This window comes from Glycocaulis alkaliphilus (genome assembly GCF_004000605.1).
In the GTDB taxonomy this organism is placed as follows: domain Bacteria; phylum Pseudomonadota; class Alphaproteobacteria; order Caulobacterales; family Maricaulaceae; genus Glycocaulis; species Glycocaulis alkaliphilus.
In genome coordinates, this window is record NZ_CP018911.1 from 791,989 (window position 1) to 903,349 (window position 111,361).

Below are 111,361 nucleotides of genomic sequence, written 5' to 3' on the forward strand. Positions count from 1 at the left end.
CAGCCCGCTCCAGTGGATGCGGTCGGCTTCCAGACCGTAAGCGGCGATTTCGTGCCCGCCCTCCTTGATGGCCTCGACAAGCGGCCTGGCGCGCTCCAGCAGGACGGCATTGACCGGGATAGTGGCGTGCAGGCCGGTTGCTGCCAGTGCGTCCAGAAGGCGGAAAATGCCGACCCGGTTGCCATAGTCGCGGGTCGTGTAGTGGCGAAGGTCTGGCCAGGGCGTCATCATCGCGCCGGGATGCCGGAGCGGCTTTCCCTGCGGGTTGAGCCGGTGCCATTCGACCGGCACCACGATCATGGCCGCCAGCGCCTTGCCGCCCGGCCAGGTGACGGGTTTGCGCTCACCAGACGGACGCCAGTCATACAGGCTCTGGTCCATGCCGTGGCGGCGGTGCTCGTATTTGAGATAGTCGTCAGGCAGCGGCATCATCAAACCCCGTTCCGGCGCGTTTGCAGCCCTTTGCCTCAATATCGGCGAGGCTCTGCTCCCAGTAATTTTCGCGGAAATGCCCGGCGATCTCGGCGGCGGTGGCAAACCACACCTCGTCCTTGTGCGCGGTTATGTGGGCAAGCGCGTCCTCGAACGGGCCGATACGATGGGCCTGTGAGACCAGATAGGCGTGCAGCGGAATGCACATCACCGTGCCGCTCTGCGCGCCTTCGGCCAGCAGCTCGTCGAAATGGCGTTTGAGCACATCGGCGTAGCGTGTGGGCGTCATCGCCAGCGCGCCATAGGTGATGACGTCATTGACCTCCAGCGAGTAGGGCATGGAGACAAGCTTGCCGGAGCGTGTCTTCAGCGGCTGGGGCTGATCGTCCTGAAACAGGTCGCACGTGTACCAGAAATCATACTCCGCGATCAGGTCCATCGTGCGCGGAGTATGGGTCAGGGCAGGGGCGAGATAGCCGCGAATGCGCTGGCCGGTAGCCTCCTGCACGGTGCGGATGGAATCCTCGATGACGGCGCGCTCCTGCGCCTCGTCCATCTCGTAGGAATAGCGTGTGTTGTAGATGCCGTGGCTGAAAAACTCCCAGTCTCGCGCGGCGCAGGCTTCAATGATTTCCGGGTGGTGCTGGCACAGGGCGACATTGAGCGAGACAGAGCCGCGAAGGGCATACTTGTCCATCAGCTCCATGAGCCGCCAATGGCCGACCCTATTGCCCCAGTCGCGCTGGGAATAGCCCACCACATCCGGCGCCGGGCGCGGCCAGCCGGGACGCTTCGGGTTCACGGGCGGGTTGAACTCGTAGAACTCGATATTGGGCGCAATCCAGAAGGCGAGCTTCTTGCCCCCGGGCCATTCGATTTTCGGGCGGTTCCGATAGGGCCAGTAATCGTAAAGATTGGGATCGGCGCTCGTCATGTCTGATGGCCTTCCGGTTACGCTTCGTAACGCTGGCCCGTGGCCAGCATCTCGTCCAGCCCGATGCGGGCATTCACCCCGGCAAGGTCGGTCATCTGGCCGCGCACTGCGCCTGTCGAACCATCAGCTTTGAGTGCAGCGAAGAAAGCCTCCGCCGCCGGGATCAGCGCGCGTACCAGCGCGCCGGGCGAAATCACCAGACGGTAGCCCAGCTCTGACAGCGCCTCGACGCTGCTGAGCGGCGTATCCCCGCCTTCCACCATATTGGCCAGCAGCGGCGCCCGCCCGGCAAAACGCGTCGCGGCCTGACGCATCTGGTCCAGATCGCGCGGGGCTTCGATGAACAGCACGTCTGCTCCCGCTTCGAGGAAGGCTTCGGCCCGGTCCATCGCCGCCTCAAAGCCTTCAACGGCAATGGCATCGGTTCGCGCAATGATGAGGGTATGCGGGGAGCGGCGCGCATCAATGGCGGCGCGGATTTTGCCCGCCATCTCGGCAGCTGGAATAACGCCCTTGCCGCGCAGATGGCCGCAGCGCTTGGGGAAGGTCTGGTCTTCCAGCTGGATCGCCGCAGCGCCCGCGCGCTCCAGCATTTTCACCGTGCGCTGGACGTTCAGTGCATTGCCAAAGCCCGTATCGGCATCGACGATCAGGGGCAGGTTTACGCGTTCGGTGATGCGCCGGGTCACATCGGCCAGATGGTCCAGGCTGACAAGGCCGATATCGGGCTGGCCAAGCTGGGTATAGGCGACAGACGCGCCGGACAGGTAGACAGCCTCGAACCCGGCGCGCTCTGCCAGCAGGGCCGACAGCGCGTCATAGACGCCAGGCGCCAGAAGGGCAGGGCCGCTCGCCAGCCTGTGTTTCAGGGTAAGGCTCATGCATGCTCTCCCTTCGCCGCGAGGCGTTTTTTGAGATGAGGTATCAGCCCGCCATCGGCGATCATACCTGTGAGGTGGCCGGGCAAGGGCGCAAAGCTGTAGCGCGTGTCCTGCGTGTGGTTGAACAGGGTGCCGACCTGCAGATCGAGCGATAGACGGTCGTCCGCCGCAATATGGCGCGCCTCGTCCAGCGTGATGCAGACAAGGCCGAGATTGATGGCGTTGCGCCAGAAAATCCGCGCAAATGAGCGGGCGATTACCGCTTTCACGCCCAGCAGTTTCAGCGATACAGCGGCCTGCTCGCGCGATGAGCCAATGCCAAAGCTTTGCCCGCCAACAACGAAGTCTCCCGGTTGCACCGTGCGGGCGAAATCCGGATCAATGGCGCTGAGGCAATGGCTGGCCAGCTCCTCTGGCGGCAGCTTCATCAGATAGCCGGGCGCCATGACGTCGGTGTCGATATTGTCGCCGAATACGAAAGCCCTGCCGCTCATGGTGCCACTCCTTCCAGCATCGCGCGCGGATCGGTGATGTGACCGGCGACCGCCGCTGCGGCAACCGAGTAGGGCGAGCCCAGATAGACATTGGCGGATTTCGCGCCCATGCGGCCCTTGAAGTTGCGGTTGGTGGACGAGATACAGGTCTCGCCCTCCGCCAGCAGGCCCGCGCCCATGCCCGCACATGCACCGCACCCCGAAGGCAGCAGGATGGCACCGGCTTGCGTCAGTGCGTGCAGTGTACCGTCAGCGCTGGCTTCTGTGGTGGTACGTGCAGAGGCAGGGGCGATCAGAAGGCGGGTGCCGGGGGCCACTTTACGTCCTTTGAGGACGCGCGCCGCCATGCGCAGATCTTCGATCTTCGCGCCCACGCATGCGCCGATATAGGCTTGATCGATCTTTACGCCCTGATGGCCGGAGACCGGCAAGGTCCGGTCCGGGCTGTGCGGGGCGGCGATCTGCGGCTCCAGCGCGCTGGCATCGAATGTGTGGCGCGCCGCGTAGCGGGCATCCGCATCGGAGGCGAGGGCGAGCGCTCCCGCTTCATCCTCTACCGGAGCGCCAATCTCGCGCAGGTAGTCGAAGGTTACGGCGTCGGGCGCGACGACACCGGTTTCGCAGCCCAGCTCGGCGGCCATGTTGCAAAGGACCAAGCGCTCGGCCATGCCCATCGCCTCTACCGTTGGCCCGGCGTATTCCACCGCCTTGAACGCATTATCGAGCCCCAGCTCCCTGCACAGGAAGAGCATGACGTCCTTGGCGGCGACGCCATCGGCGAACGCGCCGCGCCACTCGATCCGTATTGTCTTGGGCACCGAGAGCCAGGTGCGCCCGGTGGCGACGATGGCGGCCATGTCGGTCGCGCCGTAGCCGGCTGCATATGTGCCAAAGGCGCCCGCCATGGGCGTGTGGCTGTCGCCGCCCGCAATGACCGCGCCGGGACGGATCAGGCCATGTTCGGGCAGGACCAGATGGCAGATGCCCACCATGTCGAAAAAGTTCTTCACGCCGTGCGCGGCGGCAAAATCGCGGGTGAATTTCAGGATCGACGCACTCTCCGCATCGACGGCCGGGACATAGTGATCTGACACAATGGCGACCCGGTCAGGATCCCACAGGCCCACACCCAGCTCTTCGAGCATCGGCGCCCAGCGGCGCGGGCCGGAGCTGTCATGGGCAAACGCCAGGTCAATATCCACGGTCACGATTTCGCCTGCGCGCACCGAGCTCCGGCCCGCTGCGCGCGCAATGATCTTTTCAACCAGGGTCATGCCCTGCGCCATGGAGCGCCTCGTGGATCTGCCAGCGTGCAGCATGATGCTTGCCCGCTCAAAAGATATAGTCTTATATCATTTAAATCGCAGCGCCCGCCAAGGCGCAAGCCCCCACCCTGCTTTAAAAGGTCTTCTGATATGGCTGATGGCACGTCTTCCTCACCGCGCACATTCCGTTGGGACGATCCGCTCGGCATGGACGAGCGCCTGACCGATGAGGAGCGCATGGTGCGCGATGCCGCGCGCGGCTATGCCCGCGAAGCCTTGCTGCCGCGTGTTGTCGAGGCCTTCGAGACGGGCAGTTTCGACCGCGCCATCATGCGCGAAATGGGCGAGATGGGCTTTCTCGGCGCGATGCTGCCGGAAGCCTATGGCGGCGCTGAAGCCAGCCATGTCGCCTATGGTCTGATCGCGCGTGAGATCGAGGCAGTGGATTCGGGCTATCGCTCGGCCATGAGCGTGCAGTCATCCCTCGCCATGTACCCGATTTACGCCTTCGGCTCCGATGAGCAGAAGATGAAATACCTGCCGAAAATGGCGGCAGGGGAGCTGGTGGGCTGTTTTGGCCTGACCGAAGCCGATGGCGGGTCTGATCCTGCCTCTATGAAGACGAAAGCTGTGGCGGTCGAGGGCGGCTACCGGCTGAACGGCTCGAAATACTGGATCACCAACAGCCCCGTATCCGATCTCGCCATCGTCTGGGCGAAGCTGGACGACACGATCCGCGGCTTCATCGTGGAGCGTGATTTTGCCGGTTTCACCGCCAACAAGATCAGCGACAAGCTGTCCTTGCGTGCGTCCATTACCGGCGATATTGGCCTGGACGACGTGTTCGTGCCGGAGGCCAATATCCTTCCTGGCGTAAAGGGGCTGCGCGGACCGTTCTCCTGCCTCAACAAGGCGCGCTACGGCATTGCCTGGGGCGCGATGGGCGCGGCGGAATTCTGCTTCCAGGCGGCACGTGACTATACCGGCGAGCGCATGCTGTTCGGCCGCGCGCTTTCCTCGCGTCAGCTCGTCCAGAAGAAGCTCGCTGACATGCAGACCGAAATCTATCTCGGCCTGGAAGGCGCGCTGGCGCTAGGCCGGCAGCTGGATGGCGGCGCGTGGGTGCCCGAAACCATCTCCATGATGAAGCGCAATAATTGCGGCAAGGCGCTCGCCATCGCCCGCGAGGCGCGCGACATGCATGGCGGCGCCGGGATCACCGGCGAAATGCACGTGATGCGCCATGTGATGAATCTGGAAACGGTCAACACCTATGAAGGCGCGCACGATGTGCATGCCCTCATACTGGGCCGTGCGATCACCGGACACAGCGCCTTCTGACCAGGCAGGCGCGGCGAGCCCGTATAGCCGCTGACAGGGATTTCCTGTAGGTCGCGTATCGAACCGGACGAGGCTCCGGAGGCGTCCGGGCGGTGAGGCATGTGGCCGGTTGAGACCATTGTTTGCGGATCGGTATTGCTGGCGGGGCTCACGGCGCTGTCCATCATGGATGTCCGGACGATGCGCCTGCCGGACTGGCTCACCCTGCCATTGATCCCCGCCGGCCCGCTGGCAGCCTGGTGGCTGGGTGATCCCGTCCTTTGGCATCTGGCGGGTGCGGTAATCGGATATGCAGGCCTTGCCGCGCTGGAGCTGGCTTACAGGGCCGTGCGCGGGCGCGACGGACTTGGGCGGGGCGACGCCAAACTGCTGGCGGTTGGCGGTGCCTGGTGCGGGGCGGCGCTCCTGCCCGTAATCCTGCTCCTTGCCAGCATGGCCGGGCTGATCTGGGTCCTGGCGCTGAAACTGGCAGGCAGGGAGATCGGCGCCGGCACCGCGATTCCGTTCGGTCCGTTCCTGGCGGCGGGCATTGCAGCGGCGTGGATAGTGCTGCGGGCGGGCCTGTGGGTTTAGCTCCAGGTGCCGGGTGCATCAGGGCGCGACAACGCGTTGCGAACACAGTAATCATCTGGCGATGACGTCAGGGCAACTGGATATCGGGGGCTGGAAGGCACAGCTGCGCAAGGGCGCGGCGGAGTTTGCCGTTTTGAGCCTGCTCGCCCGCAAGGAAATGTACGGCATAGAGCTGCTCGACGCCCTGTCTGGCGCCGACGGCCTGGGCATTTCTGACGGGACGATCTACCCGCTGTTGAAGAGATTGCAGCTGGAGGGACGGATTCACGCCCGCTGGCAGCCGAGTGTCACAGGACCGCCACGCAAATATTATAGCCTCACGGCCGAGGGTAAGCTCGCCGTGTCGGCCATGGGCCAGGCATGGGCAGAGTTTCGCTTGCAGTTGGACAGACTTGCGGGACAGGCCGGTGAAAACTTCCCAGATTGAGACCTATCTTCGTGAACTTGCGCGGGCCCTGAGCGGGCTTCCTGCAGGTGAGCAGGAAGACATTCTGGCGGAAACCCGAAGCCATCTGGCAGAACGCTGCGCCTCGCTCGGTGAAGCCGAGGCGTGTCGCCGGATGGGGTCTCCGCGCGCGCTGGCAAGCAGCTACATGGCTGCCACCGGGCATTCAAATCCGCCGGCCAGTCACCGTTTCGCGCAGCTGCTTCCCGTCACCATGGCAGTCGGCGCCTTGCTGCTCTGGGTCTGCACGCTTGTATCCCTCACCTTGTTCCTGGCGGAACTGGCGGAGCCTACCCTGGTAAGTATCTGGCTGAACGCCAGTACGGGCAGCATTTTTGTCGGTGCCGCCAACCCCGACATGGTCTCGCTGCTCACCGATCTGGCCGGCCCATGGTTCTTGCCTCTGGCCGCTCTGCTAGCTGTGCTGGCGGGCGCAAGCGGGCTTGGCATGATGCGTGCGGCCTGGGATGAAATCCGCTCGGTCGGGAATATGGCAACACCTTAACCCGCTGAATTGCCGCCACCTTACGAGTGGCCGCCGCCGCGCAACGGCAAGATTTTTCTGAATTCCGGAATCTTGCAATGCATGTCACCGGCCTGACATGAATCTTGTATAACAGGATACTCTGTCGAGATGGGAGCATACCTGTCTCGCTGCGAGCTGAAACATTTGCAGGTGACGCGCGCCACGCGCGTCCGCAGAGGGGACGATCATGTCGTTGAAGAAATACGCAGCCATACTTGTGCTCGGCCTGGCCGCCGCATCATGCGGCCAAGGTTCCAACATCTCGTCGCCCGGTGCGACCAATCCCGGCACCCCGCCCGGCGGCGGTGGCGGGGGTGGTGGAGACGGCGGCGGTGGCAGCGCCACCTGTCCGAGCGGTTTCACCACCGGAACGGCAGTGGCAGGCCTCACCACCTGCGTCCTCTCCGGCGACATCCTCAACAACCTGACCCTGCCCTTCGTGGAGGGCGTGGCCTACCGCATTGATGGCCGCGTGAATGTCGGCGCCGATGTCGGCGCGGACGGAAACCGCTCTGGCGGCGTGTCAGCCCGCCTCACCATCGAGCCGGGTGTCACCATTTTCGGTCAGGGCGGCGCAGACTATCTCGTCATCAATCGCGGCTCGCAGATCGAGGCCAACGGCACGGCGGCTTCGCCGATCACCATGACCTCTGACGAGGACCTGATCCGCCGCGCAGCGAACCCGCAGGATTTTGGCGGTGACAATATTGGCGAGTGGGGCGGTATCGTCGTGCTCGGCCGCGCGCCCATCAATCGCTGCCGCGACGCCGCGACGCCGGGCACTGTGGATTGCGAAAATCTCGTTGAAGGCGTGACCAATCCTGATGCGCTTTATGGCGGCAACAACCCGCAGGACAATTCCGGCATCATGCGCTATGTGCGCGTGCTGTTTGCCGGCTTTGAAATCGCGCCGGGCAACGAGCTGAACGGCATCACGCTGGCCGGTGTCGGCTCGGGCACGACCTTTGAATATATCCACGTTCACAACGGTTCGGACGATGGCATTGAATGGTTCGGCGGCACGGTAAACGGCCGCTATCTGGTCGTGACGGGCGCCGATGACGACTCGCTCGACACTGACAATGGCTATAACGGCTTCAACCAGTATGTGATCGCGATCCAGCGTACCGGCGGCGGCGACAATATCGTCGAGGCCTCGAGCTCCGCTCCGGGTGTGACCCCGCTGTCGAATGCGACGTTCGCCAACTTCACCTTCGCGGGTAACCGCACCAATGCCTTCCGCCTGAACACCGGCACGGTAGGCCGCTACGTGAACGGCGTGGTTGACTACGGTCAGGCCTGCATGCGCTGGGAAGGCTCTGCCGGCAACGGCGTGGCTGGCTATCAGGGCGTTGGCGTTGACCCGAGCTTCAACTCGGTCCTGTTTGACTGCGAAGGCGGTCTGTCTGGTGGTTCCGGCAACGATGCTGCCGCTGCTGCTGCCGCTGTTGCGGCTGACGCCAACAATACCCAGGCCGAAAACTCGCTGGCGTCGCGCCTCTTCCCGGGGCCGGCGGAGCAGGGTGTTGACGCGTTTGATGCGACGTCCATCAACAGCTTCTTCCAGGCGGCTGACTATATCGGCGCGTTTAGCCCGACCGAGACCGAAACCAATAACTGGGCTGCAGGCTGGACCTTTGGCCTGTTCCCGGAGCCTGAGTGCCCGATTGGCACGACGGATACCGGCGCGCAGCGCAACGGCCAGAATGTCTGCCGCCTCACGGGAACTGTCACGTCGGACATCCGCCTGACCCGTGGCAATATCTACGAGCTGGTCGGTGGTGTGCGGGTCGGCCGTGACGTGGGCGCGGACGGCAATGCCGCAAACGGGCTTGCTGCCTCCATCACCATTGAATCCGGTGTGACCCTCTATGGCCGGACGGGCGCCGATTATCTCCTGATCAATCGCGGCTCGCAGATCTTTGCCAACGGTACGCGTCAGAACCCGATCATCATGACGTCCGAGAACGACATCACCAATACAGGTGACCGCGCCTCGGCCATCGGTGAATGGGGTGGTCTTGTGATCCTCGGCCGGGCACCGACCAATCGCTGCCGCGATGCTGCGGTGCCTGGCTCCATCAACTGTGAAAACCTCATTGAGGGCGTTACCAATCCGGACGCGCTCTATGGCGGTATTGAAGGAGATGACAGCTCGGGCTCGCTGACCTTCGTGCAAGTCAAGTTCGCCGGCTTTGAAATCGCGCCGGGTAACGAGCTCAACGGCATCACGCTGGGCGGTGTCGGCCGTGGCACGACCTTCGAGTACATCCAGGTCCATAACGGCTCGGATGACGGCATTGAGTGGTTCGGCGGCACCGTGAACGGCAAATACCTTGTCGTCACCGGCGCGGACGATGACTCCTTCGACACCGACAATGGCTGGAGTGGCCGCGTACAGTTCCTTCTGGGCATCCAGCGTGCCGGTGGCGGCGACAATATCGTCGAAGCCTCCAGCTCGGCTCCGGGCGTCACCCCGCTGTCCAACGCCATCTTCTCCAACTTCACCTTTGTGGGTAACCGCACCAACGCCTTCCGCCTGAACACAGGCACGGTTGGCCGGTATGTGAACGGTGTCGTGAGCTACGGTCCCGAGTGCTTCCGCTGGGAAACCTCAGCCGGTAACGGGGTCGCTGGCTACCAGGGTGTGGACGTCGATCCGAGCTTTGACTCGGTGCTGTTCGACTGCGCAGGCGGCCTGTCCACGGCTGCTTCCGATCAGGCGGCAGCTTCGGCGGCGGTCTCGGGTGGTTCGAACAACACCACGGGCACGGCCAGCACGCTGACCAACACCTTCGTGAATGGTGCCAACGAGAATGCCCGTCAGGCGTTCGACGTCACCACGCTCGATCCGTACTTCGACGATGTCGACTATATCGGCGCGGTTCGCAATTCGAGCGATCGCTGGTGGGCTGACTGGACCTGCGGTCTGGAAGCCGGAAGCACCTGCTAGGCGATGAGCCAGGCGCGCCGGGCATCGCCCGGCGCGCCCCTGCCTGCTCTCCATCCCATACAATGAAGGTTGCGAACCCATGAAACCGCTTTACCTGTTCAGCGTGGCACTGCTGACGAGCTCGGCCCTCCTGGCCCCGTCAGCCCTTGCCCGCCAGGCCGAGGAGGCAACAAGCGCCTCCGAACCCGTCGAGACCATCTCGGTGCGCGGCCAGTTCATCCCTGAGCCCCAGCGCCGTACCGCGCAGGTGGCCAGCTTTGTGTCTGCCGAAGACCTTGCACGCGCGGGCGATTCCAACGCCGCCATCGCTCTGACCCGCCTGAGCGGTCTGAGCATTGTTGGCGGCCGGTTTGCCTATGTGCGCGGTCTTGGCGACCGTTATGCAGCCGCGCTTCTGAACGGCTCTCCCCTGCCGAGCCCGGAACCGCTCCGCCGGATCGTTCCGCTCGACCTCTTCCCGTCAGAAGTGCTCGATGGCGTCGACGTCCAGAAAACCTATTCAGCCAATTATGGCGGCGAGTTCGGCGGCGGCCTCATCAGCCTGCGCACGCTGCGCCGTCCGGTTGACCCGTTCTTCAACGTCTCGGGCAGTATCGGTTACAACACGGTCACGACCGGCGAGAACGGGCTCATCCACCGCGGATCAGACACGGACTGGACGGGTTATGATCGCGGCTATCGCGATATTCCAGGTCCGCTCGCCAGTGTCTTGCGCAACGGCCAGACCCTCAACAGCCTGTCGTCTGCTGAACTCGAAGCGGTGAGCGAAAGCGTCGTGATCCCGAATCTGCTGGTCGTCCAGTCCATGGACCTCCACCCGGATTATTCGGTGTCGGCAAATGGCGGCTACTCGTTCACGCTTGGCGGTTTCGACATGGGTATCGTCGGGGCAGCCGGATTTGATGCGGGCTGGAGCATTGAAAATGCCCGGCGGCAGCGCGTGCGCGGCGATGTCCTTGGTACGGATCTCACCTCCAGCCTGACCTCATACGAAGCAAATACAAACTCGCTCGTATCCCTGTCGGCTGAACGTGGCGATCATGCGCTGGGCGCGACGCTGTTCTATGTCCACTCCTCGCGCAAGGACACGCAGCTTACGCGCGGTGAAGACTTCAACGCGCAAGGTGGCCGCCCGATCTACCGGGAGAGCACTGGCTGGTTTGAACGCGAGCTGGGCATGTTCCAGCTCACGGGCGATCACAGCTTTGGCAATCTGGAAGCGCGCTGGCGCGGTTCCGTTGCGCGCGCGACCCGTGAGACGCCGTTCCTGCAGGAGCTGACCCGTCTGGAACAGGCCAATGGCGATATCGCCTTCACCTCGGCGGCCCGCTATGAAATCCAGTTCACCGACCTTACCGACGATCTGACCAATTTCGGCGGTGAGCTGCTCTACACCTTCAACCTGCCCGGCTCGCGCGAGCTGGTTCTGACCGTGGGCGGAGACACGACGCGCACCGAGCGGGAATACAACACCTTGTTCTTCCGCATGGCGGGTGGCAACTCGCTTCCGGCTGACACGCAGATCGCCCGGCCGGACTTCCTGTTCTCGCCGGACAATATCGGCCCGTCACGCTTCCAGCTGACCGAGGTTCAGAACACCCAGTCCAACTATGTCGGTGAGCTGGATGTGGACGCGGTGTTCGCACAGGCTGATTTCGACATAACCAGCTTCATCCGGGCAACGGTTGGCGTGCGTTATGAAGATGCGGTGCAGAGCGTGCAGACCTTCAGCCGGTTCGGCCAGCTGGGACGCGGCGCTACATTGGACAATGACTATGTCCTGCCGGCGGCTACCGTGACCTGGAACTTCGCCAATGACCTGCAGCTGCGCCTTGGCTATTCGCAGACGATTGCCCGTCCGCAATTCCGCGAATTTGCCAATTCGGGCTTCTTCGACCCTGAAAGCCAGCGCAGCTTCCGCGGCTTTGACGGCCTCGTTGACTCCGAGCTGACCAATTATGATGCGCGTCTGGAATACTATCTGGGCCGCGATCAGTTCATCACGGCGGCGGTGTTCTACAAGGAGATCCTCAACCCGATCGAGGAAGTCCAGTTCGAGACCGCCTCCTTCGTGTCCGAGACCACCTTCCTGAACTCGCCCAAGGCCGAGCTGCAGGGCGTCGAGCTGGAATACCGCCAGTACTTCCAGTTCCCGCTGGATATAGGCTGGTTCCGTGAGCGCGACTGGCGCTTTGCCATCAACTACACCTACACCCAGTCGGAGATCATCGCTCCGGCCGGTACGCAGGTGCTCGACCCGATCAGCAACACCTTGCGGGATGCCTCCTTCTTCAACCTTGATGGCTCGAACCTTCAAGGCACGCCGGAGAACATCGTCAACATGCAGCTCGGATGGGAAGGTGACAATGATCAGTTCACCATCCTGGTGAACTGGGTGGACGAGCGCATCCTGCAACGTGGCTTCAACTCGCCGTCAGGCGTCCTCCCCGACGTCATCGACGAGCCGGGCATTCAGCTCGACTTCCAGTACCGCCGCCGCTTCCAGGCGATGGGCCGGGAGTTCTCGCTGGGCTTCTCGGGCCGCAACCTGCTCGATGAGCAGCACCGTGAATACCAGCGCAACGAGACGATTGGCGAGACCGAGTTCAACACCTATGACCGCGGCCGCACCTTCTCTCTGAGCCTGTCGACCAGCTTCTAGGTCAAGCAGGTCAAATGACTGGAAACGCCCGGACCGTAAGGCTCCGGGCGTTTTCGATCTTCAGCATACTGCCATAACCAGTATATGGCTTTGCAAGACTGTCACGAACTTGCGCTACACGGCTTGATCAAAAGCGGGTGGACAGCGTGAGCCAATGACCAGTTCCGGGCGCAGCCAGATGGATCAGGGCGCCAGATTCCAGCGCCTGCCCGGCCTGTCCCGCCGCGTGGCCTCCACGCTGGTGTTTGCAACCGAGCTTGCCCTTGTGGTTCTGGCTGGAGCGCTGCTGGCCTCGCTGGTCTGGACGCTTCTCTACGGCAGCTACACCACCGCCTTGCCGGCCCCTTCAGCCGCCATCGACGCGCGCAGCAGCCAGAGCGCCGCCCGGATGACCTCTGCGTCCGCCACAGGGCTTTTCCGCCAGGCTGGCGGGTCTGCCGCGCCCAATGTGGAGATATTGCCCGAGAGCCGGCTCGGATTTGCGCTGTTCGGTGTGCGCACGGGCGCAACGCCCCAAGAGGGCAGTGCCATCATCGAGGCCGGTGCCGCCGGGCAGCGCAGTTACCGCGCCGGCAGTGCGCTGCAGGACGGGGTTACGCTGGATGCGGTTCATAATGACCGGGTGGTCATAAGCCGCAATGGCAGCCGCGAAGTGCTCTATCTGTCAGAGCGCGCGCGGACCCGGCGCACGGCGCCTGCCGAGCCGCTGCAAGCCGTCACGCTGGCAGGTATCAGCCTGTCGCCGCACCCGCTGCAATCGGGCGGTGAGGGGCTGCGCATCGACAATATCCCGCCCGCGCTGTCGGCTCTGGGGCTCCAGCCCGGCGACATCATTGCCTCGGTCGAGGGTGAAGCGCTCAGTCCCGAGCGGGTATCGGCGCTCTCGGCCGGTCTGGCCGATGGCATCCTGCCTGCCAGCCTGCAGTTCGAACGGGGTGGCGAGCGGCTATCCCTGCAAACAAGGTCAAACCCATGATTGTCCGCATTGCCGCCATATTGGCGTCCCTCGTCCTGTTCTCGGGTGTCTGTGCTGCGCAGAGCGAGGAGCGCACCACGCTCAATTTCCGCAATGCGGACATGACCGCCTTCATCGAGGATATGGCCGCCCTGACCGGCTATACGTTCGTGGTCGACCCGCAGATACGCGGCGTCGTCACCATCACCTCGCAAGGGCCGGTTACGCGCGAGGAGGCCTTCCAGGTCTTCCTCGCCACCTTGCGCGTGCATGGTTTCAGCGCCGTTCCGACGGCACCGGGCGTCTACCAGATCCGCGCCGAACGCGAAGGCGCGCGTTCCGGCGCGCCGCTCGGGGGCGATGACGGCCTGTTCAGTTCCTCCGTTGTGCGCCTGCAATCAGCCAGTGCGCGCGAGGCCGTGCGCACGCTGGGGGCCATGTCGAGCGCCGTTGGCACGCTCAGCGCGCTTGAAAGCGGCAATTCGGTCGTGATCGTGGACTATGCCTCCAACGTGTCTGCCATCGAGCAGGCGCTGCGCGCGCTGGACCGCGACAGCACCGTCGTGGAAATGGTGTCGCTGGAAAACGTCTCGGCAGACGAGATGGCCCGCATTATCGAGCGCCTGCGCCAGCCTGCCTTTCAGGGCGAGGACAATCGCCGCTTCGCACTGAATATCGCGCCCGTGCCTGCCTCCAACACGCTGCTGATCCGCGGCGAGATGAGCGCTGTCCGGGACATCATTGCGCTGATCCGCCGGGTCGATGCGGTCAGCCGTTCCAACCAGAGCTTCCGCGTAATCGCGCTGAACCACGCCGATGGCGCGGCCCTGCTGCCGATCCTGGAACAGGTTTCGGTCAGCCTCACGCCCGCCGACAGCGAGGGTGGGGCGGCGCGGCGCGCCTCCATCGCCCATCACGCGCCCACCAACACGATTGTGGTCAATGCCGATCCCGATCAGCTGCGCGAGCTGGAACTGGTGATCCGCCAGCTTGATGTGCGCCGCCCGCAAGTGCTGGTGGAAGCCATCATTGTGGAGATTTCCGATCAGACCGCGCGCGATCTGGGCTTGCAGCTTCTTCTGTCGGGCAATGCGGGCAGCTCCACGCCCTTCCTGACCACACGCTATGGCGCGTCGCCCGATATTCTGGCCGTTGCGGGCGGGCTGGCTGCACGCGGCGATGATGACGCGTCTGAGAGCTTGCGCGAGGCGGCGATCCAGTCGCTCCTGCGCTCCAGCGGCGCGCTGATCGGGGTGGGCGGACAGAACTCGAACGGGGCGATCTTCGGCGCGATCCTCAATGCGCTGGAGGCCGATACCAGCTCCAACATTCTCTCTAAGCCTTCGATCCTCACGCTCGACAATGAGGAAGCCTCCATCATTGTCGGCCAGCAGATACCGATCACGACCGGCGAGGTGCTGGGATCGAACAATTCCAACCCGTTCCGTACCATTGAGCGGCAGGATGTGGGCGTACAGCTGCGCGTCCAGCCGCAGATCTCCGATGGCGACACGATCCGGCTGCATCTGCGGCAGGAAGTGTCATCCGTTGCCGGGCCTGTCAGCCAGACCTTTGCCGAGCTGGTCACCAATAACCGCGCAATCGAGACCACGGTGCTGGCCGATAATGGCGAGATCATCGTGCTGGGCGGGCTGATCGAGCGCGATGAGCAGCGCGCCGATAGCGGTGTGCCGGGCTTGCGCCGCGTGCCGGTTCTGGGGCGCGCTTTCCGCAATGAGGGCCGCTCGGACCGCCGGACCAATCTTGTCGTCTTCATCCGCCCCACCATTGTCCGCAGCGCCGCCGACATGCGCGCGCTGGCGCTGGAAGCCTACGCAAACGCGTCCGAAGAACAGCGCCGGGCCACGAACGGGCGCGGATCGAGCCTTGAAGACGTGGTGCGGATGATGATGGACGCGCCGTCTGCTCCGGCGGACGGTCAATAGGGGCAGGCATGGCACCGGGCCTTCTCACATACGCCTTTGCACGCGAGAACGGCATCGCCTTCCAGCCCGGCGAGACGCCAGGATTCCTGATGCGTCAGGGCGCGAATGTGCTGGCCCTTGGTGAAGCGGTGAGGGCGGCAGGCACCATGGCACCGGTGCGCACGCTCAGCGATGCTGCCTTTGACCGGGCCCTGTCTGAAATCTACGCCGCCAATGCGGTTAGCGCCTCGCGCGAGGAAGCCGGACAGGGCGACAGCCTGTCACGGCTGATCGAGGACATGCCGCAGGCTGAAGACCTGCTGGCATCCGATTCCGAAGCGCCGGTCATCCGCCTCATCAACGGTCTGGTGGCCGATGCCGTAAGGGCAGGGGCGTCCGACATCCATGTCGAGCCGTTCGAGGACCGGGTATCGGTCCGCTTCCGCCTTGATGGCGTGCTGGACGAACGCGTCAGCCTGCCGCCGCATCTGGCACCGGCGCTCGTCTCCCGCCTGAAAGTGATGGCCCGGCTCGACATTGCCGAGCGGCGCGTGCCGCAGGATGGCCGGGTCACGCTCACCCTTGCCGGGCGGGGTGTTGATGTGCGTGTCTCGACCCTGCCATCGCGCCATGGCGAACGCGTGGTGATGCGCCTTCTGGAGAAAAATAGCGCGCTGATGGCGATTGATGCGCTTGGCATGCCGGCGGGCGTCGCAGCGGGCTATCGCCGCGCGCTGGATCAGCCCAATGGCATCATCCTCGTCACCGGCCCGACGGGCTCGGGCAAGACGACCACGCTCTATGCCGGCCTTACCGCCCTCAATGACCAGACGCGCAATATCCTCACCATCGAGGACCCGGTGGAATATGCCGTGGACGGCATCGGCCAGACGCAGGTGAATGCCCGTGTCGGGATGACGTTTGCTGCCGGATTGCGCGCCATACTGCGCCAGGACCCGGATGTGGTCATGGTCGGCGAGATACGCGATGGCGAGACGGCGCGCATCGCCGTGCAGGCCAGCCTGACAGGCCATCTGGTCCTCTCCACCGTCCACACCAATTCGGCGGCTGCCGCGATTGCACGCCTGCGCGATATGGGCATTGAGAGCTATCTGCTCGCGAGCACGCTAAGCGCGGTTCTGGCCCAGCGCCTCGTCCGCCGCCTCTGCCCGCACTGCCATGAGCCGTACGAGGCAAGCGAGCGCGAGAAGGCGCTGGCGGGCGTCTCCGGTCCGCTGACGCTCTATGCGCCGCGCGGGTGCGAGGCCTGTCACCATACCGGCTTTGCCGGGCGGCAGGGCGTCTATGAAATCATCATGGTCGACGAGGCCTTGCGCGGCCTGATCCACGACAATGCCCGCGAGACAGAGCTCGCCCGTCATGCCTTTGCGCGCGGGGGCGGGCTGTTCGAGGCGGGGCTGGAGCTGGCGCGCACCGGCGCGACGACACTGGCTGAAGTGCTGCGGGTGTGCCGGGAGGAGGGCGAACGCGATGCCCGCCTTTGAATATAGCGCGCTGGACACAAGCGGCCGCCGCACGCGCGGCGTCATCTCGGCGGCGTCCGGCACGGCAGCGCGCGCAGAGCTGCGCCGCAGGCAGCTTGCCCCTTTGAGCGTTGAACGCGCCGATGAGGCGCGCCGTGCAGGCGAGAAAGCTTTCAGCCTCTCAGCGTTCAGGCGCGCGCCGTCCATGCCCGCCTCTGCCCGGCTTCTGATGACGCGCCAGCTGGCGACGCTGGTGGAGGCAGGTCTGCCGCTTGCCGAGGCGTTGCAGGTGGTGTCCGCTCAGACAACAAGGCCGGAGGCGCGCCGCATCCTCATCGCCTTGCGCGAACGGGTGCTGGAGGGGGAGCGCCTGTCGGCGGCGATGGCCGGTTTTTCGGCAAGCTTCCCACCCGTCTACCGCGCCATGGTGGCCGCTGGTGAAAGCTCCGGCGCGCTGGGCCAAGTGCTCGACCGGCTGGCCACGCATCTGGAAAAGTCTGCCGCCCTGTCGCGCAAGGTGATGACGGCCCTCATCTATCCGGGCGCGCTCGCCGTGACGGCGATGGCCGTGATCTGCGTCCTGATGGTCGCCATCGTACCGCGCCTTGCCGCCCAGTTCGACACGATGAGCATTACACTCCCGGCTCTCACGCGCGCCGTGATCGCCCTGTCGGAATTCCTGCAGGCCGGATGGCTTTTCCTGCTCATCGCGCTGGCGCTCGCCATACTGGCCGTCAGGCTGGTCCTTCGCCGTCCGGCCATTCGCGCCCGGCTGGACCGGGCAAGCCTCTCTTTGCCGCTTCTGGGCGGGTTCCTGCGCAAGCTGGAGGCGGCGCGCTTTGCCCGGACGTTGAGCGTGCTGCTGGCGGCAGGAACAGTGCTGCCGGATGCTCTTCGGGCGGCCCGCAAGGCCACAACCAACGCCCATATCGGCGCGGCGCTCGATGCGGTCACGGCAGAGGTGGAGACAGGCCGCACGCTCTCGTCCTCGCTGGAAGGCGCGCGCTTCCTGCCAGCCCTGACCCTGCACATGATTGCAGCAGGCGAGCGTTCCGCCGCGCTGGAGACCATGCTGCCGCGCGCCGCCGACCAGCTGGAAGGCGAGCTGGAAGCGGCCAGCTCCACTGCGCTCAGCCTGCTTGAGCCTGCCATCATCATCGTCATGGGCGCGGTCGTCGCCCTGATCGTGCTCTCCATTCTCCTGCCCATCCTCCAGCTCAACACGCTGGCGCTCAACTGATCCCGAAGGAGGCCTGACATGCGCGTGCCGACACGCTCAAAGGATACCGAAGCCGGCTTCACGCTGGTCGAGATCATGGTGGTGGTCGTGATTATCGGCCTGCTGGCGACGGTGGTGGTGCTGAACGTGCTGCCAAGCCAGGACCGCGCCCGCATCGAGAAGGCGCGCGCAGATATTGGCCGCATCGAGCAGGCGATCGAGATGTTCCGCCTCGATATGGGCCGCTACCCCACAACCGATGAAGGCCTTGAGGTGCTGGTGACGGCGCCCGCCGATCCGCGCCTTGCCGCGCGCTTTCCCGAAGGCGGCTATATCAATCGCCTGCCCGAGGACCCGTGGGGCGGCGAGTACCAGTATATGTCGCCAGGCGAACATGGCCGGTTTGATGTCTGGTCACTGGGCGCCGATGCCCGGCCCGGCGGGGACGGCAATAACGCAGACATAGGCAACTGGACCTCGCGATGAGCAAAGCCCGCCGCCAGCGCCATGAGAGCGGATTTTCGCTCATTGAGGTGATGGTGGTCATCGCCGTGATCGCGCTTGTCTCGGTGGTGGCGGTGACGCAGATCACGCCGCCGCGCAGCGCCGCTGAAAATGAGGCGGGGCAGCTCGCCCTGCGCCTTGAAATGGCGCGCCGCCTCGTGCTGGTGACGGGCAGCCTGATCGGTGTGTCGGTGGACGCCGATGGCGGGGGCTATGCCTTCATGGACCTGCATCGCGAAGGCTGGCGGGTGCGCCATGGCGACCGCACGCTTGGCCCGGCCCGGCTGGCAGAGGGCGTACGGCTCACCCTCGCTGGCGGGCAGACCGCTGACGCTGCAGCAGGCGATGCCTTGCCGGTGCCGGATTTCTGGTTTGACCCGCTGGGCAGCGAGCCGCCGATAGTGCTCGAGCTCAGAGGCACTGGCCGGGATTATCGCCTGACCGTCTCTGCCTTGCGTCCAGTGGAGGTGAGCGATGCGCGCTGATGCAGGCTTCTCGCTTGTGGAAATGCTCGCTGCCCTCGTCGTGCTGGCGATAGCGGGCGTCGCTTTGGTGCAGGCGCTCACCCAGTCGGCGCGCGCGGCGACGCTTGCCGAGGACCGCGCGCTGGCAGCTTTGGCAGCAGAGAATGTACTGGCCGAGTGGCGGCTGGAGCGTGCCGGGCCGCCGCGCGATGCCTCCGGCCAGTATGCGTTTGCCGGGCGCGAATATGAATGGCGGATCGCGGTCAGCCCGACCCCGGAGGCGGGCCTCGTTGCCGTCAACCTCGAGCTCTCGCCTGCAGGCCATTTCACCCGCTCTTCGGTTTTCACACTCACCCATTTCGAGCGGGCAGAGCGATGACGCGCGACGCCGGTTTCACACTTGTCGAGGTCATGGTGGCCTTAAGCGTATTCGCGCTGATTGGCACGATGTCTACCGGGCTTCTCGTCACCACAATCGATGCCCGCGAGCGGCAGGAAGCAGCGATTGAGCGCCTGTCGCAGCTGCAGCAGGTCCGCGCGCTCTGGCGCGATGACGCGGCCCACATGCTGATGCGCCCGCACCGCACAGAAGACGGCGGCTATGGCGGCGCGGCCCTGTCCGGGCGCAGCGTCACATTCTTTTCACTGGACGATGAGGCTGGCGGCCATCTGGCGGCCTTCACCCGGCGGGGCAGGGCCAATCCGGGCGAGGCGGCAGACCGTTCCAGCCTGGTGCGTGTCATCTGGCGCGTTGAGAACGGCGTGCTGCTTCGCGAGACATGGCTGTCTGCCGATATGGCCCCCGCCTCGCGGCCGCAGACCATGGTGCTGGCCGAGGGCCTTGAAGACGTTTCCGTCAGCTTCCGCTATGGCCGCAACTGGCTGGACGCTCCGGTGCGTCCGGGGTCCTCCGGCGAGGTGCCAATGCCGGACTCCATACGGCTGATCTATACCGACGCGCTGGGCCGAGAGATTGAACATATCGCTCTTACCGTCGCCGCAGGAGGTTCCTCATGAACGCGCGGCACGAGGAGACAGAGCGCGGGGCAGCGCTCATCACGGCCCTGATGGTCGTCGCCTTCATGGCGGCGGTCAGCGTGTCGCTGGTGGAGATGATGCGCGGCCATCTGCAGCGCACCGGGGTGATCGAGGACCGTCTGCAGGCCGCCGCTTATCTCGACGGCGCGGTGAGTTACGGCGAAGTGTTGATTGCGCGCTTCGCAGGGGATGCAGACCAGCGTTTCACCCCTGCAGGGCCGTGGGACGGGGAAATCCGCATCTTCCCGCTCGATAATGGCGAGATGGCCGCCCGCGTGCGCGACCGCAATAACTGCCTGAATATCAACGCCCTGCACACGCAAGGCGGCGATGGAGAGGCAGACCGGCTGGCGGCCGCCCGCATGCGCGCGCTTCTGGCGGCGTTGGGCGTACCGCCCGGCGACGCCGAAAGCCTGATCGCGCAGGCCGCCGACTGGATTGATGTTGACCGCACGCCCCGCCCGGGCGGCGCCGAGGACGACACCTATCTGGCGCGATCCGAACCGTTCCGCGCCGCCAATCAGCCCTTTGCCGAGCTGTCCGAGCTGCGCCTGCTGCCGGTGATGAACCGCGCGCTTTATATGCGCGCTGCGCCGTATCTGTGTGCCCTGCCGACGAGCGTGCAGCCCGCGCTGAACGTCAACACGCTGCGCCGGGAGGAGGCCGTTCTCATCACCGCAATTACCGAAGGCGCGGTGAGCGTGCAGGCCGCCGGGCAGGCCCTGTTCCGCAGGCCGACGACCGGATTTGAAAGCCTTGAGGCACTCTGGGCTGATCCCGCCTTCGCGCCCTTGAGCGCGGAGGAGCGCCCGGCAAGCGCAGTGGCGCTGCGCTCGGAATGGTTTGAGTTGCAGGTGGAGGTGCGGCTCGGCGAAGCGCGCCTGTCGCGCATCCAGACCGTGCGCATGGACCGGGCGGGGCGGTTTTCGCGCCTGACGCCCGTGCAGGGAGCTGTTCTGTGAGCGCGCGCCTGATCATAAACCTGCCCGTCGCGGCGGACGATGCGCTTCGCTGGTCGCTATGCAGCGCATTCGGCGATGTGCTGACCTCCGGCGAGGGTCTGGAGACGTTCGCACTTCCCGCCGGCACCACCGTCTCCGCCACAATCGCGATCATTCCGGCGGGCCATGTCCATATGCGCCGCCTTGTCATGCCTGCGCGCAGCGACAATGCCGCCCGGCAGGCAGCGCCCTTTGCGCTGGAGGAATATCTCGCCACGCCGCTCGACACACAGCGCATCGCCTGCGGCGCAGCCGATGAGAGCGGCGCGCGCTGGGTCGCCGCCCTTGATGCCTCTCTCGCCGAGCGCTGGCAGAACGCTCTGGAGGCGCTCGCCATCCGCCCGGTCTTCGCCATCAGCGAAGCCCTGCTGCTTGACCCGGCTGAGGGCGAACTTGCGCTCGCGGTGCATGTATCCAGCCTGCTCTGGCGCTATCGTGCGGGCACTGAGGACGCAGCTGGCAGCATCCCCGAAGCGCTGGCAGACATGATGATCCCGGCGCTGATCGCCCGCCATCAGCCTTCGCGCATCACGCTGGCGGGCGGGGAGGGCAATGACGGGTTACAGCCCGGGCAACTCCCTCTCCATCGTACCGGGCCGCTGGATCCCGTGCAGGCGGCGGCCAGCCTCGATATGGCGCAATTGCAGCTGATGCCGGCCCTCTTTGGTGCTCGCCTTGCCGCCTCGCTGGACTGGCCGGCCCTGCTGAAACCGTGGCGGCGTGTGGCCGGGCTTGCCGGTGTAGCCGCCGCTCTCGCTCTGGCGGGCATTGGCGCTGAGGCTGCGTGGCTTGCCGGTGAAGCCCGGCGCTATGAGGAGGCAGGCCGCTTGGCGTTTGCCGAAGCCTTCCCTGATACCCGCCGCATCGTCAATCCGCGTGTCCAGCTGGCTCAACGCCTGCGTGAGCTTGAAGCCGTCGATACAGGCGGCGCTGGCTTCCTGCCCCTGGCGGGCGCGCTGGCCGAAGCGATGCAAGGCATGCCCGGCATCGAGATCGTGGCCGTGCGGTTTGAGGCGGGGCAGGCAGCCCTATCCGTGTCAGCCCGCTACCGAAGCTTCGACGATTTCGAGGCACTGCGCGGTGCGGGTGAGGCGGCAGGTCTGGATATTGCCGATGCCGGAGCGCGTCAGGGCGCGGACGGGGTCAGCGGCGAGTTTGTCGTGAGGTGGCGCGAATGATCGAAGCTCTTAAATCGCGCTGGCAACGCCTGAGCGTCCGCGAGCAGGGCCTCCTGATTATGGCCGGGGCGCTGGCGATGGCCTGCCTTGCCTGGTTTGGCGCGTTTCAACCGGCCTTGAGCTGGCGTGAGAGCGCCCGCACGGCCTATGTCGCCGCGGCCGATGATTATCGGCAGATTGGCGCTGGCACCGCCCGCCTCACCGCCCTGACAGCTTCCGGCGCAGACACGGTTCTGGAACGCGAGCCGGTGCGCAGCGTCGTGGCCGGGTCTGCCAGCCGCGCCGGGATAGTGCTGTCGCGTGTGCTGCCTGATGACGCTGGCCGGTTGAATATCTGGATCGACAGTGCGGATGGTCCCCGCCTGATCGGCTGGCTGGAGACCCTCTCTCGCGATCATGGCGTGATTGTCGTGCGGGCGGGTATCGAGCAGGCGGGGCGGGGAGGCGAACTGCGCGCCCAGCTGCTTCTGGCAAGGAGCGGCGCATGAGGCGCACCATCCTGCTGGCCGTCGCCGGTGTCATCGCGTTTGTTGCAGCGGCCATCGCCCTGATGCCTGCCAGCGTCGTTCATGCGCTGCTTCTCCAGCCTCGCGGCGTTCAGGCAGCCCAGATAACCGGCACGATCTGGAGCGGGCAATGGCACGCGGTGCAGGTCCGCTCCGTGCATCTGGCACACGTGGAGGGCGCGCTGGACGCGGTCTCGCTGCTACAGGGCCGCCCGGCCCTGCAGGTGCGGATTTCAGACCCGCGCGGGCGCGGCCAGGGGCGCGTCGTATTTGGCGATGGCGGCGTTGAGCTGCACGGCCTGTCCGGGCGCGTTTTGCCTGCTGGCCTTGTTCCCCTTGCCGGGCTTGGCCGGGCGGCGCTTGGTGAACCTCTGGTGTTTTCCGATGTCCAGGCCCGTTTCGGGCCGCGTGGCTGCGAGACGGCCTCCGGCGGCGTCCGCTTTGGCGGGCTGCTATCCCTTGATACAGGCGGCGCAGGCAGCTTGCCGGTTCTCGATGGCAGTCTGGAATGTGCGGGCAGTCTGCCCGCCATTCGGTTTGCCGGCGAAACGGCAGATGTCCGCATTGACGGGCATGTACGGTTCGGACCAGAGGCGGCGAGCTGGTCGCTGAATGCCGAGCCGCGTACCGGCGCAATGGCAATGGTCTTGCGCTCTATCGGGTTTGATGGCAGCGGTGACACCTTGCGCAGCGAAGGCCAGACCGGCTGGGATGCGCGCTGACCTGCCGCTAACGGCCCGTCACTCCGCAAATCCGGCCAGTGTGAAGACAAGCGAGCTGCCTCATGACCGACATCACCCGCCTTGACACCCTTGAGATTCACATAGCCCAGCAGCAACAGGCCATTGACGATCTGTCCGAGGCACTGGCGCTGCAGCAGAAGGACATCGAACGGCTGAAAGCCCAGCTTCACCGCTCTGACAGCCGGATTGCGGAGCTGGAGGCGGGCCTGCCCGCCGCCGCGTCTGAAAAGCCGCCGCACTACTGAGCTTCACACCGCCATCTGACGCCGCAGGGGAACCGTGCGCCGCCTTGCGCGCTTAGTTCATACGTGTCCGCTGTTCGGTTCCGTCATGTTCGTGCGCATCCTTGCCGGCCTTGTGGCCATCATCTTCGCGGCGTGCCTTGCCCTGGTTCTGGTGATCCAGCTGGCGGGGTGGGACTGGCTGCGCGGTCCGGTGGAGGAGCGCGTGTCGCGCGCGCTCGACCGGCAGGTGACGATCAATGAACCTCTGGAGGTGCGGTGGCGGTGGAATTTCGTGCCCCGCGTCCGCTTCGACAGTGTCACCATTTCCGATGAAGACTGGACCGGGGACGACCACTTCATCACGCTGGAGCGCGCGGTAGCCGACGTGGCCCTGCTCGACCTGCTGCGTGGACGGGTGAATTTGCGTGAGGCCTGGATCAGAGGCCTTGAACTGCGCCTCAGCGTGGACGAGGAGCGTCGCAATAACTGGGGCCTTGGCCGGGGCGACGGGCAGGGCAGCATCCCCATCGTTGGCGCACTGCATCTCGTTGAAAGCCAGGTGATCTACCGCAACGCGGCGCGAGAGGTGTCCTTTACCGCGGATCTCGATTCGGTTGTCGCCGAGGACCAGGAAGGCGCAGACCGCACCGCGATCTCCGGCGAAGGCGAAATGCGCGGCCGTCCGTTGAGCTTCACCGGCGAAGGCGACGGGGTGATGCGCCTGCGCGATCCCGATCAGAGCTTTGCCTTCCGGCTTGACTTAGAGGGCGGCGAGACCCGCTTTGCCTTTGACGGACGGCTGGGCCCACGCGGCAGTTTCCGCCAGATTGCGGGCGCGCTGGCGCTGCGCGGGGAAAACCTGCGTGAGATTCACGACTTTACCGGCATACCGGCGCCGGACACCTCTCCCTATGATCTGACGCTGGACCTGGCGCGGGTGGATGATGTCTGGCAGGCGCGCAATATCGAGGGCGTGGTGGGCGATAGCGATCTCTCCGGCCAGCTCGATTACGACACCGGCAGGGACCGTCCCTTTGTCGACGCCGAACTGACATCGGATTCGCTCGATTTCAACGATATAGGCATGCTGATCGGCGCGCCGGCCATCGATCCCGACGATATGAGCGAAAGCGCTTTGCGGCGGGCGCAGGCCCGCGCCCTGCGTGATGAGGGCCGCATCTTTCCGCGTGCCACGCTGGCCGTGGAGCGTATCTCCGGCGTGGACGGGCGGCTGGTGTTTGAGGGGCGTGAGGTGACCGGCGCAGGCCAGGCCCTGACCGAAGTGTCTACGGTGATCACGCTTGACGACAGGGTGCTGCTCTTCGAGCCGCTGGAGTTCGGCTTCCGCGGCGGCAGGCTGATCTCGCGGGTGGAGGTGAATGCGCGCGGTGAAGACACCATCACCTCCGCCGACGGCACGTTCTCGGGCATCCGGCTGGAGGATTTCATCCCCAATGAGCGGATCGAGGGGACATTCTCCGGTGATATAAGCCTCGTCGGGACCGGCGACAGCATCCGCCGCGCCATGGCCACGTCAAACGGCCGCATCCGGGCATTACTGGACGAGGGCTCCATCTCGCGGCGGACGCTGGAGCTGATCGGGCTCGACCTGCTCAACTACATCTTTGCCAGCGACGAGACGGTGGCGACCTCTTGCGGCGTGGCCGACATCGTGGTCACCGACGGCATAGGCGAGGCCGAAACGCTGCTCGTGGCCACGCCCGACAGCCAGATCCATGGCGAAGGCCGGTTCGATTTCCGGCGCGAGCGCTTTGATCTGAGGGTGCAGGCCCGCGATACCAGCCCGAATATCGGCTCGCTGGGCGGACCGATCAATATTGGCGGCACGTTCCGCGACCCGGACATCTCCCCCGATGACGAGACCTATCTGCGCGGCGCAGCCACGGTCGCTCTTGGCGTCTTTCTCACCCCGCTCGCCGCTGTGCTGGGCACGGTCCAGATCGACACCGTGGATGGCGGCGTGTGCGAACGCCTGCTGGGTCAGGCGGATGCTGCGGAGGGTGAGTGAGGGCGAGGCCGTCACAAATCTGAGGCTAGCGCGGCGCTACCGCTCCCAGGGGAATACGTCTTCAATGGATTTGCCGAACACGTCGGCAATCCGGTAGGCGGTCTCCAGCGTTGGCGAGTACTTGCCCGCCTCGATGGCTGCGATGGTCTGGCGGGTAACGCCGACGCGCTTGCCCAGGTCCGACTGCGTCATCTCCCCGGCCAGAAAGCGCAGCGTCTTCACCTGATTGGTCAGCTTTGGCTCAGACACGCCAGCCCCTCCGATAGCTGGCCACCACCACCCTGCAGCTGACGATCTCTGCAATGACGATCACGAGTATCGTGGCCTGGACGATCTCCCATTCCGTCGCGCCGAAAGGCATCACACACCCGACGAGGATCATTCCCGCCAGCAACACGCCATAGGCCACAGAGCGGGCATGGCTGCGGATCGCGCGGTCGCGCTCGTCCGGCCTTGTCTCTTCGCCGGGCTCACGCCGGCTGCGTGCCACCAGGGCGTTGATACCAAGCGCGAGTCCGGATGCTGCCGCCGCGGCTGTCAGAAGGCCGAGGCGGGTGAACAGGCCCACCTCCCCTGCCGCTTCGAGAACTGTGATCACGACGAAATAGCCGCCGTAAAACAGGGTCAGAGCCCCCAGCCATACCCATGAAAACTGTTCGCGCTCGCTCATTTTCAACCTCCAAATTGGCCAAGTATGTAATTCATTGCGAACATGACGTTAAAAATATATAACATCAAGTGAAAAATTATTGCCTTCAATCGGAGGTGGGCTTTGCGCAGGGCTGGCTTGTGCGTGAACGTTGCAATTACGTGGAATTGCCAGCTAGATACGGACAGGCAGGGCGCTCTGGAAACAGCACGGCTAACGATGAATCTCGATTCCTGGAAATCCCAGATGCGCAAGGGAGCGGCGGAATTTGCCGTATTGTCCGCCCTGCGTGACGGGGAGCTTTATGGCGTGGAGCTTGTCGCGCGCCTGACCGGGGCAGACAGCGTCGGCCTGTCGGAGGGCACGGTTTATCCGCTGCTGCGCAGGCTACAGTCAGACGGGCGTCTGCAGGCCCGGTGGGAAGTCAATGACAACGCGCCTCCGCGCAAATATTATTCGCTGACCAAGGCGGGCCGGGAGGCGGTTGATGGCATGGCCGGGTTCTGGAGCGAATTCCAGACGCAGCTTAATCTGATCGTGAGGGCATGATGGGCAATCAGCAGCAAGATATAACAGCCTACGCAGCCGCATTGCGCGCCGCGCTGAAATCAATGCCGGAGGATGACCGCAGCGACATCGTTCAGGAGGCCTGCACCCATCTTGAGGCCAGCGCGCAGGCCGGACGCCTGGAAGCGACACTGGCCGCTTTCGGCTCTCCTGAGACCTATGCCAGCCAGTTTCTGGAAGTGTCCGCTGGCGCCAGTGCCGAAGAGCGCAGCGTGTGGACAGCAGCGGGCAGCTTTCTCGGCAGTGTCGTGATGGGCCTGCTCGCCGTTCTCTTTGTCGCGGTAGCTGTCATCGACATTCTGGTGCCGGCCTTCGGGATCTGGGTCAATCCGGCCTCTGGCGCGGTCTATTTCGGCCTTGCCGGCATGACGTCGAGGGCGCAGGAGCTTGCAGGCGCCTGGCTGTCCCTGGCATCTCTCGCGGCGGCCCTGGCAACAGCTCTGCTCAGCTATGTGTCCGCCCGGGCGGCTCTCCGCGAGGCGGGCCGTTACATGAAAGCCTCATCCCGGACTTCACCTGTTTCCGGTACACGATAAGCCTCTGCCGGTTCCGCGCGCTTTGCCTTAGGGTTGCACCGAGACGATTCACGTCGCTGGGAGCGGGCTGATGGAATTCCTGATTGTCGGACTGGTACTGTTTCTGGGAATCCACTCCGTACGTCTCATCGGCTTGCGCGGGCCGATGATCGCGGCGATGGGGCAGGGCGCGTATTCGATTGTCTACTCGCTGGTCAGTGCCATTGGCCTCGCCCTCATCGTTTACGGCCACATACTCGCCCACCCGTCGACAGCGGTCTGGGCGCCGCCCGAATGGACCCGGACCCTCGCCCTGGTCCTGGTGCCGGTCAGCATTATCCTGATCGTGTCGGCCTATCTTCCCGGCCATATTCGCTCGGCGCTGCGCCATCCGATGACACTGGGCATCCTGTTCTGGGCCGCGGCGCATCTCATCGCCAATGGCGAGATCGCCAGCTTCATCCTGTTCGGCGGTTTTGCGGTCTGGGCGCTGCTGACCCTCGTCAGTGCCTATGCCCGCGGAGGCAGCTTTGCGACCGAGGGTAAATGGGCTGCCGATGCGGTAGCACTGGTTATCGGCCTCATCGCCTCGGGGCTGCTGGCCTGGTTCCACATGGAATTATTTGGCGTTGCCGTCGTCGAATTTGCATCCGATCCCTACGCGCCCGGCATCTAGTCTTCATCAGGTGCCCGGCAGTCGGGTGCCACCGGGAGACTTCCGATGGACGAAACTGTTTTTATACCGATCTCTTTCTTCATGGCTGGTGTGATGATCGTGCTGATCGCGGTCGGCGCGGCTGTGATCAACCGCTTCAACCTTCACGAAACGGTCCGCGAATCCCTGCGGCAGGGAAAGAGCCTTGATGCAGATGCCATCAAGGCGCTCGGCGCGCCGAAAAAGCAGGGTCGAGGCAACGACCTCAAATCTGGCATGATCCTCATCGCCGTCGCGGCCGGCCTGGTGGTGATGGGTTATATGTTCGGCCAGACGATGCCGGTGCAGGATGGCGAGCCGGCGCCCGTATTTGTCTTTGCCGGCATTGCCGCCATCCCCGGCTTTATCGGGATCGTGCTGGCCGGTTTCGGCCTGTTCCAGAAGAAGCAGCCAGACAGGGCGGCCGATTGACCGGCAAAAGCCTCCGGGTAACGCGTCATGTCTGAGACAGACGAAGCGCTCGTCGCGCGTGTGTTAGCCGGCTCGGACCGGCGTGCCTTTGGCACGCTGGTCTCGCGCCATCAAAGCGTGGTGCGCGGATTGCTGGCCCGCCTGACCGGGGGCGCGCCGGAAGCCGATGATCTGGCCCAGGAAACCTTCGTGCAGGCTTGGCGGCGCATAGACACCTATCGTGGTCAGGGCAGTTTCAGGTCCTGGTTGTGCCAGATCGCCTATAGCCGTTTCCTGATGGGGCTGCGCAAGCAGAAATCGCACCAGCGTTTGCTGGACACAGCCGCGCGCGAGCCTGAACCCTCATCAGTATCTGCAGGGCAGGCGGGCGCCCGGCTGGATCTTGACCGCGCACTGGCCGTGCTGGGCGATGACGAGCGCGACTGCGTTGTGCTTTGCTACGCGGCAGGGCTGAGCCATGCGGACGCCGCAACTATTACCGGCCTGCCGCTGGGGACGGTAAAATCCCATGTCAGCCGGGGCCGTGCCCGGCTGAAGGACTGGTTTGACAGACAGGAGAGTGCGGCATGACCCGATCAGATGACCTCTTCGAGCAGGAGCTGCTTGGCCGGTTCGAGGCCATGTCGCCGCTGCCTGACGACGCCTTTACGGCGAGTGTCGTTGCTGCCTTGCCGCGCACCGGCTGGCTGCGGCCGGTGATTCTGGTGCTGGCCGGCATGCTTGGCGTGCTGGTGGCCAGCTTGCAGCTGCCCGAACTTGTATTCGCGATGGACAGGATTGCGGCGGGTCTGGGCGTTGCGGCTATTGACACGATGGGCGCACAGGCTCTTGCCATGGGCATTGTTGCGGTGGGGCTGGGGGCTGTGACGCTGGTGCTTTTCCGGCGTGGGAATCTGACCTTGTGAGGCGGCCAATTTGTGCGATTGCGAACTTGGGTTAGCGTGCCGGCACCTGCCAAGCACGGAGTAGCTCATGTCGGCCCAGAACCCTGCCCCCGTAAAACGCATTGGTGTGCCGGACATCCGGGCGCGCAAGGGGGGCGAGCCGCTTGTTTGCCTCACGGCCTATGATGCGCCCACGGCGCGCCTGCTCGATCCGCATTGTGATGTGCTGCTGGTTGGCGACTCGGTCGGGATGGTGGTTCACGGCCTGCCCAACACGATCCCGGTCACGCTGGACATGATGATCCTGCATGGCCAGGCGGTGATGCGCGGGGCCAGCCGGGCGATGGTGGTCGTTGACATGCCGTTTGGCAGCTACGAGGCCTCGCCGGAGCAGGCCTTCATGAACGCTGCCCGGATATTGCGCGAAACGGGCGCACAGGCGGTGAAGCTCGAAAGCGGTGTCTATATCGCCGATACCATCCGCTATCTGGTCGACAGGGGCGTCCCCGTCATGGCGCATGTGGGCCTGCGTCCGCAGGCAGCGCTTGCAGAAGGCGGGTTCAAGGCCAAGGGGCGCAGTGAGGACGAACGCGCCCGGGTGCTGAACGAGGCGCGGGCCGCTGATGCGGCCGGCGCTTTTGCCATCGTCGTCGAGGGCGTCGCGGAGGACCTTGCTGCAGAGCTGACAGGAGTTGTTGCTGCGCCAACCATTGGCATTGGTGCATCGGCCAGTTGTGACGGGCAGATTCTCGTCACGCCCGACATGCTGGGCCTGTTCGACTGGACGCCGCGCTTTGTGAAGCGTTATGCCGATCTCAAAGGGCTGACCGAGGACGCCGTAAAGGCCTATGCGGACGATGTGCGGGCCCGCCGCTTCCCCGGACCGGATCAGGTCTACCGCATTACACGCGCCTAACGCGGCTTGCGCGTATTGCGGCGGCCCTGCAGGGCCGCTAGGGTCCGCCGGATATTGAACCGGCATGAATTGCGAGGCGGGCCTTGGTCGACGTTTTCGACGAAGTAGAAGAAGAACTGCGCAAAGAGCGCTATATGCAGATGCTGCGCAGCTGGGGCCCGTGGGTGCTCGGCGCGGCGGTGGCCGTCATTGCGGGTGTTGCGGGCTATCAGGGCTGGCGCGCCTGGCAGGATAATGAGAGCGCGCAGGCCTCAACCCGGTTTGCAGAGGCTCGCACCCTGCATGAGGCCGGGCAGACAGAAGAGGCCATCAGCGCCTATGCTTTGCTCGCCAGTGAAGGCCCGCGCGGCTATGCAACCCTGGCTCTTCTGCACCAGGCCGCCCTGGCCAGCGAAGCGGGCAATAACGAGGAAGCGGCGCGCCTCTACGACGAGGCTGTCCAGCGTTCGCCTGTTGCCCTCGTCAGGGACCTCGCCCGTTACCAGTCTGCCGTAGCCGGCTTTGACACGCTGTCCAGCGATGATCTGGCCCTTCGCCTGGATCCGCTGGTGTCTGGTGGCAGCGGCTTTGCCCTGCTGTCCCGCGAGCTGATCGGCGCAGCGGCGCTGCGCGACCAGCGGTGGGCCGAGGCGCGCCGCCATTACGAGTTCGTGCAACTGTCCATTGATGCCTCCGAAGCCATGCGTACCCGGGCGCGTGATGCTCTGGCGGTGATTGCGCGTGAAGCGCCTGAGGAAGTGCCCGCCGAAGACTCCGCTGATGAACAGGTGGACGCTGCAGGTGCCGCCGCCACGCCCGATACGGCAGAGGCGGCTACTGAGGAAGAGGATACTGTCGAATGACTTCTACCCTTCGTATCGCCGTGCTGGCGGCGCTGGCGGGCAGTTTTTTGCTGGCCGGTTGCTCTGCCGGTGAGCAGCTGTCCCGGCTGAACCCCTTCTCCGGGGGAGGCCGAGACGACCCCAACGCGCCGCCGCGCGATCAGCGCGTGCCGGTTCTGGGCGTCGGCGAAAGCCTGGAAGTCAGTGGAGACGGCCGGGTTAACCTGCCGCCTGCCTATGTGAACGACCGCTGGCCCCAGCCGGACGGTTTCCCGACCCATTCCATGCAGCACACGCAGGCGCGCGGCAGCCTGCAGCGCATCTGGCGCGTGGATATCGGGGCCGGTTCCAGCCGCGACCGCCGCATCAATGCCCGTCCGGTCGTGCTGGACGGAACGGTTTATACCGTCGATGGCGATGGCCGCGTGACAGCCACCAATGCCGAAACCGGCGCGCGCCAGTGGCAGGTTCGCCTGACCGCCCGGGACGACGCCGAAGGTGGCGGCATTTCGCTGCCGATTCCGTTTATCGGCCGCGAAGGCGGCGGACCGGACCGCTATGCGTTCGGTGCCGGCATCGCCGTTGATGGCGGCCGCGTCTATGTTCACACAGGGCGCCGCTTCCTGGCTGCCCTGAATGCCTCCAACGGCGAAGAGATCTGGCGCGAAACGGCGCTCACGCCGCTGATCGCGGCACCTACGGTCGCAGACGGGCGCGTTTACTCGATCACCCATGAAAACGAGCTGATCGCCTTCGACGCCTCGTCCGGCAACATCCAGTGGACGCACCGGGCGATTGCCGATTCTGCGCGCCTTCTCACGGCGCCCAGCGTTGCGGTCCTCGGCGATGTCGTCGTCGCGCCGTTCAGCTCCGGTGAGCTGATCGCGCTGCGTGCGCAGAACGGAACGGTTCTGTGGAGCGACTCGCTCACGCGCGCCGGCGGCCTCACGCCCATGTCCTCGATCAATGACATCGCCGGATCGCCGGTGATCGGCGGATCGGAAGTCTACGCGCTGAGCCATTCAGGCATCATGGCGTCGTTCGACATGCGCACGGGCGAACGCAACTGGACACAGCCTGCCAGCGCCCTTCATGCGCCCTGGCTGGCCGGCAATTACCTGTTTGTGCTGACCAGTGAGGCGCAGCTGGTGGCGTTCGAGCGTCAGACGGGCAACGTGGTCTGGATTACCCAGCTTGAAGCGTTCCGCAATGAGCGCCGCCGCCGTGACCGCATCGCCTGGGCTGGCCCTGTGCTGGCGGGTAACCGCCTGCTGGCCGCATCCTCGCGCGGTGACCTGGTTATCATCAACCCGGCCGATGGCTCGGTTCAGGAACGGCGCAGTCTCGGTGATCCGGTGTTTATCGCCCCGGTCATTGCCAATGAGACGGTGTATATCGTGACCGATAGCGGCCGCCTGATCGCGCTGCGATAGAGAAAGGTACGGGAGCCTCTCCCATGTCTCCCGAACGTATAGCCAGCCTTGCCATTGTCGGCAGGCCCAATGTCGGCAAGTCCACCCTGTTCAATCGCTTGGCAGGCAAGCCCCTTGCCATGGTCGATGACCGGCCCGGCGTCACGCGCGACCGGCGCGAGGCGCGCGGGCGGCTGGGCGATCTCGAGCTGCGCCTGGTCGATACGGCCGGCTATGAGGACAAGGAAACCGGCATCGAAGTGCGCATGCGCCAGCAGACCGAGATCGCGCTGGCCGAAGCCGATGTCTGCCTGTTCCTGATCGATGGCCGGGAGGGCGTTACTGCGCTCGACCAGCGTTTTGGCGAGCTGCTGCGCCGTGCCTCCAAGCCAGTCATCCTTCTGGTCAACAAGGCCGAAGGCAAGCAGGGCGATGAGGGCATTCTGGAAGCCTGGAATCTGGGGCTCGGCGAACCCATCCCCATCTCGGCGGCCCATGGCGAGGGTATGGGCGATCTCTATCAGGCCATCCGCGCCGCGCTTGGCGAGGCAGGGATAGATGATGGGCCTACGCCCGATACCGATGAGGAGGAAGGCGCGCCTTTGCGCATTGCCGTGGCGGGGCGGCCCAATGTCGGCAAATCCACCCTCATCAATGCGCTGATCGGTCAGGAACGGCTGATTACCGGGCCGGAAGCGGGCCTGACGCGCGATGCGATCGCCGTCGACTGGCTATGGGATGGTCAGCGTGTGCGCCTCCACGATACGGCGGGGCTGCGAAAGCGCGGCAAGGTGGATGACCGGCTGGAGCGCATGAGCGCCGCTGACACGCTCCGCGCCATCAAGTTTGCCGAAATCGTACTTTTGCTGGTCGACGCCGAACACCCGCTCGAAAAGCAGGATCTCACCATTGCTGACCGCGTGGAGAGCGAGGGGCGTGGCCTGATCGTGCTCGTCACCAAATGGGATCTGGTCAAGGAGAAGCAGGCGATGCTTGCCGAGCTGCGCGAGGAGTTCGAGCGCATGCTGCCGCAGGTGCGCGGTGCGCCGCTCATCCCTGTGTCGGCGCTGACCGGCTTTGGCCTCGACAAGATCATGCCGGCGGTCGTGGCCCTGCACAAGAACTGGTCGGTGAAGGTCAAGACGCGCGACCTCAATGACTGGCTGGCCGAGATGGTGGCCCGCCACCCGCCGCCTGCGGTGGACGGCAAGCGCATCCGCCCCAAATACATGGCCCAGACCAAGGCTCGCCCGCCCACCTTCGTGCTGATGGCCTCGCGGGCAGGAAAACTGCCCGACAGCTACAAGCGCTATCTGGTCAATGGTCTGCGCGAGGCGTTCGAGCTGCCGGGCGTACCGATCCGCCTGATCGTGAAGGCGGGCAAGAACCCGTATGCGGATAAGGGGTAGGGGAAAAACCCACTCGCCCTCATCCTGAGGGGCTTCGTCAGAAGCCGTCTCGAAGGGCGAGGGCGCTCGACCCGAAATGACCAATGCCGGTTATGATTTGCGGTGTCTCCCCCCGTTCACGGGGGGAGTGCCGCGAAGCGGCGAGGGGGGAACTCATAATAAAACATCCCCCCTCCGTCTCGCTTGCGCTCGACACCTCCCCCGTAAACGGGGGAGGACATCCCATCTTTTCCTGATGCTCCGCACATTCGTGCGTCGCTGCGGGCAATCCCCGATCAAGCCGGGGGTTCGCGGAACATCGCAACGCGGATGCGTTGCGGAACCAAAAGAGGCATGGGTTCCCCGGACGGCTAAAGCCGCCGGGGAATGACAAGGATTGGCGTTTTCCGGCCAAAAAGTTCTGATCAGCCGAAAAAGCGCACAAGTCTGCGCCTGTCCCGGCCTGCAGGGCTGTGACGCCGCGTCGTATCAACGCCATAGGATACCACACACCGCACTTATCCGGCGGGCCGGGTCTGGTGGTATATTCGTATATGGGACGGCAGAGCGCGGGTTACTGGCCAGCCCTTACCACTTCGCCATGGCGGGCCTCGGCAGGCGAGGACAGCTCCACGATCAGCGGCGTGACGGTTTCCGGCAGCGGCACGCTTTGCGGGTCTTCGCCCGGCACGGCGCGGGTGCGCATGGCGGTGCGCATGCGGCCCGGATCGAGAAGGTTCACCCGGATAGCGCCGCCAGCAAGCTCTGCGGCCCAGCTTTTCACCAGCGCCTCAAGGCCTGCCTTCGACGCGCCATAGGCGGCCCAGTAGGCGCGCGTCTGCGCGCTGTCAGACGTGGTGACGAACACGGCGCGGCCAGCGTCTGATTTGCGCAGGAGCGGCTCGAATGCGCGGATCAGGCGGGCCGGGGCGACGAGGTTCACCGCCAGCACTTCGTTCCAGGTCTTGGACGGTATCTGATGGGCGGGCATCAGCTTGCCGAGCGCGCCGGCATTGGCCACCAGAATGTCGAGCTTGCCCCAGCGTTCGGCGACGGCTTCGGCCAGCTTCTCGATGCCGTCCGGTGCCATCAAATCCATCGGCACCAGCGTGACAGAGCCGCCAGCCGCGCTGATTTCATCATCAAGCGCTTCCAGCCCGCCGCGCGTGCGGGCGGTGGCGATAACGTGTGCGCCGGCAGCGGCAAGGGCCTTGGCCGTGGCATGGCCAAGGCCGCGCGAGGCGCCGGTGACGAGTGCCACGCGCCCGGAGAGGGAGTTGTTTTCGGTCATGCGTCCACGAGCAGGGAAAGTTGCTGGTCCTTGGCGGAGCTGGCCCGGTCGCGGTCTGCGAGCCGGGTGGGATACTCGCCGGTGAAATAATGGTCTGCCAGTTGCGGCTGGTCGTCATTGCGCGGTGCGTCACACACCGCCCAGTAGAGGCCCTCGACAGACAGGAATCCGAGGGAATCGCATTCCAGCAGCGTGCGCATGCGCTCAGGATCATGGCTGGCCGCCATGAGTTCCTCGCGCATCGGCATGTCGATGCCGTAAAAGTCCGGGTGGGTGATGGGCGGGCAGGCCGAGCGGAAATGCACTTCGGTGGCTCCGGCCTCGCGTACCATGCGCACGATTTTCTTCGAGGTGGTGCCGCGCACGATGGAATCGTCGATCAGCAGGACGCGCTTGCCCTTCAGTACAGCAGCATTGGCCGCATGCTTGCGCCGTACGCCCAGATCACGCTTGGCCTGTGTCGGCTGGATGAAGGTACGGCCCACAAAGTGCGCGCGGATAATCCCCAGATCGAACGGCTTGCCGATCTTCTCGGCATAACCCAGCGCCGCAGCGATGCCGCTATCGGGAACCGGCACGACCACATCAATGTCGGCGGGCGCTTCTTCGGCAAGCCTGCGTCCCATGCGCTTGCGCGCGTCATAGACAGACCGCCCCGCAATCACCGAATCAGGCCGGGCAAAATAGATATACTCAAAGGCACAGGGGCGCGGCGGACGCGCCGGCGCGTAGCGCACGCTCTCAATGCCATTATCGCTGATGATGACGGCCTCGCCCGGCTCGATCTCGCGGATCAGGCGCGCACCGATCATGTCCAGCGCGCAGGTCTCGCTGGCGAGGATCACCGCGCCTTCCAGCTCGCCCATCACGAGCGGCCGGATGCCGAACGGGTCGCGTGCGCCAATCAGCTTGTCATTGGAAATGGCAACCAGCGCGAAGGCGCCCTCGACCTGTTTGAGCGCATGCAGGAGCCGGTCAGCCGATTTGGTCTTGCGCGAACGAGCCGCCAGCTGCAGCACGACTTCAGTGTCGGACGTGGACTGGAAGATGGCGCCAGCCTGCACCAGCTCCTCGCGCAGTATGCGCGCATTGGTCAGATTGCCGTTATGCGCGATGGCGAGCCCGCCGCCGCGTACATCGGCGTAAAGCGGCTGCACATTGCGCAGCACCGGCGCGCCGGAGGTGGAATAGCGCACATGCCCGATAGCCATGGAGCCTGCCAGCTGGTCGAGCCTTACCGGATCGGTGAAATGATCGGCGACCAGCCCCTGATGGCGCTCCGAGTGGAAGCGGCCATTATCATAGCTGGTGATGCCGCACGCTTCCTGACCGCGATGCTGCAGGGCCTGCAGGCCGAAAGCGGCCAGTACGGCGGCCTTGTCGGCGCCGCGCACCCCGAACACGCCGCATTCTTCGCGCGCTCGGTCGGTTACCGGATCATAGGTGAGGGTCGGCAAAGGGGGCGATGCGGGCATCCGAACCTCGATAGAAGCGGCTAATCGGGATTTGTGGACCGGATAAGCCTGTCCAGAGCCTCGCGGTCAAGGTCTTCATCAGTGGGCGGTGCATCTGGCGCTTCACTTTCGCGTGCGCCTTCGGCCCAGGAGCCTTCCGGAGCAAGGCGTTGCAGCAGCGTCGCTGTAGCATTGGCCAGCGGGTATATGCGCGCGCCCTGCAGCCATTCGGGCTGTGCGCCCGGCAGGGTGTTGCGGAACACCAGCACGAACAGGCCCAGAAGGACGAGGCCGCGCACCAGTCCGAAAACGAATCCCAGCGAGCGGTCGATGACGTTCACGTCCTCGCCTGCCTTGGCATTGGGCTGCAGGGAGGAGGTGACGAAGCTGACCGCCAGATAGACCAGGATGAACACGCCCGCGAGGGCAATGATGTTGGCGATCAGCGGCGAACCCAGCAGGCCTTCCAGCAATCCGGCAAAGACCGGACGGCTCCAGAGCGCGGCCAGCGCGGCGGCGACAAAGGCGGCAATGGTTAGCGCCTCACGCACGAAACCGCGCATGAGCGCCAGTATGCCTGACACGAAAAGCACCAGAAGTGCGAACAGGTCAAAGCCTGCAAGACCGGCTTCCATCGCAATCCCCCTATTGCGGTCCCGGATCGAGCCGGGAGACCAGTGTATGCACTGTATCGATTCCCGTCACCTCCAGACCCGCGCCTTCGACGCCAGCCGGTACAATCGCGCGCGAAAAGCCCAGCTTTGCCGCTTCTTTCAGGCGTGCTTCGGCCCGGCCTACCTTGCGCACTTCGCCTGATAGCGCGATCTCGCCAAACACCACGCCTTCAGCGGGCAGGGCGACATCAAAGGCCGAGGAAATCAGTGCCGCAGCCACGGCGAGATCGGCGGCGGGTTCAGCGATTTTCAGCCCGCCTGCAACGTTCAGATAGACATCCTTGCCGCCAAACCCCAGCCCGCAGCGTGCCTCCAGCACGGCCAGCACCATGGCAAGGCGCCCCGAATCCCAGCCCACCACGGCCCGGCGCGGCGTGCCGAAGGCTGCCGGCGCCACAAGAGCCTGTATCTCGGTGAGGACCGGGCGCGTGCCTTCCATGCCGGCAAACACGGCGGCGCCCGGCGCTGCGCTGCCGCGCCCATCGAGGAAGAGGGCAGAGGGGTTGGCGACCTCGCCAAGCCCGGCATCACTCATCTCGAATACGCCGATCTCGTCGGTCGGGCCGAAGCGGTTCTTCACGGCGCGCAAGATTCGGAACTGATGCGAGCGCTCACCCTCGAAATAGAGCACCGCATCGACCATGTGCTCGACCACGCGCGGGCCGGCGATCTGGCCATCCTTGGTGACGTGGCCGACAAGGATGACGATCGTGCCGCGCTTCTTGGCGAAGCGCACCAGCTCCTGCGCACAGGCGCGAACCTGGGCGACCGTGCCCGGTGCTGCGGCGAGCTGGTCTGACCATAGCGTCTGGATGGAATCGAGAATGGCGATGGCGGGCGGCGCGCTTTTCAGCCCGTCCAGAATGCTTTCCAGCGACGTTTCGGCCGCCAGCTCGACGGGCGCGTCGGCCAGCCCGAGCCTGCGGGCGCGGCGGCGCACCTGATCGGCGGCCTCCTCGCCAGAGATATAGACGGCGCGCTGACCCACCCGCGCCAGCCGTGCTGCGGCCTGCAGGAGAAGCGTGGATTTGCCGATACCGGGATCACCGCCCACCAGCACGGCAGAGCCGGGCACCAGCCCGCCGCCTGCCACGCGGTCAAATTCGGCCATGCCGGTTTCAAACCGGGCGGGATCATCGGTGGCACTGCCCAGATCCACCAGTTCGAGGCGCGCCCGGCGGGAGCCGGTGCGTTTGGGCGCGCTGGCCTGCGTGCCCAGAGGCGCTGACTGGGTCTCTTCCTGCAGCGTGTTCCATGAGCCGCAATCATCGCAGCGCCCGGCCCATTTGGCATGGACCGCCCCGCAGGACTGGCAGACATAGACGGTGTCGGAACGGGCCAAATCAGGTCTCCGGCTGGCGCCTGGGCGGTTTAGTCGTTGATAGACCGGCCTTGCACGAAGGCGCACACGGCTGGGTCGGCGCAGGCATCGATGCCATCCAGCCCGCCGCGCCAGCGTATCTTGCCGTCCTCGATCATCGCCACCTCGTCAGCAATCATGCGCATGGAGGCCATGTCGTGGGTGATGGTGACGGCGGTTGCGCCCAGCGACTTCACCTGCCGCACGATCAGCCGGTTGATGACGTCTGCCGTGACCGGATCAAGCCCGGTGGTCGGCTCATCAAAGAACAGGATGGCAGGCCGGGTGACGATGGCGCGCGCCAGGGATGCGCGTTTCAGCATGCCGCCGGACAGCTCGCGCGGGGCGCGGTTGGCGACATCGGGTTCAAGGTCCACCTGCTCCAGCGCCTCGATCGCGCGGGCGCGCGCTTCGGCGCGCTTCATCTTGTGGGCTTTCAGCAGTTTGAACGCGACATTCTCCCAGACGGTCAGGGAGTCAAACAGCGCGCCGGACTGGAAGAGCATGCCGATCTGGTCAAGACCGGGATCAGACGGGTCGCCGGGGCGGACCTTCTGGCCGTCAATCTCGACATGGCCCTTGTCCGGCGCGATCAGCCCCAGAGCGGTCTTGATCGTCACCGACTTGCCGGTGCCCGATCCGCCGATAATGACCAGCGATTTGCCCTCGTAAGCTTCCAGCGACAGCCCGTCGAGCACGGTCCGGTTGCCGAAGCGCTTGGTGACATTCTTCCACGCGATTTTGACGGTGCCGCTCATCATCGCCCCCTTACACAAACATCGAGGTGAGGATGAAATTGGCGGCGAATATCAGCATGGCGGCTGACACCACCGCATGGGTGGCCGCCCGGCCAACCCCTTGCGCCCCGCCTTGCGCGTGATAGCCGTGATAGCAGCCCATCAGGGTCAGCAGAAAGCCGAACACGGCCGCCTTGATGAGGCCGGAGATCACATCCCAGCGTTCAAGAATGTCTGCCGAATTGCGCACATAGACGGTCGGATCAAATTCCAGCGTTGTTACGCCGACCAGAAACCCGCCGAATATGCCGATCACGTCCGCCACCAGCACCAGCAGGGGCAGCACGACGATCCCGGCCAGCACGCGCGGCACCACAAGGAAGCGCATCGGGTCGATGGTCAGGGTGTGCAGGGCATCAATCTGCTCGGTCGCGCGCATCGCGCCAATCTCCGCAGCAATGCCCGAAGAGACCCGCCCGGCCAGCATCAGCGCGGCAATGACCGGGCCGAGCTCGCGCACAATGCCAAGGGCCACAATGTTGGGCACAAAGCTTTCCGCATTGAAGCGTTCGCCGCCGACATAAATGTTCAGCGCCAGTGCCGCGCCCGTAAACAGCGCCGTCAGGCCCACCACAGGCAGGGACAGAAAGCCGATGCGCACCAGCTGCTGGGTGAACTGGCCGAAAAAGAACGGCCCGATAATGGCGCGCAGGCTGAGGCCGGCGAAAATCGCGATCGCACCGATGGACCGCAGGAGTGACAGCACACCTCGGCCAAGGGCTCTGACGGGATTAAGCAGTGTCATTGTCCGCGATACTCACGTTTCAGCCGGCTGCCGAGCCGGACCAGTAATTCATAGCCGATCGTGCCCGAGGCTCCGGCCACGGGTCCAAGGTCTTCCCCGTAGAACTGCACGCGTCCGCTTGCGCGGGCAAGGGCCTCGTGCCCGGTAATGTCCAGCGCCGTCAGATCCATCGACACCATTCCGGCAACCGGAACAGGGTGGCCGTCAAGCCGGGCTGTGCCGGACTGCCAGGCCGCGCGGGGCAATCCGTCAGCATAGCCGAAACCGGCAATGGCGACCGTGCGCTCGCTCTGCGCAACATAGCGCGCCCCATAGCCGATGGTTTCGCCCGGCGGCACTGTGCGCACCTGCAATATCGGCGCATCGACATGCAGGACGGGCCGGAAAGGCTCGGCCCTCTCGCTGGCCGGATTGACGCCGTATAGGCCGACGCCGGGGCGCACCAGGTCGAAATGATAGTCTGGTCCCAGCAGCACGCCGCCCGTATTGGCAAGGCTGGCAGGAATGCCCGGGAAGGCTTTCAGGACGTCATGGAAGCGCTCAAGCTGGCGTGCATTCATCGGATGATCTGGCAGGTCGGAGCACGCCAGATGGCTCATCACGAGATGCAGGCCAGCCTTGTGGGCTGCGGGCAGGGCGAGCGCTTCGCCCACGTTAAGCCCCAGCCGGTTCATGCCGGTATCGACATGCAGGGCAAACGCCCCGCTGCCCTCATCGTGAAACGCCTGCAGGCTTTCCAGCGATCCGATTACCGGGGTCAGGCCATGGCGCGCATGAAGCGCATATGTACCTGGCTGATAGCCGTTGAGAACATAGACCGTGACAGATGGGCCAAGGGCCCGGCGCACCGCAGCGCCTTCTTCCGGTGTGGCGGTGAAGAAATCGCGGCAGCCCGCATCACGAAGGCAGGTGGCGATCCTGTCTGCATCCAGCCCGTAGGCATCCGCCTTCACCACCGCAGCGCAGCGCGCGCCCGCAGCCAGCTCTGCCAGCACGGAATAATTATGGCGCAGAGCCGCCAGATCGATGACGAGGCGCGCCGGTTCTCCGGCGCTAGTCGCGGCTGGAATAGCGTCCTGAGTCTTCAAGATCGGAGAATTTGGTCCGCTCAGGGTCAAACGCCACCTTCACCGCGCCAATCGGGCCGTGGCGCTGCTTGCCAATGATCACTTCGGCGAGATTGCGGATCTCGCGCATTTCATCTTCCCAGCGGAGATGTTCTTCGCTGCCTTCTTTAGGCTCGGCACGCTCAAGATAATAGGCCTCACGGTAGACGAACATCACAACGTCGGCATCCTGCTCGATGGAGCCGGACTCGCGAAGGTCAGACAGCTGGGGCTTCTTGTCATCGCGCTGTTCGACCTGACGGGAGAGCTGGGAGAGCGCGATGACGGGAATATCTAGCTCCTTGGCGAGCGATTTGAGCGCCATGGTGATCTCGGAGATTTCCTGCACCCGGCTTTCACTGCGCCGCGACCCGCCTGTAATCAGCTGGAGATAGTCGATAACCAGAAGCTCAAGGCCGACGGTACGTTTCAGCCTGCGCGCGCGCGCAGCCAGCGCGCCAATCGAGATGCCGCCTGTATCATCGATATAAAGCGGAACCTCCGAGATCTCGCGCACACCGTCATTGATCTCGCCAAACTGGTTCTGGTCGATGCGGCCCTGCCGGATCAGATAGCCGGGAATGCCGGTATAATCGGCGATCAGACGCGTCGCGAGCTGCTCTGAGCTCATCTCCAGCGAGAAGAAACCGACCACGCCGCCCTTGCCCTTTATGACCCGGCGCTTGCCGTCAGGGCCTTCCTCGAACTCGGCGGCGCGCGCCACCGCGAATGCGATATTCGTTGCCAGTGCCGTCTTGCCCATGGAAGGGCGGCCCGCGAGGATGATGAGGTCAGAGCGGTGAAGCCCGCCCAGCTTCTCGTCGAGCGTCCTCAGGCCTGACGCAATCCCTGACAGCTGGCCGCCGCGCTTGTAGGCGGCGGCAGCCACTTCCAGCGATTGGGCCAGTGCAGCAGAGAAGGGCTGGAAGCTCTTCTGCGCCGTGCCTTTTTCGGCCAGGCTGAACAGCTCGCGCTCGGCGTTTTCGATCAGGCTGTTGGCATTGCCCTGCTCGCTTGTGTCGCGGGCCTGGGAAGAGATGGTTTCGCCAATCGCGATAAGCTCGCGGCGCAGGGCCAGCTCGTAGACCAGGCGCGCGTATTCCGGTGCGCTGACACTGTCAGGCGCCTCACGCATCAGATCGACCAGATAGACCGGGCCGCCCAGCTGTTTGAGACCGTCATCGTCTGCGAGGCGGTTTTTCAGCACGACGGCGTCTGCCAGCGCCCCGCTGCCGATCAGTTCGCGCGCCTTGGCATAAAGCCGGCCATGAAACGGGTCGTAGAAATGCTCTGGCAGCAGCCAGTCGGAGACCCGGTTGAATATCTCGTTATCGTAGAGAAGACCGCCAAGGAATGCCTGCTCCGCCTCGATATTGTGGGGCGGGCTGGTCCCGTCTCCGCCATCACTGGCGAAGCTCATGTCTGCGGTTTCTGCGGTCATGGCGCTGGTGATAGCGGATCGGGGCTGGCTATGCGAGCGCTCAGCCGCGCGGTGATGTGGAGCGATTCGTTCACTCTGTAGAAAACTAGCCGTCGTCTGTGGAAAACTTCATGCCGATTGAACCGGCCCCGCATTGCTGCGCACCTTTATCCTGAACGTGTGACAGGAAGCCCGATGCGCAAGCCCGCCGACTATGCCCTGGATGCCTTTCTGGCCGCCGCTGCGCGGGCCGGAGACAGGGATGCGATGCGCCAGCTGGCAACGCGCTGGTATCCGCTGCTCACCGCCCATGCCTGGCGGCTGACAGGCGATCACGAACTGGCCGCCGACGCCGTGCAGGAGGCGTGGCTGGAGATACTGCGCGGGCTTGGCGGCTTGCGTGATGACCACGCCTTTGCCGCCTGGGCCTACCGGATCACGACGCGGCGTTGCGCCCGTCTGATCGCGCGGCGCCAGTCAGACCGGCGGCTTGCGCGGGCCGTGGAGGCCGAGCCGCGTGAGCCGGGCGCAGAGGACACACACGATGAGGGTGATGGCGCGCGGGTAAAACGGGCCATGGCAGATTTGCCGCCCGATCAGCGCGCAGCAATGGCGCTGTTCCACTTGCAAGGATTGAGCGTGGCGGAGACCGCCATCGCTCTGGACGTGCCGGCGGGCACGGTGAAGACCCGCCTGATGCATGCGCGGCGCAAGCTGCGCGACAGTCTCGAAGGAGGCAGAAATGAGTGATGTGGACCGCCTGATCGAACAGGCTCTGGACGATGAAGACCGCGCCCTTCGTAAGGCGCTGGGCAAGGAGCCGGGGTTTTTCAATCTCGCCTTCGGCCTGTTCTCCGGGCCGCGCGCCTGGGTGAACTGGATTTTGATGGCCGCGCAGACCGCGCTGTTTTTCATCGGTGTTTGGTTTGCCTGGCAGGCCTTCAGCGCCGAGGCGGTAGCCGACATTCTGCGCTTTGGGCTGTCAGCCTCGACGCTGCTGCTGGCAGCGCTGATCCTGAAGCTCTCCATGGTGCCGGTGATGATCGAAAACCGGCTGGTCACCGAAATCCGCCAGCTGGAACTGCGTATCGAGCGGATGCGCTCAGAGCGCGCCTAGGGTTTTCCTGCCTGAGCAAGCTGGAGCGTCATGTAATGATGCTCCAGCGTCACGCCGTGCAGGTTTACGGTTTCGGTGCGCACTAACTGCCAGTTACGTTTGGCGAGGAAGCGGCGCGCAAGATGACTGGCGTGAACGGACAGACCGGCATGACCGTTTGAGACCGCGCGCTCCAGAAGCGCGTCATGCAGCGCGCCAGCCGTACCGCGCCTGCGCTGATCGGGCCGCACGAACAGCATGTCGAGATGGCCGTTTATCTGCAGGGCGGCAAAGCCCAGAGCGCCGCTATCGCCGACAGCAACAAGACAGGTCTGATCCTTCAGGCGATCATGCAGGGCAGACGGGTCCGTGATCCGCGCTGCCCACGCCTTCCTCTGTTCGATCGTGTAAAGGGGCGCACTGCCTTCCAGAACCGCGCTCTGGAAGATCGCCTCCAGGTCGTCGGCATCAGCACGTGTGTAATCTCGTATCAGCACGGGTCTCATCCTTCTCCGGCAAGAAAAAGGGCGGCCCCTTTAACAGGCGCCGCCCCAGATCTTGCAACAGGCATGGCGTGACGTGCGAGAACTATTCCTCGTCGCGATCCCCGCCACGCTCTTCAGCGCCGAGGCGGTGGCCGACATTCTGCGCTTTGGGCTGTCAGCCTCGACGCTGCTGCTGGCAGCGCTGATCCTGAAGCTCTCCATGGTGCCGGTGATGATCGAAAACCGCCTCGTCACCGAAATCCGCCGGCTGGAGCTGCGTATCGAGCGGATGCGGGCGGAGAGCTGAGACGCTGCGGCGCGCAAGGAGGTGTTTCGCCATCCTTGCGCGCCGTCCGGTTAAGCGGCCGCCTGCACGTCGCGGATATAGCGCTGGATGTCGCTCTTGATCCGTTCCGAACGCTCGGCAACCTGGGAAGCGGTCATGGCCAGCTGGTTGGCGGCTGCTGCGGTGGTACCCGCCGCCTGCTCCAGCCCGCCCAGCGAGCGGGATACCGCTTCGGCGCCTTGCGCCGCCTCGTTGACATTGCGGCTGATCTCGCCGGTCACGGCCACCTGCTCCTCGGCAGAGGAGGCGACAGCGGTCGAGATCTGGCTGACCTCGTCAACCACCTGCTCGATGCTGCGCACCGCCGTCACCGCAGTCTCGGTGCCTTCCTGGATGGCACGGATCTGCTCGATAACCGTGGCGGTTGCCTTCTCGGTCTGCTCGGCAAGCTGCTTGACCTCGTTGGCCACGACCGCGAAGCCCTTGCCGGCCTCGCCAGCGCGAGCTGCCTCAATGGTGGCGTTGAGGGCCAGCAGCTTGGTCTGCTCGGTCACAGCACCAATGAGAGAGGCGACCTCGTCGATGGCCGACGCTGCCGTCACCAGCGTATCGATGCGGGAAATCGCTTCGTCCACTTTCGTGGTCGCAGTTTCTGCGACGCTGGAGGTGCGTGCGATCTGGGTTGCGACCTCCTTGATGGAGCTTGATAATTCCTCTGCCGCGCTGGCGACGGTCTGTACATTGGCCGAGGTCTGGGTGGTGCTGGCAGAGACGGTCTGTGTCTCCGCCGAGCTTTCCTCTGCGGTGGACGCCATGGACTGCGCGGTTGCCTGAAGCTCCTCGGCCGCGCTGGCAAGAGCGGTTACGGCGTCATCAATCTCTGCTTCGAAAGTCTGGGTGAGGGCGTTGACCCGTTCAGCCTCAGCCAGCTTGCGTTCGGCCTCTTCGCGCTGGTGGCTGGCAGCTTGCCGTGCAGCAAGCGCATTATCCTTGAACACCTCAAGCGCCGTATTCAGCTTGCCGATCTCGTCGCCACGCCCCGTTTCCTCAATGACGATATCGAGATCACCCTGGGCTAGGCGGCTCACGCGTTCGATGGAGCGGCCGAAGGGCTGGCCGATTTCCCAGCGGCCGATATAGAAGCCGACGCCCACGCCGATGACGAGACCGGCAAGGCCGCCCACCATCAGCAGGAGGCGCCCGGCATCGGCAGCCGTCGAGACTTCTGCGGTAACTTCAGTGCCAATATCATCAATGGCGCTGATATATGCCTCGATGATTTCGGTAACCTCATTGGCCGTCTCCCGGGACGTGCGGACCTGATTGATCAGACGCTGCTGTGTATCGGTGAGCTGGGTATCGGATGCTGCACGCGCGAGCGCCAGCGTGGCGTCGACTTCGCGTTGATAGCTATCGAGGCTGGACTGGATGCGGGTCAGATTGCCCGACAGGGCCTCTGGTGATACCGCGCGTGCACGATCCATCGCGTTGTCGAACTGGTTGCGTGCCGCCGAGATGCGTTGTTCCACCTCGGTAATCTGACTGGGATCGGCGGCCACCAGGTACTGCATGCGGCCCACCTCGCCGACGGTGGCGCGCATGCGTGCTGCTGCGCGCACGATGGCGGTTGTTTCGTCCACCCGTTGGACGCCGCTGCGCGCCTGACTGAGTGTTACCAGTCCCGCTGCGGCCACTGCGGCCAGGCTCACGCCCATGATGCTGATGATGACGAGCAATTTGCCCATCATCGATACGTTGGAAAGTTTCATCGTCCCGCCTCCTGGGTCATGTTTCAACAGGCGTTCAGCAAGGCGGCGAATTGGTTTCGCGCATATTAACTTTACGCCTGAAATTCAGAATAAAAATATTCCAAATTAAAAGTATTCTATAAAGAATTAGGCGACCTTATCGCCTCGCAATATTGAATGCATATTTATATTTTTCTCTAAAGTTCGCAATCGTCGCAATCAGAAAAAAGGGCGGCCCCTTTGCAGGAGCCGCCCTTCATTCTTTCCGCCGGTGAGGGCGCGAAGAGGACTATTCCTCGTCGCGGTCCCCGCCACGCTCTTCAGCGCCCTCGGCAGAGGCTTCGGAAAGCTCGGCCGCTTGCGCATCGGCAAGGGCGCGGTCTTCTTCCGCCGCTGCGGCGATGACGTCTTCACCCTTGGCCTGACGCTCAGCCTCTTCAGGCGTACGCGCCACGTTGATGGTGATGTCGACGGTCACTTCCGGGTGCAGGACAACGCGCACAGAGTGTACGCCCAGCGTCTTGATCGGGGTGTTGAGATCGACCATGGCTCGGGTCACGGTCAGGCTGTCGCTGGAGGCCGCTTCCGCGATGTCGCGCGAAGCAACCGATCCATAGAGCTGGCCGGATTCGGACGCCTGGCGGATCAGCACGAAGCTGGCACCGTCCAGGTGCTCACCTTCGGTGCGGGCCGCTGCGGCACGCTCGGCATTGCGCTTTTCAAGAAGCTCACGCTCACGCTCGAAGCGGGCCATGTTGGCCTCGGTTGCGCGCAGCGCCTTTTGCTGCGGCAGGAGGAAGTTGCGGGCAAAGCCGGGGCGGACACTGACGACATCGCCAATGGTGCCGAGCTTTTCCACGCGCTCAAGAAGAACAACTTTCATGGGTTTCTCTCCTAATCGAGCGCGTAGGGCAGAAGGCCCATATAGCGCGCGCGCTTGATGGCGCGGGCCAGCTCGCGTTGCTTCTTGGCGGAGACCGCCGTGATGCGCGAGGGGACGATCTTGCCGCGTTCGGACATGTAGCGCTGAAGCAGCTTCACGTCCTTGTAATCAATGACCGGCGCGCCTTCACCCGAGAACGGGCAGACTTTCCGGCGGCGGGCAAACGGACGGCGCACAGGCGCGCCGATTGTGGGGATATCGCTAGCCATGGATCGTATCTCCTACTGGCGGTCGCGGCGCTTGCGCTCTTCGCTCTTGCGAAGAACGGCGGACGGCTCTTCGGAGAGCTCTTCCAGGCGCACGGTCATGTAACGGATCACGTCATCGGAATAGCGCTGACGGGAATCGATGGCTTCGAGCACGTCTGCGCCCGCTTCCATGTCGATCAGGCCGTAATGACCTTTGCGGTTCTTGTGCATGCGGTAGGCCAGGGTGCGAAGACCCCAGTACTCGGTCTTGCCGACCTTGCCGCCTTTTTCCTCGATGAGGGCTTTGAGCTCCTCAAGGAGGCTTTCCACCTGCGCCGGAGACACGTCCGGGCGGGCAACGAACACGTGTTCGTAGTATGCCATGTTAAGTCCCTGTTTTCTGTGGCTGCGGCACGGTCCCTGCCAGGGAAGGCAGCGCCCGTGATGGCTCTGAAAAGGCCCGCCCCGACACCATGTCAGGAACGGTGATGCCCACCAGACCGCAGCCGGTGAAGGCGCGGGACATACGCTATCAGCGCCCAAAGGGCAAGCGGGAGGGGCGGGAGGGCGCGCGTACGTGTTGAAGCGGTAAGTCACATTGGTCGGGCTGGCCGCTCGGGTCATACTGACAATGGCTTCTGCCATGCGGGATGAACGCTCTCAGATTGCCTCTCAGCGCGCCGTAAATTCAATCCTGAAAAAGCGAAATATATAGACGCTATATTTGGCGCTTTAGGAAATCACCAATAGCATCAAGTTGCTTTATTTTGTATTCAGAATTACGTTTATTTAATCTTATGTCATAATCAGAAAGATAATGCCATATTATTTCAGGGCATTCTAATTTGTTGGATTGGATATAATTGATTATATCTTTCGATAGTTCTAGCCATTCAATTTCATTCGAATGAGGTTCAATTTCGGCTTCATACAGCATGCGAAGCAAATTAATACACCTACTGTCTAACTTCATTGCTTTTCCAATTTATTGTGGTGAAGCGCGGTCAGCGTCAGCTCGACATCATGCATCAGCGCGCCCGGCTCAGCAAACTCAAGCCGCGCCACGGGTCAACTTGTCCTGAAGCCTCATAAACAGCGCCTCGGAGCCCCGAGTAAGATGCGTTGACGGGCCAAACGGCTCCCTACCCCGCTGTACCAATTTCTGGTAATCTGTGTGCGTCAAACAAGGATCACGTGCATGAGCCGCAACACCTCCATCGCCCTGAATGACCAGCTGGCGCGCTATATCGACGAGCAGGTCGCTTCTGGCCGCTATGGCTCTGCAAGCGAGGTCGTGCGGGCGGGACTGCGTCTTCTGCAGGAGCGTGAGGCGCGGCTGTCGGCGTTGCGGCATGCTCTGGAGCAGGGCGAGCAGAGCGGCCCCGCCGAAGCTGTTACGCGCGAGCAGTTCGTCGCGGCGATGCGTGCCAAAGCAGCGGCAAATGGCTGAATTCCGGCTGCGTCCGGCTGCACGCGCTGATCTTGAAGGCATATGGCAGGACACGGCAGAGCGCTGGTCAGCGCAGCAGGCCGAAACCTACATCTCCCTTCTGTTCGATGCCTTTGCGGCCCTCGCCGATTTCCCGCTTTCCGGGCAGGATGCCAGCGACATCCGCGAGGGCTATCGCCAGCGGTTGTGCGGGTCGCACGTCATCTTCTACCGGCCTGAGGGCTATGGTGTGGAGATCGCGCGTGTGCTGCAAAGCCACATGCTGCCCGACGCGCATTTCTAGCCCGCCGCACCACGCCCCGGCTTGCCTTCCCCATCCCTCACGGTCTATCCGGGCAGGCAATGAACCATAAGGGAGGACGCCTTCATGGCGCTTGCATTCATCTTTCCAGGCCAGGGCAGCCAGGCCGTCGGCATGGGCCGGGAGCTGGCCGAGGCATTCCCGGCAGCCCGCGCCGTCTACGAGGCGGTCGACGAGGCGCTGGGCGAAAAGCTCTCCGCGCTGATCTGGGACGGGCCGATCGAGACCCTCACCCTTACCCAGAACGCGCAGCCCGCTTTGATGGCCACATCGCTAGCCGTGATGGCGGCGCTGAAAGAGGGGTTCAGCATCGACGTGACGGCGGCGAAGTTTGTCGCGGGCCATTCGCTGGGCGAATATTCCGCGCTGGCCGCAGCCGGGGCCCTGTCCATTGACGATGCGGCGAAACTCCTGCGGCTGCGCGGCCAGTCCATGCAGAAGGCCGTGCCGGTGGGGCAAGGTGCGATGGCGGCCATTCTCGGCGCTGAGGAAGCTCAGGTGCAGAAGGCCGTCGAGGCGGGCTCTGCCGCAGGTGTGGTGCAGATTGCCAATGACAATGCGCCCGGCCAGATCGTGATCTCCGGCGCGAAGGAAGCGGTTGAGGCCGCCATCGAGGCGGCCAAGGCCGACGGTATCCGCAAGGCGATGCTGCTGCCCGTGTCCGCGCCCTTCCATTGCACGTTGATGCAGCCCGCCGCCGATGCGATGGCGCAGGCGCTGAAATCGGCGGCCATCAAGGCGCCTGCCGTGCCGGTCATCACCAATGTCACCGCCGGTCCGGTCAGCGATCCGGAGGCCATCCGCGCCCAGCTGGTCGAGCAGGTGACGGGCCGCGTGCGCTGGCGCGAAAGCGTGATCTGGATGGCAGGCGAGGGCGGCATCACCCGTTTTGCCGAGGCCGGCGCAGGCAAGGTGCTATCCGGCATGCTCAAACGTACGGTGGAAGGGGTTGAGGGCGTGGCCCTCAACGGCCCGGCTGATCTGGAAGCCTTTGCTGCCTCACTGAAAGGAAATGCGTAACATGTTCTCTCTTGAAGGAAAAAAGGCGCTGGTGACCGGCGCAACGGGCGGCCTCGGCAGCGAGATTGCCCGCGCGCTGCATGCGCAAGGCGCGTCCGTTGCGCTGTCGGGCACGCGCGCTGAAGTGCTGCAAAAGCTGGCCGACGAGCTGGGCGAGCGCGCGGCGGTCGTCCCGTGCAATCTCTCCGACGCCGAGGCGGTGGATAATCTGCCCAAGGCCGCCAGCGATGCGCTGGGCGGGCTGGACATTCTCATCTCAAATGCGGGCGTGACGCGCGATCAGCTCCTCATGCGTATGAAGGATGAGGACTGGGAGACGGTCATCAAGGTCAATCTGGAAGCCCATTTCCGCCTCTGCCGCGCGGCCATGCGCGGCATGATGAAGAACCGCTGGGGCCGCATTATCGGCATTACTTCGGTGGTGGGCGTCACCGGCAATCCCGGGCAGGCGAACTATGCCGCCTCCAAGGCCGGGATGATAGGTTTCTCCAAGGCGCTGGCCCAGGAGATCGCCTCGCGCGGCGTGACGGTGAACTGCGTCGCGCCCGGCTTTATCGCCTCGCCGATGACCGACGCGCTCAATGATGAGCAGAAATCAGCCATCCTGACCAAAATCCCTGCCGGGGATCTGGGTACGGGCAAGGACATCGCCGCTGCCTGCGTTTATCTCGCCAGCGAAGAAGCAGGCTATGTGACAGGTCAGACATTGCACGTGAATGGCGGGATGGCCATGATCTGACCGCCAGCTGAGTCGCGGCGGAACGAGGGGATCGTCTTCGCGCTGGCGTCAAGCCGCTGAGGTTGCTAGCCTTGCCGGAATTGGCGTGTTATCAGCCGCAACCTTGTGGGTGCCGGTGCAGGTGTTCCGGCCCCATTCCAGTCAGGGGGCACAAGGGGTCACATGACCCTGCCCGGAAATATTAGATAAAGGGTCCGTCATGTCTGACGTTTTTGATCGCGTTAAGAAGATCGTCATCGAACATCTCGATGTGGAAGAGGATAAAGTCACCGAGAAAGCCTCTTTCATCGATGATCTTGGCGCGGACTCGCTGGACAATGTCGAGCTGGTCATGGCTTTCGAGGAAGAGTTCGACATCGAAATTCCCGATGACGCAGCCGAGCACATCCAGACCGTTGGTGATGCGGTGAAATTCATCTCCGAGAAAGTCGGCTAGGCCGGCACCGGACCATGTCCAAGCGTCGTGTTGTCGTCACCGGCCTCGGCATTGTCTCCCCGCTCGGATGCGGCGTGGAGCATGTCTGGGCGCAATTGCTCGCAGGGAAATCCGGGCTTGCCCGGGTTACCCATTTCGAGACGGAGGATCTTCCCTGCCAGATTGCAGGCGTGATCCCCCGCGTGGACGGCCGCAATGGGGGCGGGCCTGACATCGCCGGATCATTTGATCCCGATGCCGTAATGCCCGCCCGCGACGCCAAACGCATCGACGATTTCATTCTTTACGGTATCGCTGCTGCCGACGAGGCGATTGCCCATTCCGGCTGGCAGCCTGCTGATGAGGCCGCGCGCGAGCGTGCCGGTGTCCTGATCGGTTCAGGCATTGGCGGTCTGCAGACCATGTATGACGCCTCGATCACGCTGCATGAGCGTGGGCCGCGCAAGCTCTCTCCCTTCGTCATTCCCGGTATGCTGATCAATCTGGCCTCCGGCCAGGTATCGATCCGCCATGGCCTCAAAGGGCCGAACCACTCGGTGGTTACGGCCTGTTCCACCGGCGCACACGCCATTGGCGATGCGGCGCGTCTGATCGCCTATGGCGATGCTGATGTGATGGTGGCTGGCGGTGCCGAGAGCGCGATCACCCGGCTTGGCTTTGGCGGTTTCTGTGCCGCCCGCGCCATGTCCACTGGATTTAACGACAGGCCTGAAGCGGCCTCGCGCCCTTATGACACTGACCGCGACGGTTTTGTCATGGGCGAGGGCGCCGGCGTTGTCGTGCTTGAAGAATACGAAGCGGCCAAGGCCCGCGGCGCGACGATCTACGCTGAAGTTGTCGGCTATGGCCTGTCGGGCGATGCCTACCACATCACTGCGCCTGCCGAAGATGGCGATGGCGGCTTCCGCTCCATGAGCGCTGCGCTGAAGAGCGCGGGCCTCAGCCCTTCCGACATCGACTATGTCAACGCCCATGGCACCTCGACGCCCAAGGGTGACGAGATCGAGCTCAAAGCCGTTGAGCGCCTGCTGGGCGGCCATGCTGGCAAGGTCGTGATGTCCTCGACCAAATCGGCAACCGGCCACCTTCTGGGTGCTGCGGGCGCTATAGAGGCGATCTTCTCCATCCTCGCCATTCGCGACGGGATATGCCCGCCCACGCTGAACCTTGATAATCCGTCCGTGGAAAGCCCGATCAATCTGGCCCCCCACAAGGCGGTGAAGAAAGACATCAAGGTAGCGCTGTCCAACTCGTTCGGCTTTGGCGGCACGAACGCCTCGGTGGTCCTCAAGGCCGTCGACTAAAGCCCTCTTTTGCGGGTGAGGGGCCTTACGCCATGAGCACGGATAGCACGCCTCCCGGCAAACAGGTCAGCAAGGGGCTGGGTGCATTGCGTCTTTTCATTATCGGCCTCTTCCTGCTTGGCGCGCTGGCCCTGATGGCGGGCGCTGCCATTGTCGGCGGCTATGCGTGGCTGGGGTATCAGTTCCGCGCAGAGGGCCCGCTTGAGGCCGACACCACGATCCTTCTTGAGCGTGGCTCCAGCGTTCGGGCCATCGCGGCGCGGCTGGAAGCGGACGGTCTCATCACGGACCAGCGCATTTTTCTGGCTCAGTTGAGGATTGATGATGAACTCGGCCGGGAGCGCGCACCGATGCGTGCAGGCGAGTTCGCCATTCCGGCCCGCGCCTCCATGGCGGACATCTATGATGTGCTCGCCTATGGCGACTTCATCCAGCACCCTGTCCGGGTCCCTGAGGGCCTGACCACGGCGATGGTCGTGCGTATTGTCGAAGCATCTGACGTGCTGACCGGCGAGATCGAGCGTGTTCCGCCCGAAGGCTCGTTACTGCCTGACACCTATCTGGTTGACCGGGGCACCAGCCGTCAGGCCGTGCTGGATCGCATGGCGGCTGCGCAGACGCGCCTTCTGGACGATCTGTGGGAGAACCGGCAGCCCGGACTGCCCTTCACCACCCGCGAAGAGGCGGTCAATCTGGCATCCATCGTGGAGAAGGAAACCGGCATCGCACATGAACGCCCCATGGTGGCGGCAGTGTTTGTAAACCGGCTGCGCCGGGGCATGCGCCTGCAGAGCGATCCAACGATCATTTACGGAATTACCGGCGGTGAACCGCTGGGCCGCGGCATTCGCCGCTCCGAGCTGGATGACACCACCAACCCGTATCACACCTATCATATCGACGGCTTGCCTCCGACGCCGATTGCCAATCCGGGGCGGGAGGCTATCGCGGCAGTGCTGAACCCGCCGGAGAGCGAGTACGTCTATTTCGTTGCCGATGGTACGGGCGGGCACGCCTTTGCCCGCACGCTCGCCGAGCATAATCGCAATGTCGCCCGCTGGCGCCAGATCGAACGCGAGCGCGCCCGCTCCGGGGGGCGGTAACATGTCTGTGCTGTCCGGCATGACGGGCTTTGCCCGCGCCACATCAAGCGGTGATTTCGGGACATTGTCGGCAGAAGCCCGTTCGGTAAACGGGCGTGGTCTGGACATGCGTCTGCGCCTGCCCGACGGCACAGGTCATCTCGAAGCCGAGGCGCGCAGCCGCATCAAAGCGGCGTTCGAGCGTGGTTCGGTGTCGATCAATATCAGCCTTGAAAAGCCTGCAGACATTGAGGCTGCGGTTCATATCGATGAGGCGCGCCTGCGTATTCTGGCGCTTGCCGGGCGTGATCTGGTCGCCAAGGGGCTGGCCGCACCGCCACGCATTGACGGATTGCTGGCCTTGCGCGGTGTGATTGTCAGCGAAGATCAGTCCGGCCGCCAGGAGGTGGATACGGCACAGTCCGATGCTGCTGTTCTCAGCCTGCTTGATGAGGTTATCGCCGCCCTGAAATCTGCCCGGCAGGATGAAGGCGCGCAGCTGAAAGCGGTGCTGGAAGCGCAGATCAGTGAAATTGACGCACTCAAGCAGCAGGCGGCGGCACATCCGGCAGCGACGGCGGACGCGATCCGCGAGCGCCTGAAACAGAAGATTGATGATCTCCTGCCCTCGGGCATAGATCCCGACCGGCTGGCGCAGGAAGCTGCAATACTCGCCGTCAAAGCCGATGTACGCGAGGAGATCGACCGGCTGACGGGCCATGTCGAGGCGGCACGAGGCCTTCTGGCCGGCGGCTCGCCATGTGGGCGCAAGCTCGACTTTCTGGCACAGGAGTTCAACCGCGAGGTGAACACGCTGTGTTCCAAATCCTCTGATCGCGGGCTGACCGAGATCGGGCTTGCCATGAAGCATGTCGTCGATCAGTTCCGCGAGCAGGTTCAGAATCTGGAGTAGCCCCATGCCTGTCGGATCGCTTTCAGGGCCGGTTTTCCGCGGACAGCGGCGCGGGCTGATGCTTGTCCTGTCCAGTCCCTCCGGCGCGGGCAAGACCACGCTGTCTCGCCGCCTGATCGCCTCCAACCCGGATCTGGTGCTGTCGGTCTCGGCCACCACGCGCGCCCCGCGCCCCGGCGAGGTGGATGGGCAGGACTATGTCTTCCTCACCGAGAAAGAGTTTGAGCGTCAGGCCGAGAATGACGAGTTCTACGAATATGCCCGCGTGTTCGGCCACTATTACGGCACGCCAAAGGGGCCGGTAGAGGAAGCGCTGGAAGAGGGCCGCGACGTGGTTTTCGACGTGGACTGGCAAGGTGGGCGCGCACTTGCCGCGGGCGCGCCGCAGGATTGCGTGAAGGTCTTTATCCTGCCGCCATCGCTCAATCTGCTGCGTGACCGGCTGACAAAGCGCGCGCAGGATTCAGACGAGGTCATCAATGGCCGCATGGCACGTGCCAAGGCCGAGATCGAACACTGGGACGAGTATGATTACGTCATCCTCAATGACGATTTTTCCGAAGCGCTGGAACGCCTCTCGCTGATCCTGCACGCAGAGCGCCTGCGCCGTGTCCGCCATCCCTGGCTCAGCGGTTTTGTTGCCGCCCTGATGGAAGAGGGCTAGCCCCGCGCGGCCCGCCACGCTGTTGCCAGCGCCATGAAGCCTTCCGGCGGGATCGTTTCGGCCCGAGCGCCGGGATCCATATCGCAGGACAAAAGCAGCTCTTCGGCGCTGGCACGGGTCTGAGAGGCGGCCTGGCCCAGCGATTTGCGCAAGGTCTTGCGACGCTGGCCGAATGCGCTCGCCGTCACGACGGACAACGCCTCGACATCGGCAAAGCGTTCGCCTTCAGGCAGCGGGTCGACGGCCACTACGGCGCTGTCGACCTTGGGGGGCGGGGTGAAGGCGCGGGCCGGCAGGGTGAAGGCGTATTTCGCTTTTGCCCGCGCGGCCGTCAGGATGGCGAGGCGCCCATAGGCCTCCTCGCCTGTGCGCGCCACAATCCGCTCTGCCACTTCCTTCTGGAACATCAGCACGGCACGCGACCACCAGACGGGTTCGGCCTCCAGCCAGCCGGTGAAGAGGGCCGTGCCAACATTGTAGGGCAGGTTGGCGGCAATGACGGCGCGCTCACCATCCTGCAGGCCCAGAGCCTCACGCCCGACTTTCAGGGCGTCGGCCTCGATCACGCTCAGCCGGCCGTCAAAGGCATGGCTTATGTCGGCAAGGGCGGGCAGGAAACGGGAATCCTTCTCGATCGCGACGACACGCCTTGCGCCTTCGCTCAGGAGCGCGCGCGTCAACCCGCCAGGCCCCGGCCCCACCTCGATAGCGGTGCTTTGCGGCAGCTCACCGCACAGCCGTGCGATCTTGGCTGTCAGGTTCAGGTCCAGCAGGAAGTGCTGGCCGAAGCGCTTGTCGGCCGCCAGCCCGTGAGCCGCGATCACCTCGCGAAGCGGAGGCAGTGTATCGGCATTCATCGTGCCTGGTTCCGGTTCTGGGCGATCTGGCGGGCCAGCTGGATAGCGGCAATCAGGCTGTCGGCCCGGGCAATACCCTTGCCGGCAATATCCTTCGCGGTGCCGTGATCGGGCGATGTGCGCACGATCGGCAGGCCGAGCGTGACATTCACCCCGCCATGAAAGTCCAGCGTCTTGACCGGGATCAGCCCCTGATCGTGGTACAGGCAAACGGCGGCGTCATAGCGCTCGCGCGCTTCGGCGTGAAACATCGTATCGGGCGGCAACGGCCCGCTTATATCCATGCCTTCGCTGCGCAACTGCTCCAGCGCCGGTGCCAGGATGTCGATCTCTTCGCGGCCCATACTGCCGCCTTCGCCGGCATGGGGGTTCAGCCCGGCCAGTGCGAGCCGGGGGCTGGCGATGTTGAAATCCTGCTGCAGGGCCTGATGCGTGATGCGGGCCGTATGCACAACCCGTCCGGCGCTCAGCGAGGTGATGGCCTCCCGCAAGGCTTGATGAATGGTGACGAGGACGGTGCGCAGCCCCGGCACCGCCAGCATCATTACCGGGCCACGCTCGCCCGGCATTGCCATATCATTCGTGAGATGGGCCAGAAACTCGGTATGTCCGGGAAAGGCAAAGCCTTCCGCATACAGTGCCGCCTTGGAGACAGGATTGGTTACAAGGCCAGCGGCCTCGCCTGAACGCACGCGCGACACCGCATCTTCGATCGAGGCCACAGCCGGAGAACCGGGACGCTCCGGCAGAACCGGCAAGGCATTTGGAAACGCATCGTGAGCAGCCGTGCAATCAGTAATGGAGGCGGGAGCCGGCAAATCCAGAAAGCGGGCCGTATGCGAGAGGATGTCGAGCCCGCCTGCCACAGCAAACACAGGCCCGCCCGGCCGCAGCGCAGCCCACGCCTTCAGCGCGATTTCAGGACCAATGCCTTCAGGGTCACCCAGCGTCAGGACCAGAGGCGCCTGCGGTTGCGGCATCAGAAATCGCCAACCATCTCCACCGTGGCGTCATTGCGCAGATCGCGCAGCCAGCGGCGCGCCAGCAAGGAAAGCTGCTGATTGACGATCTGGTTTTCGATCTCGTTCGAACCGGGAAGCCCCGGCCCGCCGAGCCTGCGTTCACACAGAATGAAGACCTGAAGCCCGGCCGCGGTTTCCAGAACCGGGCTGGCTTGTCCGTTCTGCAGGCCGGACAGCGCTGATCGGATCTGCGGAACGAGGGCGTTTGCGCCGACCGTGCCGATGTCTGTAACGATTGCCTGCGGTACACTTTCAAAGGCGGCCTGGACGTTGCTGCACCCTTGGGCGCGGCTGGCTGCGCGTTCGAGTGCCTGACGCCGCTCCGGCGTAACCTGGGAAGTGACCAGCGTGACCTGCTGCAGGGTAAACTGCTCGGTCACCTGACCGTCGCGGCGGTCGGCGAGGGCTACGATCATGTAACCGCCCGGCACGCGGATAGGATTGGAAATGCTGCCCACGGGCATTTGCTGCAGAACCTGCGCGACCTGCGGGCGTACCTGGGCAGCGCTCAGCCAGCCTGCATCGCCGCCGGACGCTGCTGTGGGGGCATCGGACAGCTGCTCGGCAACCGCCGGGAACGGCGCACCCTGTTCGAGGGCGCGGTAAATGGTGGTGATGCGGCGCTCGGCGTCCGCTTCGTCCCCGCTAGCGGGCAGGTTCACCAGTATCTCGGCAACCCGGTACTGGGTCTGCGATGCGCTTTCAGCCAGTCTGTCCAGCGCGCTTTCGATCTGTGCGTCCGAAACACGGATACGGCTGCGATAGCGGCCACTGACCAGATAGGACCACGCGATTTCGGCGCGCAGCTGCTGGCGCATCGTGTCGATGCTGGCACCGGCGCTTTCAAGGTCAGCTTGAATGTCCGCCACCGTAACGCCATTGCGCGCGGCGATGTCGGCAATCGCTTCGTCCACTTCCTCTTCGGTGATCGGCACCTCGTAGCGCCGGGCGGTCTGAAGCTGCAGCGTCTCCTCGACGAGCGAACGCAAGGCCTGCTCCTGCACTTGCCCGAGCACTTCCTCGGTCGGCTGAATGCCTGAGGTGGTGAGAATGAACCGCATCCGGTCACGCACCTCATAGGTGGTGATGGGCTGATCGTTTACGATCGCCGCAATGCCCTCGACCTGCTGTGCTTGCGCGCCAGCTGCGAGTACCAGGCCAAACGGTGCGGCCAGGCACAGCATCAGACGCTTCAGGGACGAAATCGGCATGAGTGTAGCTTCCTGGTTGTCGACCCGCAGACCATACTGATCGGGAGCCTGTAGGCAATCATAACGGCAGCTTGATGACAGCTTTCAGCCATCCTCGGTGACGGCGATATACAATAGTGCGCCCAGCGCGAACAGAGCCGGCGCCGACCACGCCGCACTGACCACGTCCAGGCTGCCTGCACTGCCCAGCCCGGTCAGCATGCGCTGCAGGAAATAAAGGAGGAACCCGCCTGCACCGCCAGCCAGGGCAAAACCGGCGGCGCCCCCCAGCCGGGTGAGGCGCAAGGTGGCGGCTATCGCCAGGAGTGCCGCGGCGACAAGCAGGAGAGGCTGGGCCAGAAGAGACTGCCAGCGCAGCTCATAGGTGCGCGTGGACAGCCCCGCTTCGCGCGCCGAAACAATCACGTCCGGGAGGCGCCAGAACGACACGCCCTGCGCAGAGCGCGTGCGCTCAAAAAGCGCTTCCTGTCCGGTGCTTGTAGGGATGGAGACATCGCCCAGCACGGTCGCACCGGATTCCGGCCGGTATTCCACCGCGCCGCTGAGTTGCCAGAAGCCGCCAGCCAGGCTGGCCTGGCTGGCGTGGACCTGTTGTTCGAGTTCGGGCGGGCCGCCATTGGCGCCTTGAGGATTGTAAATCCTGAAGATCGGCGAGATCAGGCGTGAATCGTCTATGCCCTGCGCGGCGATGACCACGAACTGGTTCTCGCGCACTTCGCGCAGCCAGACCCGCGCTCCGCTGACTTCTTCCACCGGACGGCCCTCGAAGAGGGCAGACCGCCGAGCCTCGAAATAGGCGCTGGTCGCGGCGCCCAGCGGATTGAGCAGGAAGCTGCCTGCCAGTCCGGTGACAAAGGCGAGCACGGCCACGGGCGCCATGATGCGCCAGACCGAGACGCCCGACGCGCGCATGACGATCAGCTCGCTACGCCGGTTCAGCCTGAAAAACGTCCACAGCACACCAAACAGCACGATAAAGGGCAGCGTGTCCTGCAGGAGCAGCGGCAGCCGCAGCAGGCTGAACAGGGCTGCGTCGGCGGGCGATATATCCACCCGCGTGGCGATGTCGCGCGAGGTCTCGACGAAGTCGATGAGCAGGATCACCGCAATGATTACCGTCGCGGCCCCCAGCAGGCCGAGGAAGGTCTGCCAGAGCAGGTATCGTGTAAGCACTCTCATGCCACAGCCTTGTCGTGGTGCGGTGAGAAGCGCCGGGCGGCAAAGCGCACGGGCCGGTGGATCACGATGTAGGCGCCGGCGATGGCGGCCAGCGGAATTGCGTACTGAAGCCAGTTCAGTTCCGGTGTACTGGCCGCGCCTGCCTGAACGGCGAAACCCGTTAGCCGGACAATGAGCGCACACGCGCCAGCCAGGGCAACAGCGCGTGCATACCCGGTCCGCCGGGGCGGGCCACTCAGAAAGGCGGCAAGCGCTATCATCGCAAAGGCGATATTATAAAGCGGCGCCGCCAGCCGGTAATGGCCCTCGGCCAACAGGTTCCCGCGTCCCCTTGCCCGGGCCGCTTCACCCGGGCTGGGGTTGAACAGTTCAGGCAGGTAGCGATCACTTTCCTTGAAGAAGAACGCGTCGGTCGGATCGATGAAGGCGGTAAGGTCGAACTCATAGCTGTCGAAGGTCAGGCTGGACAGCGTGCCGGATTCCTCGATCTGCGAAACAACCCCGTCGCGCAGCAGCATGACCGGCCCGCGTTCCGCCCGTACGATCTGGCCTTGCCTGGCCGAATACGCCGTGCTGGCAGTGCCGCGCCCATCCTCGATGAAGACATCGCTCATCACGCCGCCATCGCCCAGCGTGCGGGCGTAGAATGTGACATCCACGCCCATGGCCACGAACTCGCCCGGCCGCATGACGCTGGCGGCGATGTCCGTTCGCACATCGTATATGGCCTGGCGCATCTCGCGGTAGGCGGCGGGCTGTACGAACAGATTAACCCCCAGATTGATCAGGGTTGCGTAGATGGCCACCCGCAAAAACGGCGAGAGCCTCTCTCTCCGGCTGAGCCCGGCCGCCGCCGCGACAGTCAGCTCGGACTCGCTCATCATCCGGTTGAGCGCGCCGGCGCAGGCGATGAAGACCGCGATGGGCATCAGCAGGGCGACGATCTGCGGCACGGCCAGAATGGTCACCCACAGGAATACGAACAGTGTCTCGCCCCGGTCCGCGACCAGATTCAGGTTGGACAGCGACTGCGTGAGAATCGCCAGGCCGGTCAGCGCGGCCAGCGTGATGAGGAATGGCAGCATGGCCTGCCGGAAGGCGTAACGCTGAAACAGCTTCATTGGGATGCTTTGCGGTCTTCTGTGTGACGACAGACTTCTACCCCGGCTTCAGATCGGATACCACTAAAGCCAGCCAAATTCCCGCAGTTCGGCTGCCCGGCGCCGCGATGGTGCTCCGGGCTTGCCGGAAACCGTGCCGGGTATGTGTCGTTCAGAAAGGAATTCCATGCAAATCAAGTTCTCCTCGAAACCCTCCGGCGATGCGCTGGCCGTTGCTGTTTACGAGAAGGCGAGCCTGTCGCCGTCGGCCAAGGCTCTGGAGGAGGCAAGTGGCGGCAGTCTGACCCGCGCCATCAAGGCCTCGCGGTTTACCGGCGATGCCGGGCAGGTGCTGGAGATTGCGGCGCCTGCAGATGTGAAGGCTGCGCGCATTGTCCTGTTCGGCCTTGGCTCCAAGAAGACGGCCAACGGCAATGTTTACGAGAAAGCTGTCGCGGCCGCCGCAAAGCAGCTTCTGCTGGGCGGTACGCAAGTTCTCTCCGTTCACATTGATGCAGAGGACGGCGAGCTGGCGTCACGCGCGGCACTGGGTGCAACCATGGCCGCCTATCGCTTCGACCAGTATCGCACCAAGCTGAAAGCGGACAAGAAACCCTCCCTGACGACGGTCGAGATCGTGGCGGTGGATGACAAGGCCGCGAAAAAGGCCTGGAAGAGCTGGGAATCGGTCGCCGAGGGCGTGAAGCTCGCCCGCGATCTGGTCATGGAGCCGCCGAACATCCTTCACCCTGAAGAGTATGCCAAGCGCATCTCCAAGCTCGAGAAGGAAGGCCTCGAGGTCGAGATACTGGGCGAATCCCAGATGAAAAAGCTCGGCATGGGCTCACTTCTCGGCGTCAGCCAGGGCTCGGTGCGCGAAGCCCAGCTTGTCATCATGCGCTGGAATGGCGGCAAGGAAGGCGACAAGCCGCTCGCCTTTGTCGGCAAGGGGCTGACCTTCGACACGGGCGGTATCTCGCTGAAACCGGGAGCCGGCATGGAAGAGATGAAGGGCGATATGGGCGGCTCTGCTGCCGTGGTCGGCCTGATGCGCGCGCTCGCTGGCCGAAAGGCGAAAGCCAATGTGGTGGGCGTTGTCGCGCTGGTGGAAAACATGCCTGATGGCAATGCGCAGCGCCCCGGCGACGTCGTCACCTCCATGTCCGGCCAGACCATCGAGATTCTCAACACGGACGCCGAAGGCCGCCTCGTCCTGGCCGACGCCCTCTGGTACACGCAAGAGAAGTTTGATCCCGCCTTCATCATCGATCTGGCCACGCTGACCGGCGCTGTTCTGGTGGCGCTCGGCCACGAGCACGCGGCCATCTTCTCCAATGATGACAAGCTGGCTGACCGGCTCTATGCGGCCGGCAAGGCATCTGACGAGGGCGTGTGGCGCCTGCCCATCGGTCCGGAATATGACCGTCATATCGACAGTGACATCGCCGACATGAAAAATCTGGGGCAGGGCCGCAATGCCGGCTCGATCGCCGGCGCGGTGTTCCTGCAGCGCTTCGTCAACGGCAAGCCGTGGGTACATATGGATATTGCCGGAACGGCCATGTATGCGGGCTCCAAGGATCCGCGCCTGCCCGCCTTCGGCACCGGCTATGGTGTGCGCGTGCTGGACCGTTTCGTCCGCGATTTCTACGAGAGCTGATAACGCGCGCTGATGGCCGAGCTCTGGTTTTATCATCTGGAAAAGGCCGGTGTGGGCGATGTCCTGCCCGGCCTGCTCCAGAAGGTGCTTGAGCGCGGCTCGCGGGCGCTGGTCGTAGTGCCTGACGATGAGGCCGCGGCCCGGCTGGACGCACAACTATGGAGTTTCCGCGAGGAGAGCTTCCTGCCGCACGGGCTCGACAGCGAGCCCCATGCGCCGCGCCAGCCGGTGCTGATTTCCACTGAAACGCGTAATGTGAACCAGGCAGACATGCTGTTCTGCCTTGGCGGAGCGGACCCCGGCAACCCGGACGGCTGGAGCCGCGTTATACTCCTGTTCGAGGACAGCGATGACGCCGCCAAGCAAAGCGCGCGCTCACTCTGGTCCGCCATGAAAAAGTCGGGAACGACCGTATCCTACTGGAAACAGTCCGATCAGGGACGCTGGGAGAAACAGGGATGATCCGATACGCCGCCACTTTTGCTTCGCTGGCCATGCTGGCTGCCTGCGCCACCACCGTAGAAGACACCGACGGGGTCGAGATCGTTGACCGCTCCGGATCGGGCGACTGCCCTGCTGCGCAATTCCAGCTGCTCGTTGGCCAGATGCGCGGTGAGATCGATACCTCGACCCTGCCAGTCCCCTACCGCATCTATGGCCGCGGTGATGCGGTGACGATGGATTACCGGCCTGACCGGATGAATATCGTGGTCGGCGATAATGGCCGCGTGGAGCGCGTGAGCTGCGGGTAGGCGCCTAAACCCCCGCTGCCTCGCGCGCCTGCTCATAGGCCTCGTCAGCTTCCAGCCATTTCATCTCGGCCGCGTCGATCAGTTCTTCGGCGCGGGCGCGCTTCTTTGTCAGCTCGGTGGCAAGGCCCGGGTCTTTCTCCCACAGGCCCGGCACGGCGAGCCCCTTGTCGATGGTGGCGAGGACGCCTTTGAGGCGTTCAGCCTCACGCTCCCATTTCAGTGCCTCGGCCTTGAGAGGTTTCAGCTTCGAGCGGGCTTCGGCGGCATCCTTGCGCCGTTCCAGCTTCACATCTGGCTTGGCTTTCCCGCGTCCATTGCCCTCGGTTTCCGGGCGCAGGAGCTGCTTGCGGTACTCGTCCATATCGCCCTCATAGGGCTTTACGGTGCCGCCTTCAGCGATCCACAGCCTGTCAACGCACGCCTCGATCAGGTGGCGGTCATGGCTGATCAGGATCACCGCGCCCTCATAGGTGTTGATGGCGTCCATCAGGGCGGCGCGGCTATCCATGTCCAGATGGTTGGTCGGTTCGTCGAGGATGAGAAGATGCGCGCCGTGAAAGCTGATGAGGTTCATCAACAAGCGCGCCTTCTCCCCGCCGGACAGGGATTTGGCGGGCGTCTCCTGCCGGTCGCCGGGCAGGCCGAAGCGGGCCAGCCGCGCGCGGCGCTGGGCCTCGGTCGCATCCGGCATCAGTTCGAGAATGTGCTGATAGGCGGACGTGTTCGGGTGCAGCGCGTCGATCTGGTGCTGGGCAAAATGGGCGATCTCCAGCTTCTTGTGCATGCGCATCGCACCCGCGAGCACGGGGGTCTGCCCGGTCAGCAGCTTGGCGAAAGTGGATTTGCCCGCGCCATTGCGGCCCAGCAGGCCGATCCGGTCATCGACATCAATGCGCAGATCCATGTTCTTGAGGATGATCGTATCCTCATCATAGCCGGTCGCGGCGCCATCAAGGCGCACCAGCGGGTTGGCCATGCGGCGCGGGGCGACAGGCAGGTCGAAGGGCGCGACCGGATCGGCCACCGAGGTCGCCACGGGCTGCATTTTCTCCAGCCGCTTCACGCGCGACTGGGCCTGCTTGGCCTTTGTGGCCTTGGCCTTGAAGCGGTCGACGAAGGCCTGCAGGCGGCGGCGCTCATCCTCCTGCTTTTCCACCAGCTTCATCGTCAGGCGCTGGCGCTCGGCGAGCTGCTTTTCAAACTGGTCGTAGCCGCCATCCCAGACGGTGAGTTTGGCGTCTTTGAGATGCGCGATCATGTCGATGGAGGCATTGAGCAGCCCCCGGTCGTGGGAGATCAGCAGCACCGCGCCCGGAAACTTCTGCAGATAGTTTTCCAGCCACACCGCGCCTTCAAGGTCGAGATAGTTGGTCGGCTCGTCCAGCAGCAGAAGATCAGGCCGGGCAAAGAGCGTGGCCGCCAGCGCCGCGCGCATGCGCCAGCCGCCGGAGAAGGCCGAGCATGGGCGTTGCTGCTCCTCATTGGAAAAGCCCAGCCCGTGCAGGATCGCGCCCGCGCGCGCCTCTGCCGAGTGCGCATCAATATCGGCAAGCCGCGTCTGGATGTCGGCGATGCGATTGGGGTCGGTGGCGGTTTCGGCTTCTGCGAGCAGGCTTGCGCGCTCTATGTCGGCGGCCAGCACGAAATCGATGATGGAGATGGGGCCGCCGGGCGCTTCCTGCTCGACGCTGCCCATGCGCATGCCCGGCTGGATGCGTATATCGCCCGTCTCCGGGCTCGCCTCACCGCGTATCAGGCGCAACAGGGTCGACTTGCCGGTGCCATTGCGCCCGACAAGGCCCATCTTGGTTTTGGCCGGCAGGAAGAGCGTGGCCTGCTCGAACAGGATGCGCCCTTCAATGCGGTAGGTGAGGTCGTTGATATGCAGCATGGGGCGCCGCGTAGCATGCCTTGCTGGCCCGTGAAAGCGCCGCTATAAGCCGCGCCAAACCTCACCTCCCCAGCTTTCATTCAAGGGACATCAAAACCATGGCGCTGCAACGCACCTTCTCCATCATCAAGCCCGACGCGACCAAGCGGAACCTCACCGGCAAGATCAATGCCCTGATCGAGGATGCAGGCCTTCGCATCATCGCCCAGAAGCGCATCCACATGACCAAGGCGCAGGCCGAGACCTTTTACGGTGTGCATCGCGAACGCCCCTTCTTCAACGATCTGGTGTCCTTCATGATTTCCGGCCCGGTCGTCGTGCAGGTGCTCGAAGGCGAAGACGCCATCGCCAAATACCGCACCGTCATGGGCGCCACCAATCCGGCCAATGCCGATGAGGGGACGATCCGCAAGCTGTTCGCCGAGTCCATCGAAGCCAATTCGGTGCATGGCTCTGACGCCCCGGAAACGGCGGCTGAGGAAATTGCCTATTTCTTCGCCGGTCTGGAGCTGGTGGGCTAAGCACCGCTCTTTCGCGAGACATGAAAAGCCCGGCAGCGATGCCGGGCTTTTTTGTTGTTGTCTGTCCCGTAGTCTGGTGGCTTCTTTCCTCCCCCGTTTACGGCGGGGTGAGGCGCGGAGCGACGAACGGCAGCGAAGCTGACGGAGGGGGGAACTTGTGTCGAATATTCCCCCCCTCGGCCCTTCGGGCCACTCCCCCCGTGAACGGGGGGAGAAAACGGCGCTAAGCGCTGCCGCTACTTCGCCGCCACCGTCCAGTCCGCATCCACATTGAGGAAGCCGCCGGACTGGCGTTTCCAGAGCTGGGCATAGACGCCATCCTGCGCCAGCAGCGCGTCGTGGCTGCCCTGTTCGATGATGCGGCCACCTTCCATCACCACCAGCCTGTCCAGCATGGCGATGGTGGAAAGCCGGTGCGCGATGGCGATGACGGTCTTGCCCTCCATCAGCTGATAGAGTTGGTCCTGAATGGCGGCCTCGACCTCGGAGTCCAGCGCGGAGGTTGCTTCATCGAGCACCAGGATCGGCGCGTCTTTCAGGAGGATGCGGGCAATCGCGATGCGCTGGCGCTGGCCGCCGGACAGCTTCACGCCGCGTTCGCCGACATGGGCGTCATAGCCGGTGCGGCCATCAATGTCGGAAAGGTCCGGGATGAAGGCGTCGGCCTGCGCCCGGCGGGCAGCCTCCATCACGGCTGCATCATCGGCATCGGCCGAACCATAGGCGATATTGTCCCTTATGGAGCGGTGCAGAAGCGAGGTGTCCTGCGTCACCATGCCGATCTGGCGGCGCAAGGAATCTTGTGTCACCTGCGAAATATCCTGCCCGTCAATAATGATGCGTCCGCCCTCCAGCTCGTAAAAGCGCAGGAGCAGATTGACGAGGGTGGACTTGCCAACGCCTGACCGGCCCACAAGGCCGACCTTCTCGCCGGGCGCGATATCGAGGTTCAGCCCCTCGATGACGCCGCTCTCCTTGCCATAGTGGAAGGCGATGTTGTCAAAGCGGATCGCGCCTTGCGAGACGGCAAGCGGTTTCGCGTCCGGCACGTCCCGGATCGCCTGCTCCTGCGCGATGGTGTTGATGCCGTCCTGAATGGTGCCGACGGCTTCAAACAGGCCCGCCGTCTCCCACAAGATCCAGTCCGACATCGCCCGGATGCGCATCACGATGGCGACCGCCACGGCGACCACGCCAAGACCCACCAGCCCCATCTGCCAGGCGATGATGGTGGAGGCCGTCACGGCCACCAGCAGTACCGCGTTCAGCGTCTGCAGAAGCGTGTAGAGCCCGGTGACGAGGCGCATCTGCTTGTAGACCGTGCCCATGAAGCCGCTCATCGCCTCGCGGGCATAGCCTTCCTCGCGGCGGGCATGGGCAAACAGCTTGATGGTCTGGATATTGGTGTAGCTGTCGACGACGCGGCCGGTCATCTCCGCGCGGGCATCGGCCTGCTTCATGGAGATGTCGCGCAGGCGCGGAATAAAGTGGACCAGCAGCCAGATATAACCCGCCAGCCACATGACGAGCGGGATCATCAGGAAGGGCTCGGCCCCGCCCACCAGCACCAGAGCGCCGACAAAATAGACGGCCACATAGACGAAGATGTCGAGCACCTTCATCACCGTCTCGCGTACCGCCAGCGCGGTCTGCATCACCTTCTGGCTCACCCGCCCGGCAAACTCGTCCTGAAAGAAGCTCATGGACTGGTCAAGGACGTAGCGGTGCGTCAGCCAGCGCGCGAGCATCGGGAAATTACCGAAAATCGTCTGGTGCGTGATGAGCGAGTTGAATAGCACCAGCAGCGGAAATCCGATGAGGATGAAGGCTGCCATGGCGATAAGGCCGGCCCCGTGCTCCTCAAACAATGTCTCGCGGTCGGCTGCCGCCAGCCAGTCCACCAGCGTGCCGAGAAAGCCCAGGAACACCACCTCGAACACCGACAGGATCGCGGTCAGCACCGACAGGGTGATCAGCCAGGGCCAGACGGGCCGTGTGTAATGGGCCACAAAACCCAGAAGGGTTTTGGGCGGGGCCTCCGGCTCGGTCGCAGGGAAAGGATCAATGCGGGATTCAAAAAAGCGGAACATCAAAAAAAACCTTGTGGGCGAGCCCCGGCGGCCGGGGTTTGGGGGACGATTTGCCGTGTCGGCCCGAAGCGGTCTAAAATCTCAACTTAAGTTGAGGTCAAAGGCAAATGACATGTCATCCATGAAGAAGGTCAGGCCGGTGCGCGGCTTGAGCGTTGGCGAGCTGGCCGCCCGCGCCGGTGTCAACGTCTCTACCCTGCACTTCTACGAGACAAAAGGGCTGATCGCCAGCAGCCGGACGGGCGGAAACCAGCGCCGCTATGGCCGCGATGTGCTGCGCCGGGTGGCGGTGATCCGGGTGGCCCAGCGCGCAGGGGTGCCGCTGGCGGAAATCGCCGCCGCGCTCGACGCTCTTCCCTCTCGGCGCACGCCCAATGTGGCTGACTGGGCGAAGCTATCGGCGGGCTGGAAAGCCGCGCTGGAGGCGCGCATCATCGCGCTCGCCCAGCTGAAAGACGAGCTGGAGGGCTGCATTGGCTGCGGGTGCCTGTCGCTCACCGACTGCCCCTTGCGCAATCCGGGCGATGCGCTGGCCAAGGACGGGCCGGGGGCGCGGCTGCTGGAGGGGTAGGTTTCCCTAGCGGCCTATCATTGTCATGGCCTGCCGGTTTCTCCCCCCGTTTACGGGGGGAGTGGCCCGAAGGGCCGAGGGGGGGAGTTTGAAGGGAAAAGATTCCCCCCTCCGTCAGCTGCGCTGCCGTTCGTCGCTCCGCGCCTCACCCCGCCGTAAACGGGGGAGGATATCGAACCGCTCTTTGTTGGTTCCCCTAATCCATCCCCGGTTTTTTCCGCAGCGCCTTGGTCTGGCCCTTCTTCGCCTTGGCGTCTTTCTGGCGCTTGATGGAGCTCAAGGACGGGCGGGATTTGATGCGCGGCTTGGGTTTGCGGCTGGCCTGCCGGATCAGGCGTATCAGGCGGGCGCGAGCCTCCGCGCGATTGCGCTCCTGGGAGCGGTGATCCTCCACATGCAGGATCAGCACGCCGTCCTGCGTCATGCGGCTGCCCGCCAGACGTACAAGGCGCTGCTTGATGGCGGGGGCGAGGGCGCTCGCGGCGACGTCATAGCGCAGCTGCACCGCGCTGGCGGTCTTGTTTACATGCTGACCGCCCGGCCCGGAGGCTTTCACGAAGCGCTCGGTGATCAGGCTCTCATCAAGGATGATGTCGTCAGTGATGCTCTACGCCTTTTCCAAAGCCAGTTTCAGCGCTTCCGGATAGAGCCGGTGCTCTTCCACCAGCACGCGCGCGGCAAGCGTCTCGGGCGTATCGCCCGGCAGCACCGGCACGCGGGCCTGCGCGATTACCGGGCCTTCATCCATGCCGGGCGTTACCCAGTGGACGGTGCAGCCATGTTCGCTCTCGCCTGCCTCGATGGCGCGGGCATGGGTGTCCACGCCCTTGAATTTCGGCAGCAGGGAGGGGTGGATATTGATCATCCGGCCTTCCCAGGCGTTCACGAAGCCTTCGGTCAGGATTCGCATGAAACCGGCAAGGCAGACAAATTCTGCACCCGCTTCGCGCAAGGCGGCATCGAGCGCGGCTTCAAAGTTCATCCGGCTGTCAAAGGCCTTGTGGTCGATGGCGATGGCGGCGATGCCCGCTTCTCTCGCGCGCTCCAGCCCATAGGCGTCAGGCCGGTTGGAGATCACGGCGACGATGCGGGCGGGATAATCTTCGCCCATGCAGGCATCGATCAGGCATTGCAGGTTTGATCCGCGCCCGGAGATGAGAACGGCAATCGGCGTCTTGCCGCTCATTTCGCGGTCAGATGGCCGATGATGGCAGCCGTCTCGCCTGCGTCTTTCAGCGCGGCGAGCACATCATCGGCGTCTTCGGCGGCGACAGCGGCGATCATGCCGATGCCGCAATTAAAGGTGCGGCGCATTTCGCTTTCCGCAATACCGCCCGCGTTTTCCAGCCAGCGGAAGACGGCGGGGCGCTCAAAGCTGTCGTAATCGACCTCGAAGCCGAGGTGACCCGGGAGCATGCGCGGCGTATTCTCGGTGATGCCGCCGCCGGTAATGTGGGCGAGGCCTTTGATCTTGCCGGCGCGTACCAGCGGCATCAGCGATTTCACATAGATGCGGGTCGGCTCCAGCAGGGCTTCGCCGAGTTTGCGGCCCGGCGCGAAGGGTGCCTCGCTGTCGAACTTCAGGCCTGCATGCTCGATCACGCGGCGCACAAGCGAATAGCCATTGGAATGCGGGCCGGAGGAGGCCAGCCCGATCAGCACATCACCAGCCATCATGTCGGCTTCACGCGGCAGGAGGTTGCCGCGCTCGGCCGCGCCGACAACGAATCCGGCAAGGTCGAAATCCTCGCCCTCATACATGCCCGGCATTTCAGCCGTTTCCCCGCCAATGAGCGCGCAGCCGGCAAGGCGGCACCCGGCGGCAATGCCTTTGACGATCTCTGCGCCGCGCGCCGGGTCGAGCTTGCCGGTGGCGAAATAGTCTAGAAAGAACAAAGGCTCAGCGCCCTGCGCCAGCACATCATTGACGCACATGGCCACGAGATCGATGCCGACCGTGTCGACAATGCCGGTATCGATGGCGAGGCGCAGCTTGGTGCCCACCCCGTCCGTGCCGGACACCAGGATCGGGTCCTTGAAGCCAGCGGCTTTCAGATCAAACGCGCCGCCAAACCCGCCAAGGTCTGCTGCCGCGCCGGGCCGGGCGGTGGATTTTGCCAGCGGCTTGATGGCCTCTACGAGGGCGTCACCCGCGTCGATGTCGACACCGGCAGAGGCATAGGTGAGGCCTTGTGAGGGCGGGTTGCTGGCCAAGATCGTCGCTCCGGCAAAGGGATCGGGATTCTCGCGCAAACAACTGCAAGGGGACGGGCTTGGCAAGAGGGCGGGTCTGTAAATAGCGCCTGTCCCCGCTTCGCTGCCACAACAGGCGCGTGAAATCAGCCGCTTGCGGGCAATGACGTGTCACTTACCCCCACGCGGCGGATCGGGTGTATTATGATGGAAGATCAGGGCTCCACAGCCTGTAAGCCCTTCACCGGGGCGCGGGTCAGGGTATAGTCAGGGCCAACGCTTCAATTTCAGTCAGGATCGCCACCATGACCCATCTCACCCACCGGACGCAGGCTGCCGCTGCCGCTCTGCTGACGGCAATCCTGTGTGTGGCCTTCCTGGCGATGCCTGCCAGCGCGCAGGACGTATTCACGGTGACAGGCGTCCCGGTCGATGAACGCGCGGGAACGACAACCGAGGCGCAGGCGGCAGCCTTCCGCTCAGGCCAGATCGCCGCAGCGCAAGCGCTTCTGGAGCGGCTGACCCTGCCGGAGGACCGGATCAATGGCGGCGTGACGTCCATTCCCGCTGATGTCGCCCAGGAAATGGTCGCCGGGCTTCAGGTGGCCGACGAGCGACGCTCTGCCAACCGCTACATCGCCAACATGACGGTGAATTTCGATGCGCGTTCGGTGCGCAGCTATCTGCGCGGGCAGAACATCCCCTTCGTCGAATCGCAAGCGGCGCGCACGCTGGTCATTCCGGTGGTGGAGCGCGACGGGAGCGCGGGTCTCTGGGGCGGGAGCTGGTATGAGGCCTGGCTTTCCGGCGCACACGCCAATGCCCTGACGCCCTTCATCGGCCTTGGCTCAAGGATGACGGGTGAGGGTGATGACGCCGTGCCGGTCGGGCGCAATGTGATCAATGCATCCATAGTGCAGTCCGGTGACGAGTTCGCCTTGCGCGAGCTGGCTGCCCTTTACGGTGTTACCCGCGTGGCGGTCATCACCGCGCGCGAGGGCGAGGGCATTATCCGCGCCAGCGGAACCGTATATGATTTTTCCGGCCCTGACGCCGTGGCGTCCGAACTTGAGTCCGCTGCCAGCCAGAGCGGCTATAACGAGCTCGCCCGGCGCATAGTGCAGACCGCGCAGGAGGGCTGGAAGCGCGAGGTCGTGGTGCGCGGCGGCGAAGCCAGCGAGATCACGGTCTCGGTACTCTACGACTCGATCGGGCAATGGCGCTCGCTGCAACGCGCGATAACCGGCGCCTCCCTCATTTCCAACGCCCGGCTTGATGCGGTCACGACCACCGGCGCGGTGATGACGATCACCCATCGCGGAGAGCGTGCTCAGCTCGTACGCGAGCTGGCCCAGCGCGGCGCGCGGCTTGAGGAAGAGCGTGGGCTGGGCTGGGTGGCGCGCCCGCGCAACTGATACAGCAATGGCAACTCCCCAGCTTGCCCTGGATCTCGCCCTTGAGCCGGACTATCGCCCGGAGAGCTTCGCGGTAAGCGAGGCCAATGCGGCTGCGCTGGCGCTGGTGAATCGCTGGCCGCGCTGGCGTATGGGCCATCTGGTGCTGACCGGCCCGGCAGGGGCAGGCAAAACCCATCTGGCGCATATGTGGCGCCAGCGCACAGGCGCGTCCTGGGTGGACCGGCAGGATATATCGGCGGCGCTCAAGTCGATACAGCGCGGTGCCAGCGTGGTGATCGAGGATGGCGATCAGGGCGTGGATGAGCTGGGCCTGTTCCATCTGCTCAACCGGGCGGCGGGCGATTCCGGTATCAGCGTGTTGCTGACCGGCCGCTTGCCGGCACGCAGCTGGCCGATTGCCTTGCCTGATCTGGCCTCCCGGCTCAGCGCAGCGGAGGCGGCTGTGTTGCAGGAGCCGGACGATGCCCTGCTGCGGCAGGTGCTTGAGAAGCTGTTCCGCGACCGGCGCACGCCGCTCAGCCCCGGTGTTCTCGATTACCTGCTGACGCGGATGGAGCGTTCGGTGGACTTTGCCCGGCTGCTGGTCGCCCGCCTCGACAACGCGGCTCTGGCCGGTAAGAGCAGCGTCACGCGTGTGCTTGCACGCGACGTGCTGGCTGGACTATCAGCAGACAGCAACCCCGATCAGGAGAGCGGCGCGCGGTCATGACCGATATTGTGGAAGGTGTGCCCGCCAGCGTCCCGGCCGACCCGGATCGTCAGCAGGCCAGCGACGGACTGATGGACTCGCCCGAGCGCTTCCTGAACCGGGAACTGTCCTGGCTGCAGTTTAACCAGCGTGTGCTGGAGGAAGCGGAAAACCCGGCGCACCCGGTGCTGGAGCGGCTGCGCTTCCTGTCCATCTCTGCCAGCAATCTCGATGAGTTCTACATGGTGCGCGTCGCGGGCCTGCGCGCGCAGTTGCGCAATGGTGTGGACCGCGCCGGGCAGGACGGGCTGACCGTCACCGAGCAGCTGGAGCGTATCAATGAGGCTGCGTCCCGTCTCATGCGCACCCAGCATGAGCGCTGGCAGGAATTGCGCGTTCTGATGGGCAAGGAAGGCGTGCAACTGCTCAATCCGGACGAGCTGACCCGCGCCGAACGCGCCTGGCTGCGCGATGACTTTCTGGCCCACACGCTTCCCGTGATCACGCCGCTGGCCATCGATCCGGCACACCCGTTTCCGTTCATTCCCAATCTGGGCTTTGCCATCGTGCTGAAGCTGAAACGCCAGCGCGACGGCAAGGTGATGAACGCGCTCCTGCCGCTGCCTGCCGGCGTGAAGCGCTTTGTAGACATTCCCTGTACCCGCAAGGACCGGCGCGGCAGGCCGGTAAGGCGCTATATCGCGCTGGAGGACGTGCTGATCGTCTTCGTGGATGCGCTGTTCCCCGGCTATGATTTGCTGGGCAAGGGCGCATTCCGCATTATCCGCGACAGCGATATCGAGATCGAGGAAGAAGCCGAAGATCTGGTACGTGAGTTCGAGGCGCGCCTGAAACAGCGCCGGCGCGGCGTGCTGGTGCGGCTGAAGCTGGAAGCCTCGATGCCGGAGGAGCTGCGCCGCTTCATCATCCAGCAATTGCATGCAGAATCGCGCGATGTCGTGCTGGTGGATGGCAATCTGGGCCTCGCCCAGCTTTCACAGCTCATCCCCGATGACCGGCCCGAGCTGAAATTCGAGCCCTACGAGCCGCGCTTTCCTGAGCGCATCAAGGATCATGGCGGGGACTGTTTTGCGGCCATCCGCGCCAAGGATCTGATCGTCCACCACCCTTATGAGAGCTTCGATGTGGTGGTGCAGTTCCTGCGTCAGGCGGCCAACGATCCTGATGTCGTGGCCATCAAGCAGACGCTTTACCGCACCTCGAAAAACTCCCCCATCGTCGCCGCTCTGATCGAGGCAGCGGAAGCTGGCAAGAACGTCACCGCGCTCGTTGAGCTGAAAGCGCGTTTTGATGAAGAGGCCAATCTGAAATGGGCGCGTGATCTGGAACGCGCGGGCGTGCAGGTCGTTTATGGTTTCGTCGAGTACAAGACCCACGCCAAGATTTCACTGGTGGTGCGGCGCGAGGGCGCGACCCTTCGCACCTATGCCCATTTCGGCACTGGCAACTACCACCCCATCACCGCGCGCATCTATACCGACCTCTCCCTGTTCACCGCCGATCCGGCCTTTGGCCGCGATGCAGGCCGGATTTTCAATTATGTGACGGGCTATGCCCGCCCGACCGGGCTGGAGCGCCTGTCGATTTCGCCGCTGGGCATGAAGGAATTGCTGGTGGAGAAAATCCGCCGCGAGGCGGATAATGCGCGTGCAGGCAAACCGGCTGCCGTGTGGGCGAAGATGAATTCGGTGGTCCACCCGGAGATTATCGATGCGCTTTACGAGGCCAGTCAGGTAGGCGTGCGCGTGGATCTGATCGTGCGGGGCATTTGCTGCCTGCGCCCCGGCGTGCCGGGCCTGTCGGAGAATATCCGGGTCAAGTCCATTGTGGGCCGCTTTCTGGAGCATTCGCGCATTGTCTGCTTTGCCAATGGCGAGGTCATGCCGTCGGCCAAGGCAGAAGTGTGGATGTCGTCAGCTGACTGGATGCCGCGCAATCTGGACCGGCGTATCGAGACGCTGTGCCCGGTGGTGAACCCGACGGTCCACCGGCAGGTTCTCGACCAGATCATGGTCGCCAATCTCAATGACGAGGCGCAGAGCTGGTACATGAACCCCGATGGCAGCTATACGCGCGTCAACACGCAAGGCATTTCCATGCCCTTCAGCGCGCACGACTATTTCATGACCAACCCCTCCCTGTCAGGGCGTGGTGAGGCCTTGCGCAATGACCAGCCGCCCTCGGTGCCGCAGCTGGCACGGCGCTCATGAGGCTGCACAAGGGCAAAACGCCTGGCCCGGCGGGCCGGGACATCGCCGTCATCGATATTGGCTCCAATTCGGTGCGCCTGGTCCAGTACCGGCTTGAAGACGGCGCACTGTGGCCTGTCTTCAATGAGAAGACGATGGCAGGGCTCGGCAAGGGCGCGGGCTCGCGCGGCTCGCTGAACCCGGATGGCGTGAAGACCGCGCTTGTCACCTTGCGCCGGTTTTCCAGTCTTCTCGATGCCAAGGGGATCAGGGACCGGCACGCCGTTGCCACCGCAGCCGTGCGCGAGTGCTCAGACGGACCCGGGTTTGTCCAGCTGGCGCAAGCGGAGACCGGGCTGAAGATTGAAGTCCTGTCCGGCGAGGAGGAAGGGCGCCTCTCTGCCCTTGGGGTCGTGGCCGGTATCGGCGCGGGCAGCGGTGTCGTGGGTGATCTGGGTGGGTCCAGCCTGGAGATCGCGCGCCTGACCGGCCGCGAGATCGGCCCTGTTTTCTCGCTGCCGCTAGGGCCGCTATCGGTGCTCAATGGCGATGGAGACGACAGCAAGCGCGTGCGCGGCGAAATTGATGACGGTCTGGACGCCGCCGCCGGTGCGCTGGACGGTTCCGGGCCAGACTTTTATGCCGTTGGCGGGGCGTGGCGGTCCTTTGCGCATCTGGCGATGGCGCTGGACCGCTATCCGCTGACCCTGCTTCACCAATATGCGCTGTCCGCCCAGCAGGTGGCACGCGCGGCCGATTTCGCGATGGCGCAGAGTGAGGCATCACTGGCTGCGACACCGGGCGTCTCCTCCAAGCGGGCGGCCACGCTGCCCTATGCGGCCCAGCTGCTCAAACGCATCGTGAAAAAGGGCAAGTTCAAGCGCGTGATTTTTTCCGCCAATGGCCTGCGTGAAGGGGTCGCGTTCAGCCGCAGCGCGGCGCTGGAGCAGCGCCTTGATCCCTTGCTGGCCGGTGCCGAGGCCATGGCGCGCCACGCTGCCGCCGACCCGGAGTTTGGCCCGGCGCTGGCCGCGTGGCTGGAGCCTGTGTTTGCGGGCAACGCACCTGTCTTTGATGACGAACGTGATCATGTCCTGCGCGGCGCGGCGACGCGCCTCTCCCAGCTTGGCGCGCGCATGCATCCCGACCACCGCGCTGAACTGGCGGCGACCGAGGTCTTGTACGCGCCCTTTGGCGGCATCTCGCACCCGGAGCGGGCTTTCCTGGCCCTGACAATCCATCATCGCTATGCCGGCAAGCGGCCAAGGCCGGAAGAATGCCCGTCGCGCCGCATGCTGGACGACGCGCAGGAGGAGGCCGCACTGCAGCTGGGCTATGGCATCAGGCTTGGCTCGGCCCTGTCGGGCGGTTCGGCGGGCGTGCTGAAATTTTTCACGCTTGCCCGGGCGGAAAACCAGCTGGTGCTCGGCATGGAAAAGGGGCGCGAAGACCTGGTGGTCGAGAGGGCGTTCTCGCGGTTTGAATCGCTGGCCAGCGTGCTCGGGCTCAAGGCGGTGCTTGATCCCGCCTAGTCTTCCAGCTCGATGGCAACGACCTTGCCGTTTTCGAGTATCAGCGCCAGCTCGCCGCGCTTCAGCTTCAGGGCCGCCTCGCCAAACACCTTGTAGCGCCAGCCGGAGAGGGCAGGCACGTCGGCCTTGTCGCTTGCGGCGATCTGCTCAAGGTCCGGCACGGTGGCGATCAGGCGCGGCGCAACGCCTTCCTCTTCGGCCACGACGCGCAGGAACACTTTGAGCAGCTCCACGACCGGCCCGATATTGTTAGGCAGATGGTTCTGGCGGGCGAGCTTTGGCGCATGCTTTTCCGGCGCGGCCATTGCCTCTTGCATCATCGCGATCAGGCGCTCGGCAGGCTTGGAGCGTTCAAAGCCCTTGGGCACAGCGCGCAGCGCGGCGAGCTGCTCCTGGGACACCGGCGCGGACTGCGCCAGCTCGTAGAGCCCGTCATCCTTCATCACGCGGCTGCGCGGGATGTCGCGGGTCTGCGCCTCGATCTCACGCCAGCGGGCGGCGGCCTTCATCGCCGCCAGCCATTTGGCGGTTGTCTTGCGGGGCTTCAGCCGCTTCCACGCATTCTCCGGGTCCATCCGGTAGGTCTCCGGATTGGTCAGAAGGCGCAGCTCTTCCTTCAGCCATTCCTCGCGGCCCGACTGCTCCAGCTTCTCCTGCAGGATGGGGTAGAGCTTGTGCAGATGGGTCACATCAGCCAGCGCGTACTCGGCCTGCTTGTCCGAAAGCGGGCGGCGCGACCAGTCGGTGAAGCGCGAGCCCTTGTCGATCTGCTCGCCCAGCAGCTCGCGCACCAGATTGTCGTAGGAGATGGAATCGCCAAGCCCCACGGCGGCGGCGGCGATCTGGCTGTCGAACAGGGGCTCGGGGATAAGCTCTCCGCCCTTGTGGAAGAATATCTCCAGATCCTGCCGGCAGGCATGAAACACCTTCACGGTGTCCTTTTTGCGCAGCAGCTCCAGAAACGGCGCCAGATCAATGCCCTCCGCCAGAGGGTCGATCAGCAATTCCGCCTTCGAGCCAGCCGCCTGTATCAGGCACAGCTGCGGCCAGAACGTGCTTTCGCGCATGAACTCGGTGTCAACCGCAACAAAGCGGTCCTGGCCTAGCACCTTGCAGGCATTGGCCAGTGCATCGGTTGTTTGAATCAGCTCCATGAGTCCATCGCTTAGCGCGCCGAAAGCCATTTGGCGAGCGGGCTTTACTCTGTGTACCGGCCCGGCCGCATCATCCGCCACAGGGCGAACAGCCCGGCAAAGCCGGACACCACGGCGATATAGCCAAACGCCGCCTGCAGAGGCAGGGCGAGCAGGGCAATGGCGAACAGGGTGAACTGGCCAAGGCTGGCCGTTGCGGCATTCATGATCCCGCCCGCCGCGAGTATGCGCCCGCGCACCTCCGGCTTGGCCCGCCTCTGCGCCATCGCCTGCAGCGGCACGACGAACAGGCCTGCACTGACTGCAGACAGGGCCAGCGCGGCAAGGATGGGCCAGTTGCCGGGATCAGCGAGGAACACATCAGCACTGGTAAGGCTGTCAGGGTCTGGCTCTGGCCAGCCCAGCGTGGTCAGGGCAACAAAGCTGGGGAAGATCACCAGGCCAAACGCGCCGATAACGGTGAAGATCAGCGCGTCCTGGCCGCGCGTAAACACGCCGCACATTATCGCTCCTATAGCCGCACCGACGGTGAAGAGGGCCGTGAGTGCAAGCCCCACCGTCTCGTCTCCGCCCAGCACGGCTGCGGTGAAGAGCGGCATCAGGGTGAGGACGGATGCCGCCAGCATCCAGAACCAGGCAGCGCCGAGCAGGGGGCGCAGCACGTCTGGCGCACGGAAGGCAAAGCCCAGCACCTTCCCGGTCTGCGCGATGATGTTCCAGCTGATCTTGAGGTCCGGCGAATCGGCAGGTGCCGGCTTGTTCAGGCACATGATGAGCCAGCCGATGACAGCAACCCCGACCAGCGTCGCTGACAGTATGAAAGCAGCGTCCTCGCGCACCACGAAGACCACCGCCAGCGCCGCGCCCGCCAGTATGGCGACATTGAGCGAGCCGGAGACGAGCGCATTGCCGGTCACCAGCTCCTTGCCCTCCAGCAGGGTTGGCAGGGCAGAGTTTCGTGCTGGTGCAAAGAAGGCCGATTGCATGCCCATGAAGAACAGCACGATCACCAGCAGCAGGCCGCTATTCAGGAAGAACCCGATGGCAGCCGCGATCATCAGCAGGATTTCGATGAGCTTGGTCCGCCGCATGATGAAGACGCGGTCATACTTGTCGGCCACCTGACCGGCCACCGACGAGAACAGGAAGATAGGCAGGGTCAGCGCGGTCGCGGCGATGGGCACCATCAGTTCGCGCTCCAGGCCAAATACGGTCAGGCCCTGGAAGGTGGCGAGATTGACCAGCGCGAAGCGGAACAGATTGTCGTTAAAGGCGCCCAGAGCCTGCGCGGCCATAAGCGGAGCGAAACGCCGCTGCACCATGAGGCGCGCGGCAACAGCAAGGCCCATCGGTTATCCTTCCCCATTTCCGGCGCGTATCAGCTCGGCTGTGCGCCCTTCTATTATCTCTTCAAGCTGGCGCATGAAGGCCTCCTTGTCTTCGCCCGGCTGTATCGGTTCGAGGAACTCCACCACCACGGTGCGCGGACGCTTGATGAAGGCCTTCCTGTCCCAGGCAAGGCCAAGATTCGTGGCGACCGGCACGACAGGACGGTCCAGATCATGAGCCAGATGATACACGCCCTTCTTGTAGGGGTGCTTCTCGCCTGGCGCTGACAGATGGCCTTCCGGGTAGATCAGCACATGGCGCTTGTCTGACTTCAGACGCCTCATGCCGTCTTCTATCCGGGCGCGGGCCGCTTCGCCGCCCTGATTGGAGAGAACGACCGCGCCGGCCTTGTTCAGGATGAAGCCGATCAGCGGAAACTTCACCAGATGGTCACCGGCGACAAAGGCGAGCGGGCGCACCGTCGCCACCATGATGAGCGGATCGCCCCAGCTTTGATGCTTCGCGGCGATCACGCTGGGCGCGCGGCCGAGATGGTGCGTTCCACGCAGATCAATGCGGATGCCGGCAAGGAAGCGCATCAGAAACGCTATCGTGCGGCCATAGCTGAAAATGCCGAAGCTGAGCGGTCGTTTGCCCGGCAGAATAGCCAGGATCGTGCAGATGACGGCAAAGCTGATCGTCACCAGCCAGTAGGCGATTTCGAACAGCAGGCTTCTGATGAGCTTCATGGTTTGCGATTCCGGACTGCGCCCGGCCCAGCCTAACGGTTCATCCCGCAAAGCCAATGAGGGGCCTGAGCGCCTCCCGCCGTATCCAGACGATTAGCGCTTCATCAAGCATGAGCGGGCAGGTTGTGTGCTTCAAGTGTTCTAGCTGACAGGCGCGTAGCCCATGAGTTTGACGGTCGAGATGCCGGCGCCGGATGCGCTCCGGGCCGCCAATATCCATCCCGAGACCGGGTTGGCGACAGATTACCTCAACCATTTCAATGAAGTGGTGATGCTGCTCGACATGCTGCCCGGCATGCCCGATTGCGCGGACGACGTGCTTGGCTGGGAGCCGTGCAGCTATGAGGCCCATTTTGAGCGTACCGGCTATAGCGGGCGCGAGACGGTGATCGCCGCCTGGCATGCGGCGCCGCGCGCCGTGCGGGCCCATTTCGAAACTCTGGTCTCGGCGCTGGACGACATCATTGCCGACCTGCAGGAGCGCGTGCGCGCGGGTGATTTCAGCGGCGCGGCTGAGGCGGCGCGCAGCGAGGCTGAGCCCCTGCTGGCGGCAGCGCGTGCGGCAGTCCACGGCCATGTGACGGGTGAGATTGATCCGGACCAGAATGCGGGTCAGGCGAGTGTGGATGCGTTGTTTGGTTAGGGCCTGTCCTCATAAAGGTTTCGGGCCCCGGAGCGAACTTTGGTTCGCTCCGACTCTTTGCTAAGTGAGGCAAGCGGCTTGCAGCCGCTTGCCGGGGCGTAGCGGATTTGGTTCCTGACAAGGAAAGACGACCGCCGTGGAGTATTCCTCCACAAGGGCGGCTCGACGCGGTCAGGGGTGAAATCCGCCGCGCCTCGAAGAGGTATGGCGAAAATCGCCCACTCTTGCGTCGCACTCCCTCGAAAGGGGAATACCCTTCCATCGGGCCTGCTCCTGATACTGAACGATTTTCGCACATATCACGCTCCAAACCCTTTATGAGGACAGGCCCTAGGCTCGGGACTGCTGCTGGACTGCCATGCTGGCCAGTCCCACGGCCACATAGCCCGCCAGAGCGGCGAGCATCGAGAACAGGAAGGCGCCGGGTATCTCGAACACGAAATCACCCAGCCAGATAGCCAGAAGCCCGCTGGCCAGGGCGGCCAGCGCCGACCATTCTCCGCCAAACTGGCTGCGTATCCCGATCAGCAGCGAGACCAGCAGGCCTGCCGATCCCAGCGACGAGGCCAGCTCTACCAGCCCGTAAATCGTCTCGCCTGTTGTAGCGACAATGTAGGCCATCACGCCCGCAACGACTGTAAAGCCACGCGCGGCCAGCAGTTTCTCCTCTGGCGAGGCTTTGGTGCGCACCCGGCTGTAGAGGTTCTCCGTGGCCAGGCCGGAGACGGCCAGAAGCGCGGAATCCACCGTCGACAGCACGGCAGAGAACAGCGCTCCGGCAAACACCACGAAGAGGGCGCTCGGCAGAAGGTCCATGGCGAGGTTGGGCAGGAAGAGATCGCCTGCCTCCGGGTCAAAGCCGAGGCCGGGGCCGACAAGCCCGAACAGGACCGGGAAGAAGCCGACAACCAGGTAGAGCCCGCCCGCCATCAGCCCGCCGCGCACGGCGATCTTTGCCGATTTCGAGCCGAGGAAGCGCGCGATCATCTCCTGCGCCACGATCGATCCCAGAATCGGAATGGCGAAGGCGTCGAGGCGCTCCAGCCAGCTTTCGCCTGGTGCGATGAGCACAAGCTGTGACGGGTCGATCAGGGCCATGGCTTCGTCAAACCCGCCTGCCCGTCCGAACAGCGCGAAGGTGAGGATGATGAGGCCGGTCAGCACCACCGCACTCTGGAGAATGTCGGTCACGACATCGCCCAGCAGGCCGCCCAGCAGCGTGTAGCAGATGACGAGGAGGCTGGCCCCCACCAGCGCCCATCCCACCGGCAAATCGCTGGCCACGGCAATGATGGAGGCGAGCGCCAGTAATTGCGCCGCCGCCCAGATGATGGAGGTGGGGATGGAGACGCAGGCAGAGGCAATTTCAGCGCGCGGGCCGAAACGGTCCCGGAAGAAATCGGCAAGCGTGAGATAGCCTTTTGCGCGCAACTGCCCGGCGACGAACAGCGCCGCCACGATCAGGCAGATGGCATAACCCACTGGCTCAGCGCGCGCGCCTGAGAGCCCCTCATCGGCGATGGTGGCTGTGGAGCCCATAATGGTCTCGCCGCCAAACCAGGTGGCAAACACCGAAATGCCGACCGCCCAGAAGCCCAGCCTGCGGCCCGCCACCAGATAGTCGGTATGCGTGCTCATCTTGCGCGATGCCCACAGGGCAATGCCAAGCTGGATAAGGATGTACAGGATGAGCGCGGCGAGAATCATGGGCGTCCCCCGAAGCCTTGAATCTGCCGTTCGCAGACAAATTCCGACTAGACTGCCAGCCGCCCGCGCTCAATCAGTTTTTCGGTGTCGATCTGCCCATGGCCCGCGCCCAGCGTGGTCGACTGGCTGGCAATACGCCGGGCGAGGAAGGCGTCTGATGCCGCATCCAGCCCGGCATCCATCAGGGCAAGGGCTGAGAGAGCCAGCGCCGCTTCCTCGCTGAAGCGGCGCGCATCGGCCTCGCCAATGCCGCCCGCCAGTGAAGCCTCGATGCGGCCAATCAGGGCATCGAGCGCCGCATTCTGCCCTTTGCCGCGCGCCAGATAGGCCAGCAGCGCCTCACGGCTCTCAGGGTCGCGCGAAAGCGCGCGCAGCGTGTCGAGGGCGATGACATTGCCCGACCCTTCCCAGATGGCATTGAGGGGGCTCTGGCGGAACATGCGGGGCAGGGGCGATTCTTCTACAAAGCCCGCACCGCCATGGGCCTCCATCGCCTCATAGACGAGATAGGGCGCGCGCTTGCAGATCCAGTATTTCGCGATGGGGGTGAGGATGCGCGCCAGCGCTGCCTCGTTCGGATCGCTGGCCATGGTGTCAAAGGCGTGCGCCACACGAAAGGCGAGCGCCATCGCCGCTTCGGCTTCCATGGCCAGTTCCGCCAGCACTTCGCGCATCAAGGGCTGGTCGATCAGGCGGCGCTGGAAGGCGGCGCGGCGGTCGGCATGCCAGATGGCGTGAAAGCTCGCGGTACGAATGAGGCCCGCTGACCCTGCCAGGCAATCAAGGCGCGTGTGATTGACCATGTCGATAATGGTGCGCACGCCGCGTCCGGGCTCGCCCACGCGGCGGGCATAGGCGCCGTGATATTCGATCTCCGAGGAGGCATTGGAGCGGTCGCCGAGCTTGTCCTTCAGGCGCTGTATCTCGATTGTATTGCGCGTGCCGTCGGGGCGCCAGCGCGGCACCAGAAAGCAGGAGAGGGCGGCGCTTTCGCCCTCGCCCTCATAGGCAAGGGTGAGGAAGCCATCGCTCATCGGGGCCGAGCAGAACCATTTATGCCCGGTCAGCTCCACCTCGTCCCCGCCAATGCTGACCGCGCGGGTCTCGTTGGCGCGTACATCCGAGCCGCCCTGTTTCTCGGTCATCGCCATGCCGATGGTCAGGCCCGCCTTTTCGGCCATCGGCTTCATGGCCGGGTCGTAGGCGCTGGCGGTTGCGCCGCTGATCCAGTCTGTGGCCCAACCGGCATGACGCAAGGCAGGCACGCAGGCATAGGTCATCGACATCGGGCAGCACACACCCGCATCGGCATGACCCATCAGCATCAGCAGGGCCGAATGCAGTGTATGCGGCGCGGTGTCTGTGTCCCAGGCGGCTGCCGAGACGCCCGCTTCCAGACCGGCACGCATCAGTTGATGGTAGGCGGGGTGGAACTCCACCTCGTCAATGCGGTGGCCAAAGCGGTCAAAGGGCTTGAATTTTGGCGGGTTTTCGTTGGCCTGACGGCCCCATTCCTGCACTTCAGCCGAGCCCATCCGCGTACCGAAGGCCGAGAGATGGTCGCGGTGGGCATCGCCGCCATTGCGGCTCACGGCATCTCTCAGCACGCGGTCCGCGCTGAACAGATTGAGCCCGCTCAACGGTTCGGACTGGTTGAAGACGCTATGGGTGCGCAGCTCGCTGCGCGGCGCGTGGGGCTGTGTCATGGATGCAGTTTTGCGCGTTCAGTGCCCCGGCGTAAAGCGGGGAGGCGCTTTTCCCTGATCCTTCGAGACGTTCGCTTCGCTCACCCTCAGGATGAGGGAAAAGCGCAACTACACCCTCATCCTGAGGGGCCGAAGGCCGTCTCGAAGGACGAGGGTGTAATTCAGGCCGGATTGATACGCGGATCGTGCCGGGAGGCTTCATAGAGTGCCACCGCCGCGGCATTGGATACATTCAGACTCTCTGCTTTCGGTCCCATCGGGATGCGCGCCAGCACATCGCAATGATCGGCCACGCGCGGGCGCAGCCCTTTGTCCTCGGACCCCAGCACGATGACGAGACCCGTCGTGCGGCCCATCGTGTCAGCGCCGGTCTGCACGGCGGCTGCGAGCGCCATCTCCGCTTCGCCTGCCAGCCCGATCACATAGCGGCCCTCGTCGCGGAAGCTTTTCAGCGTATCGGCGATATTGGTGACTTCCACATGGCCGACTTTCTCCGCGCACCCGACCGCGCTCTTGCACACCGTGCCGAAGAGGGGCGGGGATTTGCGGTCCTGCATGATGATGGCGCGCGCGCCAAATGCCGCAGCCGAGCGGAAGATCGCGCCGACATTGTGCGGATCGGTGATCTGGTCGAGCACGACCAGAAGCCCGTGCGTCGGGTTCAGCACCGCCTGCATGGGCTCGGCGTCCAGCGCTTTGGCCTTTAGTGCGAAACCCTGATGCACAGCGGTATCCGGCAGGCGCGCGCTGATGTCGGACGGCTCTTCGATTTGCGGTTCGATGAGCGCGCGCATCGCCTCATCGAGACCTTTCGCGCTGTTACGCGTGACATGCAGCGATAGCAGGGTGCGTTTGGGATTGGCCAAAGCGGCCAATACCGCATGGCGGCCCCATATCCACCCCTCGCCGGGAGGCAGGGCGTCGCCGCGTTGACGGGCGGGCTTGCGGCCCTGTCCACGGCCCTGTGCGCGAGCGTGTGCGAAAGCCGGTTTCGAGGTGTTGCGCTGTTCAGGGGCCATAAGTATAAGTCGCGTCCCGGCTTTACGAGGCAGCCTCGTTAGGACGCCCGGCGCATCCGCGCAAGAGCGTTTCTGACAAGGCCCAATCGCAAGGCCCGGCCGGTCCGCCCGGTAGCTGGCGACCCGGAGGGGTGGGAGAGTGGTTAAATCCAGCAGACTGTAAATCTGCCCGCGCAAGCGTACGCTGGTTCGAATCCAGCCCCCTCCACCAGCCATCGTCCGCAAAGCGGGCTCTGGCTGATCAGGCCGCAATCCCCTGGCCGGGAAATATCTCGCCACGGGAGCGGCCAAACGCTAGCATTGCGGATGCGCAGCTCGCGCGGCGCGGGTGTAATTCAATGGTAGAATGTCAGCCTTCCAAGCTGAATATGTCGGTTCGATCCCGTCCACCCGCTCCATCTACCCGCCCGGTGCAAGGTTACAGGCTGCAAGCAGGCGGCAAGGCTTGCGCGCAAACCCCTTGCAATAGCCCGTGACGGGCGCTATCCCGCCCCGTCAGTTAACCCGGGCAGTGCTGCATGCGCTGCCTTTCCAGCAAGTTGCGACGAGGACAAGGCGCGATGGCCAAGGCAAAGTTTGAGCGTAACAAGCCGCATGCGAACGTTGGCACGATTGGTCACGTTGACCACGGCAAGACGACGCTGACGGCGGCGATTACGAAGTATTTCGGTGAGTTCCGTGCGTATGACCAGATTGATGGCGCGCCGGAGGAGAAGGCTCGCGGGATCACGATTTCGACGGCTCACGTAGAGTATGAGACGGAGAACCGTCACTATGCGCACGTGGACTGCCCTGGCCACGCTGACTATGTGAAGAACATGATCACGGGCGCGGCGCAGATGGACGGCGCGATCCTGGTTGTGAACGCGGCTGACGGCCCGATGCCGCAGACGCGCGAGCACATCCTTCTGGCCCGTCAGGTTGGTGTTCCGGCTCTGGTCGTGTTCATGAACAAGGTTGACCAGGTTGACGATCCTGAGCTTCTGGAGCTGGTCGAGATGGAAATCCGCGAGCTCTTAAGCTCGTACGACTTCCCCGGCGACGACATTCCGATCATTTCCGGTTCCGCTCTGGCGGCGATGGAAGGGCGTGATCCTGAAATCGGCGAGAACAAGATCCGCGAGCTGATGGCCGCTGTGGACGAGTACATCCCGACGCCGGAGCGTCCGGTTGACATGCCGTTCCTGATGCCGATCGAGGACGTGTTCTCGATTTCTGGCCGGGGTACGGTGGTTACGGGCCGTATCGAGCGCGGCATTCTGAAAGTGGGCGACGAGATCGAGATCGTGGGTATCCGCGACACCTCGAAGACGACGTGTACGGGCGTTGAGATGTTCCGCAAGCTGCTTGACCAGGGTCAGGCGGGCGACAATGTGGGCGCTCTGCTGCGCGGTGTTGAGCGTGAGGGCGTTGAGCGCGGTCAGGTTCTGGCCAAGCCGGGCTCTGTGAAGCCGCACAAGAAGTTCGAGGCGGAAGCCTACATCCTGACGAAGGAAGAGGGTGGCCGTCACACGCCGTTCTTCACCAACTACCGTCCCCAGTTCTACTTCCGCACGACGGACGTGACCGGGATCGTGACCCTGAAAGAGGGCACCGAGATGGTGATGCCGGGCGACAATGTCGAGGTGACGGTGGACCTGATCCAGCCGATCGCGATGGAAGAGAAGCTGCGCTTCGCCATCCGTGAAGGCGGCCGTACCGTCGGAGCCGGCGTCGTCTCCAAAATTATCGACTAGGGAGAATCGCGCGTTCGCCCCGGCGAATCGCGAAACACCCGGAACTTGCGTTTCAGACCGGCCCGGAGCAGCGCTCCGGGCCGGTTATTTTTATGCCTAATGGCAAATTTCCCCCGGCGCCCCCGGTTTGATGACCTTTTTGCAACAGGTCGTGGGCGAACATGTGTCAGGGCCGCACCAAGCGCTTGGCGGTTTATGAAGTTTCCGCAATGGTAGGCTCAAGCGAGGCTGTGAAAGGCCCGCTGATCCGCATATGCGGGTTCGTGGCTTAGAGCCTCGTTAAATCCGACTGCCTTTAAACCTAAAGGGGAAACATCGTGAAAAAGTGGAACAAGGAAGCGCTCCTGCGGACTTCGGTCCTCGCAAGCTTCGTTGCGGCCAGTGCCGCGGCGGCGCCTGCGCTCGCGCAGGAAGACGAAGAAGGCGCGCAGCAGCGCGATCGTATCGTCGTCACCGGTTCGCGTATCGCGCGCTCCGACTTCAGCTCCGAATCGCCGGTCTCGGTGATTACGGGTGCTGACATCCAGCAAGCTGGTAACCTGGACCTCGGTCAGGTCCTGCGTGAGCAGGTCGCCGTTGACTCTGGCGGCTTCAGCGCCTCGTCCAACCTGTCGGGCGGCGGTGCATCGACCATCTCTCTGCGTGGCCTCGGCGCTGCGCGTACGCTCACCCTTCTGAATGGCCGCCGCGTCGCGAACTTCGCTGACGGCCTCCAGAACCGTGCGAACGATCTCGGCTTCATTCCGTCTGCGATGGTCGAGCGGGTTGAAATCCTGCGCGATGGCGCGTCTGCCGTGTACGGCGCTGACGCCGTTTCGGGCGTGGTGAACATCATCCTGCGCAACGATTTCGAAGGTTTCCGCGTGTCGGGTCAGTATGGTCAGTCAGGCCAGAGCGACTACGACCAGTACCAGATCGAAATGGTCATGGGTGGCAACTTCAACCGCGGTAACATCGTTGTGTCCGCTGGCTATTCCTACACCGACATGGTGCCGCAGCGTAACCGCGACTGGGCTGCCAATGCGGTGTCGGGTCTGTTCAACTTCCCGAGCGGCAACCAGCCCTTCCTCGTGACGGGTTCGGGCGCGCACCCGGGTGGCCAGGTTTCGTTTGCCGATGGCAGCTCCTGGTGCACAAACCCGATGGCTCTCGGCGGTGACGGCCGGACCAATGTGGCTGGCACGCTCGCATGCCCGGGCACTGCTCTTGCCAACGCCGCAGCGTATCCGACTGCTCCCAACGCGGGCAATCGCTACGACTACGCGTTCGTCCAGTCGATCCTCAACGGGTCTGAGCGTCTGAACGCCACCCTTTACGGCACCTATGATGTCGCCGACGACATCTCTGCGTTCCTGGAAGTCCAGTACGCGCAGCGCCGCAGTAACAACGTTCTCGACGGCAACCCGGTTTTTGCCGGCTCGGGCACTGCAGCCTTCCCTGAGGGCTGGGTGATCGCAGCTGACAACCCGCACAACCCGAATCCGGGCGTTCGTGCGGTCATGACCATGCGTCCGACGGACACGATCGGGCCGCGCAACCAAGAGGTCATCGCCAACAATATCCGTCTGGTGACCGGCCTTCAGGGTCTGACCTTCGGCTTCGACTGGGAAGCGTCGTACATGTACGCGCGGACCGACTCGACGCTGACCACGGACTCGACGTTCAACCTGGCCCGCGCCAACCGGATTTCTGATCCGGCGGCTTGTGCCCTTGATCCGCTCTGCGTTGCCGTCACGGCTAGCACGGGCGGTGCCCTGGATGCCTACCGTCCGGGCAACTGGACTGAAGAGCAGATCCAGTACATGCGTCAGATCGCGACGAGCACGTTTGCGGAAGACATCAACGCCGTGAACTTCTTCTTCGGCCGTGACATCTTCACGCTTCCTGCTGGTGAAGTCGGTTTTGCCGCCGGTTACGAGTATCGCCGGGAAACGTTTGCGTTCCGTCCTGACCAGGTAACGGCCTCGGGCGAGTCGGTTGCAAACCAGACCTTCCCGACCAATGCCAGCTACTACACCCACGAAGTGTTCGCCGAGGTCAACGTGCCGCTGATCCGCGACCAGCTTCTGGTTCAGGAGCTGAGCCTGAACGCCCAAGCGCGTTACTTCGACTATTCGACCTTCGGTTCGGATAGCGTGTACAAGCTGGGTCTCAACTGGGTGATGACCGACGATGTCCGTATTCGTGGTACGTACGGCACGTCCTTCCGCATCCCGACGCTGGTCAACAGCTTCTCGGGCGGTACGGTTTCGTTCGATTTCCTGAACGACCCGTGTGACGCTGGTCAGATCAACGCCAACCCGACCCGTCAGGCTAACTGCTTGGCTGGCGGCCCGCTTGGTGTGACGCCTGGCTTCACCCAGGCAGCTCCGCAGATCCCGGTTCTTGCCGGTGGTTCGGCGGCGTTTGGTGTCGATCTTGAGCCGGAACAAGGCACCACCTGGACGATCGGCGCGGTGTTCACCCCGTCGCAAGTCCCGGGCCTGCGCTTCTCGATCGACTACTACTCGATCGAAGTCGATAACTTCATCGACAGCCTCGCTCTGCAATCGGAAGTCCTCAACGCCTGTTATGACAGCGTAGGCCTTTCTGATCCGGCTTGTACCGCGTTCACGCGTGACCCGAGCTCGCAGCAGCTGCAAGGGTTGGCTCGCTTCCCGCTCAACCGGGATGTGACGCTGGAATCGCGCGGCTTTGACTGGGCGGCGGAGTACACCTTCGACCTGGCCAACCTGTTCCGTGCCGACTCCGACATGGGCTCTCTGCGCCTGACGCACGAAGGTACTTACAAGACTGAGCTGAACATCGGCTCGGCCCCCGGCAACTATGGCGCCGGTGGCGCGTCACCTGAGTACCTGCTGCTGTTTGGTGCGGACTGGAACTACCGTGAGTTCGGCCTTGGCTGGCGCACGCGTTTCATCCCGAGCCTGAACGACCCGCGTTACGATGGTCGTAACTTCCTGGGCTATGACGACGTGGACTCCAACACGATCCACGATGTCCGCGTCCGTTGGGAAGCTCGTCCGAACACGCAGATCCTCTTCGGTGTGAACAACGTGTTCGACCAGGATCCGCCGTACGCATTCGACACGGGTACCAACACCATCACCGGCCTCTACGGCTCTTCGGTGATCGGCCGTTACTTCTTCGGTCGCATCACGCAAGAGTTCTAGAACCAGCGATTGGTACTGGACTTTGGGGAAAGGCGGGCTTTATGCCCGCCTTTCTTCATTCTGGGGTGCAGCTTGCCCGCTCCAAGGGCGCCTTTGCCCCTCATGGCGCCGGCCGGAAACATGGCTTCCTGCCGGGTGTGGATAAAAAATGTGATTTAACCGCTCAGAAGGGTTTTCACGGGCGCCGCAAACCGCTACAAGGCGCGGCTCAAAGGACGGGTTTGGCCGTCCGGCGCGTGGCATCAGTGCGCACCGGGCGGTTTTGCATTGGACTTTGATAGGGGTGTAGCTCAGCTGGTAGAGCGGCGGTCTCCAAAACCGCAGGCCGGGGGTTCGAGCCCCTCCGCCCCTGCCAGTTGCAAGGTGTGCGCGATGATCCCGCGCACCCGGTATTAGAGTTTGAAAGAGGCTATGGCAAAAGCAGGCAAAACCCGTCAGCCGGCGCGCGCAGGCGCATCCGGGCAGGGCAGTGGCAGCGCTTCTGCCGCCGGTTCCGCTGCGCCCGTGCGCAAGAAGCCGTTCAATCCGTTCCGTTTCATCGGCGAGGTCCGTCAGGAGGGCCGCAAGGTCACCTGGACCAGCCGCAACGAGACGATCGTGTCTTCGATCTTCGTGCTGATCCTGTCGGTTATCGCCGCCATCTTCTTCTTCGGTGTCGATTCGCTGATCGGCCTGATCGTCAATTTCCTGCTCGGCCTGGGAGCCTGATACGCATGTCGGCCAAGTGGTATATTGTTCACGCCTATTCAAACTTCGAGAAGAAGGTTGCAGACGCCATCCGTTCCGAGGCGGCGCTGAAGGGCCTGACGGACAAGTTCGAGGAGATCGTGGTCCCGACCGAAGAGGTCACGGAAATCCGCAAGGGCCGCAAGGTCAACACCGAGCGCAAGTATTTTCCCGGCTATGTGCTGGTGAAAATGGACATGACGGATGATGCCTATCACCTCGTCAAGAACACACCGAAAGTGACGGGCTTCCTCGGCTCCGGCGCGCGCCCGCTTCCCGTTCCGGAAAGCGAAGTGCTGCGCATCATGGGCAAGATGGAAGAGGATGCGGAAAATCCGCGCCCGACCGTCTCCTACGAAATCGGCGAGACTGTACGTGTTACCGATGGCCACTTCTCCAGCTTCAACGGGATCGTTGAAGAGGTTGATGAGGGCCGCTCGGTGCTGAAGGTCGCGATCAATATTTTCGGCCGGGCAACGCCGGTCGAGCTCGAATACAGCCAGGTGGAAAAAGCCAGCTGACTGTAACAATGGTGCGGGAGGGTCCGGGAAAGTCCATTCCGGGTCCGTTCACCGCGCCACCCGCGCTTTTCAACGTCCCGCAAGGGCGGTGGAAAGCATCTTGTAACCGGGGCACGCCCCGACAAAGAGTGACAGGGATATGGCCAAGAAAATTACCGGCTACATCAAGCTGCAGGTTCCCGCCGGAGCCGCTAACCCCTCGCCGCCGATCGGCCCGGCGCTGGGTCAGCGCGGCGTGAACATCATGGAATTCTGCAAGGCGTTCAACGCCAAGACGCAAGAGATGGAAAAAGGGATGCCCATCCCGACCATCATCACCGTCTACCAGGACAAGTCGTTCACCTTCGAGACGAAGACGCCGCCGGCGAGCTTCCTTCTGAAAAAGGCCGCCAAGGTTCAGAAGGGCAGCGCCACGACGGGCAAGTCAGGCCCGATCGGCAAGATTTCGCGCGCCCAGTGCCGTGAGATCGCGGAACTGAAGATGAAGGATCTCAACGCCAACGATCTGGATCAGGCGACGAGCATTATCGAAGGCTCGGCCCGGTCCATGGGCCTGGAAGTGACGGGGTAAGCGGATATGGCTAAAATCGCAAAACGTGTTGCCGCCAGCCGCGAAGGCCTCGACCGCAACAAGCTTCATTCGATCGACGATGCCGTGGCTTTCGTGAAGTCGAAAGCCGGCGCCAAGTTCGACGAGACCATCGAGATCGCCGTCAATCTGGGTGTTGACCCGCGTCACGCCGACCAGATGGTGCGCGGCGTCTGCCCGCTGCCGAACGGCACGGGCCGTACGGCCCGCGTGGCTGTGTTCGCCAAAGGCCCGAAGGCTGAAGAAGCCAAGAAGGCCGGTGCGGACATTGTCGGCGCCGAGGACCTGGTGGAGACCGTTCAGGCCGGCAATATCGACTTTGACAAGGTGATCGCCACCCCGGACATGATGCCGCTCGTCGGCCGTCTGGGTAAGGTGCTCGGCCCGCGCGGCATGATGCCGAACCCGAAAGTGGGCACGGTGACCATGGATGTTGCCAAGGCCATCGAGCAGTCCAAGGGCGGCGCCGTGGAATTCCGCGTCGAAAAGGCCGGGATCGTCCATGCCGGTGTTGGCAAGGCGAGCTTTTCTGCCCAGCAGATTTCGGAAAACATCCGTGCCCTGCTTGAAGCCCTCAACAAGGCCAAGCCGGCCGGTGCCAAGGGCCAGTATATCCGTAAGATCTCGCTCAGCTCGACCATGGGTCCGGGCGTGAAGATCGACGTGGCCGAAGCCAGCAGCGGTGCGCCCGCAGCTGCGTAACTGAAGTTAGAAGTTTCCAGGGCCGGGTTTTACCCGGTTCTGGCGGCTGGTTTGCCGGGCTTGCCCGGCGCATCAGCCACCTGTCCGAGACCGCAGGGGCGGGAAGGGGGCTTGCCGCCTTTCCGCTTAATCTCAACGACGGCCCTGCGCAGACGGGAGTACGAAAATACCTGTTTATCGCGTGTCATGCGCGGCAAGCGGCGTCATTTCGTTCCCCGGACAGGATACATGGCGGGGGTGAGCGCGCTCCGGGATGGTCCCGGAGAAAAGCGGCGTCCCCATCACCGCAAGATGACCGGGTGGTCCGGTCATCCTGTAACGGGAGACCGCAATGGAGCGAGCCCAGAAAGTCGAAGCTGTCGATGCCTATAAAGGCATTTTCGCCGGCGCCGGCTCGGTAGTGATTGCTCACTACTCCGGACTCACTGTTGCGGAAATGACGTCTCTGCGTGCCGAACTTCGTAAGTCCGGCGGGCAGTTGAAGGTTGTGAAGAACCGTCTGGCCAAGATTGCCCTTAAAGGCTCTCCGGCTGAAGGCGCTGCCGACATGTTCACCGGACCTGTCGCCATTGCCTACGCCGAAGACCCTGTTGCGGCACCGAAAGCCACTGCGGACTTTGCCAAGAAGAACGAGAAGCTCGTTCTGATCGGCGGGTTCATGGACGTTACGGTTCTTGATGAAGGCCAGGTCAAGGCTCTTGCCACCATGCCGTCTCTGGACGAGCTGCGCGGCAAGCTGATCGGTCTCATCCAGGCGCCCGCCACGAAGGTCGCAGGGGTTGTTCAAGCCCCCGCCGGCCAGCTGGCCCGCCTGCTTCAGGCCTATGCAGACAAACAGGCTGCATGACGCCGTCTCCGCATCTCTAGTGACAACGCATTCAAACAGGACTGAAAACCATGTCGAAACTCGAACAACTCGTGGAAGACCTTTCCAGCCTGACCGTGCTGGAAGCTGCTGACCTCGCCAAGCTTCTCGAAGAGAAGTGGGGCGTTTCCGCTGCTGCTCCGGTGGCCGTGGCCGCTGCTGGCGGCGCTGCTGGCGGTGAAGCCGCTGCTGCGGAAGAGAAGACTGAATTTGACGTGATCCTCGTCACCGCCGGTGACAAGAAAATCAACGTCATCAAGGAAGTCCGTGCCATCACCGGTCTTGGCCTGAAAGAAGCCAAGGACCTGGTGGAAGCCGGTGGCAAGGCCGTCAAGGAAGGCGCAGCCAAAGCCGAGGCCGAGGCCATGAAGAAGCAGCTCGAAGAAGCAGGCGCTACTGTCGAGCTGAAGTAAGGATCAGGGCCGTTCGCGGTTCCTGACACAACGATCCGGCGGGCGTGTGGCTTAGAGCCACGCGCCCGTTGGGGCGTTTCAAGTTTCGTCTGGCATTCCGGTCTGCCCCGGGTGTGTCAGGTCAGGGTGGCAAGCCCCCTCATGCTTGTTGCCACTTTCACCGGGGCGGGCGGGACGCATTTCGCGTCCCCGTAGGACGATGCCGGGCTATAGCCTGGCAAAGGGAGCGGAAATGGGTCTGTCGTTCACCGGCAAGAAGCGCATTCGCAAGTCGTTTGGTCGCATCCCCGAAGCGCTGGAGATGCCCAACCTCATTGAGGTGCAAAAGCATTCCTACGAGCAGTTCCTGATGAAGGATCTGCGGACGGGCGAGCGCCCGGATGAAGGGTTGCAGGCAGTCTTCAAGTCTGTCTTCCCCGTCAAGGATTTCTCTGAACGGGCTGTTCTGGAATTCGTGTCCTACGAATTCGAAGCGCCCAAGTATGATGTTGAAGAATGCGTGCAGCGCGACATGACGTTCGCAGCGCCGCTGAAAGTCAAAATGCGTCTCATCGTGTTTGATGTGGACGAGGAAACCGGCGCGCGCTCGGTCAAGGACATCAAGGAACAGGACGTGTTCATGGGCGACATCCCGCTCATGACCGACAAGGGCACGTTCGTCGTGAACGGCACCGAGCGGGTTATCGTCTCCCAGATGCACCGTTCTCCGGGTGTGTTCTTTGACCATGACCGTGGCAAGACCCACGCCTCCGGCAAATATCTGTTCGCCGCACGGATCATCCCGTATCGCGGTTCGTGGCTCGACTTCGAGTTCGACGCCAAGGACATCATCCATGTGCGTATCGACCGCCGCCGCAAGCTCCCTGCGACGACGCTGCTTTACGCGCTGGGCCTCGACAAGGAAGCCATCCTGTCGATCTTCTACGGCCGTGTCGGCTTCAAGAAGGTCAAGGCGGGCTGGACGACGCCGTTCGTCAAGGAAAACTGGCGCGGTGTGAAGCCGCTGCGCGACCTGGTGGATGCCAAGTCGGGCGAGGTGATTGCGCCTGCCGGCAAGAAGATCGCCGCGCGCGTGGCCAACAAGCTGGCCGAAGACGGCGTGAAGAACCTGCTGGTGGCGGGTGACGATCTGGTCGGCCGCTTCTTCGCCGAGGATATCGTCAATGCCGAAACCGGCGAAATCTTTGCCGAGGCTGGTGACGAGATCACGCTGGAGCTTCTCGAAGAGATCACCAATGCGGGCTATGACGAAATCGATGTGCTCGACATCGATGGCGTGAATGTGGGCGGCTATATCCGCACCACGCTGGCCGCCGACAAGAACGATACCCGTGAGCAGGCCCTGGTCGACATCTACCGTGTGATGCGCCCCGGTGAGCCGCCGACGCCGGAAACGGCCGAAGCCCTGTTCAACGGCCTGTTCTTCGATTCCGAGCGCTACGACCTGTCGCCGGTCGGCCGCGTGAAGATGAATATGCGCCTTGATCTGGAATGCCCGGATGATGTGCGCGTGCTGCGCCGTGAGGACATCGTTGAAGTCCTCAAGGTCCTGCACGGCCTGCGCGACGGCAAGGGCGAGATCGACGATATCGACAATCTCGGCAACCGCCGTGTGCGCTCGGTCGGCGAGCTGATGGAAAATCAGTATCGCGTCGGCCTTTTGCGCATGGAGCGTGCCATCAAGGAGCGCATGAGCTCGGTCGATATCGAGACCGTGATGCCGCACGACCTCGTCAACGCCAAGCCGGCAGCGGCTGCGGTACGCGAGTTCTTCGGCTCCTCCCAGCTCTCGCAGTTCATGGACCAGACCAACCCGCTCTCGGAAGTTACCCACAAGCGCCGCATGTCCGCGCTTGGCCCGGGCGGCCTGACGCGTGAGCGTGCCGGCTTTGAAGTGCGCGACGTTCACCCGACCCATTATGGCCGGATCTGCCCGATCGAGACGCCCGAAGGCCCGAATATCGGCCTTATCAACTCGCTCTCCACGTTTGCTCGCGTGAACAAGTACGGCTTCATCGAGAGCCCGTACCGCAAGGTGGAAAACGGCAAGCTGACCGATCAGGTCGACTATCTGACCGCGATGCAGGAAGCCAAGTTCAACATCGCCCAGGCCAATGCGACGGTGTCGGACAAGGGTGAGCTGGCGAACGAGTTCGTCAACTGCCGTATCGGTCCGAACCGTGACGCGACGCTGATCCCGCGCGAAGACGTGGACTATATCGACGTGTCGCCCAAACAGGTCGTGTCGGTGGCTGCGGCGCTCATTCCGTTCCTCGAGAACGATGACGCCAACCGCGCCCTGATGGGCTCGAACATGCAACGCCAGGCCGTTCCGCTGCTGCGCAATGAAGCGCCGCTGGTGGGTACGGGCATGGAAGCGGTTGTGGCCCGCGATTCCGGTGCTGCCATCATCGCCCGCCGCGACGGTGTGGTCGAACAGGTGGACGCCCAGCGTATCGTGGTGCGCGCGACCGGCGACATTGATGCGGCGGCTTCGGGCGTCGACATTTACCGCCTGTCCAAGTTCCAGCGCTCCAACCAGTCCACCTGCATCAACCAGCGCCCGATCGTGAAGGTCGGCGATGTGGTGAAAGCCGGCGACATCATTGGTGACGGACCGTCCACGGACCTTGGCGAGCTGGCTCTGGGGCGCAACGTGATCGTCGCGTTCATGCCGTGGAATGGCTACAACTTCGAGGACTCCATCCTCATCTCCGAGCGTATCGTGCGCGATGACGTCTTCACCTCGATCCATATCGAGGAATTCGAGGTCATGGCCCGCGACACCAAGCTCGGCCCGGAGGAGATCACCCGCGATATTCCGAACGTGGGTGAGGAAGCCCTGCGCAATCTCGACGAGGCCGGCATCGTGGCCGTTGGCGCCGAGGTTGAGGCCGGTGACATTCTCGTTGGCAAGGTGACGCCGAAGGGCGAAAGCCCGATGACGCCGGAGGAGAAACTCCTGCGCGCCATCTTCGGCGAAAAAGCCTCTGACGTGCGTGACACTTCGCTGCGCCTGCCGCCGGGCACGACCGGCACGATCGTGGAAGTGCGCGTGTTCAACCGTCACGGTGTTGACAAGGACGAACGCGCCATCGCCATCGAGCGTGAGGAAATCGCCCGTCTCGGCGAAGACCGTGATGACGAGCTGGAAATCCTCGAGCGTGACATCTTCTCGCGTCTGAAAACCATCCTTCTGGGCCGCGAGGCGGTCTCCGGCCCGCGCGGCTTTGCCAAAGGCAAGGTCACCGAAGGCGCGCTGGAAGAGGTGCCTGCCTCCCAGTGGTGGAAGATCGGCCTTGAAGACGAGAAGGCCATGGCCGAGGTCGAGGCCCTCAAGAAGCAGTATGACGAGTCCAAGGCCCGCCTTGACCGCCGCTTCGAGGACAAGGTCGAGAAGCTGCAGCGCGGCGACGAGATGCCGCCGGGCGTGATGAAAATGGTCAAGGTGTTCGTCGCGGTGAAGCGCAAGCTGCAACCGGGCGACAAGATGGCCGGCCGTCACGGCAACAAGGGTGTGATCTCCAAGATCAACCCGCTCGAAGACATGCCCTTCCTGGCAGACGGCACGCCGGTTGACATCGTGCTCAACCCGCTGGGCGTGCCCTCGCGCATGAACGTGGGTCAGATCCTCGAAACGCACCTTGGCTGGGCCTGTAAGGGTCTCGGCCAGCAGATCGGCCTGGCCTATGAGGCGTATACGCGTGACAGCGATGCCAATGCGCTCAAGAAGGCTATCAATTCGGCCTATGGCGAAGATCAGGAACTGCCAGAGGACGAAGGCGATATCGCCGAGCTGGCCCGCAATCTGACGCCTGGTGTGCCGATTGCCACGCCGGTCTTTGACGGTGCGCGCGAGCCCGACATTGTCGAGTATCTCAAGCGTGCCGGTATCGACGAGAGCGGCCAGTCGACGCTGTATGACGGCCAGACGGGCGAGCCCTTCAAGCGCAAGGTCACGGTCGGCATCAAGCACTTGCTGAAGCTGCACCACCTTGTCGACGACAAGATCCACGCCCGCTCCATCGGCCCGTACAGCCTGGTTACCCAGCAGCCGCTGGGCGGCAAGGCGCAGTTCGGCGGCCAGCGCTTCGGCGAGATGGAAGTGTGGGCGCTGCAGGCGTATGGCGCTGCCTACACCCTGCAGGAGATGCTGACCGTGAAGTCGGACGACGTGGCCGGCCGTACCAAGGTCTACGAGGCCATCGTGCGCGGCGACGACGCCTTCGAGGCGGGCATCCCGGAAAGCTTCAACGTGCTGGTCAAGGAAATGCGTTCCCTTGGCCTGAACGTCGAGCTCGTCAACGAATAGGCCGCTAGCGGCCAAACTGTGATCAGGTGGCAGGGCTCGCCCTCAGGGCCCCGCCACCGCCACCGTCAAGGAGACGGACATGAACCAAGAGGTCATGAATATCTTCAACCCGTCCGCCGAAGGCCCCGCCTTCGACCGGATCCGGATTTCGCTGGCAAGCCCGGAGAAGATTCTCTCCTGGTCGTTTGGCGAGGTGAAGAAGCCCGAAACGATCAATTACCGCACTTTCAAGCCCGAGCGTGATGGCCTGTTCTGCGCGCGCATCTTTGGTCCGATCAAGGATTATGAGTGCCTGTGCGGCAAGTACAAGCGCATCAAGTACAAGGGCATTGTCTGCGAGAAGTGCGGCGTGGAAGTCACGCTGGCGCGCGTGCGGCGCGAGCGCATGGGCCATATCGAGCTGGCCGCTCCGGTCGCCCACATCTGGTTCCTGAAATCGCTTCCCTCCCGCATCGCCCTGATGATGGACATGGCCCTGAAGGACGTGGAGCGCGTGCTCTACTTCGAGGCCTATATCGTCATGGAGCCGGGCCTGACCCCGCTGCAGCAGCACCAGCTCCTGAGCGAGGAAGAATACTACCAGGCCGTCGACGAGTACGGCGAAGACGCCTTTACGGCTGGTATCGGCGCGGAAGCCATCCGCGAGCTGATGGCCAATATGGACCTGCCTGCGCAAGTCGAGCGCATGAAGGAAGAAATGAAGGAGACCGGCTCGGAGCTGAAGCTGAAAAAGCTCTCCAAGCGGATCAAGCTCCTTGAGTCCTTCATCTTCTCGAAGAACCGTCCGGAGTGGATGATCATGACGGTTGTTCCGGTCATTCCGCCGGAACTGCGCCCGCTCGTGCCGCTGGATGGCGGGCGGTTTGCGACGTCCGACCTGAACGATCTCTATCGCCGGGTCATCAACCGTAATAATCGTCTGAAGCGCCTGATCGAGCTGCGCGCGCCGGACATCATCATCCGCAACGAAAAGCGCATGCTTCAGGAAGCGGTCGATGCCCTGTTTGACAATGGCCGCCGTGGCCGTGTCATCACCGGCACCAACAAGCGCCCGCTCAAATCGCTCTCGGACATGCTGAAAGGCAAGCAGGGCCGGTTCCGTCAGAACCTGCTCGGCAAGCGCGTCGACTATTCGGGCCGTTCGGTCATCGTGGTTGGCCCGGACCTGAAACTCCACGAGTGCGGCCTGCCCAAGAAGATGGCGCTGGAGCTGTTCAAGCCCTTCATCTATGCGCGTCTCGACGCCAAGGGCCTGTCGGGCACGGTCAAGCAGTCGAAAAAGCTGGTTGAGAAAGAGCGCCCCGAAGTCTGGGACGTTCTGGACGAGGTTATCCGCGAGCACCCGGTCCTGCTGAACCGCGCGCCAACGCTCCACCGTCTGGGCATCCAGGCGTTCGAGCCGAAGCTGATCGAGGGCAAGGCGATCCAGCTTCACCCGCTGGTCTGCGCCGCGTTCAACGCCGACTTCGACGGCGACCAGATGGCCGTTCACGTTCCGCTGAGCCTTGAAGCCCAGCTGGAAGCGCGCGTGCTGATGATGTCGACCAACAACATCCTCTCGCCCGCCAACGGCAAGCCGATCATCGTGCCGTCGCAGGACATCGTGCTGGGGCTGTACTACCTCTCCATCGCCAAGGACGGCGAGCCGGGCGAAGGCATGGTCTTCGGCTCCATGGCCGAGATCGACGCTGCGCTGGATTCCGGCATCGTCACCCTGCACTCCAAGATCAAGGCCCGCTATGAGGGTGTTGACGAGGAAGGCGTGCAGAAGATCAGCGTGATCGACACGACGCCGGGCCGTATGAAGCTGCTCGAGCACCTGCCGCGTCACAAGCTCCTGCCGCCGGCCCTTCTTGATGAGCTTCTCACCAAGAAAGCCGTCGGCAACCTGATCGACGAGGTCTATCGCCACACCGGCCAGAAGGCGACGGTCATTTTCTGTGACCGGATCATGCAGCTCGGTTTCCGCGAAGCGGCCCGTGCCGGCATTTCCTTCGGCAAGGACGACATGCTGATCCCGGACGCCAAGGCGACGCTCGTCAACGAGACGCGCACCCTGGTGTCCGACTACGAACAGCAATACGTGGACGGTCTGATCACGCGCGGCGAGAAGTACAACAAGGTCGTTGATGCGTGGGCGAAGTGTACCGACAAGGTCGCTGACGCCATGATGGACGAGATCTCCAAGCCGATCGATGCCGGCAATGGCCGTACGGGCGAGATCAACTCGGTCTACATGATGGCCCACTCCGGCGCGCGTGGTTCGAAGAACCAGATGAAACAGCTTGCCGGTATGCGCGGCCTGATGGCCCGTCCGGACGGCTCGATCATCGAGACGCCGATCATCTCGAACTTCAAGGAAGGCCTGACCGTCCTTGAATACTTCAACTCGACCCACGGCGCCCGTAAGGGTCTGGCCGATACGGCTCTGAAAACGGCGAACTCGGGCTATCTGACCCGCCGTCTGGTCGATGTCGCGCAGGACTGCATCATCACTGAAGATGATTGCGGCACCTCGCAAGGCATTGAGCTTTCTGCCGTCGTTGATGGCGGTGAAGTGGTCGTGTCGGTGGGTGCGCGCATCCTTGGCCGCACCACGGCCGAAGCGGTGAAAGACCCGTCCTCGGGCGATGTCATTGCTCCGGCAGACACGTATCTGGACGAAGATCTGTGCGCGGCCATCGAGGCTGCGGGCGTGATCTCGGTCAAGACCCGTTCGCCGCTGACCTGCGAAACCCGCTGGGGTGTCTGCGCCACCTGCTATGGCCGTGACCTTGCGCGTGGCACGAAGGTGAATATGGGCGAGGCTGTGGGCGTTATCGCGGCCCAGTCCATCGGTGAGCCGGGTACCCAGCTGACCATGCGTACCTTCCACATCGGTGGTACCGCCCAGGTCTCCGAGCAGTCCTTCATCGAAGCGCTCAATGACGGCAAGATCGCCTTCAACGACCGCTCCACCGTGAAGAACTCCGAAGGCGCTCTCATCGTCATGAGCCGCAACATGCAGGTTGTGGTCATGGACGCCGAGGGCAAGGAGCGCGAAGTCTACAAGCTCCCCTACGGCGCCAAGCTGCGCGTGGATGCGGGCAGCAAGATCAAGCGCGGCGACCGTCTCGCCGAGTGGGACCCGTACACCGCGCCGATCGTCACCGAGGTGGGCGGCCGTGTGAAGTTCATCGACACGATCGAGGGCCTGACGGTCCGCGACGAGACCGATGACGCGACGGGTATTGCCTCGAAAGTCGTTATCGACTGGCGTGGCACGTCATCGAAGTCGAGCTCCATCCAGCCGGCCATGGTGATCACCGACGAGAAGGGCGAGCCGGTCAAGCTCGCCAACGGTGCTCCGGCCAACTACATGCTGTCGGTCGGCGCGATCCTGTCCATCAATGATGGTGACGAGGTCAAGCCGGGCGACGTGATGGCCCGTATCCCGACCGAAGGTGCCAAGACGCGTGACATCACCGGCGGTCTGCCGCGTGTTGCCGAGCTGTTCGAGGCGCGCCGTCCGAAGGATCACGCGATCATCGCCGAAACCACCGGCCGTGTTGAGTTCGGGCGTGACTACAAGAACAAGCGCCGCATCATCATCACGCCTGAAGGGGAGGGCGCCGAGCCGGTGGAATATCTCGTTCCGCGCGGCAAGCACCTTACCGTTCAGGAAGGCGATATCATCCAGCGCGGCGAGTATCTGCTCGACGGCAATCCGGCTCCGCACGACATCCTGCGTATTCTGGGTGTCGAGGCGCTGGCCAAGTATCTCATCAACGAGATCCAGGAAGTCTATCGCCTGCAGGGCGTGCCGATCAACGACAAGCACATCGAGGTGATTGTCCGGCAGATGCTGCAGAAGATGGAAATCCTCGATCCGGGCGATAGCGGCTATCTCAATGGCGAGCAGGTCGAGAAGCTCGACTTCCTCGAGATGAACGAGCGTCTGGAAAAAGAGAAGAAGCGTCCCGCGGTGGGCGAGCCGGTTCTGCTGGGCATTACCAAGGCCTCGCTGCAGACCCGCTCCTTCATCTCGGCTGCCTCGTTCCAGGAGACGACGCGCGTGCTGACCGAAGCCGCTGTCCAGGGCAAGGTCGACATGCTTGAGGGCCTGAAAGAGAACGTCATCGTGGGCCGCCTGATTCCTGCCGGTACGGGTGGTACGATGCGCGAGTTCCAGTCGGTTGCCGACAAGCGTGATCGTGAACGCCTGGCCGAGCGTGAGAAGGAAACCGCTCAAGGCGCTGAAGCCCTGCCGGCTGAAATCGCCGAAGCGGCGGCCAGCGAGGAAGGCTGATAGCCTTTACTGGTTGGGAAATGAGGTCAGGGCCGCCGGGATTCCCGGCGGCCCTTTCCGTTTTATGGCGGGGCTGATCTGGCGCGTGTGAACGGGGTGTAAAAATCCCCTCATGCGTCTCTTGACGCGGGCAGGTCAGATCAGTAGGTTCCGCGCTCGTTTTCAGGGGTGAGCCGTAACCTCTGCCCGAGGCAAGTGCCAAGGCCAGGTTAGACGTCGCCTGAAACAACGACATTATTCAACACCGTCCGTGGGCGTGAGCAGTGAGGCTCCCGTCCGGCGGCCGGGTTTACGCGCTTGCGGGGTCCTTCGCCGGACTCCAATGCGCATTGGGATCAAGGACGGACGTAGCTGCATGCCTACGATTAACCAGCTCATCCGCAAGCCGCGGAAAGACAAGCCGAAGCGCAACAAAGTGCCTGCGCTCCAGTCGTGCCCCCAGCGGCGCGGTGTATGCACGCGCGTGTACACCACGACCCCGAAGAAGCCGAACTCGGCGCTTCGTAAAGTGGCCAAGGTGCGCCTGACCAATGGCTACGAAGTCGTGAGCTACATCCCCGGTGAGGGCCACAACCTTCAGGAGCACTCCGTGGTCCTGATCCGTGGTGGCCGCGTGAAAGACCTTCCCGGTGTCCGTTACCACATTCTGCGCGGCGTTCTGGATACCCAGGGCGTCAAGGATCGCCGTCAGCGCCGCTCGAAGTACGGCGCGAAGCGTCCGAAATAAGGAGAGATCTGGATGTCCCGTCGTCACCGCGCAGAGAAACGCGAGATTCTGCCTGATCCCAAATTCGGTGATCGCGATCTCACGAAGTTCATGAACTACATCATGGTAGACGGTAAGAAATCCGTCGCCGAGCGCATCATTTATGGCGCGCTGGAAATCGTTGAAGAAAAAGCCAAGCGCGAGCCGGTCCGCGTGTTCCACGATGCTCTGGGCAATATCGCTCCGGAGATCGAGGTGCGCTCACGCCGCGTTGGTGGTGCGACCTACCAGGTTCCCGTCGAGGTGCGTCCGGATCGCCGCAAGGCTCTGGCCATCCGCTGGCTGGCGGCCGCGGCCCGCGCCCGCAACGAAAACACGATGCGTGAGCGTCTGGCTGGCGAGCTTCTCGATGCTGCGTCCAACCGCGGCACGGCTGTGAAAAAGCGTGAAGACACGCACCGCATGGCCGAAGCCAACCGCGCCTTCTCGCATTACCGCTGGTAATTCCGGCTAAACGAACGATCACGCAAGGACCTCTCCCCATGGCCCGCACACACAAGATCGAGGACTACCGCAATTTCGGCATCATGGCCCACATTGATGCCGGGAAAACGACGACGACCGAGCGGATCCTCTATTACACCGGCAAATCTCACAAAATCGGTGAGGTCCATGACGGCGCGGCCACCATGGACTGGATGGAGCAGGAGCAAGAGCGCGGCATCACGATCACGTCTGCCGCGACGACCTGTTTCTGGCGTGAGAAGCGTCTGAACATCATCGACACGCCCGGCCACGTTGACTTCACGATTGAAGTCGAGCGGTCCCTGCGCGTGCTTGACGGCGCGATCGCGCTGCTGGACGCCAATGCCGGCGTGGAGCCGCAGACCGAAACGGTCTGGCGCCAGGCCGACAAGTACAAAGTCCCGCGGATGATCTTCGTCAACAAGATGGACAAGCTTGGCGCCGACTTCTTCCGTTGCGTCGAGATGATCAAGTCGCGCCTGGGCGCCACGCCGCTCGTTCTCCAGTTGCCGATTGGCGCGGAGACCGAGTACAAGGGCTGCATCGATCTCATCAAGATGCGCGCGATCATCTGGGAAGAGGAAAGCCTCGGTGCGGCGTTCCACTATGAAGATATTCCCGCTGACCTGCAGGCGCAGGCCGAAGAGTATCGCGAAAAGCTGATCGAGGGCGCTGTCGAGGTCGAAGAGGCCGCGATGGAAGCCTATCTCGAAGGCAATATGCCCAATGAGGAAGAGCTGATGAAGCTCATCCGCAAGGGCACGATCGAGCTCGCCTTCAACCCGATCCTGTGCGGCACGGCGTTCAAGAACAAGGGCGTTCAGCCTCTGCTCGACGCGGTTGTGGACTATCTGCCTTCGCCGGTCGACGTTCTGGCTATCAAGGGTATCGATCCCAAGACCGACGGCGAGATCCTGCGCAAGGCCGACGACAACGAGCCGACCTCGCTGCTCGCCTTCAAGATCATGAACGACCCGTTCGTGGGCTCGCTGACCTTCTGCCGCGTGTATTCGGGCCATGTCGAAACCGGCACGTCCCTGATGAACACCGTCAAGGACAAGAAAGAGCGTATCGGCCGCATGCTGCTGATGCACTCGAACAGCCGTGAAGACATCAAGGAAGCGTTCGCGGGCGACATCGTTGCCATCGCCGGCCTGAAAGACACGACGACGGGTGACACGCTGTGTGATCCGATGAAGCCGGTCATCCTTGAGCGCATGGAGTTCCCGGAGCCGGTTATCGAGCTGGCTATCGAGCCGAAGTCCAAAGGTGACCAGGAGAAGCTGGGCATTGCCCTGCAGCGTCTGGCCGCCGAAGACCCCTCTTTCCGCATGTCGACCGACGAAGAGTCCGGCCAGACGATCATTGCGGGCATGGGCGAGCTTCACCTCGACATCCTGGTCGACCGTATGCGCCGCGAGTTCAAGGTTGAGGCCAATGTCGGCCAGCCGCAGGTTGCTTACCGCGAGACCATTGGCGAAGCGTGCGAGATCGACTACACGCACAAGAAGCAGACCGGTGGTACGGGTCAGTTCGCCCGCATCAAGCTGTTTTTCGAGCCGGTCGAGCCGGGCGAAGGCTACAGCTTCGAATCCAAGATCGTCGGCGGTTCGGTGCCCAAGGAATACATTCCGGGCGTCGAAAAAGGCATCAACTCGGTGCGTGAAACCGGCCTTCTGGCGGGCTTCCCGCTGATCGACTTCAAGGCGACGCTGATCGACGGCGCCTACCATGACGTGGACTCCAGCGTGCTGGCGTTCGAAATCGCGGCCCGTGCCGCCATGCGCGAAGCCAAAGGCAAGATGCGCGTGAAACTGCTTGAGCCGATCATGAAGGTCGAAGTGGTGACCCCGGACGAGTATACCGGCTCGGTCATCGGCGACCTGAACTCCCGCCGCGGCCAGATCCGCGATCAGGAGATGCGCGGCAACGCCACCGTGGTGAACGCCATGGTGCCGCTGGCGAACATGTTCGGCTATGTGAACAATCTGCGCTCGGCAACTCAGGGCCGCGCCCAGTTCACCATGCAGTTCGATCACTATGAGCCGGTGCCGCAAGCGGTGGCCGATCAGGTGATCTCCAAGATCGCCTGAGGCGTGAACAGTTAGCCCTTCGGGTTGTAAACGAAAAAGAGTGAGTAGAGAAAATGGCCAAGGCAAAGTTTGAGCGTAACAAGCCGCATGCGAACGTTGGCACGATTGGTCACGTTGACCACGGCAAGACGACGCTGACGGCGGCGATTACGAAGTATTTCGGTGAATTCCGTGCGTATGACCAGATTGATGGCGCGCCGGAGGAGAAGGCTCGCGGGATCACGATTTCGACGGCTCACGTAGAGTATGAGACGGAGAACCGTCACTATGCGCACGTGGACTGCCCTGGCCACGCTGACTATGTGAAGAACATGATCACGGGCGCGGCGCAGATGGACGGCGCGATCCTGGTTGTGAACGCGGCTGACGGTCCGATGCCGCAGACGCGCGAGCACATTCTTCTGGCCCGTCAGGTTGGTGTTCCGGCCCTGGTCGTGTTCATGAACAAGGTTGACCAGGTTGACGATCCCGAGCTTCTGGAACTGGTCGAGATGGAAATCCGCGAGCTCTTAAGCTCGTACGACTTCCCCGGCGACGACATTCCGATCATTTCCGGTTCCGCTCTGGCGGCGATGGAAGGGCGTGATCCTGAAATCGGCGAGAACAAGATCCGCGAGCTGATGGCCGCTGTGGACGAGTACATCCCGACGCCGGAGCGTCCGGTTGACATGCCGTTCCTGATGCCGATCGAGGACGTGTTCTCGATTTCTGGCCGGGGTACGGTGGTTACGGGCCGTATCGAGCGCGGCATTCTGAAAGTGGGCGACGAGATCGAGATCGTGGGTATCCGCGACACCTCGAAGACGACGTGTACGGGCGTTGAGATGTTCCGCAAGCTGCTTGACCAGGGTCAGGCGGGCGACAATGTGGGCGCTCTGCTGCGCGGTGTTGAGCGTGAGGGCGTTGAGCGCGGTCAGGTTCTGGCCAAGCCGGGCTCTGTGAAGCCGCACAAGAAGTTCGAGGCGGAAGCCTACATCCTGACGAAGGAAGAGGGTGGCCGTCACACGCCGTTCTTCACCAACTACCGTCCCCAGTTCTACTTCCGCACGACGGACGTGACCGGGATCGTGTCCCTGAAAGAGGGCACCGAGATGGTGATGCCGGGCGACAATGTCGAGGTGACGGTGGACCTGATCCAGCCGATCGCGATGGAAGAGAAGCTGCGCTTCGCCATCCGTGAAGGCGGCCGTACCGTCGGAGCCGGCGTCGTCTCCAAAATTATCGACTAAACGAAACTGAACAAGAGAAGATGGAAGAGGCCGGGCGGCGTGAAACGCTGACCCGGCCAGACTTCCCAAGGAACCAGGAACGGGACCGGAGCGATGGCACAAACCAACATCCGCATCCGCCTCAAGGCGTTCGATCACCGCGTGCTGGATACGTCCACGCGCGAGATCGTCTCGACGGCGAAACGCACAGGCGCACAGGTGCGCGGGCCTATCCCGCTGCCCACGCGTATTGAGCGTTTCACGGTGCTGCGGTCCCCGCACATCGATAAGAAATCACGCGAGCAGTTCGAGATCCGCACGCACAAGCGTGTCCTCGACATCGTGGACCCGACCCCGCAGACCGTGGACGCGCTGATGAAGCTCGACCTGTCGGCCGGCGTGGATGTCGAGATCAAGCTGGGAGCTTAAGCCAATGAGCCAGGCTCAAAACCTGCGCACGGGCGTCATCGCGAAGAAGATGGGCATGACCCGTATTTTCGCCGAGGACGGCTCGCACATTCCGGTGACGGTGCTGCACCTTGACGGTGTCCAGGTCGTTGCCCAGCGCACGAATGATCGTGACGGCTACACCGCGCTGCAACTGGGCGCCGGCAAGGCCAAGGTGAAGCGCGCGACGAAAGCCGATCGCGGTCACTTTGCCAAGGCGGCCGTCGAGCCCAAGCGCAAGCTGGTCGAGTTCCGCGTCAGCGAGAGCAATCTCATTGATGCCGGCGCCGAGATCACGGCTGACCACTTTGTCGAAGGCCAGAAGGTGGATGTTGCCGCCCTGACCATCGGTAAGGGTTTTGCCGGTGCGATGAAGCGCTGGAATTTCGGCGGTCTTCGCGCCACGCACGGCGTGTCCGTCTCGCACCGTTCGCACGGTTCGACCGGCCAGCGTCAGGATCCGGGCAAGGTGTTCAAGGGCAAGAAAATGGCCGGCCATCTCGGCCAGGAGCGCGTGACCACGCAGAACCTCGAAGTGGTTCGCGTCGATGTCGAGCGTGGCCTCATTCTGGTCCGCGGCGCGGTACCGGGCTCGGCAGACAGCTGGGTCGAAGTGCGCGACGCCGTGAAAGGCGCCGGTGTGGAAGGCCTGGCTTTCCCGGGCAAGTTCCGCATGGGTGATGAGCCCAAGGCGGTAGACAATCCCGCGCCCGGTTCCGAGGAAGCCGAAATGGTTGCTGAGGGCGCGCCGGTTGCAGATGCGCCTGCCGTTGACACGGCGGGTGAAGAGGACGCCAAGTCATGAAACTCGATGTAATCACCCTGGATGCCGGCAAGGCAGGCTCGGTTGAGCTCAGCGACGACATCTTCGCCATTGGCGAAGTGCGTGCTGACCTCCTGCAGCGCGCCGTGAAGTGGCAGCTTTCGCGCCGCCAGGCCGGTACGCACCGCGCCAAGGAGCGCGCCGAGATCGCCCGCACGGGCAAGAAGTTCGGCCGCCAGAAGGGCGGCGGTTCGGCCCGCCACGGTTCGCGCCGCGCCCCGATCTTCGTCGGCGGTGGCAAGGCGCACGGCCCGAAAGTGCGCAGCCACGCGACCGAGCTTCCCAAGAAGGTCCGCGCTCTGGCCCTGAAGCACGCTTTGTCGTCGAAAGCGGGTTCATCCTCGCTGATCGTGCTGGACGAGGCGCGCCTTGACGAGCCGAAAACGGCCGCGCTGAAAGCGCAGTTCGCCAAGCTCGGCCTGACCAACGCGCTCATCATTGATGGTGAGACGCTGGACGAGAACTTCGCGCTCGCCGCGCGCAACATCCCGCATGTGGATGTGCTGCCCGCGCAAGGTCTGAACGTCTATGACGTGCTGCGCCGCGACACGCTGGTGCTGACGAAGTCGGCGGTCGAGAAGATCAATGAGCGCTTTGCCGCCAAGGAGAGTGCGTAATGGCTTCGCCCAAGCACTACGACACGATTATCGCGCCGGTGATCACCGAGAAGGCGACCCTGCTCTCTGAAGAGAACAAGGTTGTGTTCAAGGTCCCGCTGGCCGCGACGAAAAAAGACATCACCGAGGCCGTTGAAGCGCTGTTCAAGGTCAAGGTGAAAGCGGTCAACACGCTGCGTCAGAAGGGCAAGACCAAGCGCTTCCGGGGCATTGAAGGCCGTCGCGACGATATCAAGAAAGCGGTGGTTACCCTCGAAGAGGGCCATTCCATCGACGTGAGCACGGGCCTGTAAGGGCGCGCGCTTGAAGGAGTTTGAACCATGGCGCTGAAGACATTCAAGCCGACCTCGCCTGGCCGCCGCGCTCTTGTGCTGGTGGACCGGTCCGAGCTGCACGCCGGCAAGCCGGAAAAGACGCTGGTCGAAGGCCTGCGCCGTACCGGCGGACGTAACAATACCGGGCGGATCACCGCCCGCCGCCGCGGGGGTGGAGCCAAGAAGCTTTACCGCCTGATCGATTTCAAGCGCCGCAAGTTTGACGTGCCCGCCACGGTCGAGCGCCTTGAGTATGATCCGAACCGCACGGCGTTCATCGCCCTCATCAAGTATGAGGACGGCGAACTGGCCTATATCCTGGCGCCGCAGCGTCTGGCCGCCGGTGATCGCGTGATCGCCAGCGCCAAGGCTGATGTGAAGCCGGGCAACGCCATGCCGCTGAAAACCATCCCGGTCGGCACCATCATCCACAATGTGGAGATGAAGCCGGAAAAGGGCGGCCAGATTGCCCGCTCCGCCGGTGCCTATGCACAGCTGGTCGGCCGTGAAGCCGGCTACGCCCAGGTCCGCCTGATGAGCGGCGAGCTGCGCAAGGTCAATGAGAACTGCATGGCCACGATTGGTGCGGTGTCGAACTCCGACCACCTCAACATCAATCTGGGCAAGGCCGGCCGCAACCGCCATCTTGGCAAGCGTCCGTCCGTGCGCGGCGTGGCCATGAACCCGGTCGATCACCCCCATGGTGGTGGTGAAGGCCGTACCTCCGGTGGCCGCCACCCGGTGACCCCGTGGGGCAAGCCGACCAAAGGCCGCAAGACCCGCCGTAACAAGGCGACCGATAAATTCATCATCCGTTCGCGCCACGAGCGCAAGAAACGCTAAGGGAGCGACCGACCGTCATGCCCCGTTCTGTATGGAAAGGTCCGTTTGTAGACGGATACCTCCTGAAGAAAGCCGATGCCGCCCACGAAGCTGGGCGCAAACAGGCTATCAAAACCTGGTCGCGCCGCTCGACCATCATGCCGCAATTTGTCGGCCTGACCTTCCAGGTCCACAACGGGAACAAGTTTGTTCCGGTTCTGGTGTCCGAGGACATGGTCGGCCACAAGCTGGGCGAGTTTGCGCCTTCGCGGACCTATTACGGTCACGCGGCGGACAAGAAAGCCAAGAGGAAGTAGCGCGATGGGCAAGGAAACCAATCCCCGCCGCGTGGCTGAGAACGAGGCGCGCGCCAAGCTGCGGATGATCCGCATCAGCCCGCAAAAGCTGAACCTTGTTGCCGCGATGATCCGTGGCAAGAAGGTGGAGCGTGCGCTGAACGATCTGGCCTTTTCACGCAAGCGCGCTGCCGCCGACGTGAAGAAGGTCCTGGAGTCGGCCATCGCCAACGCTGAGAACAATCACGGCCTCGATATCGACAGCCTCGTCGTGTCGGAAGCCTATGTCGGCAAGAACCTTGTGATGAAACGCTTCCGTGCCCGCGCCCGCGGCCGTGGTGCGAAAATCCTCAAGCCGTTCTCCGAGCTGACGATCGTCGTTCGCGAAGTCGAGGAGGCCGCGTAATGGGACAGAAGATTAATCCGATCGGCCTGCGCCTCGGCATCAACCGTACCTGGGAATCGCGCTGGTATGCGCGCGGTGAAGAGTATGCGACGCTTCTTCATGAAGACCTGAAGATCCGCAAATTCCTCCAGGAAAAGCTGAAAGCAGCCTCGATCTCGAAGATCATCATCGAGCGTCCGCACAAGAAGTGCCGCATCACCATCTACACGGCGCGTCCGGGTGTGGTGATCGGTAAAAAAGGTGCCGACATCGAGAAGCTGCGCCGCGAAGTCGCCAAGATGACGGACGCCGAGGTGTTCCTGAACCTGGTCGAAGTGCGCAAGCCGGAAACCGACGCCAACCTGGTCGCCGACAGCATCGCCCAGCAGCTCGAGCGCCGCGTGGCGTTCCGGCGTGCGATGAAACGTTCCATGCAGTCCGCGATGCGCATGGGCGCTCTTGGCTGCAAGATCATCTGTGCCGGCCGTCTGGGCGGCGCCGAGATCGCGCGTTCGGAACAGTACAATGAAGGCTCGGTGCCGCTGCACACGCTGCGCGCCGACATTGATTACGGCTTCGCCGAAGCGAAAACCGCGATGGGCATTATCGGGATCAAGGTCTGGATCTACAAAGGCGAGATCATGGAACACGACCCGATGGCGTCCGAGCGCCGTATGCAGGAAACCGGCGAGCAGCGGACCCGTTCGGGCCGCCAGAACGCCTAGGGCCAGGGCCAAGAGGGAGTTTGAAAGATGCTTCAACCGAAGCGCACAAAATTCCGGAAGGCCCACAAGGGCCGTATCCACGGAAACGCGAAGGGCGGCTTCACGCTCAATTTCGGCTCGTACGGGCTGAAAGCTGTTGAACCTGAGCGCGTCACGGCGCGCCAGATCGAGGCCACCCGCCGCGCGATCACCCGTCACATGAAACGGGCTGGCCGCGTCTGGATCCGCATTTTCCCGGATGTTCCGGTTTCGAAAAAGCCGACCGAAGTGCGGATGGGTAAAGGTAAGGGTTCCCCGGAATACTGGGTGGCCCGCGT

The 111,361-nt window shown here is 63.6% G+C and carries 111 protein-coding genes and 3 tRNA genes (2 of these 114 running past the window's edge); 78 read left to right on the top strand and 36 right to left on the bottom strand.

What is annotated here, in order from left to right; genetic code table 11:
• The 5 genes in view from X907_RS03735 to X907_RS03755 are tightly spaced (at most 17 nt apart) and all read right to left on the bottom strand, a layout consistent with a single transcriptional unit that may run on beyond the window.
• Positions 1-432 carry the 5' portion of a polysaccharide deacetylase family protein gene (locus X907_RS03735; protein WP_233352510.1) on the bottom strand. The gene continues 483 nt to the left of window position 1, outside the view, so 432 of the gene's 915 nt are visible here — the first part of the coding sequence; it begins with the start codon at positions 430-432; its stop codon lies off the left edge, out of view.
• The gene (locus X907_RS03740; RefSeq protein WP_127565704.1) at positions 416-1,366 is read right to left on the bottom strand and encodes a polysaccharide deacetylase family protein; all 951 of its coding nucleotides are present in this window, start codon (positions 1,364-1,366) and stop codon (positions 416-418) included. Before X907_RS03740 ends, X907_RS03735 begins: the two co-directional genes overlap by 17 nt.
• A gap of 17 nt (positions 1,367-1,383) precedes the next feature.
• Positions 1,384-2,247 (bottom strand): isocitrate lyase/PEP mutase family protein, encoded by an 864-nt coding sequence (locus X907_RS03745; RefSeq protein ID WP_127565705.1) that lies wholly within the window; start codon positions 2,245-2,247, stop codon positions 1,384-1,386.
• Positions 2,244-2,741, bottom strand: a complete 498-nt coding sequence (locus X907_RS03750; RefSeq protein ID WP_127565706.1) for a LeuD/DmdB family oxidoreductase small subunit — start codon at positions 2,739-2,741, stop codon at positions 2,244-2,246. Before X907_RS03750 ends, X907_RS03745 begins: the two co-directional genes overlap by 4 nt.
• Positions 2,738-4,015 carry a 3-isopropylmalate dehydratase large subunit gene (locus X907_RS03755; RefSeq protein WP_233352511.1) on the bottom strand — a complete coding sequence of 426 codons (1,278 nt, stop codon included), beginning with the start codon at positions 4,013-4,015 and terminating at the stop codon, positions 2,738-2,740. Before X907_RS03755 ends, X907_RS03750 begins: the two co-directional genes overlap by 4 nt.
• 141 nt (positions 4,016-4,156) lie before the next feature.
• Here X907_RS03755 and X907_RS03760 point away from each other — a divergent pair, with 141 nt between their 5' ends.
• The 20 genes from X907_RS03760 to X907_RS03860 all read left to right on the top strand — a co-directional run bounded on the left by X907_RS03760 (position 4,157) and on the right by X907_RS03860 (position 25,776).
• Positions 4,157-5,347, top strand: coding sequence for an acyl-CoA dehydrogenase (locus X907_RS03760; protein WP_127565708.1), 1,191 nt, complete (start codon positions 4,157-4,159; stop codon positions 5,345-5,347).
• A gap of 99 nt (positions 5,348-5,446) precedes the next feature.
• A complete protein-coding gene (locus X907_RS03765) occupies positions 5,447-5,920 on the top strand; it encodes a prepilin peptidase (RefSeq protein ID WP_127565709.1) in 474 nt (157 codons plus the stop codon).
• Between the two features lie 61 nt (positions 5,921-5,981).
• Complete coding sequence (locus X907_RS03770; protein WP_127565710.1) at positions 5,982-6,347, top strand: PadR family transcriptional regulator; 366 nt, start codon at positions 5,982-5,984, stop codon at positions 6,345-6,347.
• Entirely contained in the window at positions 6,328-6,870 is a 543-nt protein-coding gene (locus tag X907_RS03775; RefSeq protein ID WP_127565711.1) for a DUF1700 domain-containing protein, read from the top strand. The genes X907_RS03770 and X907_RS03775 overlap by 20 nt, the downstream gene beginning before the upstream one ends.
• A gap of 208 nt (positions 6,871-7,078) precedes the next feature.
• Positions 7,079-9,844 (top strand): hypothetical protein, encoded by a 2,766-nt coding sequence (locus tag X907_RS03785; protein WP_170175451.1) that lies wholly within the window; start codon positions 7,079-7,081, stop codon positions 9,842-9,844.
• A gap of 79 nt (positions 9,845-9,923) precedes the next feature.
• Positions 9,924-12,506 carry a TonB-dependent receptor domain-containing protein gene (locus tag X907_RS03790; RefSeq protein ID WP_127565713.1) on the top strand — a complete coding sequence of 861 codons (2,583 nt, stop codon included), beginning with the start codon at positions 9,924-9,926 and terminating at the stop codon, positions 12,504-12,506.
• A 154-nt stretch (positions 12,507-12,660) separates the two neighbouring features.
• Positions 12,661-13,482 carry a type II secretion system protein N gene (locus tag X907_RS03795; protein ID WP_127565714.1) on the top strand — a complete coding sequence of 274 codons (822 nt, stop codon included), beginning with the start codon at positions 12,661-12,663 and terminating at the stop codon, positions 13,480-13,482.
• Complete coding sequence (gene gspD / locus X907_RS03800; protein WP_127565715.1) at positions 13,479-15,407, top strand: type II secretion system secretin GspD; 1,929 nt, start codon at positions 13,479-13,481, stop codon at positions 15,405-15,407. Before X907_RS03795 ends, gspD begins: the two co-directional genes overlap by 4 nt.
• A gap of 8 nt (positions 15,408-15,415) precedes the next feature.
• Positions 15,416-16,891 (top strand): type II secretion system ATPase GspE, encoded by a 1,476-nt coding sequence (gene gspE, locus X907_RS03805; protein WP_127565716.1) that lies wholly within the window; start codon positions 15,416-15,418, stop codon positions 16,889-16,891.
• Entirely contained in the window at positions 16,878-18,110 is a 1,233-nt protein-coding gene (gspF, locus tag X907_RS03810; RefSeq protein WP_127565717.1) for a type II secretion system inner membrane protein GspF, read from the top strand. The genes gspE and gspF overlap by 14 nt, the downstream gene beginning before the upstream one ends.
• Before the next feature lie 18 nt (positions 18,111-18,128).
• Positions 18,129-18,575 carry a type II secretion system major pseudopilin GspG gene (gene gspG, locus X907_RS03815; protein ID WP_127565718.1) on the top strand — a complete coding sequence of 149 codons (447 nt, stop codon included), beginning with the start codon at positions 18,129-18,131 and terminating at the stop codon, positions 18,573-18,575.
• On the top strand, positions 18,572-19,078 hold the full coding sequence (locus X907_RS03820; protein WP_127565719.1) for a prepilin-type N-terminal cleavage/methylation domain-containing protein: 507 nt from the start codon (positions 18,572-18,574) through the stop codon (positions 19,076-19,078). Before gspG ends, X907_RS03820 begins: the two co-directional genes overlap by 4 nt.
• Positions 19,068-19,436, top strand: coding sequence for a type II secretion system minor pseudopilin GspI (gspI, locus tag X907_RS03825; RefSeq protein WP_127565720.1), 369 nt, complete (start codon positions 19,068-19,070; stop codon positions 19,434-19,436). Before X907_RS03820 ends, gspI begins: the two co-directional genes overlap by 11 nt.
• Positions 19,433-20,074 (top strand): type II secretion system minor pseudopilin GspJ, encoded by a 642-nt coding sequence (gene gspJ, locus X907_RS03830; RefSeq protein ID WP_170175452.1) that lies wholly within the window; start codon positions 19,433-19,435, stop codon positions 20,072-20,074. Before gspI ends, gspJ begins: the two co-directional genes overlap by 4 nt.
• On the top strand, positions 20,071-21,057 hold the full coding sequence (gene gspK / locus X907_RS03835) for a type II secretion system minor pseudopilin GspK (RefSeq protein WP_127565722.1): 987 nt from the start codon (positions 20,071-20,073) through the stop codon (positions 21,055-21,057). The genes gspJ and gspK overlap by 4 nt, the downstream gene beginning before the upstream one ends.
• On the top strand, positions 21,054-22,274 hold the full coding sequence (gene gspL / locus X907_RS03840) for a type II secretion system protein GspL (protein WP_127565723.1): 1,221 nt from the start codon (positions 21,054-21,056) through the stop codon (positions 22,272-22,274). The genes gspK and gspL overlap by 4 nt, the downstream gene beginning before the upstream one ends.
• Positions 22,271-22,762 (top strand): type II secretion system protein GspM, encoded by a 492-nt coding sequence (gene gspM / locus X907_RS03845; protein ID WP_127565724.1) that lies wholly within the window; start codon positions 22,271-22,273, stop codon positions 22,760-22,762. Before gspL ends, gspM begins: the two co-directional genes overlap by 4 nt.
• The gene (gspN, locus tag X907_RS03850; protein ID WP_127565725.1) at positions 22,759-23,502 is read left to right on the top strand and encodes a type II secretion system protein N; all 744 of its coding nucleotides are present in this window, start codon (positions 22,759-22,761) and stop codon (positions 23,500-23,502) included. Before gspM ends, gspN begins: the two co-directional genes overlap by 4 nt.
• Positions 23,503-23,564: 62 nt before the next feature.
• Positions 23,565-23,768: a SlyX family protein gene (locus X907_RS03855; RefSeq protein WP_127565726.1), complete on the top strand. Its 204-nt coding sequence runs from the start codon at positions 23,565-23,567 to the stop codon at positions 23,766-23,768.
• 85 nt (positions 23,769-23,853) lie between these two features.
• Positions 23,854-25,776: an AsmA family protein gene (locus X907_RS03860; RefSeq protein ID WP_127565727.1), complete on the top strand. Its 1,923-nt coding sequence runs from the start codon at positions 23,854-23,856 to the stop codon at positions 25,774-25,776.
• Between the two features lie 36 nt (positions 25,777-25,812).
• Here X907_RS03860 and X907_RS03865 read toward each other — a convergent pair whose 3' ends face one another.
• Complete coding sequence (locus tag X907_RS03865) at positions 25,813-26,025, bottom strand: helix-turn-helix transcriptional regulator (protein ID WP_127565728.1); 213 nt, start codon at positions 26,023-26,025, stop codon at positions 25,813-25,815.
• Complete coding sequence (locus X907_RS03870; protein WP_127565729.1) at positions 26,018-26,446, bottom strand: DUF2178 domain-containing protein; 429 nt, start codon at positions 26,444-26,446, stop codon at positions 26,018-26,020. The genes X907_RS03865 and X907_RS03870 overlap by 8 nt, the downstream gene beginning before the upstream one ends.
• 198 nt (positions 26,447-26,644) lie before the next feature.
• On the opposite strand from X907_RS03870, the gene X907_RS03875 reads away from it, so the two are divergent.
• The 10 genes from X907_RS03875 (at position 26,645) to der (ending at position 34,075) form a co-directional block, all read left to right on the top strand.
• Positions 26,645-26,974 (top strand): PadR family transcriptional regulator, encoded by a 330-nt coding sequence (locus X907_RS03875; RefSeq protein ID WP_127565730.1) that lies wholly within the window; start codon positions 26,645-26,647, stop codon positions 26,972-26,974.
• Positions 26,971-27,528 carry an HAAS signaling domain-containing protein gene (locus tag X907_RS03880; protein WP_127565731.1) on the top strand — a complete coding sequence of 186 codons (558 nt, stop codon included), beginning with the start codon at positions 26,971-26,973 and terminating at the stop codon, positions 27,526-27,528. Before X907_RS03875 ends, X907_RS03880 begins: the two co-directional genes overlap by 4 nt.
• A gap of 70 nt (positions 27,529-27,598) precedes the next feature.
• Positions 27,599-28,183, top strand: coding sequence for an NnrU family protein (locus tag X907_RS03885; protein WP_127565732.1), 585 nt, complete (start codon positions 27,599-27,601; stop codon positions 28,181-28,183).
• 93 nt (positions 28,184-28,276) lie between these two features.
• Complete coding sequence (locus X907_RS03890) at positions 28,277-28,633, top strand: DUF6249 domain-containing protein (protein ID WP_127565733.1); 357 nt, start codon at positions 28,277-28,279, stop codon at positions 28,631-28,633.
• Between the two features lie 27 nt (positions 28,634-28,660).
• A complete protein-coding gene (locus tag X907_RS03895) occupies positions 28,661-29,203 on the top strand; it encodes an RNA polymerase sigma factor (protein ID WP_127565734.1) in 543 nt (180 codons plus the stop codon).
• Positions 29,200-29,538 carry a hypothetical protein gene (locus X907_RS03900; RefSeq protein WP_127565735.1) on the top strand — a complete coding sequence of 113 codons (339 nt, stop codon included), beginning with the start codon at positions 29,200-29,202 and terminating at the stop codon, positions 29,536-29,538. Before X907_RS03895 ends, X907_RS03900 begins: the two co-directional genes overlap by 4 nt.
• Before the next feature lie 67 nt (positions 29,539-29,605).
• Positions 29,606-30,433: a 3-methyl-2-oxobutanoate hydroxymethyltransferase gene (gene panB, locus X907_RS03905; protein WP_127565736.1), complete on the top strand. Its 828-nt coding sequence runs from the start codon at positions 29,606-29,608 to the stop codon at positions 30,431-30,433.
• 83 nt (positions 30,434-30,516) lie between these two features.
• Complete coding sequence (locus X907_RS03910) at positions 30,517-31,275, top strand: tetratricopeptide repeat protein (protein ID WP_127565737.1); 759 nt, start codon at positions 30,517-30,519, stop codon at positions 31,273-31,275.
• Entirely contained in the window at positions 31,272-32,687 is a 1,416-nt protein-coding gene (locus X907_RS03915) for an outer membrane protein assembly factor BamB family protein (RefSeq protein ID WP_127565738.1), read from the top strand. Before X907_RS03910 ends, X907_RS03915 begins: the two co-directional genes overlap by 4 nt.
• A 23-nt stretch (positions 32,688-32,710) precedes the next feature.
• Complete coding sequence (gene der, locus X907_RS03920; protein WP_127565739.1) at positions 32,711-34,075, top strand: ribosome biogenesis GTPase Der; 1,365 nt, start codon at positions 32,711-32,713, stop codon at positions 34,073-34,075.
• Between the two features lie 553 nt (positions 34,076-34,628).
• On the opposite strand, the gene X907_RS03925 is transcribed toward der, so the two are convergent.
• Genes X907_RS03925 through X907_RS03960 form a run of 8 tightly spaced genes read right to left on the bottom strand, consistent with a single transcriptional unit; the run spans position 34,629 to position 42,901 of the window.
• The gene (locus tag X907_RS03925; protein WP_127565740.1) at positions 34,629-35,345 is read right to left on the bottom strand and encodes an SDR family NAD(P)-dependent oxidoreductase; all 717 of its coding nucleotides are present in this window, start codon (positions 35,343-35,345) and stop codon (positions 34,629-34,631) included.
• Positions 35,342-36,820, bottom strand: a complete 1,479-nt coding sequence (purF, locus tag X907_RS03930) for an amidophosphoribosyltransferase (RefSeq protein ID WP_127565741.1) — start codon at positions 36,818-36,820, stop codon at positions 35,342-35,344. Before purF ends, X907_RS03925 begins: the two co-directional genes overlap by 4 nt.
• A gap of 20 nt (positions 36,821-36,840) precedes the next feature.
• The gene (locus tag X907_RS03935) at positions 36,841-37,434 is read right to left on the bottom strand and encodes a CvpA family protein (protein ID WP_127565742.1); all 594 of its coding nucleotides are present in this window, start codon (positions 37,432-37,434) and stop codon (positions 36,841-36,843) included.
• Between the two features lie 10 nt (positions 37,435-37,444).
• A complete protein-coding gene (gene radA / locus X907_RS03940) occupies positions 37,445-38,815 on the bottom strand; it encodes a DNA repair protein RadA (RefSeq protein ID WP_127565743.1) in 1,371 nt (456 codons plus the stop codon).
• 29 nt (positions 38,816-38,844) lie between these two features.
• Positions 38,845-39,594, bottom strand: a complete 750-nt coding sequence (locus tag X907_RS03945; RefSeq protein WP_373870261.1) for an ABC transporter ATP-binding protein — start codon at positions 39,592-39,594, stop codon at positions 38,845-38,847.
• 7 nt (positions 39,595-39,601) lie between these two features.
• A complete protein-coding gene (locus X907_RS03950) occupies positions 39,602-40,375 on the bottom strand; it encodes an MlaE family ABC transporter permease (protein WP_127565745.1) in 774 nt (257 codons plus the stop codon).
• On the bottom strand, positions 40,372-41,463 hold the full coding sequence (gene alr / locus X907_RS03955) for an alanine racemase (protein WP_233352513.1): 1,092 nt from the start codon (positions 41,461-41,463) through the stop codon (positions 40,372-40,374). The genes X907_RS03950 and alr overlap by 4 nt, the downstream gene beginning before the upstream one ends.
• The gene (locus X907_RS03960) at positions 41,429-42,901 is read right to left on the bottom strand and encodes a replicative DNA helicase (protein WP_233352514.1); all 1,473 of its coding nucleotides are present in this window, start codon (positions 42,899-42,901) and stop codon (positions 41,429-41,431) included. Before X907_RS03960 ends, alr begins: the two co-directional genes overlap by 35 nt.
• A gap of 195 nt (positions 42,902-43,096) precedes the next feature.
• Between X907_RS03960 and X907_RS03965 the strand changes: the two genes are divergently transcribed.
• The gene (locus tag X907_RS03965) at positions 43,097-43,651 is read left to right on the top strand and encodes an RNA polymerase sigma factor (RefSeq protein ID WP_127565747.1); all 555 of its coding nucleotides are present in this window, start codon (positions 43,097-43,099) and stop codon (positions 43,649-43,651) included.
• Positions 43,644-44,018, top strand: a complete 375-nt coding sequence (locus X907_RS03970) for a DUF6768 family protein (RefSeq protein ID WP_127565748.1) — start codon at positions 43,644-43,646, stop codon at positions 44,016-44,018. Before X907_RS03965 ends, X907_RS03970 begins: the two co-directional genes overlap by 8 nt.
• On the opposite strand, the gene X907_RS03975 is transcribed toward X907_RS03970, so the two are convergent.
• Positions 44,015-44,494 (bottom strand): GNAT family N-acetyltransferase, encoded by a 480-nt coding sequence (locus X907_RS03975; protein ID WP_170175453.1) that lies wholly within the window; start codon positions 44,492-44,494, stop codon positions 44,015-44,017. The two genes, X907_RS03970 and X907_RS03975, sit on opposite strands and share 4 nt — an antisense overlap.
• Positions 44,495-44,576: 82 nt before the next feature.
• Here X907_RS03975 and X907_RS03980 point away from each other — a divergent pair, with 82 nt between their 5' ends.
• On the top strand, positions 44,577-44,789 hold the full coding sequence (locus X907_RS03980) for a DUF6768 family protein (RefSeq protein WP_127565750.1): 213 nt from the start codon (positions 44,577-44,579) through the stop codon (positions 44,787-44,789).
• 50 nt (positions 44,790-44,839) lie between these two features.
• On the opposite strand, the gene X907_RS03985 is transcribed toward X907_RS03980, so the two are convergent.
• From X907_RS03985 to rpsF, 4 genes are all read right to left on the bottom strand, one after another.
• Complete coding sequence (locus X907_RS03985) at positions 44,840-46,537, bottom strand: methyl-accepting chemotaxis protein (protein ID WP_127565751.1); 1,698 nt, start codon at positions 46,535-46,537, stop codon at positions 44,840-44,842.
• 268 nt (positions 46,538-46,805) lie between these two features.
• On the bottom strand, positions 46,806-47,399 hold the full coding sequence (gene rplI, locus X907_RS03990) for a 50S ribosomal protein L9 (RefSeq protein ID WP_127565752.1): 594 nt from the start codon (positions 47,397-47,399) through the stop codon (positions 46,806-46,808).
• Between the two features lie 11 nt (positions 47,400-47,410).
• Positions 47,411-47,668 carry a 30S ribosomal protein S18 gene (gene rpsR, locus X907_RS03995; protein WP_127565753.1) on the bottom strand — a complete coding sequence of 86 codons (258 nt, stop codon included), beginning with the start codon at positions 47,666-47,668 and terminating at the stop codon, positions 47,411-47,413.
• 12 nt (positions 47,669-47,680) lie between these two features.
• Complete coding sequence (gene rpsF, locus X907_RS04000; protein WP_127565754.1) at positions 47,681-48,031, bottom strand: 30S ribosomal protein S6; 351 nt, start codon at positions 48,029-48,031, stop codon at positions 47,681-47,683.
• 814 nt (positions 48,032-48,845) lie between these two features.
• Between rpsF and X907_RS04005 the strand changes: the two genes are divergently transcribed.
• The 9 genes from X907_RS04005 to gmk all read left to right on the top strand — a co-directional run bounded on the left by X907_RS04005 (position 48,846) and on the right by gmk (position 55,556).
• A complete protein-coding gene (locus X907_RS04005) occupies positions 48,846-49,097 on the top strand; it encodes a type II toxin-antitoxin system ParD family antitoxin (RefSeq protein WP_127565755.1) in 252 nt (83 codons plus the stop codon).
• Positions 49,090-49,380, top strand: coding sequence for a type II toxin-antitoxin system RelE/ParE family toxin (locus tag X907_RS04010; RefSeq protein WP_127565756.1), 291 nt, complete (start codon positions 49,090-49,092; stop codon positions 49,378-49,380). Before X907_RS04005 ends, X907_RS04010 begins: the two co-directional genes overlap by 8 nt.
• Before the next feature lie 84 nt (positions 49,381-49,464).
• A complete protein-coding gene (gene fabD / locus X907_RS04015; RefSeq protein WP_127565757.1) occupies positions 49,465-50,418 on the top strand; it encodes an ACP S-malonyltransferase in 954 nt (317 codons plus the stop codon).
• A gap of 1 nt (position 50,419) precedes the next feature.
• Positions 50,420-51,157, top strand: coding sequence for a 3-oxoacyl-[acyl-carrier-protein] reductase (fabG, locus tag X907_RS04020; protein WP_127565758.1), 738 nt, complete (start codon positions 50,420-50,422; stop codon positions 51,155-51,157).
• A 199-nt stretch (positions 51,158-51,356) separates the two neighbouring features.
• On the top strand, positions 51,357-51,593 hold the full coding sequence (locus X907_RS04025) for an acyl carrier protein (protein WP_036511926.1): 237 nt from the start codon (positions 51,357-51,359) through the stop codon (positions 51,591-51,593).
• Positions 51,594-51,607: 14 nt separating this feature from the next.
• A complete protein-coding gene (gene fabF, locus X907_RS04030; RefSeq protein ID WP_127565759.1) occupies positions 51,608-52,897 on the top strand; it encodes a beta-ketoacyl-ACP synthase II in 1,290 nt (429 codons plus the stop codon).
• Positions 52,898-52,929: 32 nt separating this feature from the next.
• Positions 52,930-54,000: an endolytic transglycosylase MltG gene (mltG, locus tag X907_RS04035; RefSeq protein WP_127565760.1), complete on the top strand. Its 1,071-nt coding sequence runs from the start codon at positions 52,930-52,932 to the stop codon at positions 53,998-54,000.
• Position 54,001: 1 nt separating this feature from the next.
• Positions 54,002-54,892: a YicC/YloC family endoribonuclease gene (locus X907_RS04040; protein WP_127565761.1), complete on the top strand. Its 891-nt coding sequence runs from the start codon at positions 54,002-54,004 to the stop codon at positions 54,890-54,892.
• Between the two features lie 4 nt (positions 54,893-54,896).
• On the top strand, positions 54,897-55,556 hold the full coding sequence (gmk, locus tag X907_RS04045) for a guanylate kinase (protein ID WP_127565762.1): 660 nt from the start codon (positions 54,897-54,899) through the stop codon (positions 55,554-55,556).
• Here gmk and rsmA read toward each other — a convergent pair.
• The 5 genes from rsmA to X907_RS04070 form a co-directional block, all read right to left on the bottom strand.
• Complete coding sequence (rsmA, locus tag X907_RS04050) at positions 55,553-56,413, bottom strand: 16S rRNA (adenine(1518)-N(6)/adenine(1519)-N(6))-dimethyltransferase RsmA (RefSeq protein WP_127565763.1); 861 nt, start codon at positions 56,411-56,413, stop codon at positions 55,553-55,555. The two genes, gmk and rsmA, sit on opposite strands and share 4 nt — an antisense overlap.
• On the bottom strand, positions 56,410-57,393 hold the full coding sequence (gene pdxA / locus X907_RS04055; protein ID WP_127565764.1) for a 4-hydroxythreonine-4-phosphate dehydrogenase PdxA: 984 nt from the start codon (positions 57,391-57,393) through the stop codon (positions 56,410-56,412). The genes rsmA and pdxA overlap by 4 nt, the downstream gene beginning before the upstream one ends.
• Entirely contained in the window at positions 57,393-58,646 is a 1,254-nt protein-coding gene (locus tag X907_RS04060) for a peptidylprolyl isomerase (RefSeq protein WP_233352515.1), read from the bottom strand. The genes pdxA and X907_RS04060 overlap by 1 nt, the downstream gene beginning before the upstream one ends.
• A gap of 84 nt (positions 58,647-58,730) precedes the next feature.
• A complete protein-coding gene (locus X907_RS04065; RefSeq protein WP_127565765.1) occupies positions 58,731-59,825 on the bottom strand; it encodes an LptF/LptG family permease in 1,095 nt (364 codons plus the stop codon).
• Entirely contained in the window at positions 59,822-60,946 is a 1,125-nt protein-coding gene (locus X907_RS04070; RefSeq protein WP_127565766.1) for an LptF/LptG family permease, read from the bottom strand. The genes X907_RS04065 and X907_RS04070 overlap by 4 nt, the downstream gene beginning before the upstream one ends.
• A gap of 166 nt (positions 60,947-61,112) precedes the next feature.
• On the opposite strand from X907_RS04070, the gene X907_RS04075 reads away from it, so the two are divergent.
• The 3 genes from X907_RS04075 to X907_RS04085 are packed head-to-tail and all read left to right on the top strand — an operon-like array spanning position 61,113 to position 63,337.
• Positions 61,113-62,585 (top strand): leucyl aminopeptidase, encoded by a 1,473-nt coding sequence (locus X907_RS04075; protein ID WP_127565767.1) that lies wholly within the window; start codon positions 61,113-61,115, stop codon positions 62,583-62,585.
• A gap of 12 nt (positions 62,586-62,597) precedes the next feature.
• Entirely contained in the window at positions 62,598-63,047 is a 450-nt protein-coding gene (locus X907_RS04080; protein WP_127565768.1) for a DNA polymerase III subunit chi, read from the top strand.
• On the top strand, positions 63,044-63,337 hold the full coding sequence (locus X907_RS04085) for an I78 family peptidase inhibitor (protein WP_127565769.1): 294 nt from the start codon (positions 63,044-63,046) through the stop codon (positions 63,335-63,337). The genes X907_RS04080 and X907_RS04085 overlap by 4 nt, the downstream gene beginning before the upstream one ends.
• A gap of 4 nt (positions 63,338-63,341) precedes the next feature.
• Here X907_RS04085 and X907_RS04090 read toward each other — a convergent pair whose 3' ends face one another.
• The gene (locus tag X907_RS04090) at positions 63,342-65,228 is read right to left on the bottom strand and encodes an ABC-F family ATP-binding cassette domain-containing protein (protein WP_127565770.1); all 1,887 of its coding nucleotides are present in this window, start codon (positions 65,226-65,228) and stop codon (positions 63,342-63,344) included.
• Between the two features lie 98 nt (positions 65,229-65,326).
• Between X907_RS04090 and ndk the strand changes: the two genes are divergently transcribed.
• Positions 65,327-65,749 carry a nucleoside-diphosphate kinase gene (ndk, locus tag X907_RS04095; protein WP_127565771.1) on the top strand — a complete coding sequence of 141 codons (423 nt, stop codon included), beginning with the start codon at positions 65,327-65,329 and terminating at the stop codon, positions 65,747-65,749.
• Between the two features lie 236 nt (positions 65,750-65,985).
• Here the strand turns inward: ndk and X907_RS04100 are convergent, their stop codons facing one another.
• Entirely contained in the window at positions 65,986-67,839 is a 1,854-nt protein-coding gene (locus tag X907_RS04100; protein WP_127565772.1) for an ABC transporter ATP-binding protein, read from the bottom strand.
• Positions 67,840-67,960: 121 nt separating this feature from the next.
• Here X907_RS04100 and soxR point away from each other — a divergent pair, with 121 nt between their 5' ends.
• Complete coding sequence (soxR, locus tag X907_RS04105; protein WP_170175588.1) at positions 67,961-68,410, top strand: redox-sensitive transcriptional activator SoxR; 450 nt, start codon at positions 67,961-67,963, stop codon at positions 68,408-68,410.
• Between the two features lie 196 nt (positions 68,411-68,606).
• Here the strand turns inward: soxR and arfB are convergent, their stop codons facing one another.
• From arfB to purM, 3 genes are read right to left on the bottom strand one after another with little or no spacing between them, the layout of a single operon-like run.
• Positions 68,607-69,014 carry an alternative ribosome rescue aminoacyl-tRNA hydrolase ArfB gene (gene arfB / locus X907_RS04110; RefSeq protein ID WP_127565774.1) on the bottom strand — a complete coding sequence of 136 codons (408 nt, stop codon included), beginning with the start codon at positions 69,012-69,014 and terminating at the stop codon, positions 68,607-68,609.
• Positions 69,015-69,017: 3 nt separating this feature from the next.
• Positions 69,018-69,596 carry a phosphoribosylglycinamide formyltransferase gene (gene purN, locus X907_RS04115; protein WP_127565775.1) on the bottom strand — a complete coding sequence of 193 codons (579 nt, stop codon included), beginning with the start codon at positions 69,594-69,596 and terminating at the stop codon, positions 69,018-69,020.
• Positions 69,593-70,624 (bottom strand): phosphoribosylformylglycinamidine cyclo-ligase, encoded by a 1,032-nt coding sequence (purM, locus tag X907_RS04120; protein ID WP_249776174.1) that lies wholly within the window; start codon positions 70,622-70,624, stop codon positions 69,593-69,595. Before purM ends, purN begins: the two co-directional genes overlap by 4 nt.
• Positions 70,625-70,908: 284 nt before the next feature.
• Here purM and X907_RS04125 point away from each other — a divergent pair, with 284 nt between their 5' ends.
• From X907_RS04125 to X907_RS04140, 4 genes are read left to right on the top strand one after another with little or no spacing between them, the layout of a single operon-like run.
• Complete coding sequence (locus tag X907_RS04125; protein ID WP_127565776.1) at positions 70,909-72,018, top strand: DUF2066 domain-containing protein; 1,110 nt, start codon at positions 70,909-70,911, stop codon at positions 72,016-72,018.
• A gap of 7 nt (positions 72,019-72,025) precedes the next feature.
• Positions 72,026-72,730 carry a P-loop NTPase family protein gene (locus X907_RS04130; protein WP_127565777.1) on the top strand — a complete coding sequence of 235 codons (705 nt, stop codon included), beginning with the start codon at positions 72,026-72,028 and terminating at the stop codon, positions 72,728-72,730.
• Complete coding sequence (locus X907_RS04135; protein ID WP_127565778.1) at positions 72,727-74,940, top strand: RNA degradosome polyphosphate kinase; 2,214 nt, start codon at positions 72,727-72,729, stop codon at positions 74,938-74,940. Before X907_RS04130 ends, X907_RS04135 begins: the two co-directional genes overlap by 4 nt.
• Positions 74,937-76,451, top strand: a complete 1,515-nt coding sequence (locus X907_RS04140) for a Ppx/GppA phosphatase family protein (protein ID WP_127565779.1) — start codon at positions 74,937-74,939, stop codon at positions 76,449-76,451. The genes X907_RS04135 and X907_RS04140 overlap by 4 nt, the downstream gene beginning before the upstream one ends.
• On the opposite strand, the gene rnd is transcribed toward X907_RS04140, so the two are convergent.
• From rnd to X907_RS04155, 3 genes are read right to left on the bottom strand one after another with little or no spacing between them, the layout of a single operon-like run.
• A complete protein-coding gene (gene rnd, locus X907_RS04145) occupies positions 76,448-77,605 on the bottom strand; it encodes a ribonuclease D (RefSeq protein WP_127565780.1) in 1,158 nt (385 codons plus the stop codon). The two genes, X907_RS04140 and rnd, sit on opposite strands and share 4 nt — an antisense overlap.
• A 44-nt stretch (positions 77,606-77,649) precedes the next feature.
• Entirely contained in the window at positions 77,650-78,954 is a 1,305-nt protein-coding gene (locus X907_RS04150) for an MFS transporter (RefSeq protein WP_127565781.1), read from the bottom strand.
• Positions 78,955-78,957: 3 nt separating this feature from the next.
• Positions 78,958-79,683: a lysophospholipid acyltransferase family protein gene (locus tag X907_RS04155; protein WP_127565782.1), complete on the bottom strand. Its 726-nt coding sequence runs from the start codon at positions 79,681-79,683 to the stop codon at positions 78,958-78,960.
• A gap of 163 nt (positions 79,684-79,846) precedes the next feature.
• Between X907_RS04155 and X907_RS04160 the strand changes: the two genes are divergently transcribed.
• On the top strand, positions 79,847-80,326 hold the full coding sequence (locus tag X907_RS04160) for a hypothetical protein (protein WP_233352517.1): 480 nt from the start codon (positions 79,847-79,849) through the stop codon (positions 80,324-80,326).
• Positions 80,327-80,656: 330 nt separating this feature from the next.
• On the opposite strand, the gene X907_RS04165 is transcribed toward X907_RS04160, so the two are convergent.
• From X907_RS04165 to rlmB, 3 genes are all read right to left on the bottom strand, one after another.
• Positions 80,657-82,033: a high affinity choline transporter 1 gene (locus X907_RS04165; protein ID WP_127565783.1), complete on the bottom strand. Its 1,377-nt coding sequence runs from the start codon at positions 82,031-82,033 to the stop codon at positions 80,657-80,659.
• A gap of 47 nt (positions 82,034-82,080) precedes the next feature.
• Positions 82,081-83,739, bottom strand: a complete 1,659-nt coding sequence (locus tag X907_RS04170; protein ID WP_127565784.1) for an acyl-CoA dehydrogenase family protein — start codon at positions 83,737-83,739, stop codon at positions 82,081-82,083.
• Positions 83,740-83,900: 161 nt separating this feature from the next.
• The gene (gene rlmB / locus X907_RS04175; protein ID WP_127565785.1) at positions 83,901-84,758 is read right to left on the bottom strand and encodes a 23S rRNA (guanosine(2251)-2'-O)-methyltransferase RlmB; all 858 of its coding nucleotides are present in this window, start codon (positions 84,756-84,758) and stop codon (positions 83,901-83,903) included.
• 125 nt (positions 84,759-84,883) lie between these two features.
• On the opposite strand from rlmB, the gene X907_RS04180 reads away from it, so the two are divergent.
• The 26 genes from X907_RS04180 to rplP form a co-directional block, all read left to right on the top strand.
• A tRNA-Tyr gene (locus X907_RS04180) sits at positions 84,884-84,969 on the top strand.
• A gap of 113 nt (positions 84,970-85,082) precedes the next feature.
• Positions 85,083-85,156: transfer RNA gene (locus X907_RS04185), tRNA-Gly, on the top strand.
• Positions 85,157-85,318: 162 nt separating this feature from the next.
• Positions 85,319-86,494 (top strand): elongation factor Tu, encoded by a 1,176-nt coding sequence (gene tuf / locus X907_RS04190; protein ID WP_127565786.1) that lies wholly within the window; start codon positions 85,319-85,321, stop codon positions 86,492-86,494.
• A 317-nt stretch (positions 86,495-86,811) separates the two neighbouring features.
• A complete protein-coding gene (locus X907_RS04195; RefSeq protein ID WP_170175454.1) occupies positions 86,812-89,667 on the top strand; it encodes a TonB-dependent receptor plug domain-containing protein in 2,856 nt (951 codons plus the stop codon).
• 279 nt (positions 89,668-89,946) lie between these two features.
• Positions 89,947-90,022 (top strand) — tRNA-Trp (locus tag X907_RS04200).
• Between the two features lie 56 nt (positions 90,023-90,078).
• Positions 90,079-90,375: a preprotein translocase subunit SecE gene (gene secE, locus X907_RS04205; RefSeq protein ID WP_127565788.1), complete on the top strand. Its 297-nt coding sequence runs from the start codon at positions 90,079-90,081 to the stop codon at positions 90,373-90,375.
• 5 nt (positions 90,376-90,380) lie between these two features.
• The gene (gene nusG / locus X907_RS04210) at positions 90,381-90,914 is read left to right on the top strand and encodes a transcription termination/antitermination protein NusG (RefSeq protein WP_127565789.1); all 534 of its coding nucleotides are present in this window, start codon (positions 90,381-90,383) and stop codon (positions 90,912-90,914) included.
• A 139-nt stretch (positions 90,915-91,053) separates the two neighbouring features.
• On the top strand, positions 91,054-91,485 hold the full coding sequence (gene rplK / locus X907_RS04215; RefSeq protein WP_127565790.1) for a 50S ribosomal protein L11: 432 nt from the start codon (positions 91,054-91,056) through the stop codon (positions 91,483-91,485).
• Positions 91,486-91,491: 6 nt separating this feature from the next.
• Positions 91,492-92,205 (top strand): 50S ribosomal protein L1, encoded by a 714-nt coding sequence (rplA, locus tag X907_RS04220; protein WP_127565791.1) that lies wholly within the window; start codon positions 91,492-91,494, stop codon positions 92,203-92,205.
• 331 nt (positions 92,206-92,536) lie between these two features.
• Entirely contained in the window at positions 92,537-93,052 is a 516-nt protein-coding gene (rplJ, locus tag X907_RS04225; protein ID WP_127565792.1) for a 50S ribosomal protein L10, read from the top strand.
• 50 nt (positions 93,053-93,102) lie between these two features.
• Complete coding sequence (rplL, locus tag X907_RS04230) at positions 93,103-93,483, top strand: 50S ribosomal protein L7/L12 (protein ID WP_127565793.1); 381 nt, start codon at positions 93,103-93,105, stop codon at positions 93,481-93,483.
• A gap of 232 nt (positions 93,484-93,715) precedes the next feature.
• Complete coding sequence (gene rpoB, locus X907_RS04235) at positions 93,716-97,795, top strand: DNA-directed RNA polymerase subunit beta (protein WP_127565794.1); 4,080 nt, start codon at positions 93,716-93,718, stop codon at positions 97,793-97,795.
• A 79-nt stretch (positions 97,796-97,874) separates the two neighbouring features.
• A complete protein-coding gene (rpoC, locus tag X907_RS04240; RefSeq protein ID WP_127565795.1) occupies positions 97,875-102,083 on the top strand; it encodes a DNA-directed RNA polymerase subunit beta' in 4,209 nt (1,402 codons plus the stop codon).
• Between the two features lie 355 nt (positions 102,084-102,438).
• The gene (gene rpsL / locus X907_RS04245; protein WP_036512005.1) at positions 102,439-102,810 is read left to right on the top strand and encodes a 30S ribosomal protein S12; all 372 of its coding nucleotides are present in this window, start codon (positions 102,439-102,441) and stop codon (positions 102,808-102,810) included.
• A gap of 12 nt (positions 102,811-102,822) precedes the next feature.
• Entirely contained in the window at positions 102,823-103,293 is a 471-nt protein-coding gene (gene rpsG, locus X907_RS04250) for a 30S ribosomal protein S7 (protein WP_036512006.1), read from the top strand.
• A gap of 38 nt (positions 103,294-103,331) precedes the next feature.
• Complete coding sequence (fusA, locus tag X907_RS04255; protein WP_127565796.1) at positions 103,332-105,407, top strand: elongation factor G; 2,076 nt, start codon at positions 103,332-103,334, stop codon at positions 105,405-105,407.
• Between the two features lie 53 nt (positions 105,408-105,460).
• Positions 105,461-106,636: an elongation factor Tu gene (gene tuf, locus X907_RS04260; protein ID WP_127565797.1), complete on the top strand. Its 1,176-nt coding sequence runs from the start codon at positions 105,461-105,463 to the stop codon at positions 106,634-106,636.
• Positions 106,637-106,729: 93 nt separating this feature from the next.
• Positions 106,730-107,044 carry a 30S ribosomal protein S10 gene (gene rpsJ, locus X907_RS04265; protein ID WP_036512015.1) on the top strand — a complete coding sequence of 105 codons (315 nt, stop codon included), beginning with the start codon at positions 106,730-106,732 and terminating at the stop codon, positions 107,042-107,044.
• A gap of 22 nt (positions 107,045-107,066) precedes the next feature.
• Positions 107,067-107,867 carry a 50S ribosomal protein L3 gene (gene rplC, locus X907_RS04270; RefSeq protein ID WP_127569309.1) on the top strand — a complete coding sequence of 267 codons (801 nt, stop codon included), beginning with the start codon at positions 107,067-107,069 and terminating at the stop codon, positions 107,865-107,867.
• Positions 107,864-108,502: a 50S ribosomal protein L4 gene (gene rplD, locus X907_RS04275; RefSeq protein WP_127565798.1), complete on the top strand. Its 639-nt coding sequence runs from the start codon at positions 107,864-107,866 to the stop codon at positions 108,500-108,502. Before rplC ends, rplD begins: the two co-directional genes overlap by 4 nt.
• The gene (locus X907_RS04280) at positions 108,502-108,795 is read left to right on the top strand and encodes a 50S ribosomal protein L23 (protein WP_127565799.1); all 294 of its coding nucleotides are present in this window, start codon (positions 108,502-108,504) and stop codon (positions 108,793-108,795) included. Before rplD ends, X907_RS04280 begins: the two co-directional genes overlap by 1 nt.
• A 27-nt stretch (positions 108,796-108,822) precedes the next feature.
• Positions 108,823-109,659: a 50S ribosomal protein L2 gene (rplB, locus tag X907_RS04285; protein ID WP_127565800.1), complete on the top strand. Its 837-nt coding sequence runs from the start codon at positions 108,823-108,825 to the stop codon at positions 109,657-109,659.
• A 17-nt stretch (positions 109,660-109,676) separates the two neighbouring features.
• The gene (gene rpsS, locus X907_RS04290) at positions 109,677-109,955 is read left to right on the top strand and encodes a 30S ribosomal protein S19 (RefSeq protein ID WP_036512026.1); all 279 of its coding nucleotides are present in this window, start codon (positions 109,677-109,679) and stop codon (positions 109,953-109,955) included.
• A gap of 4 nt (positions 109,956-109,959) precedes the next feature.
• A complete protein-coding gene (gene rplV, locus X907_RS04295) occupies positions 109,960-110,340 on the top strand; it encodes a 50S ribosomal protein L22 (RefSeq protein WP_127565801.1) in 381 nt (126 codons plus the stop codon).
• Positions 110,340-111,044 carry a 30S ribosomal protein S3 gene (rpsC, locus tag X907_RS04300; protein WP_127565802.1) on the top strand — a complete coding sequence of 235 codons (705 nt, stop codon included), beginning with the start codon at positions 110,340-110,342 and terminating at the stop codon, positions 111,042-111,044. The genes rplV and rpsC overlap by 1 nt, the downstream gene beginning before the upstream one ends.
• Before the next feature lie 27 nt (positions 111,045-111,071).
• On the top strand, positions 111,072-111,361 hold the 5' portion of the coding sequence (gene rplP, locus X907_RS04305) for a 50S ribosomal protein L16 (protein ID WP_127565803.1). 136 nt of this gene lie beyond the right edge of the window; the window shows 290 of its 426 coding nt (coding positions 1-290); the start codon lies at positions 111,072-111,074; its stop codon lies beyond the right edge, outside the window.

Excerpts from the sequence above, each read along its gene's own strand:
- X907_RS03740 (WP_127565704.1), bottom strand. The coding sequence starts at position 1,366 with ATGACGAGCGCCGATCCCAATCTTTACGATTACTGGCCCTATCGGAAC.
- X907_RS03745 (WP_127565705.1), bottom strand. The coding sequence starts at position 2,247 with ATGAGCCTTACCCTGAAACACAGGCTGGCGAGCGGCCCTGCCCTTCTG.
- X907_RS03750 (WP_127565706.1), bottom strand. The coding sequence starts at position 2,741 with ATGAGCGGCAGGGCTTTCGTATTCGGCGACAATATCGACACCGACGTC.
- X907_RS03755 (WP_233352511.1), bottom strand. The coding sequence starts at position 4,015 with ATGACCCTGGTTGAAAAGATCATTGCGCGCGCAGCGGGCCGGAGCTCG.
- X907_RS03760 (WP_127565708.1), top strand. The coding sequence starts at position 4,157 with ATGGCTGATGGCACGTCTTCCTCACCGCGCACATTCCGTTGGGACGAT.
- X907_RS03765 (WP_127565709.1), top strand. The coding sequence starts at position 5,447 with ATGTGGCCGGTTGAGACCATTGTTTGCGGATCGGTATTGCTGGCGGGG.
- X907_RS03770 (WP_127565710.1), top strand. The coding sequence starts at position 5,982 with ATGACGTCAGGGCAACTGGATATCGGGGGCTGGAAGGCACAGCTGCGC.
- X907_RS03785 (WP_170175451.1), top strand. The coding sequence starts at position 7,079 with ATGTCGTTGAAGAAATACGCAGCCATACTTGTGCTCGGCCTGGCCGCC.
- X907_RS03790 (WP_127565713.1), top strand. The coding sequence starts at position 9,924 with ATGAAACCGCTTTACCTGTTCAGCGTGGCACTGCTGACGAGCTCGGCC.
- X907_RS03795 (WP_127565714.1), top strand. The coding sequence starts at position 12,661 with ATGACCAGTTCCGGGCGCAGCCAGATGGATCAGGGCGCCAGATTCCAG.
- gspD (WP_127565715.1), top strand. The coding sequence starts at position 13,479 with ATGATTGTCCGCATTGCCGCCATATTGGCGTCCCTCGTCCTGTTCTCG.
- gspE (WP_127565716.1), top strand. The coding sequence starts at position 15,416 with ATGGCACCGGGCCTTCTCACATACGCCTTTGCACGCGAGAACGGCATC.
- gspF (WP_127565717.1), top strand. The coding sequence starts at position 16,878 with ATGCCCGCCTTTGAATATAGCGCGCTGGACACAAGCGGCCGCCGCACG.
- gspG (WP_127565718.1), top strand. The coding sequence starts at position 18,129 with ATGCGCGTGCCGACACGCTCAAAGGATACCGAAGCCGGCTTCACGCTG.
- X907_RS03820 (WP_127565719.1), top strand. The coding sequence starts at position 18,572 with ATGAGCAAAGCCCGCCGCCAGCGCCATGAGAGCGGATTTTCGCTCATT.
- gspI (WP_127565720.1), top strand. The coding sequence starts at position 19,068 with ATGCGCGCTGATGCAGGCTTCTCGCTTGTGGAAATGCTCGCTGCCCTC.
- gspJ (WP_170175452.1), top strand. The coding sequence starts at position 19,433 with ATGACGCGCGACGCCGGTTTCACACTTGTCGAGGTCATGGTGGCCTTA.
- gspK (WP_127565722.1), top strand. The coding sequence starts at position 20,071 with ATGAACGCGCGGCACGAGGAGACAGAGCGCGGGGCAGCGCTCATCACG.
- gspM (WP_127565724.1), top strand. The coding sequence starts at position 22,271 with ATGATCGAAGCTCTTAAATCGCGCTGGCAACGCCTGAGCGTCCGCGAG.
- gspN (WP_127565725.1), top strand. The coding sequence starts at position 22,759 with ATGAGGCGCACCATCCTGCTGGCCGTCGCCGGTGTCATCGCGTTTGTT.
- X907_RS03855 (WP_127565726.1), top strand. The coding sequence starts at position 23,565 with ATGACCGACATCACCCGCCTTGACACCCTTGAGATTCACATAGCCCAG.
- X907_RS03860 (WP_127565727.1), top strand. The coding sequence starts at position 23,854 with ATGTTCGTGCGCATCCTTGCCGGCCTTGTGGCCATCATCTTCGCGGCG.
- X907_RS03870 (WP_127565729.1), bottom strand. The coding sequence starts at position 26,446 with ATGAGCGAGCGCGAACAGTTTTCATGGGTATGGCTGGGGGCTCTGACC.
- X907_RS03875 (WP_127565730.1), top strand. The coding sequence starts at position 26,645 with ATGAATCTCGATTCCTGGAAATCCCAGATGCGCAAGGGAGCGGCGGAA.
- X907_RS03880 (WP_127565731.1), top strand. The coding sequence starts at position 26,971 with ATGATGGGCAATCAGCAGCAAGATATAACAGCCTACGCAGCCGCATTG.
- X907_RS03885 (WP_127565732.1), top strand. The coding sequence starts at position 27,599 with ATGGAATTCCTGATTGTCGGACTGGTACTGTTTCTGGGAATCCACTCC.
- X907_RS03890 (WP_127565733.1), top strand. The coding sequence starts at position 28,277 with ATGATCGTGCTGATCGCGGTCGGCGCGGCTGTGATCAACCGCTTCAAC.
- X907_RS03895 (WP_127565734.1), top strand. The coding sequence starts at position 28,661 with ATGTCTGAGACAGACGAAGCGCTCGTCGCGCGTGTGTTAGCCGGCTCG.
- X907_RS03900 (WP_127565735.1), top strand. The coding sequence starts at position 29,200 with ATGACCCGATCAGATGACCTCTTCGAGCAGGAGCTGCTTGGCCGGTTC.
- panB (WP_127565736.1), top strand. The coding sequence starts at position 29,606 with ATGTCGGCCCAGAACCCTGCCCCCGTAAAACGCATTGGTGTGCCGGAC.
- X907_RS03915 (WP_127565738.1), top strand. The coding sequence starts at position 31,272 with ATGACTTCTACCCTTCGTATCGCCGTGCTGGCGGCGCTGGCGGGCAGT.
- der (WP_127565739.1), top strand. The coding sequence starts at position 32,711 with ATGTCTCCCGAACGTATAGCCAGCCTTGCCATTGTCGGCAGGCCCAAT.
- X907_RS03925 (WP_127565740.1), bottom strand. The coding sequence starts at position 35,345 with ATGACCGAAAACAACTCCCTCTCCGGGCGCGTGGCACTCGTCACCGGC.
- purF (WP_127565741.1), bottom strand. The coding sequence starts at position 36,820 with ATGCCCGCATCGCCCCCTTTGCCGACCCTCACCTATGATCCGGTAACC.
- X907_RS03935 (WP_127565742.1), bottom strand. The coding sequence starts at position 37,434 with ATGGAAGCCGGTCTTGCAGGCTTTGACCTGTTCGCACTTCTGGTGCTT.
- X907_RS03945 (WP_373870261.1), bottom strand. The coding sequence starts at position 39,594 with ATGATGAGCGGCACCGTCAAAATCGCGTGGAAGAATGTCACCAAGCGC.
- X907_RS03950 (WP_127565745.1), bottom strand. The coding sequence starts at position 40,375 with ATGACACTGCTTAATCCCGTCAGAGCCCTTGGCCGAGGTGTGCTGTCA.
- X907_RS03960 (WP_233352514.1), bottom strand. The coding sequence starts at position 42,901 with ATGAGCTTCGCCAGTGATGGCGGAGACGGGACCAGCCCGCCCCACAAT.
- X907_RS03965 (WP_127565747.1), top strand. The coding sequence starts at position 43,097 with ATGCGCAAGCCCGCCGACTATGCCCTGGATGCCTTTCTGGCCGCCGCT.
- X907_RS03970 (WP_127565748.1), top strand. The coding sequence starts at position 43,644 with ATGAGTGATGTGGACCGCCTGATCGAACAGGCTCTGGACGATGAAGAC.
- X907_RS03985 (WP_127565751.1), bottom strand. The coding sequence starts at position 46,537 with ATGAAACTTTCCAACGTATCGATGATGGGCAAATTGCTCGTCATCATC.
- rplI (WP_127565752.1), bottom strand. The coding sequence starts at position 47,399 with ATGAAAGTTGTTCTTCTTGAGCGCGTGGAAAAGCTCGGCACCATTGGC.
- rpsR (WP_127565753.1), bottom strand. The coding sequence starts at position 47,668 with ATGGCTAGCGATATCCCCACAATCGGCGCGCCTGTGCGCCGTCCGTTT.
- rpsF (WP_127565754.1), bottom strand. The coding sequence starts at position 48,031 with ATGGCATACTACGAACACGTGTTCGTTGCCCGCCCGGACGTGTCTCCG.
- X907_RS04005 (WP_127565755.1), top strand. The coding sequence starts at position 48,846 with ATGAGCCGCAACACCTCCATCGCCCTGAATGACCAGCTGGCGCGCTAT.
- X907_RS04010 (WP_127565756.1), top strand. The coding sequence starts at position 49,090 with ATGGCTGAATTCCGGCTGCGTCCGGCTGCACGCGCTGATCTTGAAGGC.
- fabD (WP_127565757.1), top strand. The coding sequence starts at position 49,465 with ATGGCGCTTGCATTCATCTTTCCAGGCCAGGGCAGCCAGGCCGTCGGC.
- fabG (WP_127565758.1), top strand. The coding sequence starts at position 50,420 with ATGTTCTCTCTTGAAGGAAAAAAGGCGCTGGTGACCGGCGCAACGGGC.
- X907_RS04025 (WP_036511926.1), top strand. The coding sequence starts at position 51,357 with ATGTCTGACGTTTTTGATCGCGTTAAGAAGATCGTCATCGAACATCTC.
- fabF (WP_127565759.1), top strand. The coding sequence starts at position 51,608 with ATGTCCAAGCGTCGTGTTGTCGTCACCGGCCTCGGCATTGTCTCCCCG.
- mltG (WP_127565760.1), top strand. The coding sequence starts at position 52,930 with ATGAGCACGGATAGCACGCCTCCCGGCAAACAGGTCAGCAAGGGGCTG.
- X907_RS04040 (WP_127565761.1), top strand. The coding sequence starts at position 54,002 with ATGTCTGTGCTGTCCGGCATGACGGGCTTTGCCCGCGCCACATCAAGC.
- gmk (WP_127565762.1), top strand. The coding sequence starts at position 54,897 with ATGCCTGTCGGATCGCTTTCAGGGCCGGTTTTCCGCGGACAGCGGCGC.
- rsmA (WP_127565763.1), bottom strand. The coding sequence starts at position 56,413 with ATGAATGCCGATACACTGCCTCCGCTTCGCGAGGTGATCGCGGCTCAC.
- pdxA (WP_127565764.1), bottom strand. The coding sequence starts at position 57,393 with ATGCCGCAACCGCAGGCGCCTCTGGTCCTGACGCTGGGTGACCCTGAA.
- X907_RS04060 (WP_233352515.1), bottom strand. The coding sequence starts at position 58,646 with ATGCCGATTTCGTCCCTGAAGCGTCTGATGCTGTGCCTGGCCGCACCG.
- X907_RS04065 (WP_127565765.1), bottom strand. The coding sequence starts at position 59,825 with ATGAGAGTGCTTACACGATACCTGCTCTGGCAGACCTTCCTCGGCCTG.
- X907_RS04070 (WP_127565766.1), bottom strand. The coding sequence starts at position 60,946 with ATGAAGCTGTTTCAGCGTTACGCCTTCCGGCAGGCCATGCTGCCATTC.
- X907_RS04075 (WP_127565767.1), top strand. The coding sequence starts at position 61,113 with ATGCAAATCAAGTTCTCCTCGAAACCCTCCGGCGATGCGCTGGCCGTT.
- X907_RS04080 (WP_127565768.1), top strand. The coding sequence starts at position 62,598 with ATGGCCGAGCTCTGGTTTTATCATCTGGAAAAGGCCGGTGTGGGCGAT.
- X907_RS04085 (WP_127565769.1), top strand. The coding sequence starts at position 63,044 with ATGATCCGATACGCCGCCACTTTTGCTTCGCTGGCCATGCTGGCTGCC.
- X907_RS04090 (WP_127565770.1), bottom strand. The coding sequence starts at position 65,228 with ATGCTGCATATCAACGACCTCACCTACCGCATTGAAGGGCGCATCCTG.
- ndk (WP_127565771.1), top strand. The coding sequence starts at position 65,327 with ATGGCGCTGCAACGCACCTTCTCCATCATCAAGCCCGACGCGACCAAG.
- X907_RS04100 (WP_127565772.1), bottom strand. The coding sequence starts at position 67,839 with ATGTTCCGCTTTTTTGAATCCCGCATTGATCCTTTCCCTGCGACCGAG.
- soxR (WP_170175588.1), top strand. The coding sequence starts at position 67,961 with ATGAAGAAGGTCAGGCCGGTGCGCGGCTTGAGCGTTGGCGAGCTGGCC.
- purN (WP_127565775.1), bottom strand. The coding sequence starts at position 69,596 with ATGAGCGGCAAGACGCCGATTGCCGTTCTCATCTCCGGGCGCGGATCA.
- X907_RS04125 (WP_127565776.1), top strand. The coding sequence starts at position 70,909 with ATGACCCATCTCACCCACCGGACGCAGGCTGCCGCTGCCGCTCTGCTG.
- X907_RS04130 (WP_127565777.1), top strand. The coding sequence starts at position 72,026 with ATGGCAACTCCCCAGCTTGCCCTGGATCTCGCCCTTGAGCCGGACTAT.
- X907_RS04135 (WP_127565778.1), top strand. The coding sequence starts at position 72,727 with ATGACCGATATTGTGGAAGGTGTGCCCGCCAGCGTCCCGGCCGACCCG.
- X907_RS04140 (WP_127565779.1), top strand. The coding sequence starts at position 74,937 with ATGAGGCTGCACAAGGGCAAAACGCCTGGCCCGGCGGGCCGGGACATC.
- rnd (WP_127565780.1), bottom strand. The coding sequence starts at position 77,605 with ATGGAGCTGATTCAAACAACCGATGCACTGGCCAATGCCTGCAAGGTG.
- X907_RS04150 (WP_127565781.1), bottom strand. The coding sequence starts at position 78,954 with ATGGGCCTTGCTGTTGCCGCGCGCCTCATGGTGCAGCGGCGTTTCGCT.
- X907_RS04155 (WP_127565782.1), bottom strand. The coding sequence starts at position 79,683 with ATGAAGCTCATCAGAAGCCTGCTGTTCGAAATCGCCTACTGGCTGGTG.
- X907_RS04160 (WP_233352517.1), top strand. The coding sequence starts at position 79,847 with ATGAGTTTGACGGTCGAGATGCCGGCGCCGGATGCGCTCCGGGCCGCC.
- X907_RS04165 (WP_127565783.1), bottom strand. The coding sequence starts at position 82,033 with ATGATTCTCGCCGCGCTCATCCTGTACATCCTTATCCAGCTTGGCATT.
- X907_RS04170 (WP_127565784.1), bottom strand. The coding sequence starts at position 83,739 with ATGACACAGCCCCACGCGCCGCGCAGCGAGCTGCGCACCCATAGCGTC.
- rlmB (WP_127565785.1), bottom strand. The coding sequence starts at position 84,758 with ATGGCCCCTGAACAGCGCAACACCTCGAAACCGGCTTTCGCACACGCT.
- tuf (WP_127565786.1), top strand. The coding sequence starts at position 85,319 with ATGGCCAAGGCAAAGTTTGAGCGTAACAAGCCGCATGCGAACGTTGGC.
- secE (WP_127565788.1), top strand. The coding sequence starts at position 90,079 with ATGGCAAAAGCAGGCAAAACCCGTCAGCCGGCGCGCGCAGGCGCATCC.
- nusG (WP_127565789.1), top strand. The coding sequence starts at position 90,381 with ATGTCGGCCAAGTGGTATATTGTTCACGCCTATTCAAACTTCGAGAAG.
- rplK (WP_127565790.1), top strand. The coding sequence starts at position 91,054 with ATGGCCAAGAAAATTACCGGCTACATCAAGCTGCAGGTTCCCGCCGGA.
- rplA (WP_127565791.1), top strand. The coding sequence starts at position 91,492 with ATGGCTAAAATCGCAAAACGTGTTGCCGCCAGCCGCGAAGGCCTCGAC.
- rplJ (WP_127565792.1), top strand. The coding sequence starts at position 92,537 with ATGGAGCGAGCCCAGAAAGTCGAAGCTGTCGATGCCTATAAAGGCATT.
- rplL (WP_127565793.1), top strand. The coding sequence starts at position 93,103 with ATGTCGAAACTCGAACAACTCGTGGAAGACCTTTCCAGCCTGACCGTG.
- rpoB (WP_127565794.1), top strand. The coding sequence starts at position 93,716 with ATGGGTCTGTCGTTCACCGGCAAGAAGCGCATTCGCAAGTCGTTTGGT.
- rpoC (WP_127565795.1), top strand. The coding sequence starts at position 97,875 with ATGAACCAAGAGGTCATGAATATCTTCAACCCGTCCGCCGAAGGCCCC.
- rpsL (WP_036512005.1), top strand. The coding sequence starts at position 102,439 with ATGCCTACGATTAACCAGCTCATCCGCAAGCCGCGGAAAGACAAGCCG.
- rpsG (WP_036512006.1), top strand. The coding sequence starts at position 102,823 with ATGTCCCGTCGTCACCGCGCAGAGAAACGCGAGATTCTGCCTGATCCC.
- fusA (WP_127565796.1), top strand. The coding sequence starts at position 103,332 with ATGGCCCGCACACACAAGATCGAGGACTACCGCAATTTCGGCATCATG.
- tuf (WP_127565797.1), top strand. The coding sequence starts at position 105,461 with ATGGCCAAGGCAAAGTTTGAGCGTAACAAGCCGCATGCGAACGTTGGC.
- rpsJ (WP_036512015.1), top strand. The coding sequence starts at position 106,730 with ATGGCACAAACCAACATCCGCATCCGCCTCAAGGCGTTCGATCACCGC.
- rplD (WP_127565798.1), top strand. The coding sequence starts at position 107,864 with ATGAAACTCGATGTAATCACCCTGGATGCCGGCAAGGCAGGCTCGGTT.
- X907_RS04280 (WP_127565799.1), top strand. The coding sequence starts at position 108,502 with ATGGCTTCGCCCAAGCACTACGACACGATTATCGCGCCGGTGATCACC.
- rplB (WP_127565800.1), top strand. The coding sequence starts at position 108,823 with ATGGCGCTGAAGACATTCAAGCCGACCTCGCCTGGCCGCCGCGCTCTT.
- rpsS (WP_036512026.1), top strand. The coding sequence starts at position 109,677 with ATGCCCCGTTCTGTATGGAAAGGTCCGTTTGTAGACGGATACCTCCTG.
- rplV (WP_127565801.1), top strand. The coding sequence starts at position 109,960 with ATGGGCAAGGAAACCAATCCCCGCCGCGTGGCTGAGAACGAGGCGCGC.
- rpsC (WP_127565802.1), top strand. The coding sequence starts at position 110,340 with ATGGGACAGAAGATTAATCCGATCGGCCTGCGCCTCGGCATCAACCGT.